Origin of the sequence: Calothrix anomala FACHB-343 (assembly GCF_014696435.1) — a bacterium.
Classification (GTDB): Bacteria; Cyanobacteriota; Cyanobacteriia; order Cyanobacteriales; family Nostocaceae; genus Aulosira; species Aulosira anomala_A.
The window spans coordinates 1-115,343 of sequence record NZ_JACJQG010000021.1 but is presented as its reverse complement, the minus strand read 5'-3'; the positions used below and the strand labels follow the sequence as shown (position 1 = coordinate 115,343).

Sequence of the window (115,343 nt, the reverse complement as noted above, 5' to 3'; positions counted from 1 at the left end):
AATACCTCTACAACATTGTAGAATCAGAACCTCATTTCCTCAAACCGTTGGTTTACCCAAACCGGAAATTTGATTCCTTTACTATAGCTTGACGAACATCCATGAAAAGTTTGTTCGCAATAAACATAATTATGCCAACTGCAACTGATTTTATAACTTTTCTGGTGCAGTTTGGGTGAATAACCTTGTATCATAATTCCCTATTGTAGATATCAAACTTATCAATGCTTCCCTATCAGCTAAGGCTGTCATTACCAAGGAAAGATGAGACTGTCTAGTTTTAGGTTGATACAAGAAAATACCAATTTTTGGTTACAAAATGCTACGTTTACTTTAATTAGATTTACTTACACAAAAGCATAATCTTCCATTTTAGGTTCTATCTAATTTCCCAGAATAATTTTTGCTTTTGCACTTTTGATTCCCTATTCAGATATCTTAGCATAGAGATTAAGGAATAACTTACGTACAGAGAAAATTAAAGCAACAGAAGATTGATGGATGCTCAATCTTGGCTAAATCTGAGGCTAAAATCACATAGAGGGAGTAGGAGTTGAGCGTTGCTCATACCAATTCACAAATATTTAGCTAACAAGTAATGCAGATATCTATAAAATCATCGCGGAATTATGCAAATTTGCTGTTAAGAGCCAAAATTTTGGCAGCAGGTAAGCAACACCAACAGGTGAGGGAGAGAAAGCCTTGATTTGTTAGCCATTGACAGATTGTCTGTGCAAAAATAATATTTTCTTTACCAATTGAGTTGGTAAAAAGATGCATATGATACAGTTTCTAGAGCTAAACTTAGTCTTTTATGGTTGGTAGGCAATAAGTATCAGCTGTAGGAAATACCTAGAGCGATCGCACCCAATAGGTAGATTTTGCCATGATTGAAATTTACTACATAGCAAATTCATCTCTTGCTCCCACAGCTATCCATCCATCCCAAATTTATCGATCGAGTTAGTGGTTATTGGTTGGATGTATTTATCAAGCTGTGTAGAAATCCAAGAAATTGCAAATCTCTACAAGGCTGAAAGAAAATCATCCTCAGTTATGGTTAGACTTGCTGTGGATTTCTACCCAATCAAAATGATTAACCTTACTTGTAAATTATTATGTATCAGCCAGTGCATCCTGATGATTTACCTTCAGAACGGACAATTAAATTGAGTGAAATACTTTTCAGACAACTTGAAGATAAAATTAAGCAACTCTTTTATCAAAACTGCGTTCACTCAACACGTATTGTCTTATCTAATTGTCATTGGTATTTCCGCATTAATTCGGGAATTCTGATGTTAATTTTGGTTTGCCATAATATAGAACCATACCAGAATATTACCAGCATTATTCCCCAACTGACGCAGCAATTAAAACTATTTGCTAACAAAGCTATGATTAGTGTCAGTCCGCCAATTGCTAGTGAAATACCGTTAGTAGTTAATATCGAGAATCTTTTGTCGGAAGAAGACTACCCTAGTAGTTAAGCACGATAAATCAAAAGCCGCGCTCTAGGCGATTTATCTTAAATTTGTGAGATAATCTGCTATTTAACTACCAATTTCATAAAGGAGGATAAAGCTACTGGAAATGTTGGGTTTCGTTCCTCAACCCAACCTACGCATTTTAAGATTTTTGACACTAACTCAACCGTATTGATTTAACTACCAATTTCATAAAGGAGGAAAAGTCTACAATTAATCGTGATTATTCATTAAATCTCTGCTAAATCTAACTCATATTATTTACATCAAAAATTTTTCATTAAGTTAATCTTCGCCCTCACTAGATTATCTGCCTCGACTGGCTGAAAAATATGTCTTTGAGAACCAACTTTTAGTGCTTGCTTTTCATCAATAGGTAATAAAACTTATTGCTACCCTTATTTATAGGACTTACGCACCGAACACAAAAACCCTGACAAGGGTGGTCAAAAGTCAAAAGTCAATGGTCAAAATTCAGGTTTTTGGACTATGGACTATTGACCATTGACAAAAAGCATGAAAAATATCTGACACTGCGTAAGTCCTAATTTATTAGTAAACAGCAAAACTTTTTGATTGATTTAAAAACTCTGCTTTTTTAAGTGGGAATAATAGCAATGTAACGATAAAAACTCACAGATCGTAATTAATTAACTGTTGGTGGGAAGGCAATGAACACAGATATAAAAGAGCATAAATCAAGCAAAGTTAAAGCTTTCCCATTACAGATGGTTCTCATTGTGCCATTTGTAGTGCAAATTTTCGCCGCCGTTGGTTTGGTTGGCTACATATCATTTAAAAATGGGCAGAAAGCCGTGCAAGAATTGGCAGATCAATTGATGGATCGAACCAATAGCATAGTTGAGCAACACCTGAATTCTTACCTGGCTATTCCCCACAAGGTTAACCAAATTAATGCTGATGCCATTGCAATGGGATTATTGGATGTGCGCGATCGCCAAACTTTAAGCAAGTATTTTTGGAAACTCATGCAAGCCTACGATCTCACCTATATTGGCATTGGGTTGACAACTGGTGAAGGAGCCGGAGCCGCACGCTACGACGGGAAAACAATCACAATTGATGATTGGGGCGCTAAATTACCTAAAAATGGCAAAAACTATGCTACTGATGAACTAGGTAATCGTACCATTATTAATAACACCTTTGATTACAACAATTCTCAGGAAACGTGGTATTCTGAACCAATCAAAGCAGGTAAACCTATTTGGTCGCGGATTTACAGTTGGAATGGCGACAACGATTCATATATTACTGCTGCTACAGGTCGCCCTATCTATGACGCTCAAAATCGATTGATCGGGATGGTTGGTGCAGATATTCATCTATTGAAATTGAGTAAATTTTTACAAAGTTTGGATGTTAGCCGGACAGGACAGGTTTTTATTATGGAACGGAATGGGATGTTGATTGCCAATTCCAGCAATTATCAACCGTTCGCCCTAGTTAATCAGCAAATTCAAAGGTTACGAGCTACCGAAATTCCAGACCCCATAGTTAAAGCAATTGCCCAAAACATTCAGCAACAAGCACACCGCTTTGAGTCGATTAATCAACGGCAAAAATTGCACTTTAAATTGCAAGGAGAAACTAATTTTGTCTATGTTACTCCCTGGCACGACGAATATGGACTAGATTGGCTGGTGGTGGTTTCTGTACCAGAAAAAGCCTTTATGGCGAACATTAATGCTAATAATAAAACTACTATTGCCCTTTGTATGACAGCATTAGCTGTAGCAATTTTTATTGGTTATCTCACCTCAGTTTGGATTACTCAGCCAATTTTGCGGATGAAATTAGCCAGTCAGGCGATCGCCTCTGGTAAATTAGACCAAAAGGTGGATACTAATAATATTCAGGAACTCAACATTTTGGCGCTAGCATTTAATAACATGGCACAGCAGTTAAGTGAATCTTTTACTGCTTTAGAAGTTAGCAAAGCAGAACTAGAAGATAGAGTAGAAGAACGAACTGCTGAACTGAAAACTGCTTTAAGTGAGTTGCAACGCACCCAAGCTCAGGTAATTCAAAGCGAGAAAATGTCTAGTTTAGGTCAGCTAGTAGCAGGGGTAGCCCATGAAATTAATAATCCGGTGAACTTTATTCACGGCAATATTGCTCATCTCAACGAGTATACGCAAGATTTACTGAGGATGCTTCACCTCTACCAAGAACGCTATCCTGATACCGATTCGCAAATACAAGCCCTAGCAGAAGAAATAGATTTAGAGTTTATGAGTGAAGATATGCAGAAAATGCTATCTTCCATGAAAATGGGAACCGATCGCATTCGCAGTATTGTGCTATCGCTGCGCAACTTTTCGCGCATAGATGAATCAGAATTTAAAGCTGTAAATATTCATGAGGGAATTGAAAGTACACTGTTAATTTTGCAACATCGCCTGCAAGAGCAGCCAGAACATCCAGCAATTGAAGTCATTCGCGACTATGGCGATTTACCGCCAGTAGAATGCTATCCCGGTAAACTCAATCAAGTTTTCATGAATATTCTTCTCAACGCCATTGATGCCTTAGATGAGGTCAACATCCAGGGTACCTATGTACAGCACCGGGAAAATCTTAGCAGAATTACTATTCATACTGATGTAATTGATACTCAGTGGGTGGAAATTGCGATCGCAGATAATGGCCCGGGAATGTCAGTAAATGTGAAAAACCGCATTTTTGACCCCTTCTTTACTACTAAACCTGTAGGTAAAGGCACAGGTATGGGTATGGCTATCAGCTATCAAATTATTACAGAAAAGCATGGTGGAAAATTAGATTGTTTCTCCACCCAAGGTCAAGGAACAGAGTTGAAAATCCAAATACCTATTCAACAAAAAATTCTCTAAACCAAACTAGTGCTTTGTCTCATTAATTATGTATGGTAAGTTTCTTCTTCTTTTCTCTTCCTACCCTTCGGGAACGACTTCGTCGAACGCGGACTTCGCGTCTTCGCGGTTCGTTTTTTACCCAGCAAAATTAATGGGACAGACCACTAGGTTACAAACAAAAGCAGAGGAAGCAGAGGAAGCAGAGGGAGAAACAAGGCTTATCTGAACTGTATTGAGCAATGACAAATGACCAATAATAAATGACAGCCCTTGGCATTATTGTCATTACATCGCCTGACTCAGTTTCACTGCGAAGTGTTAAGAACTTCTCCGCCAAATTGCGGCTATGAGCGAACCTGTAAGATTGTGACAGACGCTAAATATAGCACCTGGTATGGCTGCTAGGGGTTCAAAATGTGCGATCGCTAAGGCTACAGCTAAACCAGAATTTTGCATTCCTACCTCTATAGAAATTGTCCGACAAATAGCAGGTGATTGACCTGCGATCGCAGCACCGAAATAACCCAAAATTAAACCCAAAACATTATGTAAAACTACCGCTACGATGACGATTGGCGTAATAAATAATCGCTCGTGATTTAAGCCGACAATTGTTGTAATAATCCAAACAATTGCGAACATAGAAACTAGCGGGAGTATGCCGTCAATCACAAATTTATTAGGAGTCCAAAAACGCCGTAGCCCAATTCCTAATATTACTGGTAAGAGGACAAATTGTACTGTAGTAGTAATTAAAGATAACGGCTTAATATCCACCCAATTTGCACTGAGTAACCAAATCCAAGCTGGTGTAATAATCGGGCTGAGGATTGTAGAAGCAGTTGTGATGGCTACAGATAAAGATACATCACCACGAGCCAAAAAAGTAATTACTTCTGAAGCTGTTCCGCCCGGACTAGCACCTACAAGAATTACGCCTAATGCTAACATCGGTGGTAATCTCAAAGCTGTTGCCGCTAACCATCCCAAGAGTGGCATAATCGTAAATTGTAGTAACACTCCCAAAACAACGGCTCTACTAGCCTGGCGTAAGCTTTGTAATTGCTCAATAGTGATGGTTAAACCCATTCCTAACATCACTACTCCCAGCGCGATGGAGATATTACCGCTACCACTGGCGGCGATTTTGGGGAATAAATAACCACCAACAGCACCAATTAATACCCAAAGAAAAAATAAATCTTGGGTAAATTTAATGAAACGATTAATTTGGTAGGACATTGACTGAATTTGGATCGCGATCGCAACTTTTGAGGCTTGGGGAATAGGCTGGTGATTTCTACATTGTGCTGATATCCCACATTGTCACTTTACAACGAAATGCGCCCAGATGCGCCCCGATCGGCTATTCTGCTGTTAATTTGCACAATCTATCCTTAAGGCTGTTGACCGTTGACTGTTGACTGTTGACCGTTGACCGTTGACTGTTGACTGTTGACTGTTGACCGTTGACTGTTGACTGTTGACAGTAAAAGCTAGTGCTAAGGTATTTCAATATCTCTAGATATCCTGACATATTTTTGCATAAATTTTGCAGTTCTGACACTATAAAAGCTGCGACAGAAGAACCATTATCTGAATCATACTTGAATATTTAATACATTTTCTGTCATTATACTTTCACAACAAGTTGAGAAGTATTTGCAATACTCTATAATTCTCAGTTGAGAGTAAATCTCAATTTTCTGCCTCTGGTGTCTCTACTTACAGGATATTTCAGGTAAATGAGGTACGCGCTTCGGGGCATGGCAGTGCCAGTGCCCCTACAATCAACGATGGTTTCTACCTCACCAACTGGCAATCTGCTGTATCTTTGCCAATCTATCTATGATGTTGAATTTTAGGGTGTATTTATGGTCAAGCTTCAAATCGTGAAAGAAAAATCATGGAGATTTTTAGCTTTAATCCTCAGTGCTATTTTGATTGTGGTTTCTGCCAATCATAATTTTGCAGCTACACCCAGAACTACAGAAATTTTATGGGATACCTACGGTATACCGCATATATATGGTAAAGACGCTCAAAGCGCTTTTCGGGCGTTTGGTTGGGCACAAATGCAAAGTCATGCTAATTTACTGTTACGCCTCTACGGTCAAGCTAGGGGAAAAGCCGCAGAGTATTGGGGAGAAGAATTTTTAGAATCCGATCAATGGGTATTGACAATGGGCGTACCCAATCGTGCTAATTCTTGGTATCAAGCACAAAGCCCAGCTTTTAAAAGTTATATTAATGCCTTTGCTGAGGGGATAAATACTTATGCTAAGGCACATGCAGATTTAATAGACGATGAAGTAGAAATAGTCTTACCTATAAAGCCAGAGGATGTCTTCGCCCACTTACAGAGGGTGCTGTATTTTACGTTTATAGTTAATCCACAACAGGTAGCAGATAATACTCACAGTCAACCGGAGGCAGGTTCTAACGGTTGGGCGATCGCACCCAAGCATTCTGCGAGTGGGAAGGCGATGTTGTTAGCTAATCCCCACTTATTTTGGTCAGATTTATTTCTTTGGTACGAAGCGCAAATTACTGCGCCGGGGATGAATGCTTATGGTGCAACCTTAGTGGGAATTCCAGTTTTAGCGATCGCCTTTAACGATAGTTTAGGGTGGACTCATACCGTCAATACCCATGATGGTTGGGATTTATACGAGTTGAAATTAGCTGATGGCGGTTATATTTTTGACGGTCAAGTCCGTCCTTTTACTCAAGAAAATTTAGCGTTAAAAATCAAACAAAAAGACGGCTCTTTTGTAGAACAACCATTAATAGTCAAAAGTTCCATTCACGGTGCAATAGTTCAAGAAAAACCAGGTAAAGCTTTAGCGCTGCGAGTTGTCGGTAGCGATCGTCCTGGCGTGTTGCAACAATGGTGGGATATGGCAGCCGCCCAAAACCTCAGGGAATTTCAAACAGTATTACAGCGTTTGCAGCTACCCATGTTTACTGTGATGTATGCAGATAGAGAAGGGCATATCATGCACCTATTTAACGGTCTTGTACCGATTCGCCAAGAGGGAGACTATAAATATTGGGAAGGCTTAATTCCTGGTGACACAGCCAAAACTCTGTGGACAAAGATGCACCCTGACGCAGATTTACCGCGTATCATCGATCCTGCTAGCGGTTGGTTGCAAAATGCTAACGATCCACCTTGGACAACTACCTTTCCAACTGCGATTAAAGCCGATGATTACCCTGCATATATGGCTCCTAGAGGATACATGCCTTTTCGCGCCCAACGTTCCGCCAAAATGTTGGCTGAAGATAGGAAAATTTCCTTTGCAGAAATGATTGAGTATAAACATTCTACGAAAATGGAAGTCGCAGAACGCATCCTTGACGATTTAATTCCCGCCGCACAACAATATGGTGATGAATTAACTCGGCGTGCGGCTAATATTTTGGCAACTTGGAATCGCCAAGCTAATGCTGATAGTCGCGGTGCAGTCTTGTTTTCTTTCTGGTGGCAAGAAATAGACGAAGATAATATCTTTAGTATTCCTTGGAGTGAGAAATCTCCCCTGACTACACCCGATGGTTTGAAAGATCCCAAAAGCGCTGTACAGGCTCTACAAATAGCCGCAACAAAAGTCGAAAAAGCTTATGGCAAAATAGATGTAGCTTGGGGTGAAGTTTTTCGTTTGCGTAGCGGTAACCTCGATTTACCTGCAAATGGCGGTGAAGGCGATCTAGGAATATTCCGCGTTCTCAATTTTGCACCCTCTAAAAATGAACGCTTTCAAGCAGTTGCTGGGGATAGTTATGTAGCGGCGATTGAATTTTCTCAGCCAGTCACAGCCAAGGCTTTACTTAGTTACGGTAACGCCACTCAACCCGGTTCGCCCCATATTAGCGATCAATTACCACTATTTGCACGTAAGCAATTGCGTTCTGTTTGGCGAACTCGTGCAGAGATATTAGCACACTTGGAGCAACGCCAAGCTTTTTGACATGAGTTATGTATCACAAATCTGCAAGTATGGTGGGAAAATCCTGCTAATGTTCGCGCTGGTGAGTTTACCTTTACCAGCGTTGTCAGAAAATCAACAGGTGAATAGTTCAGCAGAGTTTGAGCTACAGACGCAAATTAGCGATCGCGATGGTAAAATTATCGAGTTATTAGTGGCGATCGCTCTAAGTCAGTCATCCCAAGTACGGGAAGCCAAAGCGGCTATGGGATGGAGTGCATTCACCGATGTTTTGACTGTGGAACTCTCACCATCTCAAACGACAACTAATTACAACTTGCCAGAGATATTATCCGAAAGCGAGCGTAGTTTTGGCATTTCCATCACAATTGACCCAATTAGGCTATTAAACGTCATTAACGAATTACCTATAAGACAAGCTCGCTGGCATGAAACCAAACAGCAAAAACGCCTAGCAGTTATACAATACTACCTTGCTTACCTACAAGCCCAACAAGCCACAAAAATAGCCGCTTATCGAATGCAACAAATTACCCCGACGGTAGGAAAAACTGAGCGAATTGCTAGTGTTAATTCTCAAGTAACTGTTGCTCAACCAGTAAGTCTAGCGAACCCTGAATATGTAGCAGCTGCAACAGAGATGCTAAATACAAATGCAAGAGAACGCCTAGCATTAGAAGAACTAGCAGCCTGTATTGGCTTATCTTCACAAGCTACTCTGAGGCTCATCAATGAACTTAAATAAGGTGTTGTCAATAGTCAATAGTCATTTGTCATTGGTCAATAGTCAACAGTCAATAGTCAATAGTCATTAGTCATTTGTTATTCTTAGGATTTAACCAATTTCATATGAAGCTGCAAATAATTATTTTCGCGAATCTGGAACATAAAAAACTCTGCGTACCTTTGCGTTAACCTTAGCGTACCTTTGCGTTTAAAAAAAGTAATTATTATGCAGCCTCACAAATAAATTGTCTTACCTCCAAAAAAATCACAAATAACCAATGACTATTTATTATCCCAAATACTCTACTAAATATTTGCTCAAACTTTCTAATAAAAGTGATTGTGCAGAATGCAAAAAAAAGTGATTTCCTGGAAACATCTGTAAATTAAAATTAGCCTGAGTTTGCTGTTGCCATGCTTCCAGGTTATCGCGACTAACTTCTGCATCTTCTAAGCCACCAAAAGCTGTAATCGGACATTCTAGAGGTGCTTCTGGGGTATAAATATAAGTTTCCAAAACAGCAAAATCAGACCGTATAATGGGGACAAATATCTGCATCAATTCGGCATTTTCTAATACTGCTGGTGGTGTACCGTTGAGATGACGCAGTTTTTCTCGAAAAGCGGATTCGGAAAGGTTATGAATTGGTGGAGTGATAGGCGGAATTTGGGGAGCGCGACGCGCAGAAATAAACAGATGAACTGGCAGAATATTATACTTTTTGCGAAGTAAACGAGCTAGCTCAAAGCTGACTAAAGCGCCCATGCTATGATCAAAAAAGGCAAATGGTTTATCTAAATATGGGTGTATGTAGGAAGCGATCGCATCTACAAGCGGCACTAATTGATTATATGGCGGTAAATTCATTTGCCTTCCTCTACCTGGAAGTTCAACCGCACATAATTCTATAGATGATGGGAGAAATTCTACCCAATTCCGAAAAATGAAAGAACTACCCCCCGCATAAGGAAAGCAAAATAAACGCAATTGTGCTTGCGGATTACTCTTGGGACAAATTACCCAGGAATTTAGATTTGATATATTTGATTTCATGGCAAGTTGAATTAGCTTCGATATAGAATATTAATCTATCATTATCAAAATTTCTATATCTGCCATTGAGAAATATTTTTCTATGAATAGCTTAAAAAATAACCAAAATCAGGGTAAGAATAATTCTCCAAATAAAAGTTTATTAGCAGGGCTTGGTTATATATTAGGATTAATGTTCCTGCTAGGCTTGGCTATGCTCGTGAGAGGTGGTAGCTTGTTTAATTCACAAGCTAATTTTACTAATACATCAGAAACTACTCACAATGCAGACGCATTGATGCATAAAAGTGTAACAATTAGAAGCAGAGTAATTAAAAAAATTGGTTTAAGTTCATTTAAAATTAGTGATGATCGATTTTTTCGCGGTCAACCTATTATAGTTGTGAATGCTTCAAGTAAGGCTTTCGATTTACCAGTTGAACAAAATGTAGCCGTACAAGTTACTGGTAAATTGCGCAATTTAGTAATTCCCGAAATTGAACGAGAGTTTAATCTTAAGTTAGAGGATAAATATTATAGAAAATATCTTAATAAACCTGCGATTATTGCTCGCGAACTTGCCCTAGTACCCCAACTTAATCAAATAATGCAAAATCCGCAAAAATATTATGGTAGTAATGTTATCGTCACGGGGAAAGTCGCAACTATCCGCAGTTCTATTTTATTAACAATAGATAAAAATCGCTGGTTTGGCGGGCAAGATTTACTATTGTTATTAACAACCTCTCCCCAAGTAACTATAAATCAAGGTCAAATGGTATCAGCAGTTGGTGAAATTCGTCCGTTTGTTGCTGCGGAAATTGAGAGAGACTATAAGTTTACTTGGAGCCTAGAAGCAAAAAGCAGTTTAGATGCTGAGTATGGTAATAGGCCTGTTTTAGTTACGAAAATTATCTATCCTGCCGAGTAATTTTCACTAATATAATTAACTGATATCGGCTGGAGGTGAAGCTAGCGATCGCCTGAATTTTAGCACGAATTTATTGACCAAATTAAGTAGTTTCTGACTTACGCAGTGTCAGATATTTTTCATGCTTTTTGTCAATGGTCAATAGTCCATAGTCCATAGTCCAAGAACCTGAATTTTGACCATTGACTTTTGACTTTTGACCACCCTTGTGAGGGTTTTTGTGTTCGGTGCGTAAGTCCTATAGTTGATAAACTAGCCTTATTGCAAGCGGCGTTGAACCAGATTCACTACAAATCCTAATAAACATAAAGTTACAATCATGATTAAAACCGATATCCAGTTAAACCCCAGGCTAAATCCTGTTGCTGTATTTTGCCAACGCAGAATCCAGAAATTATTATTACCAATAATAAATGAAGGCACTTCTAACATTTTTAACAACGGTATCAGCAAAAAACTAGAAATCAGCAGCAACACCAAAATCATCAAGGTGAGATTTAACCAAAATTTGCCAGTAGAATGCATTCGATTGTTATCGATGCGATTAAAAGGAAGCTGTTGACGAGTTACATCAGGAGGTGCATAAATTGCTATACCTTCTTTTCTATCTTCAACTCGAATTGATGGCGGACAGCGTAGTAATTGCACAGTCATCCATATATCACCAATTGCACCGCCTGTATTTAATGCAATCACCCAAATTAACCAAGTTGCTTGGGGAAAAATTGCTAATAGTACTAAACATCCAATATCAATGACTAGCAATGGTGCTAGAGCAATGATTATAAAAATATTGCGGCGGAAAAAATTGCCCGGTGAAGTTGCATAAGCTAACGGCATGAAATATTTAACTTTAAACCCATAATGCGGTGAACCACCAAAAGTGGCAAATGCAATTCCATGTAATAATTCATGGACAATTATTGTGCCAAAAGTAATGATTAACCAACCTAAAAAGGAGATAATTCCTGTTTCCAATCCACCGCCAGAACTATCTAGACGAAAAATGACAGTTTCTGCATGAATCATTGCATAATACCAACTGCTAGCGGCGGCTGCAAGGATGAGCAATAATGAACCTAAAGCAGTCCAAATTAGTGATATTTCTGGCGTGAGATGGAATATATAAATTGGTTGATGACGATTGGCAATATGCATAATCATTGCTATTTCCTAGCCTTAGGTTCCAGACTAATAATTTCTCGCTTCTGTTTACTCCCTCTGGAGAGTTAGATTATTAGCTTATTGTGATATAAATTCTCTATTAGACGAGCAAATATGAAAATTTATCTAGACAATTAAAGACGTTGCCATAAATTATCGTAGTTGACGAATAAGGCTGTAAATAATCTGCCAGAATTTCCTAAAATTCTCGATAAAATAGATGAGTCAGTGAGAATAATATCGCCTAAGTAGACTTCACAATCAATAAACCGGTGTACTTTTTGGGAGTAATGTGTGAGTTTATTTCGTAAGCCTTACAAGCAAACTTTACCCAAGAGTAGGCGCTGTCTCTTGATTCGTCGCTACTTGAGTAAAATGACTACTCTACTTTTCAGGTTCTGGTTCACAGTCAAAACAGAAATTCGACAAGTATCAAAGGCTAATAAAAGCATCAAAAAACCTGTCTATTCTTTAGGGATGCTGGTATTGGTTGTACTTTGTATCTCTAGTGGATTAGGCTACCGTTTTTATAACCAACCAAAATTGGATGTGGGGAAGATAGCGCCACAAACCCTAATTGCACCCTATTCAGCCAGTGTTGAAGATGTAACAACTACAGAGGAAAAACGCCGAGAAGCTCATAGCGGTGCTTCAGCAGTGTGGGTGGTGGATAGAGAAGTAAACGAGGAAATTTATCAAAATCTCCAGGTTTTATTGACACAAGGTAGAGAAATTCGCGCTCAATTGGGCAATTTTCCCTTTTATAAGACTGCAATATTATCCACTGCCACGCAAACTTATCTGCGACAAGCACCACAACCCCAATGGCAGATATTATTACAAACCTTGGAGAAAAATAGCAATTTTACTAACTTAAATTCTGAGCAACAGCGAGCGGTCAGAGAATTGCGAACTTACCGTCAGTTTAACTCTCCCCAGGCTTTTACTCAACTATTAAAAGCGATCGCCTCTGCGCGTCAGAACTACAATCTCGCTTTAACTACCCTCAACCCCGAAGAGATATTTCCCCAAAACACCCACAGCATCTACAATCAACCCCTAATCATTTACGATGAGAGTTTCTTAAATCTAGCTGATGCAGATTGGCAAAAAACACAAATCCAAGTCAGACAAACTTTAGAGCGAATGCTAGCACAGGGTATCTATCCCGGTATATCCCCAGATACTTTGAAATCTGCGATCGCAATGCAAGTAAGTGTTTCTATTCCCCAAACAGCACAACCTTTAGCTAATCGCTTGCTTTTGGCTGTGATTCAGGGCAATTTAGTCAAAGACATCGAACAAACCAAGCTAATTGCCGAACAAGCAGCAAAAGCAGTAAAACCGATAATCGTCAGCATTCCAAAAGGTGAAGTGATTGTTTCAGCTGGCACAACAATCACTCAAACTAATTTTGTTCTATTAGATTACTTTCAGTTGAGTCAACGCAGTATCGATTGGCTGCGTCTGACACAGTTTACAGTCATTGTTGGGTTGGCGGTGGCTATTTTTCGCTGGGTAGAAATACGGTTTAAAGCTAAATTAAGACGTAAAGATTATATTTTAATTATCCTATTAATCCTCAGTGCGCCGTTGCTGTTATTTTTGAGCAAATCATTGACCGGCTTACCTGCTATCGGTCTTTTGGTGGGTAGCTTCTACGGTACAGCCATTGGCGGTACTGTCATGGGTTTACTGACAATATTACTCTCCATTGGTAGCGGCATGAGTTGGCATAATTTAATACCTAGTGCTGCTGGCGGCATTCTCGGTGGCTTCATGGCAGGGCAATGGCGATTTCCCGGTAGAGAAGGACTGCGCACGCGAGAAGAATTAGCTACCTTGGGTATCTTAATTGCCTTAACCCAGGGAGTAGTTTACTTGTTAGTGAATACTGCGATCGCTCCCCTTTGGTATACTGTGTTAGGTACAGCCGCCCTCAAAAGTTTAGCAGGCTTGATTTGGAGCATATTAGCACTAGGGTTAAGTCCCTACCTAGAAGCTTTATTTGATTTAGTCACACCCATTCGTCTAGCGGAATTATCCAATCCCAACCGACCTTTATTAAAACGCCTAGCCCATGAAGCTCCTGGCACTTTTCAGCATACATTGTTTGTTGCGACTTTAGCAGAAGCCGCCGCCAGAGCTTTAAATTGTAATGTAGAACTCGTGCGGGCTGGGGTTCTGTATCATGACATCGGTAAAATGCACGATCCTCTAGGATTTATTGAAAATCAAATGGGTAGCCCCAATAAACACGATGAGATTAATAACCCCTGGAAAAGTGCCGAAATTATTAAAAAGCATGTGAGTGAAGGTTTGGTAATGGCGCGTCAATATAAATTGCCTAGTGCCATTCGCGCCTTCATTCCCGAACACCAAGGTACAATTTTAATTGCCTATTTCTATCAACAAGCCAAGCAGCAACAGCAAGATAATCCGCAGCAAATATTGCAGGAATCAGATTTCCGCTATGATGGCCCCATTCCCCAGTCGCGAGAAACCGCAATTGCTATGTTAGCTGATGCTTGTGAAGCCGCTTTACGTGCGCAAAAAGATGCAACCCCAGAAGCCGCACTCGCAATGGTAAATAACATCCTCAAAGCACGTTGGCAAGATCGTCAATTAGTAGATTCAGGTTTAACTAGGCAAGAAATGTCACAAATTTCTCATGTTTTTGTCCAGGTTTGGCAGCAATTTCATCACCAACGCATCGCCTATCCTAAACTTTAGATATTTTTATTATAGTTGATTATGGTGTTAAAAATTTGTGGAATCTTCACCGAAAAAGTTGTCCCCACACCTACCTCACTGGCAACAGAAATTACTCCCTGATGGAGTTCCACACATTTTTTTACCACAGCTAAACCTAGCCCTGTACCCACAATTTTACCAACATTCTCTGCCCGATTAAAAGGCTCAAATAAATGCTGATTAAACTCGGCAGGAATGCCTATACCATAATCCTTAACTTGAAAAATTATGGCATCTGCTTCACAACTGAGAATTAACAAAATATCTGCGCCTTGAGGCGAGTATTTTATGGCATTAGACAGTAAATTGCAGAGAATTGAATAGAGCAAATTTTCATCTAATTGGGCATGGGTACAGTTACTCTCGGTAAAAAATTTAATCGGGTGTTGTGGATGATTACAAAACTGAATATCCTCAATTAGGTTCAGACAAAATGCTTCTAGATCTACAATTTCAGGATGAAATTCTAGTTTCCCCGCTTCTGCTCTAGTGAGAGTCAAAATATCTGTTAGCAATTGATTCATTGACCTAGCAGAAGACTGAATCCGATGCAGATTTTTTAGCTTCTTTTCTTCTGTCCACTGCTGATTGCTTTGAGCTAACAATTGTGCCGAGCCTAAAATAATACTTAAAGGTGTGCGAAATTCGTGAGAAACCATCGAAAAAAAGCGCAGTTTCATCTCACTGAGTTCTTTTTCTTGGGCTAAAGTTCGTTGTAGGGCTTCCGCTTCTTGGCGCTTCACTAATTGTTGATAAAGCAAAGAATAAACAGCTAACAAAATACCAAAACTCAGCACCGTACCCAGGAATTCAATCAACATCCGGTTGTGAATATTATGTTGCGAATGTTGCACCGAAATTTCTAGTAACTGTTCTTCTCTAGCTTGCAACTGAGTCAAAATTTGGCGAATTTCGTCACGACTTTGATTAATTTGATTAGCTTGCAGGGCAAATGTTGATTGATCTAATTTTTGATTTTCTAGTGATTCTCCGTAAAGTTCAACTCTTTGAGATATTAAAGTTTTTAACTGGATGATTTGCTGCTGTTGAGATGAATCCTTAGCCAGTTGTTGTTGTAACTTCTCGACTTTCGCATTCAGGCTTTGCATCGACTGTTCATAACGTTTGAGTTCCGATTGCTCATTAAACAAAATATATCCCCTACGTCCAGCTTCCGCATCAGTCAAAGTAGCAAAAATATCAATCAAGTTCTTCATTGCTTCATGTGTATGTTTCACTTTATTACTACTGGCAATTAACTGAGTAGCATTTTGGTAAGAAATGAAGCTAACAATACCCATTAACAATAAAGATAAACCAAAACCAGAAGCAATCCATGTACCTTCTGGTGACCATTGCATCATCCGAAATTTTTTCATGGTCACAGCACGCAATACTCTCCCAACAATTTTACTAGCTGCAAACCCTAGTACCGCAGGGCGGAATTCAAAATTCGTCTTGGAAAGTTTGCCAGGTTGGGAGGAATCGGGTTCACCACTTTGCTTATGCCGGGAAACCCGTCCACCGCAAGTGCTTCACCGCACGCAGCTTTCCGCAAAATTCAACAGGCTATTTTAGAATTAGCGATTTCCTGGTGAGTCAGAAAATCGGTTTTCTCTCTCTGTGTTCTCTGTGACTCTGTGGTTAAATTGATCGAGGTTCAGGTAACTACCCGATTTCTACCCGATTTCTGCCCATTATCTCCACTAATGATTGTTAAGCTAAGAATTGAATTAACCTCTATAACACCATACCTTCTCCAAGCTGTTAAAAATAACGAGTTTGGAGAATTTTAATTATTAGGGATAAAATCTGTTTTCCGAAGATTGCCGCAATTTATTTACTGTGATATTTGCAAAATTATTCTAATTGCCGAAAAATAAGAGCATAGCTCGATTAACAGCGAGTGAGCAATATTTAAAATTACAAATTAGCTATTCAGGAGAAAATCTCCTTCCCTAGCCCCTAGTCCCTAGCTCCTAGCCTCTATTTTCAAATTTAGTAATTGGAGTTGCCATGTCTTCTTGGAAAACTATTGATAAAAAACGAACAAAAATTCGGACTTTGCCTAAACTCAACTTTTGGCAAGAAGTTGGTAAAGTAACTGGGGGTACGCTCTTCTCCACTACTGTGTTATCAATCTCTGTGATTTCTGGAGGATTAGTTGGTTTAGCTCTGAGTTTCCAGGACTTACCAGATGTGAGACAATTGCGCAACTTTTTTCCCTCAGAAACAACATATATTTATGATATTCAAGGTAAACTTTTAGCCCAGATACACGGAGAAGCTAATCGGGAAGTAGTAACTCTAAATAACATTTCTCCCCATTTAAAAAGAGCAGTATTAGCTAGTGAAGACAGCCACTTTTACGAGCATCGTGGTATTCATCCTCCTGGTATTGGACGAGCCGCATTAGTTAATTGGACAGCTGGGGGCGTGCGCGAGGGTGGTTCGACAATCACTATGCAGTTAGTAAAAAATCTCTTTTTATCTCCACAACGTGCTGTGACGCGAAAAGTTGCGGAAGCAGTATTAGCAATTCGCTTAGAGCAAGTTTTGAGTAAAGATGAGATTTTAGAAATGTACCTCAATCAAGTTTATTGGGGTCACAATAACTATGGTATACAAACAGCCGCACGTACTTACTTTAACAAATCAGCAGCTTATTTAACCCTGGGTGAATCAGCAATGTTGGCTGGTTTAATTCAAGCTCCAGAAGAATATAGCCCCTTTGTGAATATGAAACTGGCAAAACAACAACAAAAAGAAGTTTTGGGGCGAATGTTGCAATTAAATTGGATTAGCCAACAAGAATATAATCTTGCTTTGAAAGAACCAATTAAATTAGGGAAAATTAGGTCTTTTCAAGGTAGCGCTTTACCTTATGTAACTAATACTGTATCCCAAGAAATTGTCAAAAAATTTGGGCGAGAAGCACTGCTGAAAGGAGGAATGCGGATACAAACTACAGTAGATACCAATTTCCAAAAAATGGCAGAAACAACCATTCAAAAATGGCATCGTACCTTAAAAAATCGAGGCTTATATAACAATCAAATGGCCTTGGTGGCAATCGATCCTCGGACTCACTTTATTAAAGCATTAGTTGGTGGTGTAGATGCCAAAAAGAGCGAATTTAACCGCGCTACTCAAGCACAACGTCAGCCAGGATCTGCTTTTAAACCTTTTGTATTTTATGCTGCTTTTGCTAGTGGTAAATTCACGCCTAATTCAACAATTCTAGATTCTCCTGTGAGTTATCGAGATGGTAGCGGTTGGTATTACCCGCGCAATTACGATAATAGTTTTATGGGCGCAATCTCAATTCGTACTGCTATGTCCCTGTCACGAAATATTCCCGCTATCAAGCTGGGCAAATCTGTAGGGATGAATAAAGTGATTGAAACTTGCCGGACTTTAGGAATTATGAGTCCCATGATTCCGGTGAGTTCTTTACCACTAGGGGCAATTGGGGTGACACCACTAGAAATGGCTAGTGCTTATGCCACTTTTGCTAATTATGGTTGGCAATCACCAGCGACGATTATTGTCCGCGTGACTGATAGTAGTGGTAATGTGTTGCTAGATAATACTCCTAAACCAAAACAAGTTCTCGATCCTTGGGCATCAGCTGCCACTTTAGATGTGATGCAGACGGTAATAAATCAAGGAACTGGTAAAAGCGCAGCTATCGGCCGTCCTGTTGCGGGGAAAACGGGTACAACTTCCTCAGAAAAGGATATTTGGTTTATTGGTACTGTACCGCAGTTAACAACCGCCATTTGGGTAGGAAGGGACGACAACCGACAATTAGCGCGTAGCGCTACTGGTGGCGGTACGGTGGCTCCTATCTGGCGTGATTTTATGCAGCAGGCGCTTGCAGGTGAACCAGTCGAAAGATTTCAGCCAACTTCTAAGTTTCCTCGCCCTAAAGCAAATTGAAAATCATAAACATTGTTCTTAGTGTTTTAATTTAGCAAGATTCTAGAAATGCGGATTTTGGTAGTCGAAGATGATGTGCAACTAGCAGAGATGCTTATGGAAGCTCTAACTGACCGTCAATATGTGGTAGATGTAGCCCAAGACGGTGAAGCAGCATGGGATTTTATTAAGGGGTTGGAATATGACTTAGTGGTATTAGATATTACCTTGCCTAAGTTAGATGGTGTCAGTTTTTGTCAACGTTTGCGATCGCATAATCGTAGTCTGCCTGTTTTAATGTTAACAGCACGCGATACCCTCGCTGACAAAGTTACCGGGCTAGATGCAGGTGCCGATGACTATATGGTCAAACCTTTTGAAATGCCAGAGCTAATGGCTCGGATTCGCGCCCTATTGCGCCGCAATCAAAGTGCTAGTTCTTTCTCAGACTTGAGTTGGGGCGATTTGCATTTAAATTCCAGCACTTATGAAGTCAACTATGCTACACACCCCTTACATCTAACACCAAAAGAATTTGCTTTGCTCGAACTCATGGTTTCTAGCGGTAGGCGGGTACTCAGTCGCACAGGAATTATTGAGCGTATTTGGTCACTTAATGACCCACCCAGTGAAGAAACAGTGAAATCTCATATTAAGAGTTTACGTAATAAACTCCGAGAAGCAGGCGCACCTGATGATTTGATTGAGACAGTTCATGGACTAGGATATCGCCTCAAGCAGCTGTAAATAACTAACCGATTTCTCCCCGATATTTACCCGTAATCTCTACAACTAATTGTTAGACTTGCAGTAAGAATAACTCCTTTGGGAACACCATTATTTCTCCAAACAATTTTTACAATTGCGTTTGGAGATTTTAATTATTCTTAACAATTCAAAATTCAAAATTCAAAATTCAAAATTAAAGACATTTTCAGTCGGGGATTTAAACCCCGACTGAAAATGATACTACGTATAGACGTAGGGGTCTTAAACCCTTTTATGTACGATAAATATTTTTCATAAAAAATAGCAATCCTAGATGAGTTACAAACGGGAGCATCCCAAATGTGCAAAAACGCCCTCACCCTATAAGGGTGGGGCTAGAAATACGAAGCCTGCCTTCGCAACCTATCAAACTTTTAGCCTGCGAAGGCAGGCTTTGTTGGTATAGCAATACCCTAGAAGGGTATTGCGTCAAAATTGGGATGCTCCCTTGTCCCCTTTGTTCTTGCTATTACTTCGGGATAGGTAAAACTTTTTGTAAATTTTCTCCCAACATATATAGTTGGTTATAAGCTTGGGCGAGCCGTTCGCCATCGACAACAACCTCATTTGTGGGGTAGTTTTGAATGATTTCAATTAATGAAACTTTGCTGTCTTGACTAGCAGATAAAACTATAGCTGAACGTAAAGCCTGTCGATTTGCTTGTCCTGAAGGCGTACCTACTGATTGACCAATTCTATCTAATAAAAATTCGCCTATTGGATTATTTAATACTCGATCTAAGACAACAGGATTAGCATTTACCTCTTGCGCTAAGATGTTACGTACTGTTTTTGGATCTTGACCTGTACGATTCAGGTAGAAATTTAAACTTTGGGAAACTTCCCCGGTTTTGGCAAATTGAGTTAATTCATCAACAGAGACAGAAGGACGAAAAATACCATATTTTAAGGTAACTTTCTCGGCAGCGATCGCACTGTGAGTGTAAAGTAAAGTCACAACACTTGCGAATATGTTGATTGTTTTGTGAACTCTGCCCATCTGCATCCTTGAATAACCAGTTTTCGCCATCAAAAAGCCTCTGCTAATTAGCAGCTTGATTTATTTTATGCGTAACGACTAATATGTCACAACTTCTTAACAGAGGCTATAGCTTTAGTAGGCTCTGCGAGTAAAAGTGTAGTACAGCCATAGACAAATAATGGCACCAATAACTGAGACAATCAAACCACCAATACTAAATCCTGCGGAGGTTAAGGCTAAAGTTCCCGTGGTTAACAAAGTATATATGCTACCACCAATAAACGCACCCACAATTCCCAACAGGATTGTGCTGATAATGTTACCCCCTTGTTGTCCGGGATAAATCATTTTGGCGATCGCACCTGCAATTAGTCCTAAAACGATCCAAGCAAGAATATTCATCAATTCTCTCCTTTAACACAATATTTCTTTGTCCGGCAATTTTTTTCAAAAAAGTACTAGCTGTCTTTTTAGCTACCTACAGAATATGCTGCTATCAAGACACCTAACACTATCTAAAGTAATAAAACCCACCGCAGCAAATTCAACATGCCAAAACTATTTGATTAAGCAATAGGATATATTTTTTTGGATAATCAAGTAGTCGTTTTCATTGTGAATCTAGGTATTGGTTGTTCAGGTGCATTTCCCTTGACAATCTGCTTAATGTTTACCTTAATCCCGTATTCTGGGCGGAGTGTAATTGAGGGTTGGGGTACAATGGGGAACCCTGGCACTAATTCAACTTGAAAACGTTGAGCAATGGTAGCCAATAATAAAGCTGCTTCCATTTGCGCAAAGCCTTTACCAATACATATCCGGGGGCCATCACCAAAAGGAAAATATACGCCTCTAGGTAATTGCTTCTCAAATTCTTCTGTCCAGCGTTCTGGTTGAAAAACTTCGGGATTTGGGAAATATTTAGGATGGCGATGCATTACCCACTGACTAATCATAATTGTTGTTCCTTGGGCAATTTCATAGTCACCAATGGTGGTGTCTTCCGCCGCTTCCCTTCCTATCAAAGACACTGGCGGATATAACCGCATCGATTCTTTAATTACTTGCTGGGTGTAAGTTAAGCGAGATAAATCTTGAATGGTGGGTAAATTTCCTTGCAGAACTTCATTTAACTCCGCCAAAAGTTTAGCTTGCACTTCTGGGTGTTGCGATAACAACATCCATGTCCAGGATAAAGTATTAGCTGTAGTTTCATGACCTGCCAGCATTAAAGTTGCGACTTCATCACGCAGCAACTTATCGTTCATTTGTTCTTGAGTTTCCTCGTCCCGCGCTTCCATCAGCATGGATAGCAAATCGTTGGTTTTTTCGCCACTCTGACGGCGATCGCTGATAAGTTGATAAATAGCTGCATCCATTTCCGCCACAGCATGACGATAGCGAATATTTTCCGGCCTGGGAAACCATTCCCAAACTAAAAAATTCTGTCGTCGTTTGCTTTCAAACCAATGCATTGTCACATCTAAAGCATTAGCCACAACTTTGGCTTCACCAGCATCCACATCAGCGTTAAAGATGCACTTCATGACAATCGCCAAAGTCAGCCGCATCATATCTGCATGAATATCGTGAACCTCGCCATCTTGCCAACTTTGCAACATGCGGTTGGTATAGTCTACCATTGTTTCCCCATATTCATTAATTCGCCTTTGGTGAAACACCGGTTGCGCTAGACGACGCTGCGATAACCAAGATTCTCCTTCTGCTGTTAATAACCCTTCACCTAGTAGAGTTTTTAATACCCGAAAGCCGCGACTTTTAATAAAAGTTTCGCGATTTTTGAGAACTTCTTCAATATATTCTGGATTAGTTAGTACACAAGAAGGTGTTAAACCTAAACGTAACGGGACAATATCACCATAATCGCGACAACGAGTCAAAAAACCTAATGGATCTTCTCCGAGTTCTACTAAATGTCCGACCATCGAGTTAATTGGTGGTGCGGGTAATTCAAAAATATCTTGCGCCATCCAGAGATTCTCCACGCTAATCTGTCTTTTTGCAGATTAATCAACTTATAAATATAATTCCTCATCAAAAGGAGTGATTTCTGGCTGTAAATGGTGAATCTTAGGTATTATCTTTGAGAAATACAGCAGATTGCCAGTTAGTGAGGTAGAGATTATCGTTGATTGTAGGGGCACTGGCACTGCCATGCCCCGAAGCGCGTACCTCATGTACCTGAAATATGCTGTAAATGTAGTAGCGCGGCAAGCTGAAAATGTTGGGTTTAAAAGCAAAGCTGTTTGTCGCTAGCAGCCAATGTGCATTTTATCCCTACGTTAGCATTGTGCAGCAAAGAGAAGCTTCAAAGTTATCATGTTTGCTGTGCTACTTGCTGGACTTGTGCAACATCTAAATCTAAAGCCTGTGCTATTTGTTCAACAGTTAAACCCAGTGCTAAAAACTTAGGTACAGCTTCTAATTTTGCTTCCAAACGTCCTTCTTGTTTACCTATTTGTTCACCTTCTTCTCTAGCTTCTTGATAAACCCGTGTTTGCTTGAGTTCACTTAAACCAAACATTGCTTCTATCTCCTCTCGACTCATTTGCGGGAATTTATAAACTAGAATTGTCTCAATCAATTCTAGTAATTGTTTTTGTGGTAGTTGCAAATTAACGGCTTGCTGGGTGCGGTTGATTAATTCCCTGGCTATGTTAATTGCTGTATCTTCCCCTTCTATTACTAATTTTATCGTAGCAATACCTAGCGGTAGAGATGCAGATTCGCCTAATTCATCTAAGTAAATTATACTGATACGCTGGCTTTGGAATAATTCTAAAAAATGTTCTTTATCCCCGATAAAGGTTAGAAGAAATTAAAAAAACTCAAGAGGAAGAACAACAATGAATTCTCACTACACAATAATTATTCAGTGGTCTGATGAAGATGAGTGTTTTGTGGTCAGTCTTCCTGAATGGGGAGAATTTTGTCATACTCATGGCGATACCTATGAAGAAGCTTTGAAAAATGCTCAGGAAGTTTTAGAAATGCTAATTGAATCTTCTTTAGCAGATGGTCAACCTTTACCAGAGCCAAAAACACTAGAAAAGGCATTTAATGTGGCATAAGGGACTTACAAATCAAAAATAACCCAATTGTAGGGGCACGGCACCGATTAAATCTCTGTTTTACCGAAAGTCTATAGAAGCCGTGCCCCTACTTGTCGGATAATTTATTTTCAGGAATTCTCTAAAATGAATCGCTAAGGTTCGCGCCGCAAGTACTGTATCACTAATAATTACAAAAAAATGTGCGATCGCATCCTTTACTGGGCATTCTATACTTAGCATCTATAGCTACTAAAACCTAGAAATACCTCAGTAATACTACGATGGCATATCAAAACATTACAGGCTCTCTTTCACCCCAAGATATCCAAGAAATTAAGACTGCACTACAGACTATCCAAAAAAAGCTACCGTTTTTAGTCACTCTCAGCAATGAAGAACGGCGTAGGTTGTTAAAAATGGGTGATAAAAGTCTCGCTTTTGTTAATAATAGCGTTACGGCTGCTCAGTCGAACCGTGATATTCTTCCAGCCAGTTTTGATGTTGAGGAACTTATTCAAGATTATCAATTAGCCACTGCACTCACGGAAGTTTTAACTTCTATGCGCCAAATTACTGAACAAGTAGATGATACTCTACTGGCAGTCGGTAGTGAAGCGATGAGTAGCAGTTTAACTGTTTATGACTATGTAAAAACAGCCGCGAAAAAGACTCCAGGTTTAAAAACTGTGGCTCAACAATTAGGCGAACGCTTCAAAGCTATCAAAGGTAGATCGCCTAAAGTTACATCTAGTTAGTAATTATAGGGTTTTCTGTAGGGACACGGCAATGCCGTGTCCTACACCTCGCGATATGTGTTTTGCTATAATCAAACCTCGTTAATGAAGTTCGGAAGTTCTTTAATAAGGTTCAGAAGCTCATTAATGAGGCTCGGAAGTTCTTTAATGAGGCTCGGAAGTTCTTTAATGAGGCTCAGAAGCTCGTTAATGAGGCTCAGAAGCTCGTTAATGAGGCTCAGAAGTTCTTTAATGAGGTTCAGAAGCTCGTTAATGAGGCTCAGAAGTTCTTTAATGAGGTTCAGAAGTTCTTTAATGAGGTTCAGAAGCTCCTTAAGCAATCAAAGGGTGAGTTGATTGTGGCGAGAAATGCGATCGCTTATCCATGAGCATTATATTTTACAGCATCTTCCTGTAAATAGACCACGCTGTAGGGGCACGGCACTAGTAAAATTATTGTATGTACCAAAAGATTGTCGGTGCCGTGCCCCTACGACAGATGTGGTTTAAATAGGTGAAAACTGCTGTAATGAACCGCCAAGTGCGCCAAGTGCGCCAAGGAAGATGAGTGCAGAGTCTTTGGTGTATGCTGTGCATATAGAGAGCATCCCACATGTGCGAAAATCCCCTCACCCTAAAAGAATGCTGTTGGTGAATTAGGAGTACAATTTTTCACCGCGAGCGAAATCCCGCCGTCACCCTATAAGGGTGCGGCTAATCAAACAAAGCCTCTTTTAGAGGCTTGGTAACGATAGCCCCAGGCTTCTAGCCTGCGGGCGGTATGTCGGGTAAGGCACAGAAGAATCTAGATCGCCATTGAGAACTAATACCCACCATTCGCCAACTGTATTCTCAAAGATTAGTGCAGAGTCTTTGGTGTATGCTGTGCATATATGCGTTGCGGCGCGAGTTAAAATATAAGTCTGGACAACTCAATTGTGGGAAAAAGTATACATATTTACAGACAGTAAATCCTAAGAGAAAATTAAGAAATTAAGTTTTTCCCCTAGCAAAATAATAAAATAAGAAAGGTAACTGGGAATACAGATATGCCATAGGTTGCCCTACTTACTTTACATTAATTAGCGTTTGAGTACAGCTTAATATATCGCAAAATAAGCTCGATAAATGATTGCGAAGTATTACAGGCTGGGGGTTTGGTGATGAGTACAGGAATGCTGAACCCCCTACCTCATAAATACTAGTACCCCTAACGGAAAATACCAGTACCCCTACCCCCAGATAAATTTGAAATTGCGCTGTCATGGGTGTTACAGGGTTTGAGTACAAGTATAATCAATCCAATAAATTCAATGGGCATCGGCTAAACTGTCCTATTTGAAGCTGCCTGATATAAGCAGAAAAATAGCACATGGCTTTTTCAACCAGAAAGTACCGATGCAACAGTCATTAAATAGTATCAGAAATCCCAAAACTGCTACCAAGCCGGATTCTGCAAATACCTCCTTGCTGAAAAATCTACTCTCTGGCGATTTGTTTGAGCCATTATTGAGTGATTTCCGTATTATCTTTGAGCGCGATCCCGCAGCGCGTAATTGGCTAGAGGTAGTCTTTTGCTACCCTGGATTACACGCAATCTGTTTACATCGTCTAGCTCACTGGTTACACCGTCGCCGGGTAGTTTTCATTCCCCGCTTGATTTCCCATCTGGGAAGGTTTTTCACGGGTATTGAAATTCATCCTGGTGCAGAAATTGGCAAAGGTGTATTTATCGATCACGGAATGGGTGTAGTCATTGGCGAAACTGCAATTGTTGGTGACTATACGCTAATTTATCAAGGTGCGACTCTGGGTGGAACCGGCAAGGAAAGCGGTAAACGCCATCCAACTATCGGCGCAAACGTGGTTATCGGAGCCGGAGCCAAAGTTTTAGGTAATATTCAAATTGGCGATCGCGTTCGGGTTGGCGCAGGTTCAGTTGTTTTGCGCGATGTCCCTTCCGATTCTACCGTAGTTGGGATTCCAGGGCGGGTTATTTCTCGCAAACAAGGCGAACCCCTAGAACATGGTAAACTCCCCGATGTCGAAGCCAGCGTCATGCGTTCCTTGCTTTCCCGCATCGAGCAATTAGAACAACAACTGCAAGAATTAAAACTCAAAAGTCCAGAGTCAAAAGTCCACAGTCAACAGTCAACAGTCCAAAGTCAAAAGTAGAGATTTTCTTAACTATTGACCATTGACCATTGACTATTGACAACAGTCCAGAGTCAACAGTCCACAGTCCAAAGTCAAAAGTAGAGATTGTTTTAACTATTGACCATTGACCATTGACTATTGACAAAAGTCCAGAGTCAACAGTCAACAGTCCAAAGTCAAAAGTAGAGATTTTCTTAACTATTGACCATTGACCATTGACCATTGACAAATGACCAATGACCAATGACAAATGACCAAGGACAATTATAAATGTTATCCCCTAGTAGTTCTGACTTTCTAGGCGATCGCGTATTGCATATTCCCCTAAGCGATCGCTGGCGTATTTATCACCGCTTACAAGAATTAGGGATTGAATGTTCTTGTCAACCTGATGGTTCTTTGCTGGTACGAGTAGATAGTCTGCAAACAGCAATCCTAGTTCGCAGTACTTTAATCCAATTTCTCGCGTCCCGTCAACAATTGGTAGATTGGTTAGAACATTGTTGGCACTATCAGCCTGAATCTTAAGCACAAACTACCATCTCGCCGAAAATCTCAACTTAATAAAAGAGATTTTGTCAGGATAATTGATAATTTTTGCAGATATGCATAATCTGCTCGGAGAATTGGAAGTAGAAGTTACTGTTCCCTAAGCAATTTTATTGCAGACTGAGGAAGTAATATCAATTCTCTCCCTGACGGCGACAGATGCAACCGCACCAAACCTAAATTAAATCTGAAGCCTGTTAGTTAATAATTCCGAATTGGTATCACATTTGTTTTGGGGTTATTTTCCATCTGCTAAATCTGAAATTCTCTTGACATATTTTGGCAATTAGAAAATTGAAGTTGCAAATGTAGAGTTGTGATTTTTAATTTTCCAGCTTTGCCCCTATCTAAAATAGTAAAGTCCGCTTATGGTAATTCGCAACAGCGAGAAACAATTCCTTACTTTTTTGCATAATGAGCTTGAACTTTCCAGTGCTGACATTTCCGTAGCGCTACGACATCAAAAAATAGATAACGGCCCTTTACCAATGCTGCTTTGGCAATATGGACTAGTTAATTTAGAGCAGCTAGAACGGATTTTTGACTGGCTCTATGAGCAAAGTTGACTATTAGTCATTAGTCATTAGTCATTAGTCAACAGTCAACCGTCAACCGTCAACCGTCAACAGTCAACCGTCAACCGTCAACCGTCAACCATTAACGTAAAAAAGAATTTGTAAATGATACAGGAATTTGGTTCTTTCTCATACAGATGACTTGAGTTTTTATGGAGCATAATGAAGAGTCATGAATCATGTCTTTTAAGATTCTTCAGCATTTACCGCCATTTTCTAGAAAATATATAGGCATTTACCATTAGTAGCGATTGCAGACTACCAGGAATGCAGTCCAGAAACAATATTAAGAATAATTCCCATAGTGAGATGTTTGAGATGAGTCAAATCCTAATTAATGACACTACATTACGTGATGGCGAACAAGCAGCAGGTGTTGCTTTTAACTTAGAAGAAAAAGTTGCGATCGCTAAGTTTTTAGACGCCATCGGTGTACCCGAATTAGAAGTCGGGATTCCGGCGATGGGTGAGGAAGAAACACGCGCTATCTCAGCAATTTCTAACTTGGGTTTGCAAGCCAAATTACTCGGCTGGAACCGCGCGGTGATTTCCGATATTAAGGCTTCTCTAGTCTGCGGTTTAGAGCGAGTACATATTGCAATTCCTGTTTCTGGAGTTCAAATCGCTGCTAAATTTCACGGACAATGGCGGGTAAGTCTGCAAAAACTTAAAGATTGTGTCAGCTTTGCCGTTGATAATGGTCTTTGGGTAGCAGTAGGCGGAGAAGATTCTTCAAGAGCTGATGAAAACTTCCTCTTAGACGTAGCATTGTATGCTCAAGAATGGGGTGCATCGCGGTTTCGCTTTTGCGACACTGTAGGCGTTCTTGACCCTTTTACTACCTACAATAAAGTCAAGCGGCTAGCATCAGCCTTGATGATTCCCCTAGAAATCCACACCCACAATGATTTTGGTTTAGCTACTGCTAATGCCCTTGCTGGTATCAAAGCCGGAGCATCTTCAGTAAATACCACAGTCAACGGCTTGGGTGAACGCGCCGGAAACGCCGCTTTAGAAGAAGTCGTCATGGCCGTTAAACGCATTTATGGCGTAGATTTAGGTATTGACACTCCCAGATTACTAGAACTATCTCAACTAGTTGCATCTGCATCAGGTAGCACAGTTCCACCTTGGAAAGCAATTGTTGGCGAAAATACTTTTGCTCACGAATCAGGAATTCATGCGCATGGCGTGTTGCAAAACCCCGTTACCTACGAACCATTTGCACCAGAAGAAGTAGGTTGGGAACGACGGTTAGTAGTTGGTAAACATTCTGGTCGTCATTTAGTATCTAGCGTATTAGAACAGCATGGTATTTATCTTAACTCCCAAGAAGCCCAAACTGTTTTAGACGCAGTACGCCAACAATCTATCGAGAAAAAACGTAGCCTAACTACCGAAGAACTGTTGAATCTAGCCAGAGAACAGAGGTATTCTCATGCAAGATGAAATTGAACTTGACTCACCACCAGCTTTTGAAATCGGCCAAAAAGTCAGATTGCGTAAACTGATTAAAAATGATGGCACATTTCCCGGTCAAGACATCGGCGTAGTTTTAGCCAAAAAAGGAGAAGTTGGCTACGTTGCAAGTATTGGCACATATTTGCAGAGATCCTATATCTATGCTGTGCATTTCTTACATACAGGGTTCGTCATCGGTTGTCGGAAAAAAGAACTAGAATCTGTCGAGGAAATTAATGAAAGTAATGCTACGGAAGAATGATGCCGGTGATTTAGTTGTCTACGTCGCTAAAAAAGATTTAGAAGAAATCGTAGTCAAAGAAACAGACGGCGCTGAGGGGAAAATTCTGACTTTAGCTAACGGCTGGGAATTAGAATTTCGCGATATGCCAGACGAAAACAGTTTACCCCTAACAGTAGAAGCGAGACGACTTGCGTAATATTATTTATGGGGGGAGATAGTAATTGGGGAAGCATCTATCTCTTATATCATTTCCAACTAACTAGTTGATTGCTATAGCTATCTAAGTTTGGTCATTTGTCATTTGTCATTTGTCATTTGTCATTCGTCATTTGATATGGATGATAGACCAATAATTAGGTAATGCTATAGTAATTTAGCTCTGAAGATATCATGTATGTTTAAATATACATAATTTAAACTATTGAGGCAATGCCAAAAGTTGTAATTATTGTTAAATTTAAGGACATGATATAAGCATTGTATTGGACATGATAGCACCCGTTTAGATTCAGGTTGAACTAAGTTTAATTTTGAGTTTAATTTTGAATTGTGAGTTGCTAAACATGGGTGAAAAATATCGGACATTATCGGAATTAAACCTTGAAGGTGAATTCCTGGGTTTTGTTGGCGATGAAGGGAAATTTAAATATTTGCGTTTAGCCATCCCAGCCGGGAATTTGCAAGTAAAAGTTCCCAAAGAATTGCGCGGTGCTTTAGGTTCCACCTTAGTACCTGGAGAACATATCCGCGTTGATGGTGTTAGCCAATTAAACGCGCACACAGGCGAAATCAAATTCAAGGCTTTTCGGGTAAGATCGACTGGTGTTTGTCCCATTGAACATTTACCACCACAAACCAAAGCTAAAATCATGGTTTGTCAAAAAGCTGGTTGTATCAAGCGAGGTGGCAAAGGCTTATTATCAGAATTAGAAAAAACTTTGTGCGATCGCGGTTTAATCGACAAAGTAACAATCGAACATACCGGTTGTCAAAAACGCTGTAGCAGCGCACCTAACTGCGTTGTCAGGATTGGTAAAAAGCAATACAAGAAAGTTCATCCAGAAGCGATCGCATCTTTGTTAGAGAATCACTTAACTTAAGCAAGCAAATATACTTGCTAAATAATACCTAATTGAAGAATTATTGCTACAAATGTAGGTTGGGTTTCGTTCCTCAACCCAACATCCCAACGCCTTGTATATGTTGGGTTTCACTTCGTTCAACCCAACCTACGCATCTGTCGCATTCTTTTTTTAAATTGGTATAAATCATACAGGTGGAAAGGGTAAGCTCCCAGTCCGCCTATTTTCCGTATAAAAGTGTAAGATGCAAATAACTCTGCATTTCCATATTTGTTATGAGCCTAAGCACCGCTAAACGCTTTACCATAGCTGAATATCACCGCCTAGCAGAACTCGGCTTTTTCAAAGAAGGTGAACGAGTTGAGCTAATTAACGGTGAAATAATCAATATGGCAGCAAAAGGTACACTACATTCAGTTTGTCTTACCCGGTTGTCTAGAGAGTTATTCCAGCTTGTTAAAGAACAAGGAACTATTAGAACCCAAGATCCAATTACTATTGCTGACAACAGCGAACCCGAACCCGATTTGGTGATTGCGCGAAATCGTTCAGATGACTATTTAGCGAATCATCCCACCCCATCTGATATTTTACTCTTAATTGAGATTGCTGATTCTTCTTTAAAATATGACCAAGAAATCAAGCTACCCCTTTATGCAGAAGCAGGTATTTCAGATTACTGGATATTTAATTTAGTTGATAATTATTTAGAATGCTACAGTGAACCTTATCAAGCTGCACAAGGTAAATTTGGTTATCGCCGCAAGGTAATTTTTCTAGCTAATGAGTCAGTTAATTTACCAAATTTTCATGATTTATTATTGGAATTATCCAAGATATTTCCTAGTTGATTACAGTAGCGCACCTACTGTGTAGCACGCATTGATAAAAAGCAATATAGGAAAGATCATACAGATGCGATCGCCTCTTTGCTAGAGAATCACTTAACTTAAGTCTCAGCTTCTTGTTATATGTATACATTTCTTCTTAAAGGGTAAAGGTTTTACCCTTTATTTGTTGTGGATATGTTACCTCTGTTGATTGTTTATAACATATCTAAACGTTATAATTGTGCAGTATATAGGAGTCTTAAATATTAGTGAAATCTTTTTGTGTGTAATTTCCCACAGACAAGAGAAGACAAAAGACTTGATAGTTGTCATAACTGAAAGCTGATTTGAAAAGACTTAGTAATTTTTCTTGTCCAGTTCTTTTATTGCGAATTTCGCTTTCTTTCGTGCTTCTTGAAGAGAAATGCGCTTCAGCCATGAAGGTGATGGTATAAATATTGGAAGAATCTGTTTATTTTTTTGCAAAAATAATTTCAATGATTTAATCGCTTTGGGGTCTCCTAATTTTCTAAGTACTTCTGCTACTGTATTTGCAATAGAATATCCATGGTCTTCATTTAGCCGATATTCTAATGCTCTCATGAGAGGCTCTAATGCTCTCAAATCTCCAATCTCACCAAGAATTATAGCTGCTCTTATACGAATTAAGATGTTTTCTTCTTCATTATCTACTTCATATAAAGGTAGATGAAGGGCGTGAATCATTGGTTGTAAAAATCTTGGATCTTTAAAGCGATATAAAATATCAAATATTTTGTCGTCCAGTAAAGCTCTCGATTGAGATAATGCTGTTAATACTGACTCTACTTGGTCAGTAAAGTATTGACGTTCAATTTCAGCAACTTTTTTTACATCTTCGTTTAAATATGAAATCAGATAATTAGATTCCAACGGTTCAACAATATAATAAGCATTTGTTTCATAGCATTCTGCTACTACCATCATGAAGGTTATCAGATTAGGATATTGAAACTTAGGTAGACTTCCACCTCCTAAATGACAGTGCATTATAGGTGAATTTTCATTATTCACAGAATCACCAAAAACAATTAAGTACTCTAAATCATCAGAACCGAAAATTGGAAACCACGGTTTATGACAGTTTTCATCCTCTGGTGAAGTATATTCATTCCTAAATTCCTCAATTTCTTTAGAGGATTTTATCGCTTCTTCCAAAGGTAGAAAGTCAAGTCCAGGAATAAAATTAATATCAAGATGAAAATTTTCATTTTTTGAAAGATTTGAATAATCTATACCATTATGCCACTGGTAAAGTTCATAAACTTCTTGTGGTAAACAGAAAGGTAAATCATGAATTTGAGATTGAATTGCTTCAATTGTTAATCCTGGTTTAAGAAGTAAAGCCACCTCTGGTCTATATTGTTGCAGATGCTTAAAGATTCTTTCTAAAGTTTCTGTGAGAAATGACATCAACCTTACCCAATCTTATCGCTAATAGCTATTTGATTTCTTCAGCTTTAAGGAATATATTTAGACACAACTATTTACGGAGTTGGGACATGATGTCCTCGCCAACGAAGTAACACAGCAGCTTGGGCTTTGCAAAGCATAAAACTGTCAGCTTTGTGACGCAGTTCTATTAGTTCCAACTGCTCTGCCTCTGTAATGTTACCATTAGAGTTACGCTCCAGTAGATAGTTATAGCGCTCCATTTCATCTACTGTTTTATAATTGCGGACAATTTGCCATAAGCTATTGTCATCTAGTTTATCTAAAGCTGCGAGTTCAGCTTGGAATTCTTCTGGTACATCATTCCATTCTGGCGGACTACCCACTTTTAAAGCATGAACAATTACCTCTTCAATGGGGCGACGTTGTGCGTAAGCAGTATTAAGTAAGCGCTGATATAGTATTTCTGGAATTTGCAGCGTAATTGTTTCTGTTGCCATTTTTTAATTACCAACCCATGCCTTAATATTCTTAAAATTACCAGGCAAATGTAAAGCTGTGTCAATCATTCGGGTTTGTTTGTTGCGCTATTTGCTGCACTTGCGCAACATCTAAATCTAACGCCTGTGCTATTTGTTCAACATTTAACCCTAATGCTAAGAGTCTAGGTACAGCTTCTAATTTTGCTTTTTGTTCTCCCTCTTCTATCGCTTCTTGATAAACTCGCGTTTGTTTCAACTCATTTAAGCCAAACATTGTTTCTATCTCCTCTCGACTCATTTGCGGAAATTTATAAACCAAGATTGTTTCTATCAAGGCTAATAACATCTGCTGAGGTAATTGTAAGTTTACAGCTTGCTGAGTGCGGTTGATTAACTCTCTAGCAGTGGTAATTGCTGTATCTTCATCCTCAATGATTAATTTAATAGTAGCAATACCAATTGGTAGCGATGCTACATCACCTAATTCATCTAAATAAATTCTTGTCACGCGCTGACTAGTAATAAATTCGTGACAATCTTGGATTTCTCCTACATCAATACTCCTACTGGCATAAATAATTACACCTCGCCAAATATGCTGAGGTTTATTTTGCCGCAAGTATAAAAAGGCTTCAGAAACTAGACGCAAGTAAATATCTGCGTCTGCTTGAAATTGAACTTCGACAAAATAAATGGGATTGTTTGTAGCTTGAGTGGGAAGAAATACACCATCAATTCTAAAAGCTGTTTGCTTGATTTCAACTGAAGAAAATTGATAGCTGTTAGCGGTTTCGGGAGGGTTACCAATAAGTTCAAAGAAAATACTGGGAACTTCTTGAAATAGACGATAAAAAATGCTGTCAGTTTTCACTGTGAGTTTATCTGGACAATTTTGAGAATGTAATGATGTAGTTTATCCTTATCCTTCTTTGGCAATCAAACCTTCCATTGCTTTTTGTAAATCATTGGTGAAATCTGTAACAGCTTGCTTTGCGCCGGCACGATTAGCTTTATATGTTGGGAATCTTTCAGAAATAGATATCGGTTCGCCTATGGTAATTTTGACTTTTTGCTTACCTAATTGGGGACGACGCAAAGGATCGTTATTACCTTGAATTTTCTTTACCATATCTCTTAACAATAGGGTGGTTTCAGCAAATCTTTCTACTGTGGGTTTATCTTTAACATAGCTACCAGAAACAGCAACAAAACTTTCGACTAATCGCATGTGCCACATTCTGCGGTTGGCTTCTTCGGCAACGCGATCGCCTAAAGCGCGTTCGATGGGCGATAATGATTTCAAATCCTTAAAGTCTTCTCTAAAAATATAATTCCACCCTGCTTGCTCTAATCTGCGACAGCGATCGTTCCAAGCACCTTTAGGCGATAAGTCAAAATACTGCTCTGATATTTGTAAGGCTACATGCATTAAGGCTTGTAAGCGTGCTTTTACAACTTCATTGCGATCGCCTCTTTCCAGATCTGCTATCATCGCTTCTGGCAGCTTTTGATGATAAAAGCGCTTATAGAAGTCTTCCATCAAGGTTAATAAACGTTCTGCTAAAGTCAACAAGCGGGGATATAGTGACTCGATAGTTGCACTATTGCCATTTTCCGAGGGATTTATCGGTAAACCGCTAGCTGCTTCTAATTCGCTCAAAAGTTGCGCGATCGCATTCCAAGGGGCAGCAACGTAACTATATTTAAGCCCAACTGGTACAATTAAAACCTGTTCGGTGCGTCCAGCTTTTTGCAAATCTTCAGCACACCAAAAGCCTAATTGTGCAATACCCGGTTCTAAGGGACTCATAATCTCTGATAACCCATTAGTCGCGCCTTCTGGCGCAGCAGCCATCGGGAAAGTTCCATTGGCGAATAAATCCCGCGCTGAACGTAAACCATTCCAGTCAGCCTTACCGCGCTGGATGGGAGTACCGCCTAAATACGACGCCAGCCAGCCTATATGTTTGCCAGCCCATAGAGGAATACCGCGATCGTAGATAAAATGAGCATGAATGGGAGTTTGGATTTTTATGCCTTGTTCTCGTGCTACTTTCGGTACGAGTTGCGACAGTAAGTAGCCTAAACAAATAGGATCTTCCGTTTTTGGGTGGCGAAATGCTAACAAAAACCGAATCTTACCATCCTGAAACTGACGGTAGAGATCCGCTAAAATTTCTACGTTGTCTGCTTCAATTTGCGTAATCGCTGTTTTCCAGTTAATCAAGCTGGGAAGTAACAAATGCGACAGTTGAAGTAATAAGGGGTTAAACCTCGGCGGAATAAATTCTAGAGGTGGTTGTGCTTGGTAAATTCCAGTAGTCAAGAGATTTTTCTCCTCAAAGTGGCGATTTAAAACAGGCAGAAGGATAAAGGATGAAATTTTATACTTTATACTTCATAACTTCGGACTTCATAATTCACACTTCATAATTCATAATTCATTAAGTGTTTTGGGAAAGGGAATAAACGATGCGACTGTCACAAATGTTATTCGTTACACTGCGGGATGATCCAGCTGATGCGGAAATTCCCAGTCATAAATTATTACTACGTGCAGGTTATATTCGTCGCATCGGGAGCGGTGTTTATGCTTATCTACCACTGATGTGGCGGGTATTACAAAAGGTTTCCCAAATTGTGCGCGAAGAAATGAACGCCACAGGCGCGCAAGAATGTTTGTTACCACAATTACAACCGGCTGAGTTATGGAAAGAGTCGGGAAGGTGGGATACTTATACCAAAGCTGAGGGAATTATGTTCTCCCTCATCGACAGACGGGAGCAACAATTAGGCTTAGGCCCCACCCACGAGGAAGTAATTACAACGATCGCGCGTGATATGATTCGCTCGTACCGTCAGCTACCATTGCATCTCTACCAAATTCAAACGAAATTCCGCGATGAAATTCGTCCCCGCTTTGGTTTGATGCGCGGACGAGAATTTATCATGAAGGACGGTTATTCCTTCCACGTGGATGAAGATAGCCTCAAAGCCACTTACCAAGATATGTACCAGGCTTACAGCAACATGCTGCGCCGTTCTGGTTTGGCTTTCCGCGCCGTTGAAGCTGACTCCGGCGCAATTGGCGGTTCTGGTTCCACAGAATTTATGGTACTGGCGGATGCGGGAGAAGATGAAGTTCTTTACACCGAAGATGGAAAATACGCCGCTAACGTAGAAAAAGCGGTATCTTTACCAGCAGATGCGGTAGCTTCAGCGTTTACCACCTACGAAAAACGCGAAACACCGGGAAGCGAAACCATTGAAACAGTTTGTAAATTTCTCAACTGTTCTCCTACCCAAGTGGTGAAGAATGTTCTTTACCAGACAGTTTATGACAACGGTAAAACAGTATTAGTTTTAATTAGCATCCGTGGCGATCAAGAAGTTAATGAAGTCAAATTACAAAATGAATTGACAAAATTAGCTGCTAATTATGGCGCAAAAACTATTATCGCTTTGACTGTACCCAATGCGGAAGCGCAACAAACATGGGCAGCAAAATCTCTACCTTTAGGCTATATTGCCCCTGATATTGCTGATGAGTATATCAAAGGCGATAAACAAGTACATCCGCAATTTTTGCGCTTAGTCGATAAAACCGCAGTTGAATTAAAGAACTTCGTCACAGGCGCAAACGAAGCTGGTTATCACGTAGTGGGTGCGAATTGGAGCGAGCAATTTAAATTACCTGAGTTGGTAGTAGATATTCGCAAAGCCAGACCAGGCGATCGCGCTTTACACAACCCAGAGCAAACCCTACAAAGCGCTAGAGGTATCGAAGTCGGGCATATCTTCCAATTGGGTACAAAGTATTCTGTAGCGATGGGTGCAACTTATACCAACGAACAAGGGGAAGAAAAACCTTTAGTTATGGGTTGTTATGGTGTGGGCGTGTCACGGTTGGCACAATCAGCCGTAGAGCAATCTTACGATAAAGATGGAATTATCTGGCCAGTGGCGATCGCCCCTTATCATGCAATCGTTACAATTCCTAACATTAAAGATGCTCAACAAGTAGAAATCGCCGAAAAACTCTACAAAGAACTAAATCAAGCCGGAATTGAAACCTTACTCGATGACCGCGACGAACGGGCAGGAGTAAAATTCAAAGATGCCGATTTAATTGGTATACCTTACAGAATCGTCACCGGCAGAGCGATCGCTAACGGTAAAGTAGAAGTAGTCCAAAGAGCCACTCGTCAATCCCAAGAAATTGACATTCCAGAAGTCGTAAGTACAATCAAACAGTGGATTGCAGCTGCGATAGAAAATTAGGGTTGTGGACATGGGGCATGGGGCATAGGGCATAGGGCATCGAAATTAGGGAACAGAACAAACTGAAATGTAGGTTTGGTTGAGGCAAAAAACACACGATTAGCGTTACTTGCTTAAGTTGCGCTACCCTTAACCCAACCTACTTTTTTGTTTTTAAATACACACATTTGTCTTCTTGTCAACAATCTATTTCCCCCTTCCCTTGTCCTCCTCCCGTGCCCAATGCCCAATGCCCAATGCCCATCTTTAGATCCGTGACGTAATAGAAGACCGAAATTAAAATTAAGGTAGTCCCTGCGGAAAGAGACATGGCGGCATTGTTGTTATAGATAGCCATCCTCTAGGTGTTTGGAAACTCCCCTTTTATTAAGTATCGTCTTAAATCAGGCTGCTCTTCCCACACATAATATCTCAGCCCTCAGTCAAGCAGGTTTTAAATATGAAAAACCAACAAGGATCTAGCCGGAATTCTTCAGGTGTCGTAGCAGCTGTCTCAGCAGCAGTAGTAGCAGTTAGTGGTGGTGTTGCTTGGCTTACTTGGCAATCCAACACCCCGACACCGCCTCCATCTTCTCAAACATTAAATCAGCCAGGAAGGAGCATTACTGCACAGCCTAATCAAGAGCAAACTGCTAATGTTTATTGGCTCAAAGATAATGGTAAAAGTTTAGAATTGGCTCCTCAACCAGTTAAAATAGCTGCTGCTCAACCAAATCAAGTCTTAGAAAAAGCTTTTGAAAGTTTATTAGCAGGCCCAACCGAAGGTTCAGATTCTACTACCATCCCCAAAGGTACTAAGTTGTTGGGTTTGACTGTTAACAATGATGAAATTCGCGTTAATTTATCTGAAGAATTTACCAGTGGCGGTGGTAGTAGCTCGATGGTAGGGCGTGTAGGACAAGTTGTCTACACTGCGACTACTGTAAAACCTAATGCCAAAGTGTACATTGATGTCAACGGCAAGAAATTGGATGTTTTAGGCGGCGAAGGCGTAGTCTTAGATCAGCCAGTAACCCGTGAAAGCTTTAAGAAAGATTATCCGCTTTAGTCAATGGTCAAGAGTCAATAGTCAATAGTCAATAGTCAATGGTTGTTGGTGATGAGAGAAACAACAACTGACAACTGACAACTGACAACTAACAACTGACAATTGTACAGACGCGATTAATCGCGTCTCTTACATTTTGCTATTTAACACCCTAAAATTATGGGCTTGCTGTTCTAACCTCGTAGCGAGGCGATCGCAAACCCGATTACATAATTCAAAAATCATCTCATCTTCCACCCGGTAGTAGGCGCAAGTTCCTTCACTGCGGCGGCTAAGAATACCTGCTTGCCACATTACCTTCAGGTGTTTGGAGACGTTTGCCTGCGAAGTCTGTGTTGCCTCTACCAACTCTTGTACGCATTTTTCTTCATCTCGTAGTAAGTGCAACAGCCGAAGGCGCATCGGTTCGCTTAACAGACTGAAGTATTCAGCTACTTGTTGCACCACTTCTGGTGGTACAGGCAACACTTGTTTCATCAGGATTAACCCGCAGTACTGAAAAATTTACAATGACTCTACGTCATATATAGATTAATACTTAATCAGGGTTAATTCTCATTAAAGGCTGACCATATTCCACAGGTTCACCATTTTGCACCAAAATTTCCATCACCTGACCGGATACTTCCGCCTCAATTTCGTTCATCAGCTTCATCGCTTCAATGATACAGACCGCTTGACCACTGCGGATGCGATCGCCTACTTCCACAAATGGGGCCTCTCCGGGTGCTGGTGCGCGATAAAACGTACCTACCATCGGGGAGGACACTTCTACTAATCTTTTATCAATTGCTGAGGGAGATCCTGACGACTGCGAGCTAGATCCAGCAGCATTCTCTGTGCTGCGTGTCCCTGCATCTGTGACAGCCGTTGATCCTATCTGGGGTGCAACAGGCGCAACCGATGTTAATCCCACACCAACCACACCGCCTGATGCTGCTTGACCTACTGCCAAACTAATCGCTTTACGTACCGTTAGCTCAAAATCATCGCTTTTGAGCGTGACTTCGGCAATATCTGTTTGGGCAATAGTTGCTAGCAGTTGGCGAATTTCATTAAAGTCCAATGGCACAGTTTTTATTACCTCGACCTGTATCTAAAGAAAAATTTTAAGTGTGGCAGGGATTTAATCCCTATAAAGGGATTGAAATCGGGATTGCTCTCAAAGGAGATAATAATTATTCCCTGCCTAAGTATTTATCATCACGGGTATCAATTTTGATGCGTTCTCCTTGAGAAATAAACAAGGGAACCATCACAGTTGCGCCGGTTTCCACAATTGCTGGCTTTGTACCACCAGTAGCCGTGTCACCTTTAACACCCGGATCTGTTTGGGTGACTTCTAAAACTACAGAATTGGGCAATTCAACTTCTAGCACTTGCTCGCCCCAGCGAATGACGTTCACTTCCATACCTTCTTTAAGGTATTTGACGCGATCGCCAATTTGTGCTGCGCTTAATCTGCCTTCTTCATAGCTTTCCATATCCATAAAGACGAATTCATCACCTTCTTTATAGGTATGCTGCATCGTGATTTTTTCGAGAGTAGCTTGTGGTACAGTTTCCCCCGCCCGGAAGGTTCTTTCTAAAACTTTGCCACTCTGGACATTTTTGAGTGTAGTCCGCACAAAGGCTGAACCTTTACCTGGCTTAACGTGGAGGAAATCAATGACGCGCCATACAGACCCATCTAGAACAATTGAGACACCGGGTCGAAAGTCGTTACTGGAGATCATGAAACTTTCAATTATTGGAAGACAATCGGCATTTATTGTACCCCTCAAGGGTAGTCATTGGTTATTAGTTATTGGTCAATGGTCAATGGTCAATGGTCAATAGTCAAGAAATTCTCAACTTTGGACTATTGACTTTGGACTATTGACTCTGGACTTTTGACTCTGTATTCAAAACTCAGCACTCCTACTGTGGGAAGATAAGTGATGGGTTACGTCCAGTCAACAATTTAAATGCTGCATTTAAGCCATACCATGTTTAATTTATTAAAATCCTGGCTGAAGAACAGCCTCATGGCAATACTGCTGGTAACAATATTTTTAGGCATAAGTACAGCTGCATGGACTCCCTCCAGTAGCGCCGCCCTACCAGCTGGGAATGCAATCACTGATGGCAGATCTCTGTTGCGGTATGCACTCCCAATCAAAAATGAACCTGTACGGCAATTGCAAGCCAGTTTAGAAGATATCAAAAGCCAACTGCGGGGAAATCGGCGTTGGGGCGCTATCTCTAAAGACATCAGCAAAGCTGCCAAAGTTCTCGATCAACCATCCAAAATCCTAGCAAGCGTTCCCGAAGAACGCCAACCCCAAGCCAAAGCTTGGCTGGAAGAATTGAAATCTGGCGTCAACGAATTGCAAGAAATTGCCAAAGTTAAGGACAAGGAAAAAGTCAAATCGGAACGCGATAGACTTCTGAATCTCGTGTCTCTTGTCGAAGAGTCAATGGTGAAGGAATTTCCTTTTGAAGTCCCCCAGGAATACAATAACCTACCCCAACTCAAAGGTCGCGCCACTGTAGATATTAAAACCAACAAAGGCAATCTTACCGTTGTTGTCGATGGTTATAGCGCCCCGGTGACTGCTGGTAATTTTGTTGATTTGGTGCAACGTGGTTTTTATAACGGTTTAGAATTTACCCGTTCCGAAGAATCTTACTTTCTCCAAAGTGGCGATCCCCCAGGTAAGGACGTAGGTTTCATCGATCCTAAAACAGGAAAATACCGGGCTATTCCTTTAGAAGTTCTAGTTCAAGGCGATAAAGCGCCAACATACGGCGTCACCCTTGAAGATGCGGGACGTTACTTAGATATGCCAGTTCTACCGTTTTCTTCCTTTGGTGCTGTAGTTATGGCACGTCCAGAAAGTCAGGTAAATGGTGCTTCTTCTCAATTCTTCTTCTTTTTGTTTGAACCAGAACTTACCCCAGCCGGACGCAACCTGTTAGATGGACGTTATGCTGTGTTTGGTTATCTAACCGAAGGTGAAGATGTTTTAGATAAACTCAAAGCTGGCGATAAAATTGAAGCTGCCACTGTTGTTCAGGGCATAGAAAATTTAGTTCAACCAGAAGCAGCATAAAATATATTTTGCAGTCAGTATTTCTGCGTTCAAAGTAACAATAAATTGCTGACTAAACAAATTGCGATCGCACTAACCTAGATTTGCAGAATTCAATACCAAATCAACTGCGATCGCAATTTCCCCAAAAGTCTGGGATACAATTTGCTGGTTACCTGTAAACACTGTTTCTTCATACAGTCCTTCTTCCAGCAATAAAACTGTAATTTTGGCTGTTAAGGGGTCTACAATCCAATATTCTGGCACTTCCAATGCCGCATATTCAGACCGCTTATAGCGATAATCTCGTTTCACCGAATCTGGACTCACCACCTCAACAATCAACAATGGCGCAGACTGAAATACTGCTGATTTATCGAGCAATTCTTTTGCTTGATCTATAGTCACCACAGATAAATCAGTCAACCGAGATTTATTTTTCCCTGTTCTTACCCCACTTTCCCGAAAACACAGCCAAGGTAAATTCAGGCGTTTAATTTCTGCTTTCAATAGAGTAGCCAAGAAATCCACAATCAGAAAATGTTCAATTGTCGGTGGGTTCATCAGTTCTAACCTACCATCCACCAGTTCGTAATGAAAACCTGTACCATCATCATAGGTTAAGTACTCCTCAAAAGTGATACTGGTAACTGGTGTAGTAACCATAAGTAGTGCTGAGTAGAAGAATTAGTAGTTTGGGCTTTAGCCCTGATAATACAAATTTATCAAAACTTTGACGATGGCAAAGGCTGTAAATTTAGGGGATAGCAATGGCAAATAATGAGTTATCTTCCTTGCGAGTGAAAGATATTGGCGAACAAGGATTGTTAGCCAAATTACAGCGCTTTTGTCCTCAAGAAATGATTGGCGATGATGCAGCCGTACTTGTCACTACACCTGGAAAATCTTTGGTAGTGACGACAGATGTTTTAGTCGATAACGTGCATTTTAGTAATCTTACTACTTCCCCAGAAGATGCAGGTTGGCGGGCGGCGGCGGCTAATTTATCAGATTTGGCGGCGATGGGTGCAACTCCTTTAGGGATCGCTGTCGGATTAGGGCTTCCGGAGGATACTAGTGTCGATTGGGTTGAGCGTATGTACCAGGGAATGACCCAATGCTTGCAAAGGTACAATACGCCAATTGTTGGTGGTGATATTGTGCGATCGCCTGTTGTAACTTTATCAATTACCGCCTTTGGTCAAGCCGATGGCGATCGCATTATCCGCCGTTCTGCTGCCCAAGTGGGATATGCGATCGCAATTACAGGTATTCATGGAGCCTCCCGTGCGGGCTTAGAACTGCTCTTAAATCCCCAAATATGTCAAAACCTTAAAGAAGCAGAAAAGGCGGCTTTAATCGCCTCACACCAGCGTCCAAAGCCACGATTAGATGTCCTACCCATCCTCTGGGAAATTTGCCCATCGATAATTCCTGTGGCGGGGATGGACAGCAGCGATGGTTTAGCTGATGCTGTATTACAAATCTGCCGTGCTAGTAACCTTGGCGCTATCCTCGAAGCCAAGCAAATACCTTTACCAGCAGCTTTTAATAATTGGCTAACTCCAGAACAAGCCCTAAATTATGCCTTATATGGCGGCGAAGATTTTGAATTAGTACTGTGTTTGCCACAATATCAAGCATCTGCATTAGTTCAACAACTCGGAGAAAATGCAGCAATTATTGGCACCATTACATCAGGAACATCAGTACTATTACATCACGAAAATGCAGAAATCCCCGACCAAGTTTTAACTCTTAGCCAGGGATTTCAGCATTTTTAGTTCTTTGTTAGAGACGCTAGAGACGCGATTCATCGCGTCTGTACAAGAGTTAGTTGTCAGTTGTCAGTTGTTCAATAACTAATGACTAATGACCAATGACCAATGACTAATTTATTGCCATTTCTCAGCTACGAGTTCTGCCAAATCGAGAACGCGCTGGCTGTAACCCCACTCGTTGTCATACCAAGCCATGACTTTAACTAGGTCATTACCCATAACCATAGTCAAGCTAGCATCAACGATAGAAGAAGCATCAGTACCTTGGTAATCGGAAGAAACTAGTTGTAGTTCGCTGTAATCCAAAATACCTTTGAGTGGCCCTTCGGAGGCATCTTTTAAGGCTTGGTTAACTTCTTCAGTAATAGTACGCTTCTCAACCTGGACTACGAAATCTACCATTGAGACGTTTGGGGTAGGTACACGTAAGGCAACACCATTGAGTTTGCCTTTCAGGTCTGGAAGTACTAATGCTACTGCCTTGGCTGCACCAGTAGAGGTAGGTACAATGTTGATGGCTGCGGCTCTAGCACGGCGGACATCACGGTGAGAAGCGTCTAGCAAGCGCTGGTCACCTGTGTAGCTGTGAGTGGTGGTCATCGTACCTTTGATGATCCCAAATTTTTCATTTAAAACTTTAGCAATTGGAGCCAAGCAATTGGTGGTACAGCTAGCATTACTGATGATGTGGTGTTTGTTGTGGTCGTAATCGTGATGATTGACGCCAACAACAAAGGTGCCATCTTCATTTTTACCAGGAGCAGTGATCAAAACTTTTTTGGCTCCAGCATTAACGTGCTTGAGCGCTCCTTCTTTGCTGGTGAAAACACCTGTGGCTTCGATAATTAGGTCAATTCCCCAATCTCTCCAGGGCAAGTTTTCTGGATTGCGATCGGATACGCACTTAACGGTCTTACCGTTAATGATGATTGAATTATCATCGGCTGTAATGTCAACATCCTTTAACTTCCCTAGCATGGAGTCATACTTCAGCAGGTGAGCATTAGTTCTAGGGTCAGATGTGTCATTAATAGCGACAAGGTCGATGTTGCTGTTTTGTCTACCAACCCAGCAGCGTGCAAAGTTACGTCCAATCCGCCCAAAACCGTTGATTGCGACTCTAATCACAGTGTCTTGCCCTCTGTATTTATGCCTATAAGTTTATATCGTTGACCCCAATCATATCGCAAAGGGGGGGAGCATTAATAACCATAGAGTGTTAGATCTTGAAAAAAAACACATAATTTATTCAGATTTATTTTCTGTAAAGGTTGTGGGCGGTGATGTATATCCTCACCGGCTCAGTAACTAAATAACGAATCGATTGATTTGTCTGGATTAGTTGACGAATGTTACTTGACGAAACTCCTACCAATGGTATATGCAGTAATTGCCAGCGAATGCTTACAGACTGATTTCTCAGTTCTTGCTCTACTCGCTTGCAGATTGACTCACTTTGAGCTATAGTCTCACCACTTAGGAATCGGGGTGCAATTAACCAATCACACATCTGAGCTAATTCCTGTCCACGGTACCAACGGGGTAAAGTTTGGAATGCGTCCAAGCCAATAATCCAGTACCAGTGGATATGAGAATAAGTAGCAGATAAATCAATTAGTGTATTGATGGCATAAGATGTTCCAGGGCGATTTACCTCAATTGCTGAAACCGTAAATTTAGGATGATCTTTTGTAGCTAATTTCAGCATTTCTAAACGATGCTCAAATGCAACTGCTTGTTTATGTGGAGGATTAAGCGATGGCACCCAAATTATCTGTTCTACAGGTACTTGATGCAACGCTGTCTCCGCTATAAGTAGGTGTCCCCAATGAATTGGATCGAATGTGCCACCAAAAATTGCTAATTGCTGCATCAAGTTAAATTCAGGTGATATTCAATTTAAAGAAGTTTCACTATCAATGTACTATTGTAGTCAATTCAACCTTCAGCGTTATTTAATTTAAAAGCAGTTTCACAAAAACGTAGCGTTTTCGCCAATTTCACTCAGGACAACAAAAATATGTATTTCTCATTACAAGAATTTCTTTCCCGATGTGGCAGAAATTTTCAGAATAGACATAAGATACAGTTCAGAAATAGTAAAAACCTCTAACAAAGGTAAAATCATTCTGAAGCAAAAAAACCAAGGAGCAAAATCAACGAAATTACAAAAATTAAATATATACAGGAGCAGTTACAGTAAAAATCCAATTCCTGTTATGATACGCGTGTCATTTGTGATTATGGTGTGGTGTGGTTAAGAGGAGTAATCAATGAATAATTCTGTAGATTTTAGCGGTAGACCATTTCATTTCATTGGCATCGGCGGTATAGGAATGTCAGCACTGGCTTATGTTCTCGCCAAAAGACAGTTGCCAGTATCAGGTTCCGATTTGCGTCCAAATCACATTACGCATAAGTTAGAATCTATCGGAACTCATATTTTTAGCAGACAAGAAGCCAGTAATTTAGAATTCTTTCGCCCTCTTGTGGCTTCTGGAGTAGGATTAAACTCACAAGCAGAATCTCATAATGCGGCTAGCTCAACACTCCCGCAAGTAATTTGTTCAACAGCAATTAACAATAATAATTTAGAATACAAAGCTGCCCTAGAATTAGGTTGCCCAATTTTACATCGTTCAGATGTACTAGCTGCCTTAATCGCCGATTATCACAGCATTGCTGTAGCGGGTACTCACGGCAAAACTACAACCAGTAGCATGATTGGCTATATGCTGTTAAAAGCTGGTTTAGATCCGACGATTCTTGTCGGTGGTGAAGTAAATGCTTGGGAAGGTAATGCGCGATTAGGAAACAGTAAGTATCTTGTAGCGGAAGCAGATGAATCTGATGGTTCTTTGGTAAAACATGCCCCAGCAATCGGGATTATTACCAATATAGAACTGGATCATCCCGACCACTATGAAACATTAGAGGAAGTCGTTGATATCTTCCAAGAGTTTGCGAGTGGTTGTCAGACCTTGATAGGTAGTATAGATTGTGCCACAGTGCGCGATCGCCTCAAACCAGCCATTAGTTATAGTCTGCACCCAGATACTAACGCTGACTATACCGTCACGAATATTGATTATCGCGCTGATGGGACTACAGCTTTAGTTTGGGAAAAAGGTAAAGCCTTAGGGATGTTGAATTTACGCTTACTAGGGCGTCATAATCTTAGCAATGCCCTAGCAGCTGTAGCAGTAGGTAGATTATTAGGCTTAGAATTTGGGGAAATTGCCAAAGGTATTGCCACCTTTGAAGGCGCAAGACGGCGCTTTGAATTCCGAGGTGAAGTAGATGGTATTACCTTCATTGATGACTATGCTCACCATCCTAGTGAAATTCGTGCTACCTTAGCAGCAGCACGCTTACAAGCTAGACCAGGGCAAAGAGTGGTGGCGATTTTCCAACCCCACCGCTATAGCCGTACAATGACATTTTTGGCAGAATTTGCTGAATCCTTTACTCATGCTGATTTGGTAGTACTGACTGATATTTACAGTGCTGGAGAACCTAATTTAGGACAAATCAGTGGTGAACTATTGGCAGCAGCAGTTTCTCAACAACACCCACAGGTTGTTTATCAACCTACATTACCTGCAGTTGGTGAATTTTTACTCAAAACTTTGCGTCCTGGAGATTTAGCACTATTTCTTGGTGCTGGAAATTTGAATCAGACTATTCCTGAAATCATTGCGACACTTTGCGAACCAGCAAAAGCAACATCTTAAGTAATCACACGCTCAACGTTTCATTTTTTTGAAACTCGTGTCTACTTAATTTGTCACAGTTTCATAAAAATTTCATAGTATAGCCGTAGATTTACGGCAAATCAATGTAAAATTTTCACTAAATTTACCTAAAAATGACAACCTTCCAGGCAGATGGCAGCGTCTGCACAGTTTCTACATTGAGTACAGAGAAACAGGAAAAACCGAATACCTCTGAAAGTCCGGTAATATATTTGCCTGGCACTGATTGTGTAATCAAGTCCCAGGCGTCTTTGTCTGCGTACACATCCTATCGGGTAGGTGGCGCAGCACAATTGTATATTGCCCCCCGCAATATAGAGGCATTGCAAGCAGGGTTAAAGTATGCTAGAGAACGTGGTATTCCCGTAACAGTACTAGGTGCTGGTTCTAACTTATTAGTTAGCGATCGCGGTTTACCAGGTTTAGTAATTGCTACTCGCCATATGAGACAGAGTTATTTTGACCCGCAAACCGGTCAATTAACCGTAGCCGCAGGCGAATCGATTCCCAGTTTAGCATGGCAAGCCGCAGACTTAGGTTGGGAAGGACTAGAGTGGGCGGTAGGCATACCGGGAACAGTTGGGGGTGCTGTAGTTATGAATGCAGGGGCCCACAATAGCTGTACTGCAGATATGTTAGTCAGCGCTCAGGTACTCTTACCTAATGGCACCATAGAAACACTCACCCCACAAGAGTTAGGTTATAACTATCGGACTTCATTATTGCAGGGAAGCGATCGCATAGTTACCCAAGCAACCTTCCAACTGCGTCCAGGTGCAGATCCAGCAAAAGTTTTTGCAGTTACCAAACAGCACAAACAGCATCGACTCAGCACCCAACCTTATAACTTCCCCAGTTGTGGTAGCGTTTTCCGCAATCCCAAACCTCACTCTGCAGGCTGGTTAATTGAACAAACTGGCTTAAAAGGTTTCCAAATTGGTGGTGCGCAAGTAGCACAACTCCACGCCAATTTTATAGTTAACCGTGGTGGGGCAAAAGCTAGCGATATCTTCTCCCTCATTCGCCATATTCAGCACAAAGTCCAAGACCAGTGGTCAATTTGGTTAGAGCCAGAAGTAAAAATGCTGGGAGAATTTCAAGCAGCTTGTGGATAAGCATCTGGGATACTAGAGGCGAATTGCACAGCTAGCTGTGAAACCGACACAATCGGAAACAGGACAAGGAGGACAAGAAGGACAAGGGAGACAAGGAATTTTAGATCTGAGACTTCGTCGTGAGCGCTCAGTCGAACGATTTGCGATAACAGCATAAATTTGCTTAGAGCGAGTCCACGAGAGTCTTTTGGATTCTAATCTAAAATCTAAAATCTAAAATCCAAAATTGTTTTCAATGCCCAATGCCCCATCCCCCATGCCCATTCACTAATTATGAGTAAAAAAAGAGGCAATTTGCCGACCGCATCTATAATTGAATTTGATTTGTTATTGAACGCACACGCGGACTATTGATTATGACAGGAAAAGGACAGGGTTTTGGTTTCGGCTTAGGTAAAATGAAAGAACTAGCTGAAGCTTTCAAAAAAGCACAGCAAGTTCAAGAAGGTGCCAAGCGGCTTCAAGAAGAATTGGAGCAAATGGAAATTCAAGGAGAAGCTGGCGGTGGTCTGATCAAAGTAGTGGTCAGTGGAAACCAAGAACCCAAACGTGTAGAAATTTCTCCTGAAGCTCTCAACGAAGGTGCAGATGTACTGTCCGATTTGGTAACAGTAGCGATGAAAGACGCTTACAACAAGTCCACAGCTACAATGCGCGAACGCATGGAAGATTTGACCAGTGGACTAGAGCTACCGGGATTTTAGTCAATAGTCATTGGTCATTGGTCAATAGTCAACGGTCAGTAGTCAAGAATCAACAATTAATGATTCCCCGGACAACTGACAACTGTACAGACGCGATTAATCGCGTCTCTAACAAATGGCAACCGACTAAGGACAAATGACAAATGACTAAGGACAAATGACAAAAGATATTTATGCCCTACAAATTACTTTTTGTCTGCCTGGGTAATATTTGTCGGTCGCCATCGGCAGAAAATATCATGAATCACCTGATTGCACAGGCTGAGTTAAGCGATAGTATTATCTGTGACTCTGCCGGTACATCTAGTTATCACATTGGTAGCCCACCTGACCGACGCATGAGTGCCGCAGCGAATCAAAAGTTAGGCATTAAACTGCGCGGTCAAGCTCGTCAGTTTCTTAAATCAGACTTTCAAGACTTTGATTTAATTTTGGCGATGGATCGGGACAATTATGAGAATATCTTGATGCTCGATCCATCGCAGCAATATCACCATAAAGTCCGTTTAATGTGTGATTTTTGTTCTCGCCATACTCTCAAAGAAGTACCAGACCCCTATTATGGGGGCCCAGAAGGATTTAACCAAGTTATCGATTTATTAGTTGATGCTTGTGAAGGTCTACTGAATAATATTCTTAGTCAAGAACTTAACAATTAAGTGCTAATTTGGGCATTGGGCATAGGGTATTGGGCATTGAAACAATTTGAGATTTTGCGAAAAGTCGGAGCGCCGGCTTATATCTGTTAGCGCAGCGTAAAGCCTTCTCTTCGAGAGGCTTCGCCAACGGCATAGCTTCGCTAACAGATATAAGGAAGCCTTATCTGGTGACGCTAGGTGCTTTCCGATGCAAAGCGACAGGAACGCACTGGCTCAACTTTTCGCAAAATCTCAAATTCCTTGTCTCCCTTGTCTCCCTTCCCTCCCCCAATTAATTGGGATATGAGCTACTAAGCGATCGATAATTTTATCTGCACCTGCTACAAAGGGTTCGCGTACCAAACCAACCTTATCGTCATCGAATACCCAAATATCATCATATTTGTAGGGGCGGATAACCATAATTGAGTTCATATCGCTACTTGTAACCCTAAAATTAGACTATAGCGAAAATTTTCCAGCGAGCGATCGCTGTTGTTTTTGCCTAAAGAATTGCTACAACACGGCGTAAATAAGGCTACCATTTCAAACAGTCACAAGCCTTGATGTCTTATCCTTTTGACTATTGACTGTTGACTATTGACTGTTGACTATTGGCACGGTGCATCTACAGCCGAAGTAGCTTCACAACCCAATTATTTAGGGAACTCCAGAAAATTTTGGCACTTGGCTAGTTTATCTAGTAGGTAGTTTGGCTTGTCTTTACTACAGCTGGCAGCAATTTTGATTAATTATCCATAATGCTCAAAGCAATTGCTACTGATTTATGGGTAGCGGAACAACCCTTAAAATATTTTGGCTTAGAAGTAGGAACAAAGATGACGGCGATCCGCCTCAGCCGCAATCAATTAATGGTAATTTCCCCAGTTCAGATAGATAACGAAACTATCAGCAATCTCAATAAATTGGGAGAAATCATTTACATAGTCGTTCCTAACTTATACCATCATTTATTTGCGGCTGAATTCCAGCGTTACTATCCCCAAGGCAAACTTTGGGCAGTATCTGGAATGGAGCGCAAACGCCCAGATTTGCAAATCGATCAAATTATTAGCAATCAGATAATTCAGTAACTTGATGGAGTTGATTATGTATTAATACAAGGATTCAATACATTAGATATCAGAGGATTTTCACCTCTGAATGAATGTGTCTTTTTTCATCAAAAAAGCCGGACTTTGATTGTCACAGATCTAGTTTTTCATTTTGACGATCAAAGTACACCAAGGACAAAGTTCATCGCCAAAATGTTAGGTGCTTATAAACAACTACGCCCATCATTATTAGAAAAATTTGCTACTCAAGATAAAGTCAAAGTTCAAAATTCCATACAACAAATTCTCACTTGGGATTTTGAACGCATCATTATGGCACATGGCAGCATCATTGAACGAGATGCTAAACCTTTATTCAAAGCAGGTTATGAGTGGTTTTTAGAAATATCCTTATAATCATCTCATACCAATTTGAAAATTGTAGGGGCATGGCATTGCCCATAGGTGTCAATTTCAGCTAAAAATAGCCTCTGTACAAGCGTCACCCGCCTGAGAATGAATTCTCAGGCTCATAGCCCAAGTCTACTCAAGTAGACTCAAGATTTTGAGCTTATCAAGTCATCTTCAGATGACTTTGGCTATGAGCAAGGAACTTTAGCTCCTTGTGGTAACTGGGTTTCGCGTTAAGTTGACACAGGTGCTTCAGCCCTCACTAAGAACTTATTTTTTTAATATCACCGTAAGCGCGATAAAATCCACCGCTAGCTGACTCGCGAATTTCTTGGACGAGATAACGCTGTCCTTCTTGACGAATATCTTTAGGAAACTGTACTTTCCAATTGGGGTTATATCCTGGGGAAACAACCCGCACCCGCAGTTTACTTCCCTCCCGATAACATTCCACAATGACACCTTGGCTGGTATCTGTTGTGGTTTCCACCACAGATGAAGGTGCAGCACCTTCTGTAGTGGGTGCTTTAATAATCGCAGCTTGGGGAATTGTCCCCCCTTGTGCGGCTTGAATCGCTGCTTCACTCGTATCAATACAAGCTAAAGCACCATCGGTAGTGACAATATATATACAATTATCAAAAAACTGCATCGATAAAGCAGAACCGCAATCAGTCGCTAGTTTCCACAAACGTTCCCCTGATTGGTTAAAGCAGTAAATCGAAGAACTGCTATCACCCGCAAATACATACTTCCCATCCTGCGCGGTAGCACAAGAGTAAACAGACGCATCGCATTTATAAACTGCGCCAGCTTTACCTTTTTTACTAAAGCTGTAAATTTTCTGGTCGCTTGCACCTGCATAAACGGTTGATGCTTCTTGCCAACCAAATAATATGCTACCACCAGTTTTTTGCTGCCACAGCACTCGCCCTTCTTGAACATCATACATAGTCACGCCTTGACTATGACCGTGATAAATACCAACTTCGTCACAGCGTACCATCCAACCATATTGGCCTTGACTTAAACGAGTCCATTGTGATTCATCATCATGATCGATAATGGTGACACCACCGTTAGCATCAGAAACGCCTAACAAGCCATTTTTGATATCTAGCCAATAAATATCGACATTTTCGTCAATTTCGTAGGCGACTCGCGGTAATTTACCTGTAAGGTCGTAGACATTGCCATTATCGCAGCCAGCATAAATCCAAATATCATCAGCGACTAAACACTTCACACCATCGGGTAGCTTGAACTGATTAATTACTTTACCTTGGTGATTGAGTGCAAAGACTTGACCTGCTTGATTACCTAACCAACAGCGATCGCTATCTATAAAAATACCAAAAGCTGCGGAATTAGAGTTAAATTTCCAAAGAATTGGCGCTTGTTTCGCTGTAGATGCAGTACTGGTAACAGCGCGACGGGTAACGGAACGCTTTTGGCGCACACCCATCACCGCATGTTCGTAACCCTTAGCTAATTTCTCTTTGATTTTTTTGTTCGCGTCAGCTTTGGCTTTATCTGGGGTGGGATAAGTTTTCGTCTGCGTTTGTCCCTTGTCGCCTATACGACCATAGCGAATACTAACTTGCGTATCTTTAACGATAACTTCATAAAATTTATGGGCACCGCCATCCGCCTCCGAAAGCTCTAAATAAGTCTTTTCTTCCGACATAGCACTTTCTCGCTTAAATAAAATTTAAAATTTATATTTTAGACTTGTTATAAATATTACTTGAAAAAATGCGGAATGATGCGATCGCTTATTTGGTCAATGGTCAATTTCGTAGGTTGGGTTGAACGAAGTGAAACCCAACGTCCGGATAAATGTTGGGTTTCGTTCCTCAACCCAACCTACCTGCTGAATAATGCGATCGCTTATTTAGTCAATTGTCAGTTGTTAGAGACGCGATTAATCGCGTCTGTACAACCGTCAACCGTCAACCGTCAACAGTAAATACTATTCAACCTTTCTCAGAACATTCAAATAGATGTAACCCTAGCCGTTGGGAAAGTTCTTCACATACCTTAACCCCCCGGACGCTGTTACCCCTTCTATCTAATGGAGGTGAAAAGACAGCAATTCCCATTTTTTGGGGAACAACAGCCAGAATACCGCCACAAACTCCACTTTTAGCCGGAATCCCCACCTTATAAGCCCATTCACCCGCAAAATTATACATACCGCAGGTGTACATGACGCTGAGAATATCTTTAATATAAGTTTTCTTAACTGCTTGTTCCTGAGTAATGGGGTTAATACCTTTATTCGCCAAAGTCGCCGCCATTACAGCTAAATCGCGACAATTTACCATCACCGCACATTGCTGGAAGTAAAGATCCAAGGATTCTTCTATATTTTGGTCAATCATGCCAAAATTCAGCATGAGATGAGCCATAGCGCGGTTACGATGTCCAGTACTGCGTTCTGAGGTGAACACAGAAATATCTACGAACACATCATGACCGATATAGCGTTTAAACATATCTAACATCCGGTTGAGGCGTTCGGTGGCACCAGCACCTTTAATTAAACTAGTAGTCGCGATCGCCCCAGCATTTACCATTGGATTTAATGGCCGATTTGACTGTTCATCTAGGATAATGGCATTGAATGCATCTCCTGTTGGTTCCACCCCAACCCTAGTCAACACATAATCTCTTCCATGATCCTCAAGGGCCAGTCCGTATGCAAACACTTTGGAAATAGACTGAATTGTAAATAGGTGTTCTAAATCGCCAATTTCGTAAATCTGACCATCTACCGTCACAATACAGATGCTAAACAAGTCGGGGTTTACCTTTGCTAATTCGGGAATGTAGTTTGCTACTGTACCTTCCTTGAGTGACTGGTACTGGGAATGCAAGTCCTTGATAACTTCTAATAACGGTAACAGGACTGTTTCTAAATCTCCTTGAGTTGCCATGAAACCTACAGTTGGTTCTAAAAAATCATACTCAATCAACTATAGGGCTTAGGGACTTCCAACTAAAAAAATATCCCATCGCTGCGTAGGCAGGGGGGCAGGGAGCAGGGGGCAGGGGGAGAGGGGGAGGAATAAAAATATTATCTGAGTAAATTGGATAATTTATTTTCTGGAAGTCCCTTATGCGTAAATTGTTGACGGTTGACACTTGACGATTGACTGTCGCTCAAACAACTGATAACTGTACGGGCGGGTTCACAAATATCCTCAAATATCCATGACGATCGCATAAATTCGCCCCTACTGACCATTGACCATTGACAAATGACGATTGACAAATGACCATTGACCAATAAGTTTTGTGTTATTTCCGTTGATACAGCCGCTTACTCGGTAACAAATAACACATGCATATTTTTTGGTTACAATCACTTAAAAGTACAAATACTTAAAGTACCTTATTTTACCAATAGCAAAAACTATCTATGTTGCTTTTAGATAAACATTTGTAACAAAAGTAACTATTACAATATCTAATGAGAGACTGCTATTTTTTGAATGGAAAGCTGTAACTCTTGTTACAGAATGCTTAAAAGGCTATGTAAAGATTTAATAAAATACTAATATTAAGTAATTATTCCCAATAACTAAACTTTAAAGTTATTTTTTCTTTAAAGTTTATTTAGTTGATTATAGGAGCACAGAAAAATACATACAGAATCAATATTTGAGTAAAATTTGCAGTCTAAAAATTCAATTTGAGACGCCAAAAATGTTAATTTTCCATAAAAAAAGTATGACTTATCAAAAAAAACGTTACATAGTTGAAATCCGCACTTGAGAAAGGTTTGAGCCTTGAAAACGATACAAAAATTTGCTAAAGTTACCAAGACTTACGCTAATTCCCTGATCCCCAGGCTCAAAAGTTCGTGTTAGTCTGTTGCAGTTATGAACAAAAAAGTGAAAGCGGAACGAGTTCGAGTTGTAGGGTTACTCACGTTCAGTGGTGCAAAATCCGACGAACCGTAAAACTTCTGTTCTAGAGTCGCTTTAAAAATCGGACGCATGAATCAAAGACATTTGTGGACTATTGTCGCCCTGTTTCTGACTGTTTTTGGGATGCCCTCAGTCGGTCGCACGCAAACTACCAAGGGAAATGCGCTAGCTTCCCCACAATCGACAGCAGGTGATGTTGTCAAGGTAGGAGAGTATCAATCCCTCGCAGGGAAACAGACTGCTGATGCTGCGATCGCAGAAATTCACGCTCACAGCATTGCAGGTCGCCAGGCGGCAACCCTTTTCATCCGAAATATTCCTGTGCTTACCTTTTTGAGTTCGTTACCTTCAGCTAGTGCTGATAGTAAAGTCGGCGTTATGGGAAATTCTGGGGGCGTGCAAATGTACGCCCCTATTGCTAGCAACGCCACCAAGGTAGCCAGCATTGGCAATATTTCGGATGTAGGTAACCAAATCACTGCGACATCAGATGACCCGGTACAACGAGCTGGTGTAATAGCAGCAAAAATTAACCAGATGTATCGGGAAAACTTAGACGCTAGCCAAATTAGCGTAAGTTGGACAGGAAGCAGCGAAGCAAAACTTGCCGATCAACCCCAAAATAAAGCTGCTGACTCCCAACAAAAAGGCGATCGCTATACCATCAATGTCAATGGTCAAGAATTGGTGGAACTCAATGATAATACCCGCCTAGCCGATTCTACAAACAACCTCGCCCAAGATGCATTGCAAGCAGCTAACCGGATGCGCAGACTCATCGGTAATGCTTCCCCCATCAGCGAGATTAACAATTTACCCAATTCCCCCTTATCAATAGCGAAGCAGCCACAACAAATTGCCCAAGCCGCCATTCGTGTTGGAAGAATCACCCTGCGTGGCATAGCTTCCTGGTATGGATATGATGGTTCTGGTAGCCGCACTGCCAGTGGTAAGAGATTTAATCCCGAAGGAATGACAGCTGCTCACCGTAGCTTACCCTTTGGTACCAGAGTTCGCGTAACTAACACCCGCAATGGTCGTTCTGTCGTGGTGTCTATTACCGACCGGGGCCCATACATTCGGGGTCGAATTATTGATGTTTCCGCAGGCGCGGCGCGAGTTTTAGGGATGATGGGTAGTGGCGTTGCACCAGTGAAAATTGAGGTTTTGGGAAGATAACAACCAGCTTCATGAGTGGTAACTCAAGGGTGAAGTATGAAATTACGTTATACTTCATCCCTTACCCGTCAAAATTATTCAACCCAATTGCCTCACCGCCTTTCACTGCCTACACTCGAGTTTTGATCAACTCTCACGGAAATTCCCCTAGTTAAACATCTTTGCCCCCTATTTCAGATATAAACTAACGGGGGAGAGACAAGAAAAACTAGGGGTATTTTGTGCGCCTGCTGACAACAGTTGCGGCTTTAAGCTGCTATTTAACTCAACGCCGCTCAGAAAAAAATTGTGCGGTTTTAGATGATGTAGTGCTAGATGAAATGACTAGTTGGGAGCGGACTGCTGTTGGTTTAGTGCCGACAATGGGAGGTTTACACGCTGGTCATTTAAGCTTGATTCAACGAGCTAGGCAAGAAAATTCTACAGTAATTGTCAGCATATTCGTTAATCCACTGCAATTTTCCCCAAATGAGGATTTTAATCGCTATCCCCGGACTTTAGAGCTAGATATGCAACTGTGCGAACAAGCTGGGGTAGACGTAATTTTTGCGCCCACTCCGGAAGCAATGGGTGTTCCACAGAAGAGTATACAAGAAGCTAAGGTTACACAAGTAATCCCTCCATCTGCTATGATAACAGGCTTGTGTGGTGGGTTTCGGCAAGGGCACTTCCAAGGTGTGGCCACGATTGTGACCAAGCTTTTCAACTTGGTGCAGCCTGACCGAGCCTACTTTGGGCAAAAGGATGGTCAGCAACTAGCGATTATTAAACGCTTAGTGGCAGATCTGAATTTTCCCATAGAGATTGTTGCTTGTCCAACGGTGCGAGAAGCCTCTGGTTTGGCCTTAAGTTCTCGCAATCAATATTTGACTGCAACTCAAAAACAGCAAGCTGCGGTGTTATATCGCGGCTTACAAAAGGCTGAGGCTATTTTTAAGTCAGGGGTGCGCAATCGCAGTCAGCTGATCGCCGCAGTGCAGCAAGAAGTAGCAATGGTCAGTAATGTCTTAGTGGAATATATTGAATTGGTTGAGCCAACTACATTGATGTCTTTAGTAAAAGTTCAGGAGGAAGGAATGCTCGCGATCGCAGCTCGGATGGGTTCTACAAGGCTGATTGACAACATTTTGTTGTCCGATCGCCTGCCGATTATCGCCATAGATGGCCCTGCTGGTGCCGGAAAATCTACAGTTGCTCGGCAAGTCGCTAATAAATTAGGTCTGGTGTATTTAGACACTGGCTCAATGTATCGTGCTGTTACATGGCTTGTACTGCAAAATGATATTCCCCTAGACGATGAATGCGCGATCGCAGAATTAGCTAGTTCTTGCGAAATTAAATTAACTCCCAGCCAAAATTTACAATCCCCCGTTCAGGTTTGGATTAACGGTAGCGATGTCACCCAAGAAATTCGCACCATTGAAGTCACATCTAAAGTATCCGCGATCGCAGCTCAAGGTGCTGTGCGCAAAGCCTTAGTTAAACAACAGCAAAGCTGGGGTAAAAGAGGTGGTTTAGTCGCTGAAGGTAGAGACATTGGTACCCATGTCTTCCCCGACGCAGAAGTGAAAATATTTTTAACCGCTTCTGTCAGCGAACGCGCTCGTCGCAGACAGCAAGACTTTAAAAAACAAAATCAGCCGGAAGTCAGTCTAGAGCAGTTGGAGCGAGATATTGCTGAACGTGACTGGAAAGATAGCACGCGCAAAGTTTCACCTTTACAAAAAGCCGCAGATGCGATGGAAATTCAAACCGATGGCCTCAGCATCTCTGAAGTCACAGATAAAATCGTTAGCTATTGTCAACAACTGTTCTCTCAAACCTCATCCCTGTAATTTTTTGTTAATTGCTGATGTGGATGTACAGAGGTGAGTGATTTAGCACCCACTCACCACTCTGAAAAGTTGCACTTCAAAAACTTGAGTGCGATCGCTTTAGCATTAGTTTTTTTTATCAAGCTTTTTATATTTAAAAATTTTTAATTTTATAATTAATACATCTAACTAAAGACTGATTTTCACATTATTGAATATTTCCTACTTAAGCGAGAAGTTTTTCAACTACAAAAATTAGCTAAATGTAATAGCAGCGCCCACCAAAACTAAGACATGGTGGGCATTGCCATATTCTAGATCGAGAAATTTTTGCCAAAATTACATCTGATTCCTATAGATAAATTATTATCATTTCAGTCAATGAATCTTCATACAAAAAAATACCCATATTTTCAGGCACACCCAGCAAATAGCTGTTTTAGTGAAAGTTTGTGGCTGCTGCCTACTTATGGAATCTGGGCTTTTTTTCTCTACACCCAGCAAAATCGTCCATCAATCCCTGACTCAAAAAAGGTGGGACAATTGTGCGAAATTAACCACGATGGTTTTTTGTCTTGACAAACTTTTTGCGAGCAATTTGGGAATTCCCCCCAGCCCTACTGGGGATTTAACTAATTTGAGAAGCCTGGTGTTTTAATTTTCACTTTGGTAGTAGAATGACGATGTTAAGTTTTATGTTCCAATATGAAGAGCATGAAACTAATCAAAACAAAACCTGCAATTTCCTAAGCTTCTAAATAGCTGTAAACTGGAAACCGGTACAGAGAGGATTTTACACAATGGCATTTCAACAGCCCCCCCTACCCTACGACTTTAATGCACTAGAGCCGTATGGCATGAAAGCTGAGACTTTCGAGTATCACTATGGCAAACACCACAAAGCTTATGTAGATAACCTCAATAAGCTTACCGACGGTACAGAACTTGCGGATAAATCCCTAGAAGAAGTAATCAAAGCCACTTTTAAAGATGCTTCTAAAGTAGGAGTTTTTAACAACGCAGCGCAAGTTTGGAACCACACCTTCTTTTGGAACTCACTTAAACCAGCAGGTGGCGGTCAACCTTCCGGCGCACTAGCCGATAAAATCGATAAAGATTTTGGTAGCTTCGAGAAATTTGCAGAAGAGTTCTCCAACGCTGCTGCAACTCAGTTTGGTAGTGGATGGGCTTGGTTGATTGATGATGGTGGTACTTTGAAAGTAATCAAAACACCAAACGCAGAGAATCCCCTAGCCTACGGACAAAAAGCACTTCTCACCTTAGATGTTTGGGAACATGCCTACTACATCGACTACAGAAATGCTCGTCCTGCATTTATCAAAAACTTCCTTGAGCAATTAGTCAACTGGGACTTTGCTGCGGAAAATTTAGCTAAAGCCTAAGTTTAGAGCCAAGCATAAATTATTCCGTCAGGACATTTTCAGGTAAATATACCAAGCAGTAGGGGTTTCAGCATTGCTAAACCCCTACTGCTTTTCTTAGGCTACAAGGTTGAGCTTACAGGATGTAAACCCAAAAAACCCCTGAAAATGTTAGGGTTTGTAGCTCAATCCAAGCTATTAGTTTTATTAATAAGGCTTTTTATCCAAATTTGAAACAAGAATGCAACAAATGGTAGGGGTATGGCAATGCCCATACGTGTCAACTTAACGCGAAACCCTTTTGGTTGCAAAGTTTTGTCCTCACTCTCAACCCCTCGCTTACCCAATAAACCGCCGTCACCCTGTAAGGGTGCGGCTAATTGAACATGAGCTTACCTGCGTGGGCTGAATTTTCTTAGCCCACAAAGGTGGGCTTTGTAGCGTTAGCCCCAGGCTTACAGCCTGTGGGCGATTTGTTGGGTAAGCCAGAGAACTTAAGTTGACACAGGTGGACAATGCCATGCCCTCTAGAATATATTGATGTGCCACTAATGTAAGCACTAATAATTGTTGAGACTTCCAACTGACTGGAATAGAATTAATACAATATAAAAAGATGCACAAAGACTTTTGAAACTTAGCTCTTGAGGCCTGACAAATTGCTGGATCAATTTGGATTCAAGGTCTCAAAACGTAGATTGTTTATACCAGCATTTGTACTTAGTTGAACTACAATCCCATAATATTATCCAGCCCCTAAAAGTACAGATTCAGGAGCGAAATAATATCTATTGATTGGCAAAGTTCTGGCTAAGTATAGATGGATTATTTTTCATAATTTGTAATTAGCGATTGAGTGCTAACTACATAATTAAAATTACTAATCACAGAAACTATAGGATTCATAGTTGATTTTTGAAGTATCCGTATTCGGATGGGTAATGCTATCTAAAACCGCATATTTTGGGTATTGCTTACCCGAAAAATCTGACAAATAGGCATATTTTCACCAAATCAAATCAGATTCCTATAGAGCTAACAATCTCCAATTGCGTCTTGAGACATAGATTTTCAAAACATAGAAAAACGCATTTGGTAGGTACAGCAATGACACATATCGAAGGCACCTTCACGGGAGCAGGAGGGCTTAACCTTTATTACCAAAGTTGGCAGCCAGAGGGGGAATTACGAGCGATTATTGCCATAGTCCACGGATTTGGAGCGCATAGCGGTTTATTTGTGGATGCAGTACAGCATTTACTCCCGCGAGGTTATGCTACCTACGCTTTTGACTTGCGGGGACATGGCCGATCGCCTGGGCAACGAGGACATATTAATTCCTGGGCTGAGTTACGAGAAGATTTACATACCTTTTTAACCAGAATTCAGGAACGAGGGCCGAGTTGTGCGTGTTTTTTGTGGGGTCATAGTTTAGGAGCTGCGATCGCAGTAGACTATGCTTTACGCTTTCCCCAAAGTTTGCAAGGGCTAGTCTTAACAGCACCAGCTTTGGGAAAAGTTAACCTCCCGGTGCTACAAGTTGCATTAGGGCGAATGCTTTCCCAAGTCTGGCCTAACTTTAGCCTGAAAGTGAGTCTGGATAAAAACTCTAAGTTACATAGTGCAAATGTAATTCATACTCAAGATCCATTACGCCACGAATATGGCACTGCTAGACTAGCGGCAGAGTTTTTCGCAACAGAAAAATGGGTAGAAAGCCATGCTAGTGAATTACAAGTTCCCTTGTTAATTATGTATAGCAGCGCCGATTCCATTACACCCCCAGAAGGTAGCATGGCGTTTTTCCAAAAAGTCAGCTTACCAGATAAAGAATGCTATGAATATCCTGGGGACTATCACGACTTTCACCTAGAGGTTAATTACCAAAAAGTACTAGGAGATTTGGTGAATTGGCTAGAAAAGCATTTAGAAGCAGAAATAGGCAATCCATCCGCTAGATGTATGATAAAAATACCTACCTTGCAGCCAGAGAATTTCACCAGGTAATGTGTTTCTTTGCGAAAAAGATACAAAGGTTGTCGTTGATCCCCAGCATGTTCTACATTATTATTAGTACAGAAAAGTAGAGTTTAAGGCAATGGCTCTGTAATAGCCAAATGTCTTAAAAGCCGATAATTCTGTCTTTAATAGAATCAAATTGAAAGGGTAAATTTAGCAGTCTTCAGGCGTTAGGTATCAAAAGTCGGCATCTGAGACATTACCTCGTCTGGCATTTATTTGGCTGAAATAAAACAAGAGAATAGATTATTCAATCAGACTGATATCCTGTGAGGGTGAAGGCTGGTAATTCAGATAAAAGCGGAGGCTTAGTGACAGAGTAACGCTGGCATTTTTGAATTATGAGTTATTCACCAAACTTGAGATTCAAGCCTGTTGATTGACAAAAGCATAGTTATCAGAAAATAGCCAATAAAACATCTGATAACTGATAACGAGGGGAAGAGTGATAGATTCTTCTTTAATCAAATGTTATCTACAAATAAGACTTATAGAGCGCCTCCTAATACTGGAGAGGTAATTTTAGGGCGAACTTTGCTTTCGTTATTAGATGAAGCGTGCGATCGCTTTCCTAACTCTAGCGCTTTCAACCAGTTTACAGATACAGGCTGGCAACCTTTATCTAACCACGAATTGCGCACGGCTGCGGCGGAATTGGCGTTAGGCTTGCTGGATTTGGAGCTAAAAGCAGGGGATTGTATTGCTTTACTTATGCACAGCGATGTCAAATTTTGCATTGCTGATATGGGTTCTTTACTCGCAGGTTTGGTAAATGTGCCAATTGATTTAACCCAAACAATTGAACATATTATTTTCATCTTGCAGCACACAGAAGCAAAGGCGCTGATTATTTCTAATTTAGAATTGCTAGCGCAAATTCTGCCTTATTTAGAAAATACAACTCATCTCCAGACAATCATAGTTGCTGATGTGTCTGATGATTGGCATCAACAACATAAAATAGGGATGAAAGTATTTTCATTAGATGAAATTCGCTCTCAAGGTAGAGATAAAAATTCAGAATTTAGAATAAAAGAACTCAAAGCCAAAATCATCGCTGATGACTTAGCAACTATTATTTACATTCCGGGAATTACAGGAGAACCGCAAGGGGTAATGCTCACCCATGAAAATCTCTCTGCAAATGCACTCGCAATGTTTACAGGTATTCCCGATTTAAAATTTGGTTCTCAGGAGGTAATTCTTTCCTTTCTACCATTAACTCATGTTTTAGCTCGTGTTTTTGTTTACGGTCATATTAACTATGGGCACAGTATTTACTTCAGTAATGCCAATAGGGTATTAAAACACCTGAAAGAAGTTCAGCCAACAATATTTGCTACCGTACCTTTACTCTTAGAAAAGGTTTATGCAAAGTTGATAGACGTAGGAGATAAACACCCAAAACCGAGTAAAAAAGTAAAAGAAAATTTACCACATCAGCGCGTTACCATCTTACCCTTTAGGTTTCCCACTGCAAGGGAGGCGAAAACAGCACTTTCTAACCTACGAGAAGCTACTTTAAAATTATCTACAACGGGAAGAAACTTAAAAACGCATTTACTCTCTTCTCGTAACGCTATTTCCGCCAGACAACTTTATCTTCCCATATCCCAATCGATGATGAAATGGGCAGTAAAATTAGCTCAAAAATATGAATTGGGTAAAAAATTACAACATCACGATGCTTTGATGTTGAAAGTAGCAGATAGTTTTGTATTTTCCCAATGGCGTGCTGTTTTTGGTGGGAATATTAAATACTTAATTAGTGGAGGTGCAGCTTTAAAACCAGAGATTGTAAATTTATTTGCGGCTGCGGGAATCAAGATTTTACAGGGATATGGTTTAACAGAAACCAGTTCAGCAGTAAGTTGTAATCGCAGTCAATACAACCGTGCAGGAACCGTAGGCGTACCCATTGCAGGTGTAGAAGTTACTCTTGCTGAAGATGGGGAAATTCTTACGAAAAGTCCCTACAATACCCAAGGTTATTACAAAAATACAGCAGCTACTCAGCAATTAATTGATGTTCAAGGTTGGTTACATACAGGCGATTTAGGAGAATTTACCCCTGACGGTTTTCTCAAAATTACTGGCTTAAAGAAAAGCCGATTTAAACTTTCTACAGGTAAGTATGTCACACCCCAACCCATAGAAAGCAAGCTGGAAATATCTCCGTTAATAGCCCACGCTGTGACTGTAGGCGCTGATTGTAAGTTTTGTTCGATGCTGATTTTTCCAGATTTAGAAAATTTACATCAGCAGGCTATAGCTAGTGGAATTGATGTATCAACTGAAGAGTTGCTGCAACATCCTTGTATTATCGCTTTATATCAAGCGTTAGTCGATGAAGCGAATTGTCATTTACCGTATTGGTCGAATGTAAAACGATTCCAGCTTATTAATTTTAACCTGACTGTTGAGAATGGTATGTTGACATCAACTCAGGAGGTAAATAGGGTCAAAATTTTAGAGGTGTTTGCTCAAGAAATTAATGCAATGTATGAAGAAAAGAGGGCAGCAAGGGCGGGAAATGTCACAATAGAACAAATAAATGATTTATGTCCAGCTAATCAGACTTTTTCTTGTCCTACGTTTGCGCAGTCTCTTAATTCGTAATGCTTAGTGGGGAAGGGTATTAAGAAACGAACCGCGAAGTACGCAAAGGGCGCGAAGTTAAGAGAGTTATAGAGAGTTTTTGGCTGAGTACTATGATTTTTTGAGAGTTAGGTAGTTAATTCAATCCAAAATCCAAAATCTAAAATCTAAAATTCAAATAGGAAGGGTGATGTATGTTTAAGCCGTTCCGAACAGCCGCAGTATTGGGTGCGGGGGTGATGGGAACTCAAATCGCCGCCCATTTAGCGAATGCTGGTTTAACAGTTCAATTATTAGATATTGCGGCTAAAGGTGGCAATAAAAATGAGATTGTAGAAACAGCTTTTAAAAAAGCACTCAAGCAATCTCCGCCAATTTTATTTACAGAAAAAACAGCCCGTCGCATTATTTTAGGCAATTTTGACGAACATTTTCACCGCATTGCTAATGTTGATTGGGTAATTGAAGTTGTTGTAGAAAATCTCGCTATTAAACAAGATTTGATGGCGCGAATTGAAAGTACAATTAGGGATGATGCGGTGGTGTCTACTAATACTAGTGGATTACCCATCAATGAAATTGCTCAAGGGCGTTCAGAAGCTTTTCGTCAGCGGTTTTTAGGTACTCACTTTTTTAATCCTCCTCGATATCTCAAATTATTAGAGTTAATTCCTACACCGGATACTGATACGCAAATCCTCGCAAGAATGCAATGGTTCGGTAGGATACACCTGGGTAAAGGTGTAGTGGTAGCTAAAGATACACCCAACTTTATTGCTAACCGCATCGGGATGTATGCAACGATGTTGGGGATTAAGGGTGTGACTGAGCAAGGTTATACAATAGAAGAAATTGATACGTTAACAGGAGTCATCGCCGGACGACCAAAATCAGCGACATTCCGCACGGCTGACTTGGTAGGATTAGATACATTAATGTATGTGGCTAGGAACCTTTACCCAGCTATTCCCGACGATGAAAGCCGGGAGGTTTTGCGAGTACCAGCGTTAATGAAAAAACTCGTAGAAACTGGGACGTTAGGGGCAAAAACAGGTCAAGGATTTTACAAAAAGCAAGGTAAGGAAATTCTCTCGATTAATCCGACGACTTTAGCTTATGAAGCCGCGAAACCGTTAGATTTAGGGGATATTGAAGCGATTGGGAAAATTAGTGATTTAGGCGATCGCCTCCGCAAACTCTACCACGATCCTGGTCGTGCAGGTAAATTCTTCCGTCAATCCACCTTAGAAATATTAGGTTATAGCGCCCGTCGCATTCCCGAAATAGCCGATAAACCCGCAGATATAGACAGGGCGATTCGTTGGGGTTTTGGTTGGGAACTCGGCCCCTTTGAAATTTGGGATATCCTCGGTTTTGAGACTGTATTAGCAGACATGAAAGCGGCGGATATATCTGTGCCAGAGTGGGTAGAAAAGATGCACGATAATGGCGTACATAGTTTCTATCGCAAAGATAGACTATCCTGGGCTGAACAAAAAGTAGTTGAAGCCTGTGCTGTTTGTATTAGCGAACAACCAAAAGCGCCAACAGACGAAATTCTGATATCAGCTATCAAAGAAGATACCAAAAATATCTTGTGGGAAAACTCGGAAGCTTCTTTGTTAGATATGGGCGATGGAGTCGTTTTGTACGAATTTCATTCCAAAGGACATACGCTAACTTTAAAAGTTGTAGAAGGATTAGCTCAAGTCTTAGATATTATAGAGAACAGCGATTACCGGGGATTAGTCATTGGAAATGAAAGTGCAAACTTCTCCGGTGGCGCGAATTTGGCAGAAATGGCTATGTTAGCGCAAACAGATAACGGTAAAGGTATTGCTGACTTAATCGTCAAATTCCAAGCATTACTCCAACGGATTAAATATTTCCCCAAACCAATTGTTGCAGCGATTGTGGGGCGAGTTTTAGGCGGAGGTTGTGAATTAGTTTTAGCTTGTCCTCATGTGGTAGCAGCAGCAGAAACTTATATTGGATTAGTAGAACTCAGTGTAGGTTTAATTCCTGGCGCTGGTGGGATTATGCGCATGGTTACCTGGGCTAATGACAAAGCCGCTAGTGAATCACCCCAAGATATTCAACCCTTCCTCAGGAAAGTGTTTGAAACCATTGGGATGGCGAAGGTTTCTAGTAGCGCTTATGAAGGACAAGAATTAGGCTACCTTTCGCCCACAACCAAAATTGTGATGAATTCCGACAGGCTTTTATCTGTGGCGAAAGAGGAAGTGCTGTGTTTGGATAGGATAGGTTATACACCACCTACAGAACGTAATGCCATCATGGTGTTAGGGCGTCAAGCGCGGGCGATGTTGGAACACGCGGCGTATGTGATGCAGCAGGGCGGTTATATTTCTGAATATGACCATTATTTAGCTAGTCGTTTGGCGTATGTGATGACTGGAGGGGAATTAACTGCGCCAGCGTTGGTTGATGAGGATTATTTATCGAAATTGGAAAGAGAGTCCTTTTTACCACTATTACACCAACCAAAAACCCAAGAAAGATTTGCACATACTTTGAAAACCAAAAAACCTCTCAGAAACTAGCGCAAAAACCCTTTCAAACCCTCTTCTCTTTGCGATCTTCGTGTCTTCGTGGTTCGTTTAAAAAAATTCATAACGAACCGCAAAGGCGCAAAGAACACGAAGGAAGAGGAGAAAGAGAATTATCTCTTTTACCTTATTTATCAATAGGTGGGAGTTATTTATGAAAGATGCCTATATAGTGAGTAGCGTTCGCACGCCTGTAGGAAAAGCACCACGAGGAACTCTACATAATATGCGTCCTGATGATATGGGTGCAGTTGTAGTTAAAGCAGCAATTGAACGAGTTAAAGATTTAGAACCTATATATATTGATGATGTGATTATGGGTTGTGCTTTCCCAGAAGCAGAACAGGGATTTAATATTGGAAGGTTAATCGCCCAACGTGCAGGTTTACCTGATTCTGTTGCCGGAATGACAGTAAATCGCTTCTGTGCTTCGGGATTGCAAAGTATTGCGATCGCATCTCAAGCAATTATGGCAGGACACGCGGAGGTAATTGTTGCTGGTGGTACGGAATCGATGAGTTTGATTCCGATGGGCGGGCATTATTTAGCCCCTAACCCCAATATGATGGTAGATATGCCTAAGGTGTACTGCACGATGGGGATTACCGCCGAAAACGTCATGCAGCATTACGAAATCTCTCGTCAAGAACAAGATGCTTTTGCGCTGCGTTCCCACCAAAAGGCTGTGGTTGCTATTAGACAAGGACGATTTACAGAGGAAACTGTACCGCTAACAGTGCAAGAAGTACTCTATGTTGAAGGGACTCCGCGCCCAATAGAAAAGGTATTGACGGTAGACGAAGGGCCGCGTCCGGATACCAGTATGGAAGCCTTGATGAAATTGCAACCTGTATTTCGCATGGGTGGTGGTGTAACTGCGGGTAATTCATCGCAAATGTCAGACGGTGCAGCTGCTACAGTGGTGATGAGCGATCGCATGGTGCGGATGCTCGATGTCCATCCAATGGGTAAAATGTTAGGCTATGCGGTTGCAGGTGTCGCCCCGGAAATTATGGGTATTGGCCCTGTGGAAGCTGTTCCCAAAGTTTTAAAACAAGTCGGTCTTACCTTAAACGATATTGGGTTAATCGAACTCAACGAAGCCTTTGCAGCTCAAAGTTTGGCTGTAATTCGCAAACTCGGACTTAATGAAGAGATTGTGAATGTCAACGGTGGTGCGATCGCTTTGGGACATCCCCTGGGTTGTACTGGTGCGAAACTTACAGCTACTCTCTTCCACGAAATGAAACGGCGTAGCGTCCGTTATGGTTTGGTGACGATGTGTGTAGGCGGTGGAATGGGTGCTGCGGCGGTGTTTGAGAATTTGATGATTTAAGGAAGAAGGCAGGAGGCAGAGGGCAGAAGGCAGAAGGAAAGAATTTTCAAACTCTCTTTTTCTTTCTCTGCGCCTCTGCGTCTCTGCGTGAGATTTTAATACCTTTATTCACATGGGTGAAAACATAATGAACCTTATTCATCCAATCATAATAGTTTCAACGCTAGTTTTCCTATTACTATTGCTTGGTTACATTGGCGTTCCTTTATGGGTTTGGTCGCTATATTTCGCAACATTACTAGTATTCGTCCACGCCCCTATTTGGACTTGGGTAATTTTTGGTGCGATCGCTCTTATTTTCAATATCCCAATTATCCGCCAAAATATCATCACATCACCGTTAATCAAAGCCATTAAAGCCTTTAATTTATTACCCAAAATCTCTGATACTGAACGCGCAGCTATTGAAGCGGGTAATGTTTGGGTAGATGGGGAATTCTTCTCAGGTAAACCAAATTTTCAAAGAATTAATCAAGAACCATACCCTATAATTACACCAGAATTGCAAGCCTTTCTTGATGGCCCTGTTGAACAGGTTTGTCGCATGGTAAGTGATTGGGAAATTTATCGCCGCAAGGATTTACCGCCGGAAGTTTGGGACTATCTCAAACAAGAACGCTTTTTAGGAATGATGATTCCCCAAGAGTATGGCGGTTTGGGATTTTCTAATTTCGCCTACAGTAATGTGATGACTAAGTTAGCATCCCGTTCTTTTACTCACGTTGCAACTGTGGGCGTAACTAACTCACTAGGCCCAGCAAAATTATTACTCCGCTACGGAACAGAAGAACAGAAAAATTATTACCTACCCCGTCTCGCTAGGGGTGAGGAAATTCCTTGTTTTGCGCTGACAGAACCGACGGCTGGGTCAGATGCGGCTAGTATTAAGTCAGAAGGAACGGTGTTTAGAGGTGATGATGGTAAGCTTTATCTGCGGTTGAATTGGAAGAAGCGCTATATTACCTTAGCTGCGATCGCAACTCTTTTAGGACTAGCTTTTAAATTACGCGACCCGGAAAATTACTTAGGCAAAGGTAAAGAAGTTGGCATTACCTGTGTTTTAATCCCGACGGATACACCGGGAGTAATTATGGGTAGACGACATGACCCAATGGGTGTACCTTTTTACAATTCGCCTACAGAAGGACATAACGTTATTATTCCTGTTGAGCAAATTATCGGTGGTGTGGAACAGGCTGGTAATGGCTGGAAAATGTTGATGCAAAGCCTAGCCGCAGGTAGGGGAATTAGCTTCCCGGCTAGTTGTACGGGTGTAGCAAAGTTAGTAGCGAGAGTTACCAGCGCTCATGCTGTGGTACGGCAACAATTTGGTTTATCGATTGGTCGGTTTGAAGGTGTGGAAGAACCTTTAGCGAGAATTGGCGGTTTAACATACTTAATGGAGGCGGCGCGAACTTATACCTGTGGTGCAGTAGATAAAGGCGAACAACCTGCGGTAGTTTCTGCGATCGCCAAATATAGTTTGACCGAAATCTCCCGCAAAATCATCAACGACGGTATGGATATTCTGGGCGGTGCGGGAATTTGTCGAGGCCCCAGAAATTTATTGGCCAATATTTATACAGCCACTCCAATTTCTATTACCGTCGAAGGCGCAAATATTCTCACCCGTACCTTGATGATTTTTGGACAAGGGGCGATTCGCTGTCATCCTTATGTTTATGCGGAAATTACAGCACTAAATCAATCAGATGTGAATGCTTTTGATCAAGCTTTTTGGCATCATCTAGGCTTGACGGTGCGTAATGGTTTCCGCGCCAAACTTCTCTATCTTACCCGTGGGAATTTAGCAGCTTCACCAGTTACAGGTGAGACGGCTAAATATTACCGTAAATTACAATGGGCTGCGGCTACCTTTGCCTTACTAACTGATATTGCCATGTTCTCCCTCGGTGGAACCTTGAAGCGACGGGAGAAACTCACAGGAAGGTTTGCGGATATTCTCACCTGGATGTATTTAGCAACTGCTACCCTCCGCCGTTTTGAAGCCGAAGGACGAAAAGCGGAAGACTTAGCTTTTGTTCACTGGGCGATGCAATATGCTTTTGCGCAGATGCAATTAGCGTTTGAGGGGATATTCCAGAATTTATTTGTCCCCGTGTTAGGTAATTTCTTGACTTGGTGGTGGCGACTTAATCCCATTGGTTCATTACCCGATGACAAACTTGGTGCTGAAGTTGCACATAAATTACAAACTCTTGGAGAAATACGCGATCGCCTTACCGCAGGTATTCATATTCCCCGCAGCAGCGATGAAGCATTAGGACGTTTGGAAAAAGCTTTTACGTTGTTATCCCAAGCTGAACCAATCGTTAAAACTATCAAAAATGCTAGCCATGCAGGGAAACTACCACAGCTAAAACCCGATGAGTTAATTTCCACAGCCTTAAAAGCTGGGGTAATTAGCGAGAAAGATGTTGAACTTATCTGCGAGGCTGAATTCGCCCGTAATGATGCGATTCAAGTAGATTCCTTTAGTTTAGAGGAGTATATGCAAGGAAGTCAAAGCTTTGCCGCACTAGTTCAGACTGTTGCCTAAGCCAGCCATGAACTTAGAATAGTTAACAACAATTTCGTGATTAAAATCCCCTCAAAATTTATCTTTTAGAGGGGATTTTACTATTAAGATGCATATAATTAGCCTGGTTCGCCAGGTTTTCTTTGTTTAGACCCAATGGCTTTATTTTTCTGGTGATTTCGTCTGCAATCTGGTGTAAACTAACATTAATTAGGATGCTCAATAATTTTATATAAAAACCAGTTAAATCAATTTGAGCTTTAATAATGAGAAATTTTAACTTAGATGAAGCGATTCAAATTGCCAATAAATTAACATATAAAACATTTCAAAGAAACTTAACAGATGTTGAGATTATTATCCTTAAAGGAGCATGGAATAGAGAAGAGTATGATGCCATAGCAGCCAAGTATCAATATGCTACCAGTTATATAAGTCAAGATGTAGCTCCCAAACTTTGGAAAACTCTGACGGAAGCTTTGGGAGAAAAAGTCAGAAAAAGTAATTTCAAAGAAGCATTAAAAAGACATTGGCAGGAATATATTTATCAAGAAAATATTGAGCAAGAGTTCCCTAGCAATATCTCATCAATTAATTTTAATTTAATAAAAAATGAAGAGAAATTTCAAAATTCTAACTCTTCGGAAAATCAACAAAATTTTATTCCTAATATTTATGTAGAACGTCATAATATTGAATCTATTTGTTATGAAACAGTCAAGCAACCAGGCTCTCTGATTAGGATTAAAGCTCCCAGTCTCATGGGTAAAACATATCTGATTGATAAAATCCTATCTGAGGCAGCACAGGACAAATATCGTACTGTTAGTTTAAGCTTTGAATTAGCTGACAGTAGTACTCATTTTAATAATCTGAATAAATTTTTGCGCTGGTTTTGTATTAACATTAGTCGGGAATTAGGATTAGCAAGTGAGTTAGATGAATATTGGGACGAAGAAGGTATGGGAGCAAAAGTTAGTTGCACAACCTTCTTTGAAGAATACTTATTAGCACAAGCAGATACGCCTCTTGTCTTATGTCTAGATGATGTAGATATACTATTTCCGTATCCGGAAATATATGAAGATTTTTTTGGGCTTTTGCGTTCTTGGTACGAAAAAGCAAGAAGTCGTAAAGTCTGGAAAAAATTACGTTTGGTAATTGCTCATTCCACGAATGTCTACATTAGACTAAATATTAATCAATCTCCATTTAATGTTGGGTTACCAATTGAATTACCAGAATTTACCCATGAGCAGGTAATATCACTAGTTCATCAACATTCTTTAAACATAGATGCTAAAACAATTGAATCACTTATGCAACTTGTTGGAGGTCATCCTTACCTATTAGAACAGGCTTTTATCTACATGAAAATATATCCCCAAGTTACCATTACACAAATTTTAGAGCAAGCAGCTACAGATGCAGGTATTTACAGTCATCATTTACGGGAACAGTGGTTAAACCTACAACAGCATCCAGAATTGGCTGCGGCTTTTAAAAAAGTTATTGTTTCTCCGATTCCAATACAAATAGAACCTGTGTTAGCTTATCAATTGCAGAGTATAGGATTGGTGAGACTTTTAGGAAACAAGGTAGAACCTCGTTGTCAGTTGTATAGTCAGTATTTTTCTCAACATTTGAGTCATATTTAGATGAGTCCAGAACTCAATTCCCCTTATCAATATCAAGTTGGAGGAAGCTTACCCCCAGATGCTTCTACCTATGTTCTTCGCCAAGCAGACAGTGAACTTTATCAGGCTTTATTAGCTGGGGAATATTGCTATGTTCTGAATTCTCGCCAAATGGGAAAATCTAGCTTGCGAATTCAGACTATGTATAAGCTACAAGCAGAAAATATCGTCTGTGGTGAAATTGAACTCAGTGGAATTGGTAGTCAAGAAATTACAGCATCACAATGGTATGGCGGTATTATTCAGGAATTAATTAGCGGTTTTGAATTGCGAGTAAATCGACGTAGTTGGTTACGGGAACAGGATGATTTATCTCCCGTGCAAAAGTTGGGAGAATTTATCGAAAAAATCTTACTGGTACAAATTAAGGAAAATATTGTCATCTTTATTGATGAAATCGATAGTGTTCTCAGCTTAAGTTTTGCAACTGATGAATTTTTTGGTTTAATTCGTAATTGCTACGAAAAACGAGCCAGCAAACCTGAATACAATAGACTTACCTTTGCACTGTTGGGAGTTGCTACCCCCTCAGAGTTAATTCAAGATGAATATGCTACACCTTTTAATATTGGTAGAGCAATTGAACTCAAAGGTTTTCAATTACATGAATGTGCTGTATTAGCAGCAGGTTTAGCTGGAAGGATTAGTAATCCTCAAGCAGTGTTAAAAGAAATATTGTATTGGACTGGGGGACAGCCATTTTTGACCCAAAAACTGTGTTGGTTAATTAGCCAGGAATCAGAATTGCAAACACCCCAATCAGTTAAAAGATTAGTACAGCAACGCCTGATTGAAAATTGGGAATCCCAAGATGAACCAGAACATCTGCGAACAATCCGAGACCGGATTTTAAGAAATAATTGTGCTAGTGAAAAGTTACTGCTACTCTATAAAAAAATTCTGCGTCAGGGAAAAATCCCAGCCAAAAATTGTTACGAACATTTAGAATTGCGCTTATCTGGTTTGGTAACCCAACAACAGGGGAATTTAGTGGTCAAAAACCCGATTTACGCATCTGTGTTTAATCGTAATTGGGTTGAGCAACAACTGCTAGCTTTCGAGGAAACTAGGACTTCCATCCCTCCATGGACTGCAATTTTGGCGAGTTTGGCGATCGCTTGTTTGGCGATCGGTGTTCGCTCCCTTGGTTTCCTGGAAGCATGGGAAATGGGAGCTTTTGACCATTTGCTGCGACAAAGACCACAGGAAGAACCAGACAAAAGACTATTATTGGTAACTATCACAGAAGAAGATGTACAATCTCAACCCTTAAAAGAAAGAGGATCTGCTTCTTTATCCGACCGTTCCCTAGCACAAATTGTCAGCAAATTAGAGCAATATGGAGCGCAAGCCATTGGTTTAGATATCTACCGAGAAATCCCAGTGGGAGGAGATTATGGGGAGTTAGCCAAAAGCATGGGAAATAGCGATCGCTTTTTTGCTATCTGTAAATACCAAATTCCCAAGGTTCCCGGAGTGTTCCCCCCGCCAGAAATTCCTCCCCATCGTCAGGGATTTAACAATGTCTTGTTGGATCGAGATAGAGTTATTCGCCGAAATTTATTAGCTGTGGGTAATGCTTCTCCTTGTCAAAGTAACTACGCCTTTAGCTGGGTTTTAGCAACTCGTTACTTAGCAGAACGGGGAATTCAGATTGAATTTACCCCAGATAATTATCTCAAATTAGGCAAAGCAGTATTTAAAACTTTAGAAAAAAACACTGGTGGCTACCATAATATTAATCCTAGCGGTCACCAAGTACTATTAAACTACCGTGCATCTAGTGATATTGCGGTGAAAATTTCACTGCAAGAATTACTGAAAAATCAGTTTAATCCTGATTTAGTCAAAAATCGCATTGTACTAATTGGTACAACTGCTCCTAGTTTTAACGATGATTCCTGGCTTACCCCTTATAGTAGCCGTTGGTCGGTGCAAACTATGTCTGGGGTAGAGATTCAAGCACATATGGTTAGTCAAATCCTCAGTACAGTACTAGATCATCGACCTTTGATTTGGACTTTACCTGAATATGGAGAAGTGATTTGGATTTTTGCTTGGTCTTTGATAGGAGGTTTCCTAGCTTGGTATCTGCAATTCTCTTCCGCATATATCAAACGAATACCACTACTAATTATACTGCCTGGTGGTATAGCTTTGGCTATTTTATACAGTATTTGTTGGGTGTTATTAGTAGTACAGGCGGCTTGGTTACCTTTAATTCCTGCGGGTTTGGTATTAGTGGGTAGTATTGGTAGCTTGGTAGTTTATAAGACTTATAGTTCAAAAAATAATTAATAAACGTTTCCCTAAATACCCGACTTTTGGGAAAAGTTGGCGTTCTTGTTTCTGAACGTAATTTCGGATTGGTATAGCAATGAACGCTACATGGTTGTTACAATCCAATCTCTCAACCTGAATTAATCTGAATTAACCTCAATTATCTCAATTCACCTCAATTTTTATAGTCCCCAATTCTCCTCAACTATTAAAAGAAAATATTGAGCATACTTTAGTCATCAGGTTGATTAAACAATTTAATCAACAATATCAGTTAATTATCAGAACTAAAGGGAGAAATTAAAATGGCTACAATTACAGGAACAATATACAACGACAACAACACTTTTAACGGGCCTGGAGCGCCATTTAATTTTAAGTTACAACTGAACGGAACTTGGGATAATGATGTTATCTATGGGTTAGAAGGTGATGACATATTATTTGGTGATTTGGGTAATGACACGCTGTATGGTGGTACTGGTAAAGACACAATGGAAGGTGGCTTAGGTGATGATATTTACATTGTTGACAATACTAGCGATCAAGTCATTGAAGGACTGTGGTCTGGAATTGATACTGTAAGAACCTCAGTCACCTACACTCTAAGCAATAACGTAGAAAACTTACAGCTAACTGGCAGCGCTCTCATCAACGGCTCCGGTAATAATCTCGATAATGCCATTGACGGTAATAGTAATAACAATAGTCTATCCGGACGAGATGGCAATGATTTATTACGGGGTTTGGGAGGAAATGACACGCTGTATGGTGGTACCGGTAAGGATACCTTAAATGGCGGTGATGGTAACGATCGCCTGGTTGGTGATTCTGGCTTTGATGTCATGATTGGTGGTAGTGGAAGAGACGTATTTGTGCTTGGAGATCAAAATAAACTTTACTACGATGGCGGTGCTTTGCTAGATGAATATGCACTGATCAACGACTTTAAACTAGGAGAGGATATTATTCAGATCCAAGATAATCCACCAGGATATTATGATTTCAGGCTCGGTAGTTTCAATGGAGTTACGACTGTAGATATTTACGCCAGACCCTTGTGGGATGGCTTCGGTGGTGAACTAATTGCCAAGGTACTAGGACATAGTAATATCGCCTCTATAGAAAGCAGTACTATAGAAGTCTAAACTCAGCTAGATGATTTACCAAATTGCGGTATTAGATCCCCGACTTCTTTGAGAAGTCGGGGATCTGAAAAAAGCAAATCTTCACAAATTATTCATCCGCAATTTGTAATTACTTGCATCATAAAATCAGACTATTATCTAATGTACAGGTGCGAGATAATGGTTTTGAGGAGAGCAAGAAATGCAGTTATACGGGAGAAAACTACAGTGCTTCAGACTGAAACCTTTATTATTAGTCAGTTTGGGCATTTATAGCTTGTTTGTCTATCCCAAGCCTGTCTTAGCGGAATCTAACAATTCACATATTAAAAATTCTCAGCAACAGCAAAAACAAGTTGTCTTCATCCCACCTCCTCCTCCAGACAGGGGAACTCCCCCAGCCAGTGAGGGAACAGGAAGTAGGGGTGATTGTCTTTATCAGTCCAATAAACCACCACTCACAGCTTTAGTAGGTACTTATAATTTACAGTTAACTGTGGATGAAAAACCTAAATTATGGGTGTACATACCCTACACCAACAAAGAAGCACCGGAGGCAGAATTTTCTCTGCAAGATGGAGAGAATGAAGTTTATCGGACTCGGTTTCAATTAGCTCAAAAATCGGGTATTTTCAGGATAAATTTGCCATCTCATACCTCACCTTTGGAAGTTAATAAACAATATCGCTGGTATGTAGATATTAATTGTTCTAGTGCTGGAGAATCTCAGCAATCATCAAATCCTGCTTCTTTAACAGGAATCGTTAAAAGGGTGGAACCATCTTCTGCACTCACCAGAGATTTAAACTCTGCCAACACACCAATCGAACGTATTAAAATCTATGCCAAGCATAGCATTTGGTTAAATACTTTAACAGAAATAGCAAATTTGAGATTCAACGAACCAGAAAATATTAGTATTAAACAAATCTGGGTTGATTTATTAAGTCAGCAGCAAGTTGGATTAGAAAAAATTGCTCAAGAACCAATTGCTGGAGATATTTTTTTAAGTGGAAATTAATTTACAAACGGTATTAAAGCATTTTTCATGTAAATGAAATACACTGGTAGGGGCACAACGGCCGTTCATTGGCATCAACTTAACGTGAAACTCTTATCCTACCTCGCTCCCATGCTCTGCGTGGGAGCGATGATCGTGAGGCTCCGCCTCAATTTATCTCAACAGGAGGCGGAGCCTCCCAATACGCATTTCCAGGCAGAGCCTGGAAACGAGAGTTTCAAAAGCTTTGAAGCTCAAGTTGACATGTATGAAAATTGTTGTACCCTGACGATAGATAATCTGTACTTACAACCAATTGCCTATTAAAATGAAAGGTGCCCAATGATAAGGACGATTGTAATCTGTATTGTCGTAGCCTTTCAAAAAGGCAAGTTGAGTATTTCTCAGGGCTTCTGCTTTAGTTAATTTAGGATTATTCAAATATTGGTAAAACTTAATCATAAATTGGGCTGTGGAAGCATCATTAATTTGCCAAAGGGTAGCCAAAGTACTGCTTGCACCTGCACGAATAGCAACCCCTGCTAAACCCAAAGCAGCGCGTTTATCTCCTGTGGCTGTTTGACAAGCACTCAAAACTAATAATTCCACAGGAGTCAGCTTTTTAAAGTCATTTACTTGTAGTAAATTATCCCAATCTTTTACTTGAATACGTTGATTCCAATCTAGAATATAAGTCTGTTCGGGGTTGGAACTAAACTTACCGTGGGTGGCAATATGAACAACATTAACAGAACTAGAATTAATCTGGTTACGGATATTTTTTTGGATAAATTCTTGGTTTTCTAATTTTTGAGCGTGGTTTACTTGCTCACCCACTTCCAATAATTCCAATTTGACGTTTTCTAATGGACTTAACCCTTCTTTCTCAAAACTAGGCGCATTAGTTGCTCCAGCAATTAACGCTTTGAGATTTTTTCTTGATAGAGGTTTGGGGGCTAAAAGTTGCAAGCCTGGAGTCACAGCAACAGCGTATTTTTCTATGAGATATTTTTCCCCATCATGAAGAACTGATACGGGAATATTCTGTAAAGATCCATCTAGAACAAATACCAAGGTTTTAATTGAGTTTTGATTACCATCTTTGGTAGTATCTAATTCTTTTTCAAACGGTTTAATTAACCAATCATAAAATTGCTTTGATGCTGTTTGTATTTGTCTGGGGGTTGTGCTTCTTTTTGTTAATAAAATCCGCAGGTTTTTAACTGCTTCATCTACTTGTATTGTAGAGAGATTTTGATTTGTATAGTGACGCAGATTATCTACCCCAGGCAATTTTAATATTACCTCCAAACGATTTTCTAATGTAATAGGATAAACCACCGCAGCCTGAGAATCTAAATTATCAATATTTACCGCTACGGGTTGAACACAAGCATCACGAAAAAAGTTATCTAATTCGGCTAATTGCAATGCTTCAATTACATTACGTGCTTGGATTAAGTTATCTTTGCTAACTTGGGGATAACGTAATAATAAATCTACTAATTGCCTATATACTGGTTCTACACTCTCACGAAAAGAAAACTGAACTTCTGGAGAAAGGGCAACTAAATCACTACGTAATCTATTAAGGTTATTAAATGCTTCGGTGTAATAAGTAATTGCCTCACTAACTGCTTGTTGCTGATTTTCTGCTTCAGCCTGTAAAATCCTTCCCATCTGCCATTGCCATTGATAAGCGATATCCGGCGCATTTATCCCTTGGGCAATAACTAGGGCTAATTGTGTATATTTTTTAGCTAATAGCCTAGATTGTTGTTTTTCGTGTAACTTACCAAGAGTACCCAAAGCATAAGATTCGGCTCGTCTATCGGCTAAACTCCTAGCTTGTGTCACCGCAGTATCTAATATCTGTGCAATATTTACCGAGTTAGCTATCTCTTTTTTCCCATTTTCCAATTTGAGCAAACTTGCAGCGAAATTCACCTGTGCATATACAGCAGCGCGACTGGCGGGTAACTGGACAATTGGTTTGGCGATCGCTAATAATAAAGGCTCAATAGCTGCTGTCTGTTCCGTCTCTATCAATAAACTTAGCTGATTGAGTTGTGCTTGAATTTTTGTAATTGGTGAAGTTGTCACCTTTGCTGCCTGTTGATAATAATTTACAGCTTCTTGAATCGACTGTGCAGCAGCTTGCGGATCTTTAATAGCTTTTGCTCTTCTAGCGAGAGCTAGTTTAGTATTTCCCAAACTCAGCAATATTTTATCTTGAACAGATTCGGTAGTTTTTAATTTTTCTGCGATCGCTAAACTTTGCTCTAGAAGCTTTTGAGAGCGTTCTAAATCACCTCTTTGCCTAAGTATATTACCGAGATTATGTAAACCTGTAGCCTTAAGTTCAGAGTCCGGTTGTGCTTGCAACTTTTCTTCTATATCATTAATCAGCTTATACCCTTGGCGGTAAAGTCCCAATACCTGCAATGCTTCAGCTTGATTGCTTTGGCTACCAATTATACCTACTGTATTACCAATCTCAGCATAAAGACTGGCGGCATTTTTCCATATTTCCACAGCAGCTGTAGCATTGCCCTTAGCTAATTGCAGATTTCCTTGCGCATTCAACACTTGAGCGCGAACCTGATGCCAACTATTTTTATCTGGTAGTTTTTCCAGTATTGACAAGCTAGTATTAATTGCAGCTTCTGCTTCAGGTAAATTACTTAATTTTTGCTGAGATAGAGACACAAAACTTAATGCCTGAGCTTGCTGAGGTAAATCTCCTTGAGTTTGATAAATTTGTGCTGCTTGCTGTAATAATTGTGTTGCGGCTGAAAACTGTCCAGCATCATAATACTTTTTTCCTGTTTGCAGCAATTCTAGGGGTGACTGTTGTGCTTGAACAGTCAGCAAAACCGGAATAGTGACACTGAAAATTAGCCCCAAAGTGGCAATTAGGAGAAACCTCAGCAGGCGTTTCATTAGCTTTCCCTCAACATCCGGCAATCTAGAGGATGTAACCAAGTACCTTGTGGGGTTACCTTAGCTGGTTTCGCCGTCAGAATGACATCGCCATTATTATGAGTTATCCAGCCTTGTGCTTCCACAATTTGTTGAGATTCCTGGCTTTTTTTCTGTAATTGATTGTTTCCTCTTCCTGGCTTTGGTGTAGATAACCCTTGTTCTTCTGCTATGTGCCAATCTTCCCAGGTAGCGCCCCCTTGGAGGATATCATAGGGAGTAACAGGTAACCCACCACGGCCTGTTACTACAAATTCACTTCCCTGACGAGCAGCAGTACACAAGTTCTGATTAATTAATCCTGCCACATCAACAACACTTTCCGGCAATTCTTCCAATCCCCGCGAAGGGTCTACTTCCGGTGTGTTGATAGATACCTCACCATTAACACCTAATTCCGAGCTAGCAGTAATATCGCTCAATTCTGTTAGACGTGGCTGTGACTGAATACCAAAAATACCGTTTGTGGCAATGTTAACTTTGCCGCCTGTACCACTGAAAGCATTAGCAGTGATATCACTATCTTCATTGGGAACAGCGACTATAAAAGGGGTATTAATGGTGATGTTACCGCCATCGCCGCCAAATTGTTGATTTCCGGCTGTGGTGGTGATTTGACTGCCGTTGCGTAGTAATAGTAAGTCTTGCAGATTCAGGTTAATATTACCGCCAGTATTGCTGCGAGTTTGGGCAGAGATTTGTCCATTATCGAGAGTCAACAAACCTGCAAACAGTTCTACATCGCCACCAATACCCGTACCTTGACTATCTACTGCTATTTTTGCACCATCTTGAATAGTGACTTTTCTGGGGTCGATAAAGATATTACCACCGTTACCTTGGGATTCTGGGGTTGTATTTGCAAATATACCAGTATCGGTTCCCGTGAGGGTGATGTCATCGGTTACTTTTAAGGTGATGTTTCCTGCTTTGTTTTCTCCAGAGGTGGTAGTGCGGAGTTGTCCACCATTGGTTGCTGTTAGGGAGTTGGCGTTTATGGTGATGTCATTGCTTTTACCGCCAGAAGTTGCGGCAGAAATCCTCGCTCCGTCTTCTACAAATAGCTTATCGGTGGTAATTTCTACTTTTCCTGCATTTCCTGAACTTTCAGTTTGAGTAAATAAACCACTGCTGAATTGACCATTTGCCGAAGTACCAATTAATTTGACTTGAATGGCACTTACTTTTAAATCTCCAGCATTCCCTTTACCTCCTGTACTAGCTGATAAGAGTGCTCCATCAGTTATTGTTAAGTTGTCAGTCTCAATATTTAAGTTGCCTCCATTTCCATTAGCTAATGGAATGACTTGAGTCAACAAAGCACTGGGAGATCGGCCATCAATCGAGGTTCCGATTACTTCCACTTCAGTCGCAGTAATTTTCAAATTTCCTGCTTTGCCATCACCAAATGTACTAGTTTCTAACTGTGCTCCATTTGCTACTGTCAATTGGCCAGTTTCAATAATTAAATCACCCCCATCTTTGGTAGCTGTGGGATTAACTCGAGTAGCTAAACGAGTGGAAACTTGGTTATCAGGCGAAGTGCCGATAACTTCCACTTTATTCGCGATAATTTTTAAATTTCCTGCTTTCCCACCGCCAAAAGTGCTAGTTGATAAGAGTGCTCCATCGGTTACTATTAATTCGTCAGTTTCAATAATTAAATCACCTCCATCTCCAGTAGCCGATGCATTAACTTGAGCAAACAATCCACTGGGAGCTTTGCCATCCCTTGAGCGTCCAATTACTTCGACTTGATTCGCAATAATTCTTAAATTTCCTGCCTTCCCACTGCTAAAAGTGCTGGGTCCTATTTGTGCTCCCTCAGCTACAGTTAATTTGTTAGTTTCAATAGTTAAATTACCACCATTTCCAGTAGCTGATGAATTAACCTGAGCAAACAATCCAGTGGCAAACCTGCCATTACCTGAACGACCAATTACTTCTATATCAGTTGCTTTGATGAGCATCTCTCCAGCATTTCCTTTACCCAACGTACTAGTTGATAAGATTGCTCCATTGGCAACTTTCAAACGTTCAGTTTCAATAGTTAAAACTCCTCCATTCCCGGTAGCATTACGCTCCACTTCAGCAACTAATCCACTGGGAATTCTGCCATCTGCTGATTCGCCAATTACTTCCACAGACTTTGATCTGATGGTTAACTTTCCAGAATCTCCTATGCCATAAGTATTAATTGATACTATTGAACCATCAGCTACTTTTAAAAAATTAGTCCTAATCGTTAAATTTCCTCCTTTTCCGGTAGCATTTGGCAGTAGTACTTCTGCAAATAAAGCAGTAGTATATAGTTCAACTGAGTCAACAGCATTAATTGCCAAAGTTCCGCCTGGCTCTGAACCTAAAGTACTAGCATCTATTGAGGAAAAGTCATAAAAAGTAATGCGCCTTCCTTGCAATTGCACATCACCGCCACCTTCACCACTCACATTCGCAAAAGACGAATTAAAATTAATATCTTGAAATTCTTTAACACCCTCATAGTCAAGAGAAAACCCATCATCAGTAGGTTTTACATTCACTAAACTATTACTAGCGACACTCCCCAGTTCAATTCTGCCTCCTCGTGATGTCAGAATACCACCGTCTAAAAAAACATCACCACCCACAAGTGCTAAAGTCTTACCAGGTTGTACCCGTAAACCAATATTATTAAAACTGGATTGATTTAAAATACTTCCAGCATTGTTGCCATATTGCAGCCCTGGTGTCAAATTAACCTGCAACAATGGGGCTGCTTGGGGATTAGTTGCACTAAATTCCAACCCATCACCAAACACAAATGAATTCGCCGTACTCGCAACAAACGAACCTCCCAGATCCAACCGTGCATTTTTCCCAAACACAATTCCATTTGGGTTCATCAAAAATAAATTCGCGTTACCATTTACCCCTAAAGTTCCCAGAATATTAGAGACTTTACCCCCCGTTACTCGCATCAAAATATTCTCAATTCCTGTGGGATTGGAAAAATAAACCCTTTGCAAGTCTCTAATATTAAACTCGGAAAAACTGTGAAATAAATTTGCTCCCCTTGTAGCGCCACCATCAATCCGTTCAGCAGGTAACCCTTTAATATCAACATTAGGAGTTACTTGTGAAGCCTCAGTTCCTAAACTTCCATCTGGGGTAATTTGGGCATTTGCGGCGTTTCCCCAAAATGCTGTAATGAAGGCGATTGTGAACCATCCAACGAAAACATTACGCGAAACAGGCATCGATACACAAATTGCTCTAGGAGAGACGAAATCGCTAGATATGCTGACAATTTTTTACCATTTCTCATGTTACAAAATATATGCTTTTTTACATTTGTTTATAATTACGGTAAAAGAATATTACATGACTCTTGAATAAATCTAGTCATACCAATTCTATGTGAGGTTGCACATTAAAGCTACAAGGCTAGAAGCCTTGAGCTAAACAAACAAAGGCTGCCTCCGCAGGCTAATAATATGCATTTTCATATTGAAATGGTATCAGATAAAAATAATAAATTAGCAAATTTATAGTATTCTGGAATAGCAGCCCACATTCTATTCATCAATGCAATTCAAGAATCCCCCGTTTTATCAACAGGGGAGTGTCAAAGTTCTTCTGCTTCCTGCTTTTTTCAAAGAACTGTTTCTCGTGTTAACTCCGCATTAATGGGTTTAACCAGATAAATCCGCAACATGTGCCAGATAATAGCCGCGATCGCTGGTACTTTCAGCCAGAACTTGACAAACTTAGAGCGATCGCTCTTGTTAATCTCTGCCAATTTCTGATTATTTTCAAAACACTGCTCTAATCGCCAGAAAAATTCCGGGTGATTAGTATCTAAAATCAACGGAAATGCACGGGCGGCGGTATTATTTGTCTCCCGAATCACTTGCTGATTATACTTGCGCGGATGTATACCGATAGATTGGTAAAAACTAGCACGTTCAAAGACTGTAATTGTATGGGTAACAAACACCGTCAGCAAAAAGAACCGCACCCACAACCGCGCTTTCCAGTTCTGCCATAATTTTGGTTGTGACCTGAGTAACGCTTTAAAGAAATCTCCATGTCGATTCTCATCCTGACACCAACTCTCAAATTTTCGGAAGAGGGGATAAAATTGATATTGGGGATTTTTCTGCAAATGCCGATACATTAAAATATAGCGCCAGTACCCAATTTTCTCCGATAGGTAGACTGTGTAAATAATCCACTCTGGCGGAAAAAATGTATAAGTACGATTTTTGGTCAGATAGCTCAAATCTAAGGAAAGATTAAAATCAGCCATTGATTTATTGAGAAAACCTGCATGGCGGGCTTCATCTCTTGCCATTAATTGGAAAGCTTCTGCCAAAATTGGGTTCTTTTCTTTCAGGCGGCGCGACAGTTCTTTAAACAATAAAAACCCAGAAAATTCGGAAGTACAAGAACGCTCTAAAAAGTCAATAAAAGAACGTCTTGTTTCTCCTTGAATGCCATCCCAACATTGTTTAAATTCATCATCCCGCACAAAATGATGGCGGTTATAATCAGCCCTTAGTTCCTCAACAATTGCTAATAACTCAGTCTCATTGGCGGAAATATCTAACTTCTCCATCGCGGCGAAGTCAGTAGTATAAAACCGGGGTGTTAATAATGTTTCCTGCACAGGCGCTTTAATACCTGGCTTCAGCATCTGAGGCTCCGGAGTTTCAAGAGACTTCACCATCGAGAATCCTTTTATGATTAAATCTTCCAATAGTTATATAAGCATAAAATATTGTTCTAAATAGTTAAGTTCTGCAAATGGAGGGGTTGACGGTTGACTGTTGACGGTTGACGGTTGACTGTTGCCCCATGCCCAATGCCCCATGCCCATTAATATGTGCCTTCACACACAGACAAAGATAAAGAAATATTAATAGCTTAATAGTTATACAAAGAGAAATAGTTAAATAATTTTGGGAGAAAGAAAAATGGCAGCGATGCCTTAGGGCAAGAACCATTGGTTCTACGCATCGGCATGATATGTGCTGGATAGAGTGATGCGAATCCTGCCTTACCCCAGAATAACAATTCTCTAGCTCTGGCATTGACTGTGAACTGGCAGACATCCTGAGTCTGTAGCTCATTTGCCGAGAGTGCTGACGATTGAACATGAAGGAAGTACAAATCCTCAACACCTGCGTAAGTCCTGAGTTCAATAAGTTATTCGATTCACATATGGGAAAGATGCGGACAAAACAACAGGGAACTCTTGTAGAGACGCGATTGATCGCGTCTCTATGATGAATCGCGTCTCTACAAGAGCGATGAATCGCGTCTCTATTACCCCATACAAGCAAAAACTGCTAGGTCGCATTGTCGCATTACTTCGGAGGTTTTGATGGTTTTTCTCTTACCTGGTGTCAAATTCGATCTGGAGATGATCCAAAAGTATGATGCACCTGCACCCAGATACACCAGTTACCCACCTGCTACTGAATTAAGCGAAGCATTCACCCTAGATGATTTACAAAATGCGATCGCAGCTTCAAATCAAAGAAAAACGCCCTTATCTTTATATTTCCACATCCCTTTTTGTCAGAGTGCTTGCTACTTTTGCGGCTGTAATACTGTAATTTCCAACAACAAGAATATTGCCAAACCTTACCTAGAAAATTTGGTTAAAGATATTCAGCAAACCGCAGCTTTAATCGATTCTGAGCGCAAAGTTCTGCAAATTCATTGGGGTGGTGGTACGCCTAATTACTTAGAACCTGAGCAAGTAGAATTTATCTGGAAACATATCACCCAACACTTTACTATTGACCCATCGGCAGAAATTTCTATTGAAATTAATCCTCGCTATGTCGATAGAGACTACATTTTATTTCTGAGAAAAATTGGGTTTAATCGCATTAGTTTCGGCATTCAAGATTTTAATCACGAAGTTCAAGTAGCAATCAATCGCATCCAGTCAGAGGAAATGCTATTTGATGTCATGAGTTGGATTAGAGAAGCTCAATTTGAGAGCGTAAATGTAGACTTAATTTATGGGTTACCTTATCAAACTCGGCAAAGTTTTCGGGAAACCATCAAAAAGACAATTGCATTAGATCCTGACCGAATTGTAGTTTTTAATTTTGCTTATATTCCCTGGATTAAACCAGCACAAAAAAATATTCCTGAATCAGCTTTACCTCTTCCCCAGGAAAAGTTAGAAATTCTCAAAATGACCATTGAAGAATTAACCAATAATGAGTATATGTTTATTGGGATGGATCATTTTGCTAAATCTAACGATGAATTAGCGATCGCGCAACGCAATGGCACTCTCAAGCGGAACTTCCAAGGCTACACCACCCACGCGGAAACGGAACTTTTTGGGTTTGGTGCTACCTCTATCAGCATGTTAGAAGATGCTTATTTCCAAAATCACAAGCAACTGAAGGAATATTATCAGGCGATTTCTACAGATACTTTACCTTTGAGCAAAGGAATTAAACTCAATCAAGATGACATTATTAGACGGGATGTCATTATGAGTATTATGTCTCATTTTCAATTGCATAAACAAGATATTGCTGATAAATTTCAAATATGTTTTGATGAATACTTCAGCCACGAATTAGAGATGTTAAAGCCCCTAGAAGCTGATGGGCTAGTTAGTTTATCTAAAAACTACATCTTAATTACAGATATTGGTCGATTGTTAGTGAGAAATATTGCTGTGATTTTTGATAATCACATGAGAAAGAAGGAAAAACATTTCTCACGAGCAATATAGGCGATTCAGATCCTCACTAATCCTCAAATCCCGCCGTCACCATAGAATGGTGCGGCTAATTTAACAAAGCCTGCGAAGGCAGGCTTCGTATCTATAGCCCCAGGCTTCCAGCCTGCGGGCGATATGTCGGGTAAGCACATCAATATATTCTAGAGGGCATGGCATTGCCATGCCCCTACCATTTATGGCATTCTTTTTTCAAACCATAAAACTTAATGCCAAAAATCAATCCAATGACAAATGACCAATGACAAATGACCAATGACTATCGCAAATTCGCCGGAACATTTTCCGGAACTACCCAATAATAAATAGTTTTACCATCAACATTTAATGTCTGTTGAGGTTTCCAATCGCCCATATCAAAGGCGTGGGAAACAATCCGAGTACCGGGTTTGAGTTCTTTAAATAATTTGGGGCGGAGTTTGATGTTAACATCAGGTAGCAAGTAGAGCGTCACTACTGTAGCTTGACTCAAGTCGGTGTTAAATAAATCTTGCTGGACAAACTTAACGCGATCGCTTACTCCAGCTTTTTGTGCATTCTGATTAGCTTCGGCAACTCTTTCGGGATTGATATCTATACCTACGCCTTGGGTACCGTATTTTTGAGCGGCTGTGACTACTATTCTGCCATCACCACTACCAAGGTCGTAAAGTACATCATTCTTACCCACTTTAGCAACATTTAACATTGCATCTACCACAGGCTGAGGCGTAGGAACGTAGGGAACATCACCAGGACGTTCTTGGGGTTGTTCTGTGGTTGTAGTTGCTGGTGCTTCGGTTTGCTGAACAGTTACGGCTGGTTCTTGAGTATCTGCTTCTGAACTTTGCTGTTGAGTTGTACAGCCAGTAATCCCAAAGCTGACAACACTAAAGCCGGTAGCTAGTAAAAGCAGAATTTTGGATAAATTCATCACTAAACTCCTAATTATTTTGGTATTTGGGATATTTGAAAATGGGCATGGGGCATTGGGCAAAAGTCAAATAGAATTCATAATTTTGAATTTTGAATTTTGAATTTTGAATTGTTTGTCCCCCTTTCCCTTACGCCCTTCGTTGACGGTATTGATTCCACAAAAATAGGGGTATTCCTGCTGCGACAACTGCGACGCCAAGGACTGCACCTACTCCGGTATAAACTAAGCTGGAGTAGAGCAGATAGGCGCACACTGCACAAAAAAGTAAAGGTGTGAATGGATACAAAGGTACGCGAAAAGCTCGTTGTATTTGCGGTTCGCGTTGGCGTAATACCAGCAGCGATATCCCGGAAAGCAGGAAGAAAAACCAAAACACTGGGGCGGTGTAATCCACCATTGTTTCAAAGCCTTTGCGGGTGAGGGTACCCAAGATAACCAACCCTAAGGCGATCGCACCTTGCAAAAGTAATGCATAGGTAGGTGTGCTGGGGCGTTGTCGCCAATGTCCCATGAAACCAAACAGCGCAAAATCTTGCCCTAAAGCGTAATTAGTCCGCGCCCCGGTAAAAATTGTGGCGTTGGTTGCGCCTAATGTACAAATTGCAATCAGTAGACTGACAAAAAAGGCTCCGGGTGCGCCCCAAAGCGATCGCATTAAATCTGCGGCGACGGCTTCCGATTGCGCCATGTTTGCTACACCTAAGCCTCGCAGGTAAGCCCAATTGATTAGCAGGTAAATAGCGGTAATAATACCAATACTCAAGAGGAGCGATCGCAAAATATTGCGGCGTCGATTTTGGATTTCTGCTGCAATATAAGCTGCTTCGTTCCAGCCACCGTAGGATAACAGCACAAACACCATTGCTAATCCCCAGTTACCAGATGTTGTAGATTCTACAGGGATGGTAGTATCAGATGTGGCAGTTAAGCCGATAATTACCACCAGTAATAAACCTAAAACTTTCGCCGCAGTGAGTAAATTTTGCGTCCATTTACCTTGTTGCAAACCGACAATATTCAAAGCAGTCAAAAGTGCGATCGCAACTGCTGCATATATAGAGGGTGAAAATGTCCCCAACCGCCATATCTGAGAAGCATAGTCACCAAAGACAAATGCTAACAGTGCAATCGAACCTGTTTGAATTACTGTCATCCTCGCCCAAGCAAATAAAAAGGCGATTCCCTTGCCAAAAGCCCGTTTTAAGTAATAATAAACACCACCAACATCAGGATAAGTTGTGGCTAACTCTGCATAGCACAATGCGCCTACCAAAGAAACTGCACCACCAACTAGCCAGAACAGCAGTACCGCAACATCGCTACCTGCATAATTCGCAACTAAAGCTGGGGTTTCAAAAATCCCTGCTCCGATGACAATTCCCACAATCAGCGCCACAGCATCCGGTAATGTTAGCGATTGCTTGGGCGTGGCTATTTCCGGCGATCCTACCTGCTCAATTAAACTGAAGTTTTCACGTCTAGTCACTGGTACTCCTGATTGTTGTTGAGCGCTCAAGGGGTATTCTGTATTTAAATTTCATCATGTTGATAGCAACAGAATTACCCTCCTCTTGATACTCAAGACTAAAAAATTACTTAGCTTTAGTAAAAGCTCATAAGATTATTTATGCAGCTTAAAAGCGCAACATTTATATCTAAAAATATTTAGATTCATTAACACATCTATAAAAAGACAGATAAGCAATTTATTTCTCAAGGTAGAAACAGATAGCCTAATGTTTATAGCCTTGAGCAAAACAGCACGAATTGAAAATATCACTTGTGATTTTCATATTTTTTATCAAGCAATCAACATAATTCAATACAGTTCAGTTAAGGATAAATGTAGGTTGGGTTGAACGAAGTGAAACCCAACAAATCGCCGAAAATGTTGGGTTTCGTTCCTCAACCCAACCTACGCGGTTTAAGGTTTTTGACGCTAACTGAACCGTATTGCAACATAATTAGCTTAGATAGTTCTTAAAAATCTAGAAAATCTTTATCTATCTTTCGGTTGTTACATTTATCTCAACTGGTAGAAACAATTTAGATAGTTAATAGATAAATTATGTAATAACCAGACAAGATTTCTGAGGATTTTATGAATATTATTGCTTGGGTTGTCTTAGGACTTTTAGCTGGTGCGATCGCGAAAGCAATTTATCCAGGTTATCAAGGTGGCGGTATCCTTTCTACAATCGTCTTAGGGATTATCGGCGCTTTCGTTGGTGGAAGCCTCTACACGCTTTTACAAACAGGAACTTTACAAATTACTGCTGCTGGCGCTGGATTTAGTCTAACAGGTCTATTTATAGCTGTAATTGGTGCAATTATTGCTATTTATTTATGGGGACTATTGAACAGAAGCAGCAGAGCGTAATAATTACTAATTCGTAATTCGTAATTCGTAATTAAATCAGACAGGATAAATGTAATTAAGTACTCTTCGCCAACATCAGCATTACTTGTGAGTACGGATTACGAAGGATGAATTATTAATTTGTTTAACCACATTATTGTTTCAGGGAGAACCAAGAAATGTTTTTTCATAAAAAAGAACCGATTCATGTAGTAAACGTTAGCGAGGCGAATCCTCGGTTTGCGCAGTTACTCCTCGAACAATTTGGTGGAGCTACAGGAGAACTTACAGCTGCTCTACAATATTGGGTGCAATCTTTTCATGTCGAAAATGCTGGTATTAAAGACATGCTACAAGACATTGCTATTGAAGAGTTTGGTCATTTAGAAATGGTGGGTAAACTCATTGAATCCCATACAAAAAATACCGATCAAACAGAGGCTTATAAAAGTACTCTCTTTGCAATTCGAGGTATCGGGCCTCACTTTTTAGATAGTCAAGGTAGCGCTTGGACTGCAAATTATATCAACGAAGGTGGCGATGTAGTCCGCGATTTGCGAGCTAATATTGCAGCCGAAGCTGGTGCGCGTCAGACTTACGAAGAGTTGATCAAGTTAGCTACAGATGATGGTACCAAAAAAACATTAGTCCATCTGTTAACCAGAGAAATTTCTCATACCCAAATGTTTATGAAAGCACTGGATTCTCTGGGTAAATTAACAGATCCACTTTTTGGTAATATTCAACCAGATGAAACTGTCGCTCTCTACTACAATTTATCTACAAACGGTAGCCAAGATGAGCGCGGCCCCTGGAATTCTGAACCAACATTCAAATATATTGCCGACCCGCTACAAAAGCATTCCTAATTAACTGAGGAATAACATAATATGAGCCAGTTAGAAGTTAATTCTCTGGCTCATTTTTCCGGATAAATAAAGTTAAAAGTATGGAGAATTAACTAGTGATTGTAAATACTACATCCGATGGTTGGGAAATTATTTATCATCGCGCACATGCTTTATTAGCAGCACAATTAGCAGGACAATGGCGGCGTAAAAATGCTCCACCTCGGTTATATGAAACCCTCGCCGCAATTTCTCATCATGATGATTTAGAGAAAGAATGGGAAGAAGATATTGTCACCGAAGCTGGTGCGCCAATGGATTTTACCTTAGGTAAAGATGTACTTGTAGATAAACAAATAAATTTAGTCAAAAATGCTCGTTATCGCGGACGCTGGGTAGCTTTATTAATTTCTAGACACGTGAGTTATCTATATGAAGGAAATCGCGATCAGAGTCCAGAATTAGCTAAATTTCTTGATGAGCAAGTAGAAAATCAAAAAAAATGGACTAAAGAATTAGGAATTGGAAAGAAAGATGTAGACGCAGCTTATGCATTTATGCAATGGTGCGATCGCCTTTCTTTAATTCTCTGTCAACAACAACTACCTGAGGATGAACGCTGGTTAGAAATTAGCAAAGGCCCTGACGATGAGCGTTATGATATTATGCAACGTAACGATTCTTTAGTAACTGTCAAACCTTGGCCGTTTGAGAATGAGAAATTTACAGTCAATATCGAAGCCTGTAAAATAAATCAGTTGAAATTCAAGAACAGCGCTGAACTTACTCAAGCACTCCAAGAAGCACCGATCAAAATCTTGGAGTGGACATTTGTAAAAAGTTAGCTATTTAATTCACAATTGTACAGACGCGATTAATCGCGTCTCTGATTATTAATATTTATCTTGCTTAATTGCGTTATACACATTGCAATTCCTTTTTCATAATAAGCTGCTTCATTGATGAAAACAGGATACACTGTAGATTCTCCTGCATAAACTATTTCTTTACCCTCAAAATTTAAAAATATCGGCTCTCCCGGATGCAATGGTTGATAATCCTGAAATTGTAGTTTTGGATGAATCATTGCTTCAATTTCTCCTATCTCATTTCGGGGATAGTCGATGGTTTCAATGCTGTGATAAACGTTGATATTATCTTTTACAGGCGGTGCTGTTCCCTGATTATGAGCTTCTAAATAATCTAAAATAGCGTGAATAATTGTTTCAGTTTCTTGAAATAATGCAGCATTTAAAACATTTTGCGCAACTGCACCAACTTCTAAGGTACAGCCAAATTCACAAATTGAATCTAAGTGAGGTCTGAACTTTTGTTGACTGGTAGAAAATAGGATATTTACTTTAGGACTTATTGATGTCAAATAAGCTCCTAAATGCAGATTTAATGAATTCTCATTACCTAAAATAATAGTCAGCCCCATATTAGCTGTAGAACTATGTAAATCAATCACAAAATCTGCTGGCTGACTACCTTGCAAGCCAAAAGTTTGATGAATTAATTTGGCTTGTTGCGCTTCATAACTAGCCAAATTTGGGTTTTCTAAATCTTCGCGGAGAAAACAGCGATTTAAATCTGTATCTACGTATCTTTTACCGATCGCACTCGCTTTAGGATTGGCGATCAATGTCCGACTCTCAAAACTTGAACGCTGAATTAAATGAGGCGATCGCTCAAATTTTTTAACTAGATAAATTCCGGTGACTTCATTTCCGTGAGTTCCACCAACAATTACAACACGCTTAATTTTGCTCATATTCCTACTGATTACCCCGATAACCTGAGACGTTCTTGGGATGAATCTTGCTCAATAGTCTCTATTTGTCAATATAAGGGAAAGCAACTATATTTAAGATATTTTTTGCACAAGTACACTATATATAAAAAATATAGTAATAAATATAGGACTTACGCAACTGGCACAATTATCTTCTGGTCTAAGAGTCCAGGGTCAAGGGTCAATAGTCAAAAATTAAGGTTTTTTGGACTTTGGACTTTTGACTCTTGACAACCTAAACGAAAAAAATATGACACTTGCATAAGTCCTAAAATAATAGTGGTTTGGGGAAGCGATGGAACTTCGACATTTGCGCTACTTTATTGCTGTGGCTGAAGAAAAAAACTTTAGCTACGCAGCTCAACGTCTGCATATAGCGCAACCTCCCCTCAGTCAACAGATTAGCGCTTTAGAAGCCGAAATTGGTGTTAAATTATTCGATCGCAAAAAGCGCCCTTTACAACTTACATCTGCAGGACAAGTATTTTTAGAAGAAGCGAGATTAGTTTTAAATCAACTAGAACAAGCGATTTTTCAAACGCAAAGGGCGAGTCGCGGCGAAATTGGCCAGTTAATCATCGGAACCAATAGTTCTGTGGCTAATAGCGTGCTTCCGGAGATGTTGCGCACATTTCGCGATCGCTTTCCCCATGTCAAACTTATATTGCGCGAACTCACAGGTTCCGAACAAATTCAAGAACTCCTCAATCGTCGTCTCGATGTCGCATTCGATCGTTTATCCCATTCCCATCAACAAGATTCTCACTTGAGTTATTTACCCATTGTCCGCGAATCCTTAGTGATTGCATTACCCGCTAGCCATCCCCTCGCCAATCTAGCAGAAATTCCTCTCGCTGCGATGGCTAACGAACCTTTTGTGCTACCTTCCCCAGAAATTGTCCCTTCCTATACAGAAATTATTAACCTCTGTCAGCAAGCTGGTTTTTTCCCTAAAGTTGTCCAAGAAGCAACTTGGACAATTACTGTTCTCAGTTTAGTTGCTGGCGGTATGGGAGTTGCACTGTTACCTAGCAACGTGCAAAATCTACAACGTACAGGCGTAGTTTATCGCCCAATCCAAGGTGCTGATTTCTCTCGCGAGATTGTCGTTGTTTGGCGACGAGAAGATTCATCGCCCGTTTTACAGGAATTTCTCAAGGTAATTCGGGAGTTAACCTACTCTCAAATTTAGTGAATAGGACTTACGCACACTCTATGAACTCTTGGCGTTCTTGGCGTCTTGGTGAAGCAGCCGCAGTCTTGGCGCTTTGCGTCGATTGCGAACTGCTGAACCCGAAGGGCGGTTCCATAAATTAAGCTTTTTGGCAATTTTTGCTTAAGTCCTGGTGAAGTTAAATGTCGCGATTGCCTTGCTTATTCTTTGTAAAATATATTTCTTGTATATGAAACAAAAAACACCTGGGAGTGTTGCCGTGTTTCCACCCCGGGTGTTTTTCGTTTTAACTTGCTCCTCACACACAACTAAACGATATCATCCGTTCAATTTATAGTCGGTATTCTAGATCACATTTTCCAAAAAAATTAAACTTGGTGGAAAATGGGCATTGGGCATTGGGCATAGGGCATTGGGCATTGGGCATTGGGCATTGGGCAGAGACGCGATGAATCGCGTCTGTACAAGTGTCCCCCTTGTCCCCCTGCCCGCAGGTAAGATAAAAAGGACGCGAGATTAATCAAATGCATAGCTTCATACCCCCAGAACGCTTTTTTCCTTACCTGAGTTGGACTGATATCCAAGAGATGCCAAATAAGGAAAATGTAGTAATTATTCAACCTGTAGGTGCAATTGAACAACACGGCCCCCATTTGCCGCTAATTGTGGATGCGGCTATTGGGGTTGGGGTGTTGGGGAAAGCTTTGGCAAAACTTGACTCTAGCATTCCGGCTTATGCCTTGCCCAGTATTAACTATGGTAAATCTAACGAACATTGGCATTTTCCCGGCACTATTACCTTGAGTACAGAAACTCTCACAGCCACAATTATGGAGGTGGGAGAAAGTATTTACCGGGCTGGATTTAGAAAATTAGTTTTGATGAACTCCCACGGGGGACAGCCGCAAGTTATGCAAATGGCGGCGCGGGATTTACATGTTAAATATGGTGATTTATCGGTATTTCCCTTGTTTACCTGGCGTGCGCCTAATATTACCAAGGAATTGCTAACTCCTAAAGAAGCTAAGTTAGGTATGCACGCCGGTGATGCGGAAACGAGTTTAATGTTGGCACTGTTACCGGAGCAAGTAAAACTTGATAAAGTTGTCGCTGAGTATCCACCAGAACAACCACAAAGTACATTGCTGAGTTGGGAAGGTCAATTACCCGTAGCTTGGGTAACAAAAGATATCAGTAAAACTGGTGTGATTGGCGATGCTACAACCGCTACCAAAGAAAAAGGCGATCGCATTCTCGAATCCCTTTCCGATGGCTGGGTACAAGTCATACGTGACATTTATCACTTTCAACCAATTAGACGCGATTAATCGCGTCTCTACAATTTTCATTTATCCTCCTTGTCCCCCTTATGCCCTATACCCTATGCCCCAATACCTGCTTACCTGCTGTGGCACAAATATTTAATGGTTGGGCTGATTGCAAGACTGCATCTAGTAATCCGGGGAATCTGGCTTCTAAATCTTCTCGCCGCAATTGGTTGATGTGCTGCGTTCCTTCTTTATGGGTCAGTACTACGCCTGACTCCCGTAAAATTTTAAAATGATTGGACATTGTGGATTTGGCGATCGCAAAATCAAACCCCGCACAGCATTGCTCCCCCTTGGTAGCTAACAGCCGCACAATTTCTAGCCTCACCGGATCGCCTAAGGCGTATAGCACTCCCGCTAATGTTATATCTTTTCGGTCTGGATGATACAAAAATCTCATAGTTGCACTATCTCATAAAATGGCTTATATTTTACTTATTCGATAATATCGAATAATAGAATTAAATTAGGAGGACAATTATGTCATCCGTTACAAGTGTCACGGAAGCCACATTTAAGCAAGAAGTTCTAGAAAGCCAAGTTCCTGTCCTAGTTGACTTTTGGGCACCTTGGTGCGGCCCTTGCAGAATGGTAGCTCCGGTTGTCGATGAGGTCGCTAGCGAATACGATGGACAGGTAAAAGTAGTGAAATTGAACACAGATCAAAATCCTACTGTTGCCAGCCATTATGGTATTCGGAGTATCCCTACGTTAATGGTATTTAAGGGTGGACGACAAGTCGATACGGTTGTGGGTGCGGTGCCTAAAACCACGTTAGCCAAGACGTTAGCGCAGTATATTTCTTAAAGTTAATGGGCATGGGGCATGGGGCATGGGGCATTGGGCATGGGGCATGGGGCATTGGGCATTGGGCATTGGGCATTGGGCATTGGGCATTGATTTATTTACCCCCTCTGCACCCTCTGCTTCCTCTGCACCCTCTGCCTCCTCTGCCTCCTCTGCTTCCTCTGCACCCCTGCTTCCTTCCCAAACTATGGCTGAATTGTTTATACTCAAAATTTGAGCAATGAATAATAGTATTAACTTGTTCTCTCCTTATCAATTGGGTGACTTAGAACTGCCCAATCGCATAGTTATGGCTCCCTTGACTAGGCAAAGAGCCGGTCAGGGCAATGTACCACATGAGTTAAATGCTACATACTATGTGCAACGTGCTTCGGCTGGATTGATTATTGCAGAAGCAACTCAAATTTCACCCCAAGGACAGGGGTATCCAAATACACCAGGAATTCATTCACCAGAACAGGTGGCGGGTTGGAAGTTGGTAACGGATGCTGTACATCAACAGGGTGGTAGAATTTTTCTGCAACTGTGGCATGTAGGCAGGATTTCTCACCCTGATTTGCAACCAAATGGCGAATTACCTATTGCACCTTCAGCGATCGCACCTCAAGAAGGTCAAGCATTAACTTTTGAAGGATTAAAACCTTTTGTTACTCCCCGCGCTTTGGAAACTTCCGAGATTCCGGTGATTGTGGAACAGTACCGTCAAGCAGCAGTAAATGCTCTAGCGGCGGGGTTTGATGGCGTCGAAATTCATGCAGCTAATGGTTATTTAATTGACCAGTTTCTCCGTGATGGTACGAATCAAAGAACAGATGAGTATGGCGGTAGTATTGAGAACCGCGTCCGGTTTTTACGAGAAATTGTCGAGGCTGTTACCAGCGTTTGGGATAGTAAACGGGTAGGAGTTCGCCTTTCCCCTAGCGGGACATTTAACGATATGCGTGACTCTAATCCTTTAGAAACTTTTGGATATACAGCGCAAGTATTGAGCCAATTTGATTTAGCTTATCTGCATCTGATTGAATCCACAGACGCAGATATCAGACATGGCGGAACAGCAGTACCAACGGATTATCTCAGAGAAAGGTATACAGGAACACTTATTGTCTGTAGTGGTTATACGGCGGAAAAAGGTAATGCGGTTTTGGCGAATCAACAAGCTGATTTAATCGCTTTTGGCACTTTATTTATTGCTAATCCCGATTTACCGCGACGTTTGGCTTTAAATGCACCTTTAAATCAGCCAATTCCTGAAAGCTTCTATGGTGGCGGGGAAAAGGGATATACAGATTATCCTTTTTGGTCGCCTGCAAACGAACCAGCCGTGAGTTTATAATTGCTTTGGCGTAATGGGTGGCAACCTTTTACACCAAAAAAGCATTTAGACCGATAATAAGAATCGCTATCACTGGATAGCAACTTCAACAATCAGGAGAATCTCATGAGCGCGATCGCACCTACTCAAATCCTAGATGTACCCACTGCTATTGTTCAGCGTCGTTCTATTAAGACTTTTAAATCAGACCCCATAGCCCCAGAACTACTCAAGCAACTAGTAGAATTAACCGTAGCCGCACCTAGTAGTTTTAATATCCAAGCTTGGCAAATTATTTTGGTGCAAGATGAAGCACAAAAAGCAGCTTTAGCAGCTGCGTCTTGGAATCAAAAACAAATTATCCAAGCACCCGTGACATTTGTGTTTGCAGCCGATCCGAATGCTGGAGAAAAAGATTTAACCCCAATTTACGAAGAAGCACTGAAAACTGGTGCCTGGAATGAAGGTACAGTCAACTATTTTAAAAATGCTATCCCGCAATTCCAAGCTGGTTTAGGAGACAAGCGACGCGAATATGCGATCAAAGATGCAATCATTGCTGCTACCCATTTAGTACTTGCAGCCGAAAGCTTAGGATTATCCACCTGTTTTATGAATGGTTGGATTGAGGATCAAGTGAAAGCAGTAATTGGTGCAGCAGAAGATCCAGATTTAGCGATCGCAGTTATTGTACCTGTTGGCTATGCCGCAGAACCACGCCTTAATCCTGGTCGTTTACCTTTATCTGCTAACGTATCTGTAGACAGAATCGGTAATGCTTATCAGGGGTAATTCTTAGCGATAATAAAGTTGACTGTTGACGGTTAACTGTTAACAGTCAACAGTCAACATTCAACAATCCTTTATTTTTTGGCGCGTGGTTCGCTTCATCATAGCTGGCTCATTGCAGGTTTAACATTTTTCCCTAGCTCATCAAATTTCACCCGTCAAGGAAAATTGCACCTATGCCAAAAACAGCTTTAATAGTCGGAGCAGGTAATGGATTAAGCGCCTCTATTGCCCGTTTATTTGCCAAATCAGGACTGAAAATCGCCCTAGCAGCTCGCACCATTGAGAAACTGACACAGCTGAGTAATGAAATAGGTGCAGTTAGCTTCGCTGCTGATGCTGCAAAACCAGAGGAAGTAAACCAGTTATTTAGCGATGTTGAAAATCAACTTGGTACTCCGACAGTAGTTGTTTACAATCCCAGTTTTCGAGTACGAGGGCCTTTAATTGAACTCGAACCTAGCGAAGTTGCTAAGACTTTAGAAATTACTGCTTATGGAGGGTTTCTTGTTGCCCAAGCTGCTGCTAAAAGAATGTTACAGCAAGGAGGAGGGGCGATATTTTTTACCGGAGCTTCCGCGAGTATTAAAGGTTACCCGCAATCTGCACCGTTTGCAATGGGTAAATTTGCCTTGAGAGGTTTAGCTCAAAGCATTGCCAGGGAATTAGCACTTAAGAATATTCACGTAGCGCATTTTGTCATTGATGGTGTAATTCGTGCCGCAGAACGGCAAGATCCAGCAGATAACCCAGATAGTACTCTCGATCCAGATGCGATCGCTCAAACTTACCTCAACATCTTAAATCAACCCCGCAGCGCTTGGACATGGGAAGTAGAATTACGTCCTTGGGTTGAGCGTTTTTAAGGAACACAATTGTAGAGACGCGATTCATCGCGTCTCTGCCCAATGCCCAATGCCCAATACCCAATGCCCAATACCCAAAATCAGGAGAACCTACCATGATTGACTTATATTATTGGACAACACCCAACGGTCATAAAATCACAATTTTCTTAGAAGAAGTTGGACTTGCTTATAATATTATTCCGATAAATATTGGTACTGGTGACCAATTTAAGCCAGAGTTTTTAAAGATTTCACCTAACAATCGTATCCCAGCAATTGTTGATAATGAACCTGCCAATGGCGGCACATCAATTTCTATTTTTGAATCTGGTGCAATTCTGTTATATCTAGCAGAAAAAACCGGCAAGTTAATTCCTCAAGATTTACACCACCGTGCTGAGGTTTTACAGTGGTTATTCTGGCAAATGGGCGGTTTAGGGCCAATGGCGGGACAGAATCACCACTTTAGCCAATATGCACCAGAAAAAATTGAATATGCTATCAATCGCTACGTTAAAGAAACAGGGCGATTGTATGCAGTATTAGATAAAAGATTGGCAGATAGAGAATTTGTAGCAGGCGATTATTCCATTGCTGATATTGCCGCTTATCCTTGGATTGTACCTTATGAAAATCAAGGTCAAAATTTAGAAGATTTTCCGAATTTAAAGCGTTGGTTTGAGGCAATTAAAGCTCGTCCGGCGACAATTCGCGCTTATGAAAAAGCGGAAGCATTTAAAAATCAGGCATTAGATATTGAGAAGTCACGGGATTTATTATTTAATCAATCTGCCCAGACTATTCAACGTTAATCCTGGATATTTTAGAGGGCATGGCAATGCCATGCCCCTACAATCTGGCGCATTCTTTTTTCAAATTGGTATTCAGTTTTTTCTTACCAAAAACGAGGAATCACCCTCTCAATAATAGTGTTAACTACTCCGGCGGCAAAATCTTGCGCCCAACTTCTGACTTCAGCTTTTGTTGGTTGGGTTGCTTCCACATTTTCAGCTTGGGAATTATCTTCTTGGAATGCAACTTGTACGCCCGATTGAGAAATGACTTCCTTGAATGTATTAATTGGAACGGCTGCGTTAAAGCCTGTTTTGATTTCTATCTCTCCGCCGGTAGCAGACTCATTTTTAATTACTCCATCGCGATCGCCTTGGCCGTGAATTCCTACCACACGCCCGCTCACATCAAATACCGGGCCACCACTCATACCTCGTCGCGTCACCGCATCATAACGCATGGTATAACCTTGAGGCTTGCTTTCTGGACGGCTGGTAATTTGTCCTTTTGTAAACTCATATTCTCGGTCGTTATTATTCTCAATAGACATGGGATAACCAGAAATATAAATACCTGTACCAATTCCCGCATTATCAGAATTGCTAATTGGGGCAACAGGATACTCTTCTGTACTTTCAAATTTCACAATTGCTAAATCTGGATCGCTATCATTTCTCTGCAAATTTTGCACAGAAATAACGTTATGAGTTTTATTTTTGCTGGTGCGAATGCTGTATTCAGTATTTGCACTTTTAACTACATGATTTGCTGTTAATACAGTATAAGTATTGCCATCTCTACTAATAATTACCCCAGAACCACCATAATTACTACCTAATGAATTATCAATTCTTACTGTTGTAGGGACGGCAATTTGCGCTACTTCTTTCGCTGTTTTGGCAGATGCAGGTTGATTAATTACTATGGCTGCTACTACTGCTGTTCCTGTTAGTAACCCAGGCACAGAGTTAAAGCGAGAAAAACTGAAATTCATAATTAACTACTCTGAGGTGAAAATTATCAAAAAAGGCAGTCTCGATGAAACAATTTTCATCGCCTTGTATGAAAGAGAAGACAACTTGTAGAGACGCGATTAATCGCGTCTCTACAAAATGCCCAATGCCCCATGCCCACTTTCAATCTAGTTATGAAACTGCAAATAATTAGTAATAGGAATTCCCCAACTAGAACTAAGTATTTGTGGTAACAATCCTATTGGTGGTTCTGTACCATCTTCAAAGGTATACATACCAAAATTTGGATCGCGGTTTTTCAACCGTCCATTAATTCCAATTAGCAAGCCACTAGCATTAAAAATCGGGCCGCCGCTCATACCTACAGCAATATCATTTGTGTAACCTAAGCGATAACCTTGCGCGAGAGATTTTGGGGGTAAGACTGATATCTCGCCACTGGTAAAGCGGAATACTTTGATACCTTGGTTAAAAGTAGTGGCTAAACTCTGTCCCTGATACATGGGGAAGCCAGCTGCAAATACAGGCTCTCCCAGTTTTACAGGTTCAGTGCTAATTGTTGTGATTTGATAGCGGGAATTACTGCGAAACTGAGTAATTGCTAAATCGCTATTACCTAGTTGCTGTGGTTGGCGCGATGGAGTATGACGACGACCATCAGGGGTGATAATTGTATGGCGATCGCTAAAAGCGACTACATGCCAGCTGGTTAATACTGTGTAGATTTGTCCTTGATGCTGCACAATCACACCAGAACCGGAAGCATTGGCGGTGAGGATGCGCACAGTAGTCTGTTGTGCTAATTTTTGAATCTTCTCTGTCTCGGTGGGAGTTGTGAGGGAATATTTAGGGACTGTTTGGGCAATAGTACTCTGCTGGACTGGCAAATCAAATTGAGCGCTCGCTAAATTTATGATCAGCCCCAATAATAACCAACCACTAAGGGACATTTAATTGAACTCTCCGCTACGTCCTCCATCCGGTTGCGGTTGGGATGGTACTGGCTCAACATTGCTCGGAGTAGGCGATGGTGTAGGGTTAGTATCTTGTCCTAAGCGATCGCTCACATCTATATAAGGTACTGTACCACTTTCATAGAGGGATGGAGCACCAGCTTGTCCATCACGCCATGCTAAGAGATTATTTAGGGTTCTTACCCCATCTTCACGGGGTTTGAGGGTAAATATCAAGCCTTCACAACGTCCATTAAATCTGCTAGCAGTACAGACAACCCTTTGCCCATTCATAATGCCAACAGTAATAAATCTCAGCTTTCTGCTAAGTCGATATGTTTCTAATCTGGCACTGACTTCTTCACAACGCTGTACTGGGTCGTAGCCTGATTGTGTGAAATAATTAGAAGTCCAGCGAATCCAAGGTTCCCTCGCACCGGAGTAAGTTTGGTACACTGTCACGGGTACGCCTGTAGTGCGATCGCAATAAAATCCTCTTGCTTGGGCGTAGCTTGGTTGATGTAGAGAAACAGTAGCCCCAAATGCGATCGCACCTACTGTGAAAACTGTTGTTAATGATTGCAGTTTCATCGTGATGCTATACTCCTTAAATTTAAATAAAGTTAGCTTTTTATTCTTTTTTAAGGATTCCCCAATTTTCAATTCATCTCATTTTTTGCCAAATTATCAGCCAAAATCTCCAACTAATTGCAACGCAATTGCGATAATCAGCAAAAATGAATTGTTCCATTAATTATAGTCAATTCCGCACAATTTTGGCAATTATAATTATCTAATCGTCAAAATTTGCTTATTAGTATTCATGAATTACAGCAGATTGCCAGTTAGTAAGGTACAGATTATCGTTGATTGTAGGGGCACTGGCACTGCCATGCCCCGAAGCGCGTACCTCATTTACCTGAAATATGCTGTAAGTATTTATATCAAGAATGAATTACCATCCTTAGTCTTGAATAATTGAAAATTTCCAGCTAATTACTTAGCTATAAAAAGGGGAGCATCCCAAATGTGCAAAAACGCCCTCACCCTATAAGGGTGGGGCTACAAATACGAAGCCTGCCTTCGCAGGCTAAAAGTTTGATAGCCTGCGAAGGCAGGCTTTGTTGGTATAGCAATACCCTTGAGGGTATTGCGTCAAAATTGGGATGCTCCCATAAAAAGGGTATATAGACTTATGAATGTACTAATATTTTTAGCGATATATTAATATATTCTAGAGGGCATGGCATTGCCATGCCCCTACAATTTGTTGCATTCTTTTTTTTAATTAGTCTTATATCTGTGACGAATTACTCCCATATTAAAAAACTTCCGCGTCATCAATTTGATGACGGGAAGTTACATAAATAATATCAATTTGCAGATGTAGATTGCAAAAATTAACTAACTGTAATTACCACGCCTAAACTCTCAGTTGCTAACCTATTCACTGCGGAGACTGCATAGGTACCTGCCCCCACTGTCGCAAAGTTAGTACCAGCAGATAAAATGCGCTGAATCTCCCAATTTTCTCCCGCTTGGCGATACAGTACCCAAGAACGAACTGGTTGATTATCCCCAGGTTGCCAATTAAGTCTACCGTTGACATATTGCAATGCGGTGGGGGGTGTTGGTGGTGTGGTGTCGCGCCAAGGCATAATTGGCGCTATGGCAGGTTTGGCATAAAGCTGAGTTTGAAATTTATCAGCGATACCTTGACTGTTTTGGATCAAGACATCGAGATTAAAGAAGATATTTCCTAAAGACAAGTTTGCCGTTTGGCTACGACTAAATACTACTTGTTTTTCAATTTCTTCACTCTCCCGGCTCTTGTTACTGGGTTCAGTTAAATTGTTACCAGCGTAAACGTGTTTTTGCTTAGTATTTACCTGCGTCCACCATCTGAGTAAGGCGGTATAACTTTGTTGTGCTTGGTCGGTACGCCAGTAAAGTTGAGGGGCGATGTAATCAATCCAACCTTGTTCTAACCATTTCTTTGCGTCGGCATACAGAACATCATAGGCATCTAAGCCAGTAATTCCTGCTGGTTGTCCGGGTCTGTAAATACCGAAGGGACTGATGCCAAATTTAACATGGGGCTTGGCAGCTTTAATGCCTTCAGCTAGGCGTAGCACCATGAGGTTGACGTTTTCTCTGCGCCAGTCACCGATATTCAATCCGCCGCCAGCTTGTCGATAAGTTTCGTAGGTTTTGCTATCGGGGAAATTTTGACCGGATATGGGATAAGGGTAAAAATAATCGTCTAAGTGAACGCCATCGATATCATAACGGCGCACAACATCGAGAATGACATTATAAGCTCTATCTTGGACTATTTGCACTCCCGGGTCCATCCATAGCTGACTACCCCATTGATAAACAACCTGGGGATTAGTGACGGCTATGTGAGGAATGACGTTTGTTCCTTGTCTAATAGAGGTTTTAGCGCGATAGGGATTGAACCAAGCATGAAGTTCAATATTGCGTTTGTGGCATTCGGCGATCGCAAATTCTAAGGGGTCATAAAATGGATCTGGTGCTTTCCCTTGAGTTCCTGTAAGCCAAGCACTCCAAGGTTCTAAAGTCGAAGCATACAGCGCATCTCCTTCGGGACGTACCTGCAAAATTAGCGCATTAAAGTTAAGTTGCTGCAATCGTTTGATAATGGCAACTAATTCTGCTTTTTGTTGTTCAGTCGGTAATCCCGGTTTAGAAGGCCAATTACCATTCCAAACTGCGGCTACCCACACACCGCGAAACTCCCGTTGATGATTTACCCTCACCGTATTCGCTGGTGTTGGCGTTGGTATTGGTATTGGTGCTGGTGCTGGTGCTGGCGCTGGTACTGGTACTGGTACTGGTACTGGCACTGGTGCGGGTGCGGGTGCTGGTACTGGTACTGGTACTGGTACTGGTGCGGGTGTTGGTATTGGCGTTGATGAGGGGATTGGCGTGGGTGGCGCGATTAAATAAGTAGAGGTAATTTTCTCTGCTTGCCCCAGGTAAACTAAAGCTTGATAGACTATCACTGCAACATCACCGCGAGTGGCGGCGATATTGGGGTTAAGTAATTTGATATTGGGATAGCTGGCTACTAAACCAGCACTTGTAGCAATAGCTACTTGATTTTTCGCATAACCAGCGATCGCATTGGCGTCTTGATAAAATTGCGACAGCTTATTTACCAAATCGGGTTTAATTTTCGTGGCAATATCTAAGCCATTGACTATGGCAACAAAGACATCGCCCCGGGCAATTCTATTATTAGGGCGAAAAGTGCGATCGGGATATCCACTGATAAATGCTGTTTCATAGGATTGCTGAATCGCACTAAAAGCCCAATGGCTAGTAGGGACATCAGTAAAAGGCACATATTGGCGCTTTTGCGCTACTGTAAATACTTTCTTAATAATGGCAGCAAATTCTGCACGAGTTACTGAGTTATCTGGACGAAAAGTCCCGTTTGGATACCCACTTAAAATACGACGCGCTGATAAAGCTTCAATAAATAAGCGTGCCCAATGGTTTTTGATATCCGAGAATGATGTAGAAGTAGATACCATTGTGGATTGCACCTAGCTGTGATTTTTTATTCTACTTTGTTAATTTAGCAACAGAAAGGCGATCGCGGGTGAATTGAGGAGCAAGGGAGCAGGGAGCAGGGAGTAAGGGGGGAATTTTCGTAGTTAATCATAATTCTGTGCTTACCACCGCCACTGGTAGGCTAACGCCAGCTAAGGGACTTTCTTCTTCGCACAGGAGCAGGGGACAAGGAATTTTAGATTTTAGACTTCGTCGTGAGCGCTCAGTCGAACGATTTTGGATTTTAGATTAATATCTAATTTAAAAGCGCAAATCCGAAATTATTTCCAATGCCCAATGCCCACTCGCCTTGAGCGAAGCCGAAAGGATGCCCAATGCCCATTTTCAATCTAGAGTAATTGTCTAAATCAATGGTAAATGTACAATTTGGTTTTGATATTCATTGTCAAAAGATGCTTGAGCAATTACAACTAATTCATCAATAGTCTGACCAATAGTTAATTTATCACTCAAAATAAAAATGCCTGGTATATTCCGCCCTTGGGCGATGTGTTCAGCCAAATGTACAGGCATAGATTTACGATTATTTGTAACTAAAATAAAGTTGTGTTCCTCACACCAAGATAATATTTCTGGATCTAGCGTCCCTCTAGGTGGAGCGCCTGGATCTCCAACTACCCACATGATTAAATTAGGATTACGTTGTCGAAATTGTCGTAAATATAGTTTATCGACATTTTCATCAAGAATATAGTTGAGAGTCATCTGCTTTTTTCATAGCTTCTCTTTCAGCTTTGAATTTTATCAATTTGGCGACAACTGGCGGCGGGTTGCGTCGTTGTTCTTCTTGCATTTTATGACTCCACTCTAACCAATCAGTCATGTAGGCGCTGACGGCTTCTTTATTATGTAGGTAATAAAGAATAGTTGCATATACCTGTTCTAAAGTTAATGAAGGATAGCTTTCAGCAATTTCTTCTGGCGTCCGACTCCGGTGGATAAATTCATAAAGAATAGTTTCAATTCCTACTCTTGTACCTTTTAGTCGAATATCATCAGGACGCTGAAAATCAAAGTAGTCTTCAAGTAGCATAATTTATCTGATTAACTAACAACTTACAGCAGTTTTCACCTATTTGAACCACACCTGTCGTAGGGGCACGGCACCAGTAAAATTATTGTATGTACCAAAAGATTGTCGGTGCCGTGCCCCTACAGCGTGGTTTATTTACCTGAAAATAGCTGTAAGATAATTTTACAGAATTCCCCAATCTCTCCAAATAACATTACTAAAAATTTAGGACTTACGCACACTCTACGAATTATTCTTTCCTTGGGAGACGTTGCGCGTTGGCGGAAGCCTCTTGCACAGAAGGCGTACTTGGCGTCTCGGCGGTTTAATACTCACCACAAACCAGATATGATGGGCAATGCTCACTCTCAGGTATTTGTATAAAAATAAAATATTCATCCAATAACATTTATTTCGTCAAACATGATATAAGTTAAGACTGCTATATTCACGCTAGTACAATTGTTCAAATTGCAGAGTTTGCTTCCTCACGGAAATAGCTATGGCGAAAAATTGCGTAAAACTATACCAATTTATCGGCAATGCTGCTAAACTCTCCTGACTGTTGTTGGGATAGATAAATCCTAAATTCTCTAGCGGAATTAGTAGACAATCTAAATTTACTTGCTACACTTTTACTTCATTAGCCTAGCTAAAGAGCGCCTATGGTTCATGTCAAGCGCGTCGAACTTACCAACTTTAAGTCCTTTGGCGGTACCACCCAAGTTCCTTTATTGGGGGGGTTTACTGTAATATCTGGGCCGAATGGTTCTGGTAAATCGAATATTCTCGATGCGCTACTGTTTTGTCTGGGATTGGCTAGTTCTAAAGGAATGCGTGCCGATCGCTTACCTGATTTGGTTAATAATACTCAAACGGCGAAAAGTCGCGCGACTGTGGAAGCTAGTGTGACGGTGACTTTTGATATTAGCGATGCGGTTTCGATTAATGATACCAAGCCAACAGTGCAAGACAGTTTAGAGGATGTAGAAGTTGTAGAAGTTGAGGAAAGCGAGGAAATCGAGGAAACGGAAGAAAATAAGGCAAATTCTAAGCTTCCTAACCCAGAAACCTCGAATGAGTGGAGTGTCACCAGAAAGCTGCGGGTGACTTATCAAGGAACTTATACATCGAATTACTATATTAATGGTGCTTCTTGCACGCTGACGGAATTACATGAAGCTTTAGAAACCCTGCGGATTTATCCTGAAGGTTATAACGTCGTATTGCAAGGGGACGTTACCAGTATTATCTCGATGAACGCCAGGGAACGGCGCGAAATTATTGACGAATTGGCGGGAGTAGCGGCGTTTGATCGCAAAATTCACCAAGCGAAGGCGACTTTAGATGAGGTGAAGGAAAAGGAAGACAGTTGTCGGATTATTGAAACTGAATTAACTGTACAACGCGATCGCTTGTCGCAAGACCGAGCCAAAGCGGAGAAATATCAAAAACTCCGCGCTGAGTATTTAGCAAAGCAATCTTGGGAAGCGGTGTTATCTTGGCGTTCCCTCCAAGCACAGCAGGAAAAATTAGCTAACCAAATTCAAAATGGCGATCGCAAATCCGTAGAACTTTCTACCGAACTCACCGCCCTCAATACTACAATTGAGCAAACTACTGTTGAATTAGATCAACTCAACGCCCATGTCAAAGCTTTGGGTGAAGAGGAATTATTAGCTGTACAATCTACCCTAGCTACCCAAGAAGCGGAACACAAGCAACTCCAGCGTCAGCGCAGCGAATTAGAAACCGCAATTCAAGAAACCACGAAACGCCAAGCGCAAAGTCAGCAAGAAATTCAACAACATCAGCGTTCCCTAGAACAAATAGCAGAAACTCAGGTTGTGGAAAGGCAATCGATTGTTTATTGTCAGCAACAACGGGATGAAACGCAACAAGCTTTAGAAACTTCTCGCCAAGCAGCAACGGAAATCGCTTCCGCTTCCGAAGCTTGGGTACAACAACAAACGGCGTTAAACCATCAAATTGAAACGCTGCTGCAAACTCTCGAACCCCAACGCACCGAACAAGCGACGCTGAGAGAACGGAACGATCAGTTACAGCAGCAAATTCAAGAACAAACTCAACTCGTAACTAGTTTAGAACCAGAATTAGCGACAAAACAAGCCGAATGTAGTCGTTTAGAAACAGAATTTAATAGTTCTAGCGAACCAATTCAAAATCTCGCGCAAAATCTCGCTGCGACAGAACAAGAACTGCAAATTCAACAAGATACGCAAAAGCGATTATTACAAGAACAGCGAGAAAAACAGCGCCAGTTAGATAAATTAGAAGCACAAGCGCAAGCACAGCAGGAAATTCAAGGAACCCAAGCCAGCAAGGTGATTTTACAATCGGGAATGCCTGGTTTGTGTGGCTTAGTGGTACAGTTAGGCAGAGTTGAACCCCGCTATCAACTGGCGTTAGAAATTGCGGCTGGCGGCAGATTGGGACATATAGTAGTAGAAGATGACGGTGTTGCGGCTGCGGGAATTGAACTGTTAAAGCAGAAACGCGCCGGGAGAGCCACATTTTTACCTTTAAATAAAATTAATCCGCCGAGATTTACCCAAGATGCTACCCTCCGATTAGCTAGCGGTTTCGTTAACTATGCGGTGAATTTAGTAGAATGCGATCGCCGTTATAAAGATGTCTTTAGTTACGTCTTTGGTAACACCGTTATTTTCTCCACCCTAGAACAAGCGCGGAAAAACCTCGGCTTATACCGGATTGTCACCCTAGACGGGGAATTATTAGAAACTAGTGGCGCAATGACTGGCGGTAGTAACACCCAGCGTTCATCTTTGCGGTTTGGGAACAGCGAAGCAGCAGAACCGGAAGAAGTCGCCGCATTACGCAGACGTTTAGGGGAAATTGAGAAGGTTTTAGAACGGTGTGGCGAAGCGATTTCTACTCTCGCAACCAAAGCCAAAACTTTATCGCAGCAAGTGACAGAAGCGCGTCAAGCCAGAAGAGAGCAGCAAATTCAATTAGAACAGCTGCAAAAAGAAATTAAAACCTTAACAGCGCAGTTAGAAAACACGCGATCGCAATTAGCCCAAAATAGCGAAAAATTCGCCACCGCACAATCCCGTTTGGAAGTTTTGGATCGGGAATTACCGGGACAGGAAAATCAGTTGCAACAATTGCGACAAACTTTAGCAGAGTTGGAAGCCTCCCAAACCCCTAGCGAATGGCAACAAATCCAAGCCACCATTAAAAATCAAGAGCAACAATTACAACAACGGGAAACAGCTTTACGGGAAGCAGAACAAAGATTAAGAAATTTAGAGAATCAGCAGCAACGCTTACAAGAGAAAATCCAAGAAGCGGAAGAACGGATCACCCAGTACCAGCAAGAGCAAGAAACCCAGCAAAATCAACTCGCAACCATTACAACTCAACATAGCGCCCTCAGCAGCCAAATTGCCGAAACTCGCGCCAAATTGAGCGAGATGGAACAGAATTTAGGGGAAGAGAAACAAAAACGCGATCGCACCGAACAAGAACTGCGATCGCATCTCCTGCGGCAACAACAATTAGAATGGGAACTAGAAAAACTGCAAGAAACCCTCACAGCACGGCGCGAGGAATTAGTTAACGTCAGAGAACAACTGCAAACCTTAGCGCCAGAATTACCCGATCCACTGCCAGAAGTCCCAGATCAAGTAGACTTAGAAGAATTGCAGAAAGAATTGCGATCGCTTGCCAAACGCCTGCAAGCAATGGAACCAGTAAATATGCTGGCCTTAGAAGAATACGAACGCACCCAAAACCGCCTGCAAGAACTGACGCAAAAGCTGGAAACCCTAGAAGGAGAGCGCACCGAATTACTTTTGCGCATTGAAAACTTTACTACATTACGCCAACGCGCCTTTAAAGAAGCCTTCGACGCCGTTAACGAAAACTTCCAATCAATTTTCGCCACCCTTTCCGAAGGTGACGGATACTTACAACTAGACGATCCCGAAGATCCCTTTAGCAGTGGCTTAAACTTAGTTGCGCACCCCAAAGGTAAACCAGTACAGCGATTAGCTTCCATGTCTGGGGGTGAAAAATCCCTCACAGCCTTAAGTTTTATCTTTTCTTTGCAACGCTATCGCCCCTCCCCCTTCTACGCCTTCGACGAAGTTGATATGTTTTTAGATGGGGCAAACGTAGAACGATTAGCTAAAATGATTAAACAACAGGCTAAACAAGCACAATTTATAGTTGTGAGTTTGCGCCGCCCGATGATAGAATCAGCCGAACGCACAATAGGCGTTACTCAAGCACGGGGAGCTTACACCCAAGTTTTGGGAATTAAATTGCCAGCCGACCATACATCTGCTTGAGTTTTTGTTAATAATAGTGTATAGATTAACCGGATTCGAGATCAGGACTCGGTATAGAATGACCTCTGAACAGATAATTAGGCGTTCCGACATATTAAATACTCAGGTGATTACCCGCGACAACGGTAAGCGAGTAGGTATCGTTAGTCAAGTCTGGGTGGATATAGATCAACGAGAGGTTGTAGCTCTTGGCTTGAGAGACAGCCTGATCTCTATTTCTGGTATACCACGCAACATGTACCTGAGCAGTATCAGCCAGATTGGCGATGTCATCCTGGTAGATAACGAGGACGTAATTGAAGATATTGAAGTTGAAACCTTAAGTAACCTGATTAACTGGGAAGTAATTACAGAAACAGGTGAAGTATTAGGAAGAGTGCGCGGCTTTAAATTCAACGGTGAAAATGGTAAACTCCACTCCATAGTCATCGCCTCCTTGGGATTACCCCAAATTCCCGAACAAGTGCTAAGTACCTACGAACTTTCAATTGATGAAGTCGTCAGTACAGGGCCTAGTAGATTGATTGTCTTTGAAGGTGCAGAAGAAAGAACCACCCAATTGTCAGTTGGCGTTCTCGAGCGACTGGGTATTGGTAAAGCACCTTGGGAACGAGACGCTGATGAAGAATACTACGCCGCACCGCGTACCGTCGCCCCTGGAAATCAACTCCCAAGTGGTGTACCATTACAACCACCTAAGCCCAAAGTCCGCACCCCCGAACCCGTAGCCAGGGAAGAATGGGACGAAGATTATATTGAAGAAGAAAAACCCCAGCGCCAAGTAATGCAAGCGCGTCAATACGAATCGATTCAATACGAAGAAGACGACGAAGAAGATAACTGGAGTGAAGCGACAGATAAAGACAGGTATCAACAACCTGTAAAATTTGAAGCGCAACCCTACAAAAAGCCTTATGTCGATGAATACGACAATTACGACGATGTAGAAGGCGATGCTTGGGAAGATGAACCCCAACCAGTGAATATTCCTAAGAAAGTCAAAGAGAAACAGCCAGAATACGAAGAAGAAGGATATTAAAGTAATTCGTAATTCGTAATTCGTAATTCGTAATTAAGTTGAAAATTAAACCCTTCTTCCTATGTGAAGAGGGGTTTAATTTATTCATCTTAAAATGCGTAGGTTGGGTTGAGGAACGAAACCCAACATTTTCGTGGCTAAGTTATCAAACCGCCAACTTCAAAAATTTGTGACGCAGATAAATTTAATTCGGGGAAAGTTGGTGAGATAATCTGTTGTTCTTGAACAAACTGTTGAACTTGGTATTCTCCCTCAACTAAAGAATAAACCGAAATAGTTGGTTGTTTGGGGTTACCGATAAACCGCCTACCACCTAACGCTGCATAATCAACAATCCAGTATTCCGGGATACCTACCGCTTCATATTGACCTAGTTTGGTAAAATAATCATCGCGCCAATTACTGCTGACTACCTCAATTACCAGGGGAATTGATGCACCCTGAGTGACTGTAGATTGCTTTTTCCACAGTGGCTCATTTACCAAATTGGAGCGATTAATAATTAATATATCTGGTGAATAAGCCGATTCATTGTCCGGTGGTTTGACTAATGCAGTTTTTGGAATGAAGTAGGGAAGATTTAGCCGCTTAATCTCGACAGATATTTCTAGTCCCAAAATACCAATAACATCTTCATGTTCACCTGTAGGTTGGGACATTTCTACCACTACTCCATCATGCAGTTCATAACGTTTTCCAGAGTTGTCTGGGTATTGAGCAACAAACTCATCAAATGTTACTAGCTTGCGTAAGGCTTGGATCATATTTTTCGCCTTTATATCGCCTTCCTATCTGCTTAAAATCTACACCAACAAGCCACTGCACAACTGCATCGACATTTAGGGATTAATCGCAGAATTAGCCATTTTAATTAACGAAGCGCGATCGCCTGCTTTTAACCCTACAGTATATTGCACTCCCCGTTGCCGCCAAGTCAAGGTAGCATCTGAGCAATTCGCACCACAGCTAGCATCGACAAAATAACCCCTAATTCCCCTTGCTAAATTCACAGTTTTACCGCTCAGGCGAGGTGTTTTCCGCGTTACAGCTTCCGCAGTGACAACGCCCAACCTACAAGCCGTTCCACCATTACAATCAGGACTAAAACCTAGTAAAATTTCGTATTTATTTTGTGTAGCGCTTTCGACAATAGCGTAAATTTTGGTTACGCCATCGGATTCAGGAATAAATTTGGGTAATAATATACGAATTCGGCTCTTTTGCTTGATTTTAGCTAAAATAGGTCTAAATACTAAATTAGGTTCAGAATTAGTTGTTTGAGCTTGATTTTGGGCTATTTGCTGAGACTGATTGTTTACAGATGCGATCGCCGGATCGGGTAAATGGTGAGTACTAGCTAGCAAAATTGCCGTACAAGCAGCAGTGAAATATTTAAAACCAAAGGTTATCATCACAATCCTCTCACCTATTTACTAGTAAATACTTAAGTTTTTAGCCCAATTCTAGTATTGAATTACGCCAATTGTCCATAGTTTTAAAAAATAGCGATCTGCAAAATTGTATCTAATCAAGGAACTGTTATTTTGTGATATAAGTCTGATAATTGTAAATTTAAAAATTTATACAGATACAGTCTGAGGAAATAACTTAAATATGCGAAAAATCGGTTTTATATTCCTCACTGTCCTCAGTATATCTGCCGTTAATTATCATGCGATCGCGCAAATTTCACCCAATAAACCACTGTACCGCGACATCAATGCAATAGAGTTCTTGTATAAATATTGTGGCTTTGTTGATTAGAAGGTTGAAAGCTCACGCATTCGGCGTTCGCGCAGCGTCTCGTAGAGAAGCCGTTCTCGCAGAGTAGGCGCAAAGGCGCAAAGAAGAACGCGGAAATTAGGACTTTTACAAGAGACTCTAAACTGCGTTCACCAAGAACAATAAAAAGGGAGCATCCCACTTTTTTAATCAATACCCTAGAAGGGTATTGCTACACAAACAAAGCCTGCCTCCGCAGGCTTCAAAAACTTATAGCCTGCGGAGGCAGGCTTTGTCTTTATAGCCCCAGGCTTCCAGCCTGCGGGCGTTTTAAAAACTGGGATGCACCCCAATAAAAATCTATCTTCTCTAGTCCTTATTTTTAAGGCAGCCAATTATAAAATAATCTCACAAATAAACATGAAAATATCGCTTTCCCATGCCCAATGCCCAATGCCCAATGCCCAATGACCAACTAAATCTAATCATTAAAAGTTTAAAATATCTAAAGATTCCTCAATTTCTAAATCTAAAATTTTTTCTCTAGCTTCGTTGTGTTCGGCTATTTTTCCTTCTTTCCAATAAATATCTGCTGCTTTTCGGAAATCTTCTAATGCGCCTTGCTTATCGCCAATACCAAAACGAGCATGACCGCGATTATAATAAGCATCAACATAATGAGAATTGAGCTTAATTACCTGAGTATAGTCTTTCATTGCATTGTGATAATCGCCTAAGTCAAAATGAGCGTTACCACGACTATAATAAGCATCCACATAATTAGGATTAATCTTGATTGCTTGGGTATAATCAGCAATTGTTCCCTCATAATCGCCTAAATCAGCACGGGCTTGGGCGCGGTTATAATAAGCAAGCGCATCATTTGAATTAATTTTAATTGCTTGGGTAAATTTTTGTTGTTCTATCAGTAAATAGCGAGAAATACTGCTATTTTTATCTGTAACGGCATAATGGGGATTAATTTTGATTGCTTGAGAATAATCTTCAATAGCTCCTTGACGATCGCCTAAATGAGAACGAGCATCACCACGGTTCCTGTAAGTCACGGCTACATGGGGATTAATTCTGATCGCTTGAGTATAATCATCAATTGCTGAATGATAATCTCCTAGCTGATAACGAGCTAAACCCCTTTGCTGGTAAGCTTTGGGATGATTGAGATTAATTTGGATAACTTGAGTATAATCTGCGATCGCACCTTCGTAATCTCCCAAGTGATAGCGCACCATTCCCCGTTTGTAATAAACTTCTGCATTCTCAGGGTCAAGTTCCAAGGCTTGATTATAGTTGATAATCGCTTTATCAGATTCGCCTTGCTCAAAAGATTTATCGCCTAGATTTACATATATTAAATTTAAATCTGGTTCTTGCTCTAAAAAAACCTCTTCTTTTTTCGGATATGTAAACAGCTTAGTTAGCTGATGATTATTTTGATTAATTGCTGTAACTTGCGGCGGATGATAATTATTATTTGTCGCTGGTTGTTGAATTGGTTGTTCGCCTTGTAACTGTTCTAAATAAGCATACAAACCACCACCATACAGTAATTGATTAATTCCAAAAGCAATTCTTCCCCTTTTGAGTTTAATCATTTGTGTGGGTAAAAAACCAGCTAAAAACAGATGATATTCGCTTTGCGCTTCATGCACTTCTTCTTGGATTAAAACACAGACAATAACTGCATTTTTTTCTACTTCTTCTGAACTAACCGACCATCGCACCTTATCAATAGTGCCGTGACGCGATTTTACCTCAACTCCAATTGCCGGGTCAGCAGTTAAAGTAAAATCAATTTTACCATCACCACCAAAGCGTTTTTCATAATCAACTTCTGTAATTAAATTGGCTAAACGTTCTTTAACAACTTCCTCACCGAGTTTCCCTTTTAAATTACTAATAAAAACATCCCGGACTGGCGAAGTACGTTTATATTTTTCAGCCATCAGCCAGCAAAAATCTCTGAGTGCTTTTAACCTCTCTCCAGAGATTATAGTTAACTCACTATATTGACCTTCTGTTTCACAATGAAGCAGACAACCAGACGTTAACCTCTTAATAAAATCAGACTGTAGCGATCGCAGTAAAGTAATCCAGTCCATTGAAAATTCTGCGAGTCTTTTGATGAGATTATATCAGGTGATGGGGCATTGGGCATTGGGCATTGGGCATTCCTATTTTCCTCCTTCTTCTCCTTCACTAGTAGTCTATCAGGGTTGAAATGAGGGACAGTAGTGTGAGCGTCTCGCTCACGCGGGCAAGATGCCCGCACTACCAAAAACCCCTCAAAACAAAATTGACAGACTACTAGTGGTCTGTCCCATTAATTTTGCTGGGTTGGATAAATCTTTGAAAGCTTAACTCTTGCATCTTCTGTACGAAAACGCCAATCTACACAAACCTGATTAAGATTGCGATCGCATTCCCAAATTGAAACCTCT

The 115,343-nt window shown here is 40.9% G+C and carries 93 protein-coding genes and 1 pseudogene; 55 read left to right on the top strand and 39 right to left on the bottom strand.

Annotated features, from left to right (window positions below):
• The first annotated feature begins 1,118 nt into the window (after positions 1-1,118).
• Together H6G08_RS14285 and H6G08_RS14280 are read left to right on the top strand one after the other, a co-directional pair.
• On the top strand, positions 1,119-1,490 hold the full coding sequence (locus tag H6G08_RS14285; protein WP_190543470.1) for a hypothetical protein: 372 nt from the start codon (positions 1,119-1,121) through the stop codon (positions 1,488-1,490).
• Between the two features lie 668 nt (positions 1,491-2,158).
• Positions 2,159-4,363, top strand: coding sequence for a sensor histidine kinase (locus tag H6G08_RS14280; protein ID WP_199322571.1), 2,205 nt, complete (start codon positions 2,159-2,161; stop codon positions 4,361-4,363).
• Positions 4,364-4,663: 300 nt separating this feature from the next.
• On the opposite strand, the gene H6G08_RS14275 is transcribed toward H6G08_RS14280, so the two are convergent.
• Both H6G08_RS14275 and H6G08_RS14270 read right to left on the bottom strand, forming a co-directional pair.
• Positions 4,664-5,587, bottom strand: coding sequence for a bile acid:sodium symporter family protein (locus tag H6G08_RS14275; protein WP_190543467.1), 924 nt, complete (start codon positions 5,585-5,587; stop codon positions 4,664-4,666).
• 124 nt (positions 5,588-5,711) lie between these two features.
• Positions 5,712-5,882 carry a hypothetical protein gene (locus tag H6G08_RS14270; protein ID WP_190543465.1) on the bottom strand — a complete coding sequence of 57 codons (171 nt, stop codon included), beginning with the start codon at positions 5,880-5,882 and terminating at the stop codon, positions 5,712-5,714.
• 337 nt (positions 5,883-6,219) lie between these two features.
• Between H6G08_RS14270 and H6G08_RS14265 the strand changes: the two genes are divergently transcribed.
• Both H6G08_RS14265 and H6G08_RS14260 read left to right on the top strand, forming a co-directional pair.
• On the top strand, positions 6,220-8,319 hold the full coding sequence (locus tag H6G08_RS14265) for an acylase (RefSeq protein ID WP_190543462.1): 2,100 nt from the start codon (positions 6,220-6,222) through the stop codon (positions 8,317-8,319).
• A 1-nt stretch (position 8,320) separates the two neighbouring features.
• Complete coding sequence (locus H6G08_RS14260; RefSeq protein WP_190543457.1) at positions 8,321-9,043, top strand: hypothetical protein; 723 nt, start codon at positions 8,321-8,323, stop codon at positions 9,041-9,043.
• Positions 9,044-9,313: 270 nt separating this feature from the next.
• Here H6G08_RS14260 and H6G08_RS14255 read toward each other — a convergent pair whose 3' ends face one another.
• On the bottom strand, positions 9,314-10,078 hold the full coding sequence (locus H6G08_RS14255) for a thioesterase II family protein (protein ID WP_190543454.1): 765 nt from the start codon (positions 10,076-10,078) through the stop codon (positions 9,314-9,316).
• An 82-nt stretch (positions 10,079-10,160) separates the two neighbouring features.
• Here H6G08_RS14255 and H6G08_RS14250 point away from each other — a divergent pair, with 82 nt between their 5' ends.
• Positions 10,161-10,988 (top strand): hypothetical protein, encoded by an 828-nt coding sequence (locus tag H6G08_RS14250; protein WP_242046156.1) that lies wholly within the window; start codon positions 10,161-10,163, stop codon positions 10,986-10,988.
• 258 nt (positions 10,989-11,246) lie between these two features.
• Here the strand turns inward: H6G08_RS14250 and H6G08_RS14245 are convergent, their stop codons facing one another.
• Entirely contained in the window at positions 11,247-12,152 is a 906-nt protein-coding gene (locus tag H6G08_RS14245; protein ID WP_242046155.1) for a DUF3267 domain-containing protein, read from the bottom strand.
• Positions 12,153-12,527: 375 nt separating this feature from the next.
• On the opposite strand from H6G08_RS14245, the gene H6G08_RS14240 reads away from it, so the two are divergent.
• The gene (locus H6G08_RS14240; protein ID WP_242046154.1) at positions 12,528-14,885 is read left to right on the top strand and encodes an HD family phosphohydrolase; all 2,358 of its coding nucleotides are present in this window, start codon (positions 12,528-12,530) and stop codon (positions 14,883-14,885) included.
• Here H6G08_RS14240 and H6G08_RS14235 read toward each other — a convergent pair.
• Positions 14,882-16,267: a sensor histidine kinase gene (locus tag H6G08_RS14235; protein WP_190543487.1), complete on the bottom strand. Its 1,386-nt coding sequence runs from the start codon at positions 16,265-16,267 to the stop codon at positions 14,882-14,884. The genes H6G08_RS14240 and H6G08_RS14235 overlap by 4 nt on opposite strands.
• A 655-nt stretch (positions 16,268-16,922) precedes the next feature.
• Between H6G08_RS14235 and H6G08_RS14230 the strand changes: the two genes are divergently transcribed.
• Positions 16,923-18,848 carry a transglycosylase domain-containing protein gene (locus H6G08_RS14230; RefSeq protein WP_190543450.1) on the top strand — a complete coding sequence of 642 codons (1,926 nt, stop codon included), beginning with the start codon at positions 16,923-16,925 and terminating at the stop codon, positions 18,846-18,848.
• Positions 18,849-18,896: 48 nt separating this feature from the next.
• Positions 18,897-19,574, top strand: a complete 678-nt coding sequence (locus H6G08_RS14225) for a response regulator transcription factor (protein ID WP_190543448.1) — start codon at positions 18,897-18,899, stop codon at positions 19,572-19,574.
• 490 nt (positions 19,575-20,064) lie between these two features.
• Here H6G08_RS14225 and H6G08_RS14220 read toward each other — a convergent pair whose 3' ends face one another.
• The 5 genes and pseudogenes from H6G08_RS14220 to H6G08_RS14200 all read right to left on the bottom strand — a co-directional run.
• On the bottom strand, positions 20,065-20,553 hold the full coding sequence (locus H6G08_RS14220) for an alpha/beta hydrolase (protein WP_313941853.1): 489 nt from the start codon (positions 20,551-20,553) through the stop codon (positions 20,065-20,067).
• A gap of 156 nt (positions 20,554-20,709) precedes the next feature.
• The gene (locus H6G08_RS14215) at positions 20,710-20,979 is read right to left on the bottom strand and encodes a GlsB/YeaQ/YmgE family stress response membrane protein (protein WP_190543445.1); all 270 of its coding nucleotides are present in this window, start codon (positions 20,977-20,979) and stop codon (positions 20,710-20,712) included.
• A 194-nt stretch (positions 20,980-21,173) separates the two neighbouring features.
• The gene (locus H6G08_RS14210; protein WP_190543442.1) at positions 21,174-22,568 is read right to left on the bottom strand and encodes a cytochrome P450; all 1,395 of its coding nucleotides are present in this window, start codon (positions 22,566-22,568) and stop codon (positions 21,174-21,176) included.
• A 100-nt stretch (positions 22,569-22,668) separates the two neighbouring features.
• Entirely contained in the window at positions 22,669-22,812 is a 144-nt protein-coding gene (locus H6G08_RS14205; RefSeq protein ID WP_190543439.1) for a hypothetical protein, read from the bottom strand.
• A gap of 103 nt (positions 22,813-22,915) precedes the next feature.
• A pseudogene (locus tag H6G08_RS14200) lies at positions 22,916-23,395 on the bottom strand (Rpn family recombination-promoting nuclease/putative transposase); the annotation flags it as partial.
• Between the two features lie 49 nt (positions 23,396-23,444).
• Between H6G08_RS14200 and H6G08_RS14195 the strand changes: the two are divergent.
• From H6G08_RS14195 to H6G08_RS14150, 10 genes are all read left to right on the top strand, one after another.
• Positions 23,445-23,669 carry a type II toxin-antitoxin system HicB family antitoxin gene (locus H6G08_RS14195; protein WP_096646371.1) on the top strand — a complete coding sequence of 75 codons (225 nt, stop codon included), beginning with the start codon at positions 23,445-23,447 and terminating at the stop codon, positions 23,667-23,669.
• Positions 23,670-23,932: 263 nt separating this feature from the next.
• On the top strand, positions 23,933-24,406 hold the full coding sequence (locus tag H6G08_RS14190) for a hypothetical protein (RefSeq protein ID WP_190543436.1): 474 nt from the start codon (positions 23,933-23,935) through the stop codon (positions 24,404-24,406).
• A gap of 1,377 nt (positions 24,407-25,783) precedes the next feature.
• A complete protein-coding gene (cysE, locus tag H6G08_RS14185; protein WP_190543432.1) occupies positions 25,784-26,560 on the top strand; it encodes a serine O-acetyltransferase in 777 nt (258 codons plus the stop codon).
• 252 nt (positions 26,561-26,812) lie between these two features.
• Positions 26,813-27,070 carry an Asr1405/Asl0597 family protein gene (locus H6G08_RS14180; protein ID WP_190543430.1) on the top strand — a complete coding sequence of 86 codons (258 nt, stop codon included), beginning with the start codon at positions 26,813-26,815 and terminating at the stop codon, positions 27,068-27,070.
• A 389-nt stretch (positions 27,071-27,459) separates the two neighbouring features.
• Complete coding sequence (locus tag H6G08_RS14175) at positions 27,460-27,657, top strand: DUF2949 domain-containing protein (protein WP_096646377.1); 198 nt, start codon at positions 27,460-27,462, stop codon at positions 27,655-27,657.
• Between the two features lie 327 nt (positions 27,658-27,984).
• Complete coding sequence (nifV, locus tag H6G08_RS14170; protein ID WP_190543427.1) at positions 27,985-29,115, top strand: homocitrate synthase; 1,131 nt, start codon at positions 27,985-27,987, stop codon at positions 29,113-29,115.
• Complete coding sequence (locus tag H6G08_RS14165; RefSeq protein ID WP_096646379.1) at positions 29,105-29,389, top strand: nitrogen fixation protein NifZ; 285 nt, start codon at positions 29,105-29,107, stop codon at positions 29,387-29,389. The genes nifV and H6G08_RS14165 overlap by 11 nt, the downstream gene beginning before the upstream one ends.
• Positions 29,364-29,567 carry a putative nitrogen fixation protein NifT gene (nifT, locus tag H6G08_RS14160; RefSeq protein ID WP_096646380.1) on the top strand — a complete coding sequence of 68 codons (204 nt, stop codon included), beginning with the start codon at positions 29,364-29,366 and terminating at the stop codon, positions 29,565-29,567. Before H6G08_RS14165 ends, nifT begins: the two co-directional genes overlap by 26 nt.
• Positions 29,568-29,934: 367 nt before the next feature.
• Positions 29,935-30,471, top strand: coding sequence for a (2Fe-2S) ferredoxin domain-containing protein (locus H6G08_RS14155; protein ID WP_190543424.1), 537 nt, complete (start codon positions 29,935-29,937; stop codon positions 30,469-30,471).
• 257 nt (positions 30,472-30,728) lie between these two features.
• Positions 30,729-31,304 carry a Uma2 family endonuclease gene (locus tag H6G08_RS14150; protein WP_190543422.1) on the top strand — a complete coding sequence of 192 codons (576 nt, stop codon included), beginning with the start codon at positions 30,729-30,731 and terminating at the stop codon, positions 31,302-31,304.
• A 336-nt stretch (positions 31,305-31,640) separates the two neighbouring features.
• Here H6G08_RS14150 and H6G08_RS14145 read toward each other — a convergent pair whose 3' ends face one another.
• From H6G08_RS14145 to H6G08_RS14130, 4 genes are all read right to left on the bottom strand, one after another.
• Positions 31,641-32,735: a HEAT repeat domain-containing protein gene (locus H6G08_RS14145; protein WP_190543419.1), complete on the bottom strand. Its 1,095-nt coding sequence runs from the start codon at positions 32,733-32,735 to the stop codon at positions 31,641-31,643.
• Positions 32,736-32,809: 74 nt separating this feature from the next.
• Positions 32,810-33,214: a hypothetical protein gene (locus H6G08_RS14140; protein ID WP_190543415.1), complete on the bottom strand. Its 405-nt coding sequence runs from the start codon at positions 33,212-33,214 to the stop codon at positions 32,810-32,812.
• A 61-nt stretch (positions 33,215-33,275) separates the two neighbouring features.
• A complete protein-coding gene (locus H6G08_RS14135; protein ID WP_190543412.1) occupies positions 33,276-34,067 on the bottom strand; it encodes an Rpn family recombination-promoting nuclease/putative transposase in 792 nt (263 codons plus the stop codon).
• Positions 34,068-34,115: 48 nt separating this feature from the next.
• Positions 34,116-35,522: a 1-acyl-sn-glycerol-3-phosphate acyltransferase gene (locus tag H6G08_RS14130; protein WP_190543409.1), complete on the bottom strand. Its 1,407-nt coding sequence runs from the start codon at positions 35,520-35,522 to the stop codon at positions 34,116-34,118.
• A 146-nt stretch (positions 35,523-35,668) separates the two neighbouring features.
• On the opposite strand from H6G08_RS14130, the gene H6G08_RS14125 reads away from it, so the two are divergent.
• Together H6G08_RS14125 and H6G08_RS14120 are read left to right on the top strand one after the other, a co-directional pair.
• Positions 35,669-37,477, top strand: a complete 1,809-nt coding sequence (locus tag H6G08_RS14125) for a proline--tRNA ligase (protein ID WP_190543406.1) — start codon at positions 35,669-35,671, stop codon at positions 37,475-37,477.
• Between the two features lie 439 nt (positions 37,478-37,916).
• Positions 37,917-38,525: a GerMN domain-containing protein gene (locus H6G08_RS14120; protein WP_190543403.1), complete on the top strand. Its 609-nt coding sequence runs from the start codon at positions 37,917-37,919 to the stop codon at positions 38,523-38,525.
• Between the two features lie 129 nt (positions 38,526-38,654).
• Here the strand turns inward: H6G08_RS14120 and H6G08_RS14115 are convergent, their stop codons facing one another.
• The 3 genes from H6G08_RS14115 to efp form a co-directional block, all read right to left on the bottom strand.
• Complete coding sequence (locus H6G08_RS14115) at positions 38,655-39,002, bottom strand: ArsR/SmtB family transcription factor (protein WP_096646392.1); 348 nt, start codon at positions 39,000-39,002, stop codon at positions 38,655-38,657.
• Between the two features lie 61 nt (positions 39,003-39,063).
• Entirely contained in the window at positions 39,064-39,597 is a 534-nt protein-coding gene (gene accB, locus H6G08_RS14110; protein WP_190543400.1) for an acetyl-CoA carboxylase biotin carboxyl carrier protein, read from the bottom strand.
• A 106-nt stretch (positions 39,598-39,703) separates the two neighbouring features.
• Positions 39,704-40,261, bottom strand: coding sequence for an elongation factor P (gene efp, locus H6G08_RS14105; protein WP_190543397.1), 558 nt, complete (start codon positions 40,259-40,261; stop codon positions 39,704-39,706).
• 252 nt (positions 40,262-40,513) lie between these two features.
• Here efp and H6G08_RS14100 point away from each other — a divergent pair, with 252 nt between their 5' ends.
• On the top strand, positions 40,514-41,620 hold the full coding sequence (locus H6G08_RS14100) for a peptidylprolyl isomerase (protein ID WP_190543394.1): 1,107 nt from the start codon (positions 40,514-40,516) through the stop codon (positions 41,618-41,620).
• A 72-nt stretch (positions 41,621-41,692) separates the two neighbouring features.
• Here the strand turns inward: H6G08_RS14100 and H6G08_RS14095 are convergent, their stop codons facing one another.
• A complete protein-coding gene (locus tag H6G08_RS14095; protein ID WP_190543391.1) occupies positions 41,693-42,265 on the bottom strand; it encodes a Uma2 family endonuclease in 573 nt (190 codons plus the stop codon).
• A 104-nt stretch (positions 42,266-42,369) separates the two neighbouring features.
• Between H6G08_RS14095 and thiL the strand changes: the two genes are divergently transcribed.
• Complete coding sequence (gene thiL / locus H6G08_RS14090) at positions 42,370-43,383, top strand: thiamine-phosphate kinase (protein WP_190543388.1); 1,014 nt, start codon at positions 42,370-42,372, stop codon at positions 43,381-43,383.
• 111 nt (positions 43,384-43,494) lie between these two features.
• On the opposite strand, the gene H6G08_RS14085 is transcribed toward thiL, so the two are convergent.
• Both H6G08_RS14085 and nadD read right to left on the bottom strand, forming a co-directional pair.
• The gene (locus H6G08_RS14085) at positions 43,495-44,508 is read right to left on the bottom strand and encodes a type I glyceraldehyde-3-phosphate dehydrogenase (protein ID WP_190543385.1); all 1,014 of its coding nucleotides are present in this window, start codon (positions 44,506-44,508) and stop codon (positions 43,495-43,497) included.
• A gap of 127 nt (positions 44,509-44,635) precedes the next feature.
• On the bottom strand, positions 44,636-45,253 hold the full coding sequence (gene nadD / locus H6G08_RS14080) for a nicotinate (nicotinamide) nucleotide adenylyltransferase (RefSeq protein ID WP_190543382.1): 618 nt from the start codon (positions 45,251-45,253) through the stop codon (positions 44,636-44,638).
• A 400-nt stretch (positions 45,254-45,653) separates the two neighbouring features.
• On the opposite strand from nadD, the gene murC reads away from it, so the two are divergent.
• The 4 genes from murC to H6G08_RS14060 all read left to right on the top strand — a co-directional run bounded on the left by murC (position 45,654) and on the right by H6G08_RS14060 (position 49,613).
• The gene (gene murC / locus H6G08_RS14075; protein WP_190543379.1) at positions 45,654-47,114 is read left to right on the top strand and encodes a UDP-N-acetylmuramate--L-alanine ligase; all 1,461 of its coding nucleotides are present in this window, start codon (positions 45,654-45,656) and stop codon (positions 47,112-47,114) included.
• Positions 47,115-47,248: 134 nt separating this feature from the next.
• Positions 47,249-48,250 carry a UDP-N-acetylmuramate dehydrogenase gene (gene murB / locus H6G08_RS14070; RefSeq protein WP_190543376.1) on the top strand — a complete coding sequence of 334 codons (1,002 nt, stop codon included), beginning with the start codon at positions 47,249-47,251 and terminating at the stop codon, positions 48,248-48,250.
• Positions 48,251-48,606: 356 nt separating this feature from the next.
• Positions 48,607-48,954 carry a YbaB/EbfC family nucleoid-associated protein gene (locus tag H6G08_RS14065; protein ID WP_096646401.1) on the top strand — a complete coding sequence of 116 codons (348 nt, stop codon included), beginning with the start codon at positions 48,607-48,609 and terminating at the stop codon, positions 48,952-48,954.
• A 173-nt stretch (positions 48,955-49,127) separates the two neighbouring features.
• A complete protein-coding gene (locus H6G08_RS14060) occupies positions 49,128-49,613 on the top strand; it encodes a low molecular weight protein-tyrosine-phosphatase (RefSeq protein WP_190543372.1) in 486 nt (161 codons plus the stop codon).
• Positions 49,614-49,844: 231 nt separating this feature from the next.
• On the opposite strand, the gene H6G08_RS14055 is transcribed toward H6G08_RS14060, so the two are convergent.
• Positions 49,845-50,027: a hypothetical protein gene (locus tag H6G08_RS14055; protein ID WP_190543502.1), complete on the bottom strand. Its 183-nt coding sequence runs from the start codon at positions 50,025-50,027 to the stop codon at positions 49,845-49,847.
• 326 nt (positions 50,028-50,353) lie between these two features.
• Here H6G08_RS14055 and H6G08_RS36920 point away from each other — a divergent pair, with 326 nt between their 5' ends.
• Together H6G08_RS36920 and H6G08_RS36915 are read left to right on the top strand one after the other, a co-directional pair.
• Positions 50,354-50,686 (top strand): DUF4336 domain-containing protein, encoded by a 333-nt coding sequence (locus H6G08_RS36920; RefSeq protein WP_199322570.1) that lies wholly within the window; start codon positions 50,354-50,356, stop codon positions 50,684-50,686.
• A 105-nt stretch (positions 50,687-50,791) separates the two neighbouring features.
• Positions 50,792-51,064 carry a hypothetical protein gene (locus tag H6G08_RS36915; RefSeq protein ID WP_199322569.1) on the top strand — a complete coding sequence of 91 codons (273 nt, stop codon included), beginning with the start codon at positions 50,792-50,794 and terminating at the stop codon, positions 51,062-51,064.
• A gap of 256 nt (positions 51,065-51,320) precedes the next feature.
• Here the strand turns inward: H6G08_RS36915 and H6G08_RS14045 are convergent, their stop codons facing one another.
• Positions 51,321-52,745: a WGR domain-containing protein gene (locus H6G08_RS14045; protein ID WP_190543369.1), complete on the bottom strand. Its 1,425-nt coding sequence runs from the start codon at positions 52,743-52,745 to the stop codon at positions 51,321-51,323.
• Positions 52,746-52,820: 75 nt separating this feature from the next.
• Here H6G08_RS14045 and H6G08_RS14040 point away from each other — a divergent pair, with 75 nt between their 5' ends.
• Complete coding sequence (locus H6G08_RS14040) at positions 52,821-53,027, top strand: hypothetical protein (protein ID WP_190543366.1); 207 nt, start codon at positions 52,821-52,823, stop codon at positions 53,025-53,027.
• A 7-nt stretch (positions 53,028-53,034) separates the two neighbouring features.
• Here the strand turns inward: H6G08_RS14040 and glsA are convergent, their stop codons facing one another.
• Positions 53,035-53,997: a glutaminase A gene (gene glsA, locus H6G08_RS14035; protein ID WP_190543481.1), complete on the bottom strand. Its 963-nt coding sequence runs from the start codon at positions 53,995-53,997 to the stop codon at positions 53,035-53,037.
• Between the two features lie 1,065 nt (positions 53,998-55,062).
• On the opposite strand from glsA, the gene H6G08_RS14030 reads away from it, so the two are divergent.
• The 12 genes from H6G08_RS14030 (at position 55,063) to H6G08_RS13975 (ending at position 76,555) form a co-directional block, all read left to right on the top strand.
• Positions 55,063-56,172: a septal ring lytic transglycosylase RlpA family protein gene (locus tag H6G08_RS14030; protein ID WP_190543363.1), complete on the top strand. Its 1,110-nt coding sequence runs from the start codon at positions 55,063-55,065 to the stop codon at positions 56,170-56,172.
• A gap of 221 nt (positions 56,173-56,393) precedes the next feature.
• Positions 56,394-58,007, top strand: coding sequence for a bifunctional pantoate--beta-alanine ligase/(d)CMP kinase (locus H6G08_RS14025; protein WP_190543360.1), 1,614 nt, complete (start codon positions 56,394-56,396; stop codon positions 58,005-58,007).
• 779 nt (positions 58,008-58,786) lie between these two features.
• Positions 58,787-59,389 carry a superoxide dismutase [Fe] gene (gene sodB / locus H6G08_RS14020; protein ID WP_190543357.1) on the top strand — a complete coding sequence of 201 codons (603 nt, stop codon included), beginning with the start codon at positions 58,787-58,789 and terminating at the stop codon, positions 59,387-59,389.
• A gap of 1,086 nt (positions 59,390-60,475) precedes the next feature.
• Complete coding sequence (locus H6G08_RS14015) at positions 60,476-61,375, top strand: alpha/beta hydrolase (protein WP_190543354.1); 900 nt, start codon at positions 60,476-60,478, stop codon at positions 61,373-61,375.
• Positions 61,376-61,855: 480 nt separating this feature from the next.
• Positions 61,856-64,006: an AMP-dependent synthetase/ligase gene (locus H6G08_RS14010; RefSeq protein ID WP_190543352.1), complete on the top strand. Its 2,151-nt coding sequence runs from the start codon at positions 61,856-61,858 to the stop codon at positions 64,004-64,006.
• Positions 64,007-64,179: 173 nt separating this feature from the next.
• On the top strand, positions 64,180-66,549 hold the full coding sequence (locus H6G08_RS14005; protein ID WP_190543348.1) for a 3-hydroxyacyl-CoA dehydrogenase/enoyl-CoA hydratase family protein: 2,370 nt from the start codon (positions 64,180-64,182) through the stop codon (positions 66,547-66,549).
• Between the two features lie 160 nt (positions 66,550-66,709).
• Complete coding sequence (locus H6G08_RS14000) at positions 66,710-67,891, top strand: thiolase family protein (protein ID WP_190543347.1); 1,182 nt, start codon at positions 66,710-66,712, stop codon at positions 67,889-67,891.
• 127 nt (positions 67,892-68,018) lie between these two features.
• Positions 68,019-70,451 carry an acyl-CoA dehydrogenase gene (locus H6G08_RS13995; protein WP_190543344.1) on the top strand — a complete coding sequence of 811 codons (2,433 nt, stop codon included), beginning with the start codon at positions 68,019-68,021 and terminating at the stop codon, positions 70,449-70,451.
• A gap of 245 nt (positions 70,452-70,696) precedes the next feature.
• Positions 70,697-72,088: an AAA-like domain-containing protein gene (locus tag H6G08_RS13990; RefSeq protein WP_190543341.1), complete on the top strand. Its 1,392-nt coding sequence runs from the start codon at positions 70,697-70,699 to the stop codon at positions 72,086-72,088.
• Entirely contained in the window at positions 72,089-74,425 is a 2,337-nt protein-coding gene (locus H6G08_RS13985) for a CHASE2 domain-containing protein (RefSeq protein WP_190543339.1), read from the top strand. It abuts the gene before it with no gap.
• A gap of 287 nt (positions 74,426-74,712) precedes the next feature.
• Positions 74,713-75,555 carry a calcium-binding protein gene (locus H6G08_RS13980; protein WP_190543336.1) on the top strand — a complete coding sequence of 281 codons (843 nt, stop codon included), beginning with the start codon at positions 74,713-74,715 and terminating at the stop codon, positions 75,553-75,555.
• A gap of 181 nt (positions 75,556-75,736) precedes the next feature.
• Positions 75,737-76,555: a DUF928 domain-containing protein gene (locus H6G08_RS13975; RefSeq protein WP_190543333.1), complete on the top strand. Its 819-nt coding sequence runs from the start codon at positions 75,737-75,739 to the stop codon at positions 76,553-76,555.
• A gap of 285 nt (positions 76,556-76,840) precedes the next feature.
• Here the strand turns inward: H6G08_RS13975 and H6G08_RS13970 are convergent, their stop codons facing one another.
• The 3 genes from H6G08_RS13970 to acsF all read right to left on the bottom strand — a co-directional run bounded on the left by H6G08_RS13970 (position 76,841) and on the right by acsF (position 84,227).
• On the bottom strand, positions 76,841-79,477 hold the full coding sequence (locus tag H6G08_RS13970; RefSeq protein WP_190543331.1) for a CHAT domain-containing protein: 2,637 nt from the start codon (positions 79,475-79,477) through the stop codon (positions 76,841-76,843).
• Positions 79,477-82,755, bottom strand: a complete 3,279-nt coding sequence (locus tag H6G08_RS13965) for a two-partner secretion domain-containing protein (protein ID WP_190543328.1) — start codon at positions 82,753-82,755, stop codon at positions 79,477-79,479. Before H6G08_RS13965 ends, H6G08_RS13970 begins: the two co-directional genes overlap by 1 nt.
• Positions 82,756-83,150: 395 nt before the next feature.
• A complete protein-coding gene (gene acsF / locus H6G08_RS13960; protein WP_190543325.1) occupies positions 83,151-84,227 on the bottom strand; it encodes a magnesium-protoporphyrin IX monomethyl ester (oxidative) cyclase in 1,077 nt (358 codons plus the stop codon).
• Positions 84,228-84,884: 657 nt separating this feature from the next.
• On the opposite strand from acsF, the gene hemN reads away from it, so the two are divergent.
• Positions 84,885-86,267: an oxygen-independent coproporphyrinogen III oxidase gene (hemN, locus tag H6G08_RS13955; RefSeq protein WP_190543323.1), complete on the top strand. Its 1,383-nt coding sequence runs from the start codon at positions 84,885-84,887 to the stop codon at positions 86,265-86,267.
• A 265-nt stretch (positions 86,268-86,532) separates the two neighbouring features.
• Here the strand turns inward: hemN and H6G08_RS13950 are convergent, their stop codons facing one another.
• Positions 86,533-87,186 (bottom strand): SAM-dependent methyltransferase, encoded by a 654-nt coding sequence (locus H6G08_RS13950; protein WP_190543320.1) that lies wholly within the window; start codon positions 87,184-87,186, stop codon positions 86,533-86,535.
• Positions 87,187-87,316: 130 nt separating this feature from the next.
• The gene (locus H6G08_RS13945; RefSeq protein ID WP_190543317.1) at positions 87,317-88,675 is read right to left on the bottom strand and encodes an APC family permease; all 1,359 of its coding nucleotides are present in this window, start codon (positions 88,673-88,675) and stop codon (positions 87,317-87,319) included.
• Positions 88,676-89,290: 615 nt separating this feature from the next.
• Here H6G08_RS13945 and H6G08_RS13940 point away from each other — a divergent pair.
• From H6G08_RS13940 to H6G08_RS13930, 3 genes are all read left to right on the top strand, one after another.
• Positions 89,291-89,569: a GlsB/YeaQ/YmgE family stress response membrane protein gene (locus tag H6G08_RS13940; RefSeq protein ID WP_190543314.1), complete on the top strand. Its 279-nt coding sequence runs from the start codon at positions 89,291-89,293 to the stop codon at positions 89,567-89,569.
• A 158-nt stretch (positions 89,570-89,727) separates the two neighbouring features.
• Positions 89,728-90,417, top strand: a complete 690-nt coding sequence (locus tag H6G08_RS13935; protein WP_190543311.1) for a manganese catalase family protein — start codon at positions 89,728-89,730, stop codon at positions 90,415-90,417.
• A gap of 95 nt (positions 90,418-90,512) precedes the next feature.
• On the top strand, positions 90,513-91,241 hold the full coding sequence (locus tag H6G08_RS13930) for a DUF3891 family protein (protein ID WP_190543308.1): 729 nt from the start codon (positions 90,513-90,515) through the stop codon (positions 91,239-91,241).
• Between the two features lie 29 nt (positions 91,242-91,270).
• Here the strand turns inward: H6G08_RS13930 and H6G08_RS13925 are convergent, their stop codons facing one another.
• Positions 91,271-92,170 (bottom strand): aspartoacylase, encoded by a 900-nt coding sequence (locus tag H6G08_RS13925; protein WP_190543304.1) that lies wholly within the window; start codon positions 92,168-92,170, stop codon positions 91,271-91,273.
• Between the two features lie 316 nt (positions 92,171-92,486).
• Between H6G08_RS13925 and H6G08_RS13920 the strand changes: the two genes are divergently transcribed.
• Entirely contained in the window at positions 92,487-93,383 is an 897-nt protein-coding gene (locus tag H6G08_RS13920; RefSeq protein ID WP_190543301.1) for a LysR substrate-binding domain-containing protein, read from the top strand.
• A 506-nt stretch (positions 93,384-93,889) separates the two neighbouring features.
• The gene (locus H6G08_RS13915; protein WP_190543298.1) at positions 93,890-94,693 is read left to right on the top strand and encodes a creatininase family protein; all 804 of its coding nucleotides are present in this window, start codon (positions 93,890-93,892) and stop codon (positions 94,691-94,693) included.
• Positions 94,694-94,739: 46 nt separating this feature from the next.
• Here H6G08_RS13915 and H6G08_RS13910 read toward each other — a convergent pair whose 3' ends face one another.
• The gene (locus H6G08_RS13910) at positions 94,740-95,093 is read right to left on the bottom strand and encodes an ArsR/SmtB family transcription factor (protein WP_190543295.1); all 354 of its coding nucleotides are present in this window, start codon (positions 95,091-95,093) and stop codon (positions 94,740-94,742) included.
• 80 nt (positions 95,094-95,173) lie between these two features.
• On the opposite strand from H6G08_RS13910, the gene trxA reads away from it, so the two are divergent.
• The 5 genes from trxA (at position 95,174) to H6G08_RS13885 (ending at position 99,264) form a co-directional block, all read left to right on the top strand.
• On the top strand, positions 95,174-95,500 hold the full coding sequence (trxA, locus tag H6G08_RS13905; protein WP_190543293.1) for a thioredoxin: 327 nt from the start codon (positions 95,174-95,176) through the stop codon (positions 95,498-95,500).
• A gap of 220 nt (positions 95,501-95,720) precedes the next feature.
• Positions 95,721-96,836: an alkene reductase gene (locus H6G08_RS13900; protein WP_190543290.1), complete on the top strand. Its 1,116-nt coding sequence runs from the start codon at positions 95,721-95,723 to the stop codon at positions 96,834-96,836.
• Positions 96,837-96,941: 105 nt separating this feature from the next.
• The gene (locus tag H6G08_RS13895; protein ID WP_190543287.1) at positions 96,942-97,607 is read left to right on the top strand and encodes a nitroreductase family protein; all 666 of its coding nucleotides are present in this window, start codon (positions 96,942-96,944) and stop codon (positions 97,605-97,607) included.
• A gap of 173 nt (positions 97,608-97,780) precedes the next feature.
• Positions 97,781-98,470 (top strand): SDR family NAD(P)-dependent oxidoreductase, encoded by a 690-nt coding sequence (locus H6G08_RS13890; protein ID WP_190543284.1) that lies wholly within the window; start codon positions 97,781-97,783, stop codon positions 98,468-98,470.
• 95 nt (positions 98,471-98,565) lie between these two features.
• Positions 98,566-99,264: a glutathione binding-like protein gene (locus tag H6G08_RS13885; RefSeq protein ID WP_190543281.1), complete on the top strand. Its 699-nt coding sequence runs from the start codon at positions 98,566-98,568 to the stop codon at positions 99,262-99,264.
• An 83-nt stretch (positions 99,265-99,347) separates the two neighbouring features.
• Here H6G08_RS13885 and H6G08_RS13880 read toward each other — a convergent pair whose 3' ends face one another.
• The 6 genes from H6G08_RS13880 to H6G08_RS13855 form a co-directional block, all read right to left on the bottom strand.
• On the bottom strand, positions 99,348-100,238 hold the full coding sequence (locus H6G08_RS13880; RefSeq protein ID WP_190543278.1) for a S1 family peptidase: 891 nt from the start codon (positions 100,236-100,238) through the stop codon (positions 99,348-99,350).
• Positions 100,239-100,385: 147 nt separating this feature from the next.
• Complete coding sequence (locus H6G08_RS13875; protein WP_190543276.1) at positions 100,386-101,168, bottom strand: S1 family peptidase; 783 nt, start codon at positions 101,166-101,168, stop codon at positions 100,386-100,388.
• Positions 101,169-101,762 carry a COP23 domain-containing protein gene (locus tag H6G08_RS13870; protein ID WP_190543273.1) on the bottom strand — a complete coding sequence of 198 codons (594 nt, stop codon included), beginning with the start codon at positions 101,760-101,762 and terminating at the stop codon, positions 101,169-101,171.
• 809 nt (positions 101,763-102,571) lie between these two features.
• A complete protein-coding gene (locus H6G08_RS13865) occupies positions 102,572-104,734 on the bottom strand; it encodes a glycoside hydrolase family 10-like protein (RefSeq protein WP_190543271.1) in 2,163 nt (720 codons plus the stop codon).
• A gap of 382 nt (positions 104,735-105,116) precedes the next feature.
• Complete coding sequence (locus H6G08_RS13860) at positions 105,117-105,479, bottom strand: DUF5615 family PIN-like protein (protein ID WP_190543268.1); 363 nt, start codon at positions 105,477-105,479, stop codon at positions 105,117-105,119.
• On the bottom strand, positions 105,457-105,807 hold the full coding sequence (locus H6G08_RS13855; protein ID WP_190543264.1) for a DUF433 domain-containing protein: 351 nt from the start codon (positions 105,805-105,807) through the stop codon (positions 105,457-105,459). Before H6G08_RS13855 ends, H6G08_RS13860 begins: the two co-directional genes overlap by 23 nt.
• A gap of 644 nt (positions 105,808-106,451) precedes the next feature.
• Here H6G08_RS13855 and smc point away from each other — a divergent pair.
• Entirely contained in the window at positions 106,452-110,123 is a 3,672-nt protein-coding gene (gene smc, locus H6G08_RS13850) for a chromosome segregation protein SMC (protein ID WP_190543261.1), read from the top strand.
• A 58-nt stretch (positions 110,124-110,181) separates the two neighbouring features.
• On the top strand, positions 110,182-111,162 hold the full coding sequence (locus H6G08_RS13845; RefSeq protein ID WP_190543259.1) for a PRC-barrel domain-containing protein: 981 nt from the start codon (positions 110,182-110,184) through the stop codon (positions 111,160-111,162).
• A gap of 137 nt (positions 111,163-111,299) precedes the next feature.
• Here the strand turns inward: H6G08_RS13845 and H6G08_RS13840 are convergent, their stop codons facing one another.
• Together H6G08_RS13840 and H6G08_RS13835 are read right to left on the bottom strand one after the other, a co-directional pair.
• Positions 111,300-111,926 carry a Uma2 family endonuclease gene (locus tag H6G08_RS13840; protein WP_190543256.1) on the bottom strand — a complete coding sequence of 209 codons (627 nt, stop codon included), beginning with the start codon at positions 111,924-111,926 and terminating at the stop codon, positions 111,300-111,302.
• Positions 111,927-112,001: 75 nt separating this feature from the next.
• The gene (locus H6G08_RS13835; protein ID WP_390625609.1) at positions 112,002-112,571 is read right to left on the bottom strand and encodes a hypothetical protein; all 570 of its coding nucleotides are present in this window, start codon (positions 112,569-112,571) and stop codon (positions 112,002-112,004) included.
• A gap of 205 nt (positions 112,572-112,776) precedes the next feature.
• Here H6G08_RS13835 and H6G08_RS13830 point away from each other — a divergent pair, with 205 nt between their 5' ends.
• A complete protein-coding gene (locus H6G08_RS13830; RefSeq protein WP_190543250.1) occupies positions 112,777-112,926 on the top strand; it encodes a hypothetical protein in 150 nt (49 codons plus the stop codon).
• A gap of 446 nt (positions 112,927-113,372) precedes the next feature.
• On the opposite strand, the gene H6G08_RS13825 is transcribed toward H6G08_RS13830, so the two are convergent.
• Complete coding sequence (locus H6G08_RS13825) at positions 113,373-114,995, bottom strand: tetratricopeptide repeat protein (protein WP_313941854.1); 1,623 nt, start codon at positions 114,993-114,995, stop codon at positions 113,373-113,375.
• Between the last annotated feature and the right edge of the window lie 348 nt (positions 114,996-115,343).

Coding starts and splice junctions, on each gene's coding strand:
- acsF (WP_190543325.1), bottom strand. CDS start 84,227: ATGGTGAAGTCTCTTGAAACTCCGGAGCCTCAGATGCTGAAGCCAGGT.
- H6G08_RS13865 (WP_190543271.1), bottom strand. CDS start 104,734: ATGGTATCTACTTCTACATCATTCTCGGATATCAAAAACCATTGGGCA.
- H6G08_RS14180 (WP_190543430.1), top strand. CDS start 26,813: ATGTTATCCCCTAGTAGTTCTGACTTTCTAGGCGATCGCGTATTGCAT.
- H6G08_RS13840 (WP_190543256.1), bottom strand. CDS start 111,926: ATGATCCAAGCCTTACGCAAGCTAGTAACATTTGATGAGTTTGTTGCT.
- hemN (WP_190543323.1), top strand. CDS start 84,885: ATGGTTTTTCTCTTACCTGGTGTCAAATTCGATCTGGAGATGATCCAA.
- H6G08_RS13890 (WP_190543284.1), top strand. CDS start 97,781: ATGCCAAAAACAGCTTTAATAGTCGGAGCAGGTAATGGATTAAGCGCC.
- thiL (WP_190543388.1), top strand. CDS start 42,370: ATGGCAAATAATGAGTTATCTTCCTTGCGAGTGAAAGATATTGGCGAA.
- glsA (WP_190543481.1), bottom strand. CDS start 53,997: ATGGCAACTCAAGGAGATTTAGAAACAGTCCTGTTACCGTTATTAGAA.
- H6G08_RS14125 (WP_190543406.1), top strand. CDS start 35,669: ATGCGACTGTCACAAATGTTATTCGTTACACTGCGGGATGATCCAGCT.
- H6G08_RS13940 (WP_190543314.1), top strand. CDS start 89,291: ATGAATATTATTGCTTGGGTTGTCTTAGGACTTTTAGCTGGTGCGATC.
- H6G08_RS14280 (WP_199322571.1), top strand. CDS start 2,159: ATGAACACAGATATAAAAGAGCATAAATCAAGCAAAGTTAAAGCTTTC.
- H6G08_RS14285 (WP_190543470.1), top strand. CDS start 1,119: ATGTATCAGCCAGTGCATCCTGATGATTTACCTTCAGAACGGACAATT.
- H6G08_RS14095 (WP_190543391.1), bottom strand. CDS start 42,265: ATGGTTACTACACCAGTTACCAGTATCACTTTTGAGGAGTACTTAACC.
- efp (WP_190543397.1), bottom strand. CDS start 40,261: ATGATCTCCAGTAACGACTTTCGACCCGGTGTCTCAATTGTTCTAGAT.
- H6G08_RS14060 (WP_190543372.1), top strand. CDS start 49,128: ATGCCCTACAAATTACTTTTTGTCTGCCTGGGTAATATTTGTCGGTCG.
- H6G08_RS14000 (WP_190543347.1), top strand. CDS start 66,710: ATGAAAGATGCCTATATAGTGAGTAGCGTTCGCACGCCTGTAGGAAAA.
- H6G08_RS13935 (WP_190543311.1), top strand. CDS start 89,728: ATGTTTTTTCATAAAAAAGAACCGATTCATGTAGTAAACGTTAGCGAG.
- H6G08_RS14175 (WP_096646377.1), top strand. CDS start 27,460: ATGGTAATTCGCAACAGCGAGAAACAATTCCTTACTTTTTTGCATAAT.
- H6G08_RS13965 (WP_190543328.1), bottom strand. CDS start 82,755: ATGCCTGTTTCGCGTAATGTTTTCGTTGGATGGTTCACAATCGCCTTC.
- murB (WP_190543376.1), top strand. CDS start 47,249: ATGACAACCTTCCAGGCAGATGGCAGCGTCTGCACAGTTTCTACATTG.
- H6G08_RS13995 (WP_190543344.1), top strand. CDS start 68,019: ATGAACCTTATTCATCCAATCATAATAGTTTCAACGCTAGTTTTCCTA.
- H6G08_RS14115 (WP_096646392.1), bottom strand. CDS start 39,002: ATGAAACAAGTGTTGCCTGTACCACCAGAAGTGGTGCAACAAGTAGCT.
- H6G08_RS13875 (WP_190543276.1), bottom strand. CDS start 101,168: ATGTCCCTTAGTGGTTGGTTATTATTGGGGCTGATCATAAATTTAGCG.
- H6G08_RS14140 (WP_190543415.1), bottom strand. CDS start 33,214: ATGGCAACAGAAACAATTACGCTGCAAATTCCAGAAATACTATATCAG.
- H6G08_RS14230 (WP_190543450.1), top strand. CDS start 16,923: ATGTCTTCTTGGAAAACTATTGATAAAAAACGAACAAAAATTCGGACT.
- trxA (WP_190543293.1), top strand. CDS start 95,174: ATGTCATCCGTTACAAGTGTCACGGAAGCCACATTTAAGCAAGAAGTT.
- H6G08_RS13885 (WP_190543281.1), top strand. CDS start 98,566: ATGATTGACTTATATTATTGGACAACACCCAACGGTCATAAAATCACA.
- H6G08_RS14065 (WP_096646401.1), top strand. CDS start 48,607: ATGACAGGAAAAGGACAGGGTTTTGGTTTCGGCTTAGGTAAAATGAAA.
- H6G08_RS14195 (WP_096646371.1), top strand. CDS start 23,445: ATGAATTCTCACTACACAATAATTATTCAGTGGTCTGATGAAGATGAG.
- H6G08_RS14145 (WP_190543419.1), bottom strand. CDS start 32,735: ATGTCATTTCTCACAGAAACTTTAGAAAGAATCTTTAAGCATCTGCAA.
- H6G08_RS36920 (WP_199322570.1), top strand. CDS start 50,354: ATGCTCAAAGCAATTGCTACTGATTTATGGGTAGCGGAACAACCCTTA.
- H6G08_RS13910 (WP_190543295.1), bottom strand. CDS start 95,093: ATGAGATTTTTGTATCATCCAGACCGAAAAGATATAACATTAGCGGGA.
- H6G08_RS14150 (WP_190543422.1), top strand. CDS start 30,729: ATGAGCCTAAGCACCGCTAAACGCTTTACCATAGCTGAATATCACCGC.
- H6G08_RS14245 (WP_242046155.1), bottom strand. CDS start 12,152: ATGATTATGCATATTGCCAATCGTCATCAACCAATTTATATATTCCAT.
- H6G08_RS14010 (WP_190543352.1), top strand. CDS start 61,856: ATGTTATCTACAAATAAGACTTATAGAGCGCCTCCTAATACTGGAGAG.
- H6G08_RS14100 (WP_190543394.1), top strand. CDS start 40,514: ATGTTTAATTTATTAAAATCCTGGCTGAAGAACAGCCTCATGGCAATA.
- H6G08_RS14120 (WP_190543403.1), top strand. CDS start 37,917: ATGAAAAACCAACAAGGATCTAGCCGGAATTCTTCAGGTGTCGTAGCA.
- H6G08_RS13975 (WP_190543333.1), top strand. CDS start 75,737: ATGCAGTTATACGGGAGAAAACTACAGTGCTTCAGACTGAAACCTTTA.
- H6G08_RS13845 (WP_190543259.1), top strand. CDS start 110,182: ATGACCTCTGAACAGATAATTAGGCGTTCCGACATATTAAATACTCAG.
- H6G08_RS14030 (WP_190543363.1), top strand. CDS start 55,063: ATGAATCAAAGACATTTGTGGACTATTGTCGCCCTGTTTCTGACTGTT.
- H6G08_RS14165 (WP_096646379.1), top strand. CDS start 29,105: ATGCAAGATGAAATTGAACTTGACTCACCACCAGCTTTTGAAATCGGC.
- H6G08_RS14275 (WP_190543467.1), bottom strand. CDS start 5,587: ATGTCCTACCAAATTAATCGTTTCATTAAATTTACCCAAGATTTATTT.
- H6G08_RS13950 (WP_190543320.1), bottom strand. CDS start 87,186: ATGAATTTATCCAAAATTCTGCTTTTACTAGCTACCGGCTTTAGTGTT.
- H6G08_RS13980 (WP_190543336.1), top strand. CDS start 74,713: ATGGCTACAATTACAGGAACAATATACAACGACAACAACACTTTTAAC.
- sodB (WP_190543357.1), top strand. CDS start 58,787: ATGGCATTTCAACAGCCCCCCCTACCCTACGACTTTAATGCACTAGAG.
- H6G08_RS13920 (WP_190543301.1), top strand. CDS start 92,487: ATGGAACTTCGACATTTGCGCTACTTTATTGCTGTGGCTGAAGAAAAA.
- H6G08_RS14260 (WP_190543457.1), top strand. CDS start 8,321: ATGAGTTATGTATCACAAATCTGCAAGTATGGTGGGAAAATCCTGCTA.
- H6G08_RS14045 (WP_190543369.1), bottom strand. CDS start 52,745: ATGTCGGAAGAAAAGACTTATTTAGAGCTTTCGGAGGCGGATGGCGGT.
- H6G08_RS14265 (WP_190543462.1), top strand. CDS start 6,220: ATGGTCAAGCTTCAAATCGTGAAAGAAAAATCATGGAGATTTTTAGCT.
- H6G08_RS14240 (WP_242046154.1), top strand. CDS start 12,528: ATGACTACTCTACTTTTCAGGTTCTGGTTCACAGTCAAAACAGAAATT.
- H6G08_RS13990 (WP_190543341.1), top strand. CDS start 70,697: ATGAGAAATTTTAACTTAGATGAAGCGATTCAAATTGCCAATAAATTA.
- H6G08_RS14215 (WP_190543445.1), bottom strand. CDS start 20,979: ATGAATATTCTTGCTTGGATCGTTTTAGGACTAATTGCAGGTGCGATC.
- H6G08_RS14250 (WP_242046156.1), top strand. CDS start 10,161: ATGAATAGCTTAAAAAATAACCAAAATCAGGGTAAGAATAATTCTCCA.
- smc (WP_190543261.1), top strand. CDS start 106,452: ATGGTTCATGTCAAGCGCGTCGAACTTACCAACTTTAAGTCCTTTGGC.
- H6G08_RS14005 (WP_190543348.1), top strand. CDS start 64,180: ATGTTTAAGCCGTTCCGAACAGCCGCAGTATTGGGTGCGGGGGTGATG.
- H6G08_RS14055 (WP_190543502.1), bottom strand. CDS start 50,027: ATGAACTCAATTATGGTTATCCGCCCCTACAAATATGATGATATTTGG.
- H6G08_RS13870 (WP_190543273.1), bottom strand. CDS start 101,762: ATGAAACTGCAATCATTAACAACAGTTTTCACAGTAGGTGCGATCGCA.
- H6G08_RS14040 (WP_190543366.1), top strand. CDS start 52,821: ATGATGCGATCGCTTATTTGGTCAATGGTCAATTTCGTAGGTTGGGTT.
- H6G08_RS13985 (WP_190543339.1), top strand. CDS start 72,089: ATGAGTCCAGAACTCAATTCCCCTTATCAATATCAAGTTGGAGGAAGC.
- H6G08_RS14255 (WP_190543454.1), bottom strand. CDS start 10,078: ATGAAATCAAATATATCAAATCTAAATTCCTGGGTAATTTGTCCCAAG.
- H6G08_RS13925 (WP_190543304.1), bottom strand. CDS start 92,170: ATGAGCAAAATTAAGCGTGTTGTAATTGTTGGTGGAACTCACGGAAAT.
- H6G08_RS13880 (WP_190543278.1), bottom strand. CDS start 100,238: ATGAATTTCAGTTTTTCTCGCTTTAACTCTGTGCCTGGGTTACTAACA.
- H6G08_RS14210 (WP_190543442.1), bottom strand. CDS start 22,568: ATGGCGCAAGATATTTTTGAATTACCCGCACCACCAATTAACTCGATG.
- H6G08_RS13970 (WP_190543331.1), bottom strand. CDS start 79,477: ATGAAACGCCTGCTGAGGTTTCTCCTAATTGCCACTTTGGGGCTAATT.
- murC (WP_190543379.1), top strand. CDS start 45,654: ATGAATAATTCTGTAGATTTTAGCGGTAGACCATTTCATTTCATTGGC.
- H6G08_RS14155 (WP_190543424.1), top strand. CDS start 29,935: ATGGGTGAAAAATATCGGACATTATCGGAATTAAACCTTGAAGGTGAA.
- H6G08_RS13830 (WP_190543250.1), top strand. CDS start 112,777: ATGCGAAAAATCGGTTTTATATTCCTCACTGTCCTCAGTATATCTGCC.
- H6G08_RS13900 (WP_190543290.1), top strand. CDS start 95,721: ATGAATAATAGTATTAACTTGTTCTCTCCTTATCAATTGGGTGACTTA.
- nifV (WP_190543427.1), top strand. CDS start 27,985: ATGAGTCAAATCCTAATTAATGACACTACATTACGTGATGGCGAACAA.
- cysE (WP_190543432.1), top strand. CDS start 25,784: ATGCAACAGTCATTAAATAGTATCAGAAATCCCAAAACTGCTACCAAG.
- H6G08_RS13855 (WP_190543264.1), bottom strand. CDS start 105,807: ATGCTACTTGAAGACTACTTTGATTTTCAGCGTCCTGATGATATTCGA.
- H6G08_RS14015 (WP_190543354.1), top strand. CDS start 60,476: ATGACACATATCGAAGGCACCTTCACGGGAGCAGGAGGGCTTAACCTT.
- H6G08_RS14225 (WP_190543448.1), top strand. CDS start 18,897: ATGCGGATTTTGGTAGTCGAAGATGATGTGCAACTAGCAGAGATGCTT.
- nifT (WP_096646380.1), top strand. CDS start 29,364: ATGAAAGTAATGCTACGGAAGAATGATGCCGGTGATTTAGTTGTCTAC.
- H6G08_RS14270 (WP_190543465.1), bottom strand. CDS start 5,882: ATGTCAGGATATCTAGAGATATTGAAATACCTTAGCACTAGCTTTTAC.
- H6G08_RS14235 (WP_190543487.1), bottom strand. CDS start 16,267: ATGCAATGGTCACCAGAAGGTACATGGATTGCTTCTGGTTTTGGTTTA.
- H6G08_RS13915 (WP_190543298.1), top strand. CDS start 93,890: ATGCATAGCTTCATACCCCCAGAACGCTTTTTTCCTTACCTGAGTTGG.
- H6G08_RS14190 (WP_190543436.1), top strand. CDS start 23,933: ATGGCATATCAAAACATTACAGGCTCTCTTTCACCCCAAGATATCCAA.
- H6G08_RS13860 (WP_190543268.1), bottom strand. CDS start 105,479: ATGACTCTCAACTATATTCTTGATGAAAATGTCGATAAACTATATTTA.
- nadD (WP_190543382.1), bottom strand. CDS start 45,253: ATGCAGCAATTAGCAATTTTTGGTGGCACATTCGATCCAATTCATTGG.
- H6G08_RS13895 (WP_190543287.1), top strand. CDS start 96,942: ATGAGCGCGATCGCACCTACTCAAATCCTAGATGTACCCACTGCTATT.